The sequence below is a fragment of the Streptomyces abikoensis genome, assembly GCF_014648775.1.
In the GTDB taxonomy this organism is placed as follows: Bacteria; Actinomycetota; Actinomycetes; order Streptomycetales; family Streptomycetaceae; genus Streptomyces; species Streptomyces abikoensis.
On the sequence record NZ_BMRT01000002.1, the window covers coordinates 57672 to 170054 of the forward strand.

108 protein-coding genes and 1 tRNA gene (2 of these 109 running past the window's edge) are annotated in these 112383 nt (G+C 72.9%); 59 read left to right on the forward strand and 50 right to left on the reverse strand.

The window, feature by feature from the left end; all coding sequences use genetic code 11:
* On the reverse strand, nt 1-32 hold the 5' portion of the coding sequence (locus tag IE096_RS07140) for a winged helix-turn-helix domain-containing protein (RefSeq protein ID WP_189449794.1). It extends 961 nt beyond the left edge of the window; the window shows 32 of its 993 coding nt (coding positions 1-32); it begins with the start codon at nt 30-32; the stop codon falls past the left edge of the window.
* A gap of 128 nt (nt 33-160) precedes the next feature.
* On the opposite strand from IE096_RS07140, the gene IE096_RS07145 reads away from it, so the two are divergent.
* The gene (locus IE096_RS07145) at nt 161-1423 is read left to right on the forward strand and encodes an alpha/beta hydrolase family protein (RefSeq protein WP_189449796.1); all 1263 of its coding nucleotides are present in this window, start codon (nt 161-163) and stop codon (nt 1421-1423) included.
* Nucleotides 1424-1550: 127 nt separating this feature from the next.
* A complete protein-coding gene (locus IE096_RS07150; RefSeq protein WP_189449798.1) occupies nt 1551-1943 on the forward strand; it encodes a hypothetical protein in 393 nt (130 codons plus the stop codon).
* 12 nt (nt 1944-1955) lie between these two features.
* Here IE096_RS07150 and IE096_RS07155 read toward each other — a convergent pair whose 3' ends face one another.
* Nucleotides 1956-3542 carry an FAD-dependent monooxygenase gene (locus IE096_RS07155; protein WP_189449800.1) on the reverse strand — a complete coding sequence of 529 codons (1587 nt, stop codon included), beginning with the start codon at nt 3540-3542 and terminating at the stop codon, nt 1956-1958.
* A 46-nt stretch (nt 3543-3588) separates the two neighbouring features.
* Between IE096_RS07155 and IE096_RS07160 the strand changes: the two genes are divergently transcribed.
* From IE096_RS07160 to IE096_RS07170, 3 genes are all read left to right on the forward strand, one after another.
* Nucleotides 3589-4077, forward strand: coding sequence for a MarR family winged helix-turn-helix transcriptional regulator (locus tag IE096_RS07160; protein ID WP_189449802.1), 489 nt, complete (start codon nt 3589-3591; stop codon nt 4075-4077).
* A 233-nt stretch (nt 4078-4310) separates the two neighbouring features.
* Nucleotides 4311-5012, forward strand: a complete 702-nt coding sequence (locus IE096_RS07165) for a GNAT family N-acetyltransferase (protein ID WP_189449804.1) — start codon at nt 4311-4313, stop codon at nt 5010-5012.
* Nucleotides 5013-5109: 97 nt separating this feature from the next.
* On the forward strand, nt 5110-5571 hold the full coding sequence (locus IE096_RS07170) for a hypothetical protein (RefSeq protein ID WP_189449807.1): 462 nt from the start codon (nt 5110-5112) through the stop codon (nt 5569-5571).
* Between the two features lie 19 nt (nt 5572-5590).
* Here IE096_RS07170 and IE096_RS07175 read toward each other — a convergent pair whose 3' ends face one another.
* Together IE096_RS07175 and IE096_RS07180 are read right to left on the reverse strand one after the other, a co-directional pair.
* On the reverse strand, nt 5591-6376 hold the full coding sequence (locus IE096_RS07175) for an alpha/beta fold hydrolase (protein ID WP_189450867.1): 786 nt from the start codon (nt 6374-6376) through the stop codon (nt 5591-5593).
* Nucleotides 6377-6393: 17 nt separating this feature from the next.
* Nucleotides 6394-6753, reverse strand: a complete 360-nt coding sequence (locus IE096_RS07180; RefSeq protein ID WP_189449808.1) for an MmcQ/YjbR family DNA-binding protein — start codon at nt 6751-6753, stop codon at nt 6394-6396.
* A 139-nt stretch (nt 6754-6892) separates the two neighbouring features.
* On the opposite strand from IE096_RS07180, the gene IE096_RS07185 reads away from it, so the two are divergent.
* Nucleotides 6893-8296, forward strand: coding sequence for an amino acid permease (locus IE096_RS07185; protein ID WP_189449810.1), 1404 nt, complete (start codon nt 6893-6895; stop codon nt 8294-8296).
* A 99-nt stretch (nt 8297-8395) separates the two neighbouring features.
* Here IE096_RS07185 and IE096_RS07190 read toward each other — a convergent pair whose 3' ends face one another.
* Together IE096_RS07190 and IE096_RS07195 are read right to left on the reverse strand one after the other, a co-directional pair.
* On the reverse strand, nt 8396-8875 hold the full coding sequence (locus IE096_RS07190; protein ID WP_189449815.1) for an SRPBCC family protein: 480 nt from the start codon (nt 8873-8875) through the stop codon (nt 8396-8398).
* A gap of 17 nt (nt 8876-8892) precedes the next feature.
* Nucleotides 8893-9246: an ArsR/SmtB family transcription factor gene (locus IE096_RS07195; protein ID WP_189449816.1), complete on the reverse strand. Its 354-nt coding sequence runs from the start codon at nt 9244-9246 to the stop codon at nt 8893-8895.
* A gap of 128 nt (nt 9247-9374) precedes the next feature.
* On the opposite strand from IE096_RS07195, the gene IE096_RS07200 reads away from it, so the two are divergent.
* The 3 genes from IE096_RS07200 to IE096_RS07210 all read left to right on the forward strand — a co-directional run bounded on the left by IE096_RS07200 (nt 9375) and on the right by IE096_RS07210 (nt 12232).
* Nucleotides 9375-10319 carry a phosphotransferase gene (locus IE096_RS07200; protein ID WP_189449817.1) on the forward strand — a complete coding sequence of 315 codons (945 nt, stop codon included), beginning with the start codon at nt 9375-9377 and terminating at the stop codon, nt 10317-10319.
* Nucleotides 10320-10535: 216 nt separating this feature from the next.
* Nucleotides 10536-11828, forward strand: coding sequence for a benzoate/H(+) symporter BenE family transporter (locus tag IE096_RS07205; RefSeq protein ID WP_189449824.1), 1293 nt, complete (start codon nt 10536-10538; stop codon nt 11826-11828).
* Nucleotides 11829-11872: 44 nt separating this feature from the next.
* Nucleotides 11873-12232, forward strand: a complete 360-nt coding sequence (locus tag IE096_RS07210; protein ID WP_189449826.1) for a DUF937 domain-containing protein — start codon at nt 11873-11875, stop codon at nt 12230-12232.
* 62 nt (nt 12233-12294) lie between these two features.
* Here the strand turns inward: IE096_RS07210 and IE096_RS07215 are convergent.
* Nucleotides 12295-12367: transfer RNA gene (locus tag IE096_RS07215), tRNA-Ala, on the reverse strand.
* Nucleotides 12368-12564: 197 nt separating this feature from the next.
* Between IE096_RS07215 and IE096_RS07220 the strand changes: the two genes are divergently transcribed.
* Nucleotides 12565-13224, forward strand: coding sequence for an NADPH-dependent FMN reductase (locus tag IE096_RS07220; protein WP_189449829.1), 660 nt, complete (start codon nt 12565-12567; stop codon nt 13222-13224).
* A gap of 109 nt (nt 13225-13333) precedes the next feature.
* On the forward strand, nt 13334-14812 hold the full coding sequence (locus IE096_RS07225) for a purine-cytosine permease family protein (protein WP_189449831.1): 1479 nt from the start codon (nt 13334-13336) through the stop codon (nt 14810-14812).
* A gap of 16 nt (nt 14813-14828) precedes the next feature.
* Here the strand turns inward: IE096_RS07225 and IE096_RS07230 are convergent, their stop codons facing one another.
* Nucleotides 14829-16238, reverse strand: coding sequence for a selenium-binding protein SBP56-related protein (locus IE096_RS07230; RefSeq protein ID WP_189449832.1), 1410 nt, complete (start codon nt 16236-16238; stop codon nt 14829-14831).
* Between the two features lie 125 nt (nt 16239-16363).
* Nucleotides 16364-17029, reverse strand: a complete 666-nt coding sequence (locus IE096_RS07235; RefSeq protein ID WP_189449841.1) for a transglycosylase SLT domain-containing protein — start codon at nt 17027-17029, stop codon at nt 16364-16366.
* Between the two features lie 386 nt (nt 17030-17415).
* On the opposite strand from IE096_RS07235, the gene IE096_RS07240 reads away from it, so the two are divergent.
* Nucleotides 17416-17835 (forward strand): DUF7144 family membrane protein, encoded by a 420-nt coding sequence (locus tag IE096_RS07240; protein ID WP_189449843.1) that lies wholly within the window; start codon nt 17416-17418, stop codon nt 17833-17835.
* Nucleotides 17836-17901: 66 nt separating this feature from the next.
* On the opposite strand, the gene IE096_RS07245 is transcribed toward IE096_RS07240, so the two are convergent.
* Entirely contained in the window at nt 17902-19221 is a 1320-nt protein-coding gene (locus IE096_RS07245) for an aldehyde dehydrogenase family protein (protein ID WP_189449845.1), read from the reverse strand.
* A 202-nt stretch (nt 19222-19423) separates the two neighbouring features.
* Here IE096_RS07245 and IE096_RS07250 point away from each other — a divergent pair, with 202 nt between their 5' ends.
* Nucleotides 19424-20629 carry a cytochrome P450 gene (locus IE096_RS07250; RefSeq protein ID WP_229820017.1) on the forward strand — a complete coding sequence of 402 codons (1206 nt, stop codon included), beginning with the start codon at nt 19424-19426 and terminating at the stop codon, nt 20627-20629.
* Nucleotides 20630-20738: 109 nt separating this feature from the next.
* Here the strand turns inward: IE096_RS07250 and IE096_RS07255 are convergent, their stop codons facing one another.
* Nucleotides 20739-21410: a hypothetical protein gene (locus IE096_RS07255; RefSeq protein WP_189449847.1), complete on the reverse strand. Its 672-nt coding sequence runs from the start codon at nt 21408-21410 to the stop codon at nt 20739-20741.
* Between the two features lie 299 nt (nt 21411-21709).
* Between IE096_RS07255 and IE096_RS07260 the strand changes: the two genes are divergently transcribed.
* The 5 genes from IE096_RS07260 to IE096_RS07280 all read left to right on the forward strand — a co-directional run bounded on the left by IE096_RS07260 (nt 21710) and on the right by IE096_RS07280 (nt 27018).
* The gene (locus IE096_RS07260) at nt 21710-22369 is read left to right on the forward strand and encodes an NADPH-dependent F420 reductase (protein WP_189449851.1); all 660 of its coding nucleotides are present in this window, start codon (nt 21710-21712) and stop codon (nt 22367-22369) included.
* Between the two features lie 152 nt (nt 22370-22521).
* Nucleotides 22522-23181 (forward strand): zinc ribbon domain-containing protein, encoded by a 660-nt coding sequence (locus IE096_RS07265; RefSeq protein WP_229820018.1) that lies wholly within the window; start codon nt 22522-22524, stop codon nt 23179-23181.
* Between the two features lie 287 nt (nt 23182-23468).
* The gene (locus tag IE096_RS07270; RefSeq protein ID WP_229820019.1) at nt 23469-25340 is read left to right on the forward strand and encodes a transglycosylase domain-containing protein; all 1872 of its coding nucleotides are present in this window, start codon (nt 23469-23471) and stop codon (nt 25338-25340) included.
* Nucleotides 25341-25519: 179 nt separating this feature from the next.
* Complete coding sequence (locus IE096_RS07275; protein ID WP_189449857.1) at nt 25520-26404, forward strand: NAD(P)-dependent oxidoreductase; 885 nt, start codon at nt 25520-25522, stop codon at nt 26402-26404.
* A gap of 17 nt (nt 26405-26421) precedes the next feature.
* Nucleotides 26422-27018: an HD domain-containing protein gene (locus IE096_RS07280; protein ID WP_189449859.1), complete on the forward strand. Its 597-nt coding sequence runs from the start codon at nt 26422-26424 to the stop codon at nt 27016-27018.
* A 72-nt stretch (nt 27019-27090) separates the two neighbouring features.
* Here the strand turns inward: IE096_RS07280 and IE096_RS07285 are convergent.
* From IE096_RS07285 to IE096_RS07305, 5 genes are all read right to left on the reverse strand, one after another.
* Nucleotides 27091-27986 (reverse strand): IS5 family transposase gene (locus IE096_RS07285; RefSeq protein WP_189450872.1). Its coding sequence is split into 2 segments (ribosomal slippage): nt 27091-27180 and nt 27183-27986, totalling 894 coding nucleotides; the frame shifts between segments, so codons are not numbered across the junction.
* Nucleotides 27986-29518, reverse strand: coding sequence for a bifunctional 3-(3-hydroxy-phenyl)propionate/3-hydroxycinnamic acid hydroxylase MhpA (gene mhpA, locus IE096_RS07290; protein WP_189449861.1), 1533 nt, complete (start codon nt 29516-29518; stop codon nt 27986-27988). Before mhpA ends, IE096_RS07285 begins: the two co-directional genes overlap by 1 nt.
* Nucleotides 29515-31410 carry an acyl-CoA synthetase gene (locus IE096_RS07295; RefSeq protein ID WP_189449863.1) on the reverse strand — a complete coding sequence of 632 codons (1896 nt, stop codon included), beginning with the start codon at nt 31408-31410 and terminating at the stop codon, nt 29515-29517. The genes mhpA and IE096_RS07295 overlap by 4 nt, the downstream gene beginning before the upstream one ends.
* Nucleotides 31407-32348, reverse strand: coding sequence for a fumarylacetoacetate hydrolase family protein (locus tag IE096_RS07300; protein ID WP_189449865.1), 942 nt, complete (start codon nt 32346-32348; stop codon nt 31407-31409). The genes IE096_RS07295 and IE096_RS07300 overlap by 4 nt, the downstream gene beginning before the upstream one ends.
* On the reverse strand, nt 32345-33490 hold the full coding sequence (locus tag IE096_RS07305; RefSeq protein ID WP_189449867.1) for a VOC family protein: 1146 nt from the start codon (nt 33488-33490) through the stop codon (nt 32345-32347). Before IE096_RS07305 ends, IE096_RS07300 begins: the two co-directional genes overlap by 4 nt.
* A 143-nt stretch (nt 33491-33633) precedes the next feature.
* On the opposite strand from IE096_RS07305, the gene IE096_RS07310 reads away from it, so the two are divergent.
* The 3 genes from IE096_RS07310 to IE096_RS07320 all read left to right on the forward strand — a co-directional run bounded on the left by IE096_RS07310 (nt 33634) and on the right by IE096_RS07320 (nt 36843).
* Nucleotides 33634-34281 carry a TetR/AcrR family transcriptional regulator gene (locus IE096_RS07310; RefSeq protein ID WP_189449869.1) on the forward strand — a complete coding sequence of 216 codons (648 nt, stop codon included), beginning with the start codon at nt 33634-33636 and terminating at the stop codon, nt 34279-34281.
* Between the two features lie 161 nt (nt 34282-34442).
* A complete protein-coding gene (locus tag IE096_RS07315; RefSeq protein WP_189449871.1) occupies nt 34443-36089 on the forward strand; it encodes an MFS transporter in 1647 nt (548 codons plus the stop codon).
* A 31-nt stretch (nt 36090-36120) separates the two neighbouring features.
* Nucleotides 36121-36843, forward strand: a complete 723-nt coding sequence (locus tag IE096_RS07320) for an LmeA family phospholipid-binding protein (RefSeq protein WP_229820020.1) — start codon at nt 36121-36123, stop codon at nt 36841-36843.
* Nucleotides 36844-37212: 369 nt separating this feature from the next.
* Here the strand turns inward: IE096_RS07320 and IE096_RS07325 are convergent, their stop codons facing one another.
* The 3 genes from IE096_RS07325 to IE096_RS07335 all read right to left on the reverse strand — a co-directional run bounded on the left by IE096_RS07325 (nt 37213) and on the right by IE096_RS07335 (nt 41284).
* Nucleotides 37213-38964 carry a pyridoxal phosphate-dependent decarboxylase family protein gene (locus IE096_RS07325; protein ID WP_229820092.1) on the reverse strand — a complete coding sequence of 584 codons (1752 nt, stop codon included), beginning with the start codon at nt 38962-38964 and terminating at the stop codon, nt 37213-37215.
* Nucleotides 38965-39122: 158 nt separating this feature from the next.
* Nucleotides 39123-40502 (reverse strand): diaminobutyrate--2-oxoglutarate transaminase, encoded by a 1380-nt coding sequence (locus IE096_RS07330; RefSeq protein WP_189449875.1) that lies wholly within the window; start codon nt 40500-40502, stop codon nt 39123-39125.
* A gap of 83 nt (nt 40503-40585) precedes the next feature.
* Nucleotides 40586-41284, reverse strand: coding sequence for a pyridoxamine 5'-phosphate oxidase family protein (locus tag IE096_RS07335; protein ID WP_189449878.1), 699 nt, complete (start codon nt 41282-41284; stop codon nt 40586-40588).
* A gap of 206 nt (nt 41285-41490) precedes the next feature.
* Between IE096_RS07335 and IE096_RS07340 the strand changes: the two genes are divergently transcribed.
* From IE096_RS07340 to IE096_RS07400, 13 genes are all read left to right on the forward strand, one after another.
* Entirely contained in the window at nt 41491-42882 is a 1392-nt protein-coding gene (locus tag IE096_RS07340; RefSeq protein WP_189449880.1) for a lysine N(6)-hydroxylase/L-ornithine N(5)-oxygenase family protein, read from the forward strand.
* 42 nt (nt 42883-42924) lie between these two features.
* Nucleotides 42925-43275, forward strand: coding sequence for a cupin domain-containing protein (locus IE096_RS07345; RefSeq protein WP_189449882.1), 351 nt, complete (start codon nt 42925-42927; stop codon nt 43273-43275).
* 73 nt (nt 43276-43348) lie between these two features.
* A complete protein-coding gene (locus IE096_RS07350) occupies nt 43349-45004 on the forward strand; it encodes a methionine--tRNA ligase (RefSeq protein WP_189449884.1) in 1656 nt (551 codons plus the stop codon).
* On the forward strand, nt 45001-46119 hold the full coding sequence (locus tag IE096_RS07355) for an FAD-dependent oxidoreductase (protein ID WP_189449886.1): 1119 nt from the start codon (nt 45001-45003) through the stop codon (nt 46117-46119). The genes IE096_RS07350 and IE096_RS07355 overlap by 4 nt, the downstream gene beginning before the upstream one ends.
* Before the next feature lie 200 nt (nt 46120-46319).
* A complete protein-coding gene (locus tag IE096_RS07360; RefSeq protein WP_189449888.1) occupies nt 46320-47333 on the forward strand; it encodes an ETX/MTX2 family pore-forming toxin in 1014 nt (337 codons plus the stop codon).
* Nucleotides 47334-47475: 142 nt separating this feature from the next.
* On the forward strand, nt 47476-48207 hold the full coding sequence (locus IE096_RS07365) for a TNT domain-containing protein (RefSeq protein ID WP_189449890.1): 732 nt from the start codon (nt 47476-47478) through the stop codon (nt 48205-48207).
* Complete coding sequence (locus IE096_RS07370; protein ID WP_229820021.1) at nt 48204-48464, forward strand: hypothetical protein; 261 nt, start codon at nt 48204-48206, stop codon at nt 48462-48464. Before IE096_RS07365 ends, IE096_RS07370 begins: the two co-directional genes overlap by 4 nt.
* A 54-nt stretch (nt 48465-48518) precedes the next feature.
* Entirely contained in the window at nt 48519-49376 is an 858-nt protein-coding gene (locus IE096_RS07375) for an SAM-dependent methyltransferase (RefSeq protein ID WP_189449892.1), read from the forward strand.
* A gap of 288 nt (nt 49377-49664) precedes the next feature.
* A complete protein-coding gene (locus IE096_RS07380; RefSeq protein WP_189449897.1) occupies nt 49665-50390 on the forward strand; it encodes a transglycosylase SLT domain-containing protein in 726 nt (241 codons plus the stop codon).
* 263 nt (nt 50391-50653) lie between these two features.
* Complete coding sequence (locus IE096_RS07385) at nt 50654-53209, forward strand: M4 family metallopeptidase (protein WP_229820022.1); 2556 nt, start codon at nt 50654-50656, stop codon at nt 53207-53209.
* A gap of 123 nt (nt 53210-53332) precedes the next feature.
* Nucleotides 53333-54094, forward strand: a complete 762-nt coding sequence (locus tag IE096_RS07390; protein ID WP_189449900.1) for a DeoR/GlpR family DNA-binding transcription regulator — start codon at nt 53333-53335, stop codon at nt 54092-54094.
* The gene (gene pfkB, locus IE096_RS07395; protein WP_189449901.1) at nt 54091-55077 is read left to right on the forward strand and encodes a 1-phosphofructokinase; all 987 of its coding nucleotides are present in this window, start codon (nt 54091-54093) and stop codon (nt 55075-55077) included. The genes IE096_RS07390 and pfkB overlap by 4 nt, the downstream gene beginning before the upstream one ends.
* A complete protein-coding gene (locus IE096_RS07400) occupies nt 55074-57491 on the forward strand; it encodes a PTS fructose transporter subunit IIABC (RefSeq protein WP_189449903.1) in 2418 nt (805 codons plus the stop codon). Before pfkB ends, IE096_RS07400 begins: the two co-directional genes overlap by 4 nt.
* Nucleotides 57492-57567: 76 nt before the next feature.
* Here the strand turns inward: IE096_RS07400 and IE096_RS07405 are convergent, their stop codons facing one another.
* Together IE096_RS07405 and IE096_RS07410 are read right to left on the reverse strand one after the other, a co-directional pair.
* A complete protein-coding gene (locus tag IE096_RS07405; protein ID WP_189449904.1) occupies nt 57568-57918 on the reverse strand; it encodes a peptidase inhibitor family I36 protein in 351 nt (116 codons plus the stop codon).
* Nucleotides 57919-58065: 147 nt separating this feature from the next.
* On the reverse strand, nt 58066-58506 hold the full coding sequence (locus IE096_RS07410) for a MarR family winged helix-turn-helix transcriptional regulator (RefSeq protein WP_229820023.1): 441 nt from the start codon (nt 58504-58506) through the stop codon (nt 58066-58068).
* 80 nt (nt 58507-58586) lie between these two features.
* Between IE096_RS07410 and IE096_RS07415 the strand changes: the two genes are divergently transcribed.
* On the forward strand, nt 58587-59630 hold the full coding sequence (locus IE096_RS07415; RefSeq protein ID WP_189449906.1) for a hypothetical protein: 1044 nt from the start codon (nt 58587-58589) through the stop codon (nt 59628-59630).
* Between the two features lie 89 nt (nt 59631-59719).
* Nucleotides 59720-60556: an SAM-dependent methyltransferase gene (locus IE096_RS07420; RefSeq protein WP_189449908.1), complete on the forward strand. Its 837-nt coding sequence runs from the start codon at nt 59720-59722 to the stop codon at nt 60554-60556.
* Nucleotides 60557-60573: 17 nt separating this feature from the next.
* Here IE096_RS07420 and IE096_RS07425 read toward each other — a convergent pair whose 3' ends face one another.
* The gene (locus IE096_RS07425) at nt 60574-62187 is read right to left on the reverse strand and encodes an APC family permease (protein WP_373298043.1); all 1614 of its coding nucleotides are present in this window, start codon (nt 62185-62187) and stop codon (nt 60574-60576) included.
* 501 nt (nt 62188-62688) lie between these two features.
* On the opposite strand from IE096_RS07425, the gene IE096_RS07430 reads away from it, so the two are divergent.
* Nucleotides 62689-63993 carry a CAP domain-containing protein gene (locus tag IE096_RS07430; protein WP_189449911.1) on the forward strand — a complete coding sequence of 435 codons (1305 nt, stop codon included), beginning with the start codon at nt 62689-62691 and terminating at the stop codon, nt 63991-63993.
* Between the two features lie 138 nt (nt 63994-64131).
* Nucleotides 64132-65004 carry a class II glutamine amidotransferase gene (locus tag IE096_RS07435; RefSeq protein WP_189449913.1) on the forward strand — a complete coding sequence of 291 codons (873 nt, stop codon included), beginning with the start codon at nt 64132-64134 and terminating at the stop codon, nt 65002-65004.
* Between the two features lie 9 nt (nt 65005-65013).
* Here the strand turns inward: IE096_RS07435 and IE096_RS07440 are convergent, their stop codons facing one another.
* Entirely contained in the window at nt 65014-65883 is an 870-nt protein-coding gene (locus IE096_RS07440) for an ATP-grasp domain-containing protein (protein ID WP_229820024.1), read from the reverse strand.
* A gap of 136 nt (nt 65884-66019) precedes the next feature.
* On the opposite strand from IE096_RS07440, the gene IE096_RS31295 reads away from it, so the two are divergent.
* Both IE096_RS31295 and IE096_RS07450 read left to right on the forward strand, forming a co-directional pair.
* Complete coding sequence (locus tag IE096_RS31295) at nt 66020-66400, forward strand: hypothetical protein (RefSeq protein WP_229820025.1); 381 nt, start codon at nt 66020-66022, stop codon at nt 66398-66400.
* 120 nt (nt 66401-66520) lie between these two features.
* A complete protein-coding gene (locus tag IE096_RS07450; protein ID WP_189449919.1) occupies nt 66521-67636 on the forward strand; it encodes a serine hydrolase domain-containing protein in 1116 nt (371 codons plus the stop codon).
* Nucleotides 67637-67649: 13 nt separating this feature from the next.
* Here IE096_RS07450 and IE096_RS07455 read toward each other — a convergent pair whose 3' ends face one another.
* Both IE096_RS07455 and IE096_RS07460 read right to left on the reverse strand, forming a co-directional pair.
* Nucleotides 67650-69236 (reverse strand): phytoene desaturase family protein, encoded by a 1587-nt coding sequence (locus IE096_RS07455; protein WP_189449921.1) that lies wholly within the window; start codon nt 69234-69236, stop codon nt 67650-67652.
* Between the two features lie 94 nt (nt 69237-69330).
* A complete protein-coding gene (locus tag IE096_RS07460) occupies nt 69331-69906 on the reverse strand; it encodes a TetR/AcrR family transcriptional regulator (RefSeq protein ID WP_189449923.1) in 576 nt (191 codons plus the stop codon).
* Nucleotides 69907-70040: 134 nt separating this feature from the next.
* Here IE096_RS07460 and IE096_RS07465 point away from each other — a divergent pair, with 134 nt between their 5' ends.
* Together IE096_RS07465 and IE096_RS07470 are read left to right on the forward strand one after the other, a co-directional pair.
* Entirely contained in the window at nt 70041-71231 is a 1191-nt protein-coding gene (locus IE096_RS07465) for a cytochrome P450 (RefSeq protein WP_189449924.1), read from the forward strand.
* 3 nt (nt 71232-71234) lie between these two features.
* Nucleotides 71235-71450: a ferredoxin gene (locus IE096_RS07470; protein WP_189449926.1), complete on the forward strand. Its 216-nt coding sequence runs from the start codon at nt 71235-71237 to the stop codon at nt 71448-71450.
* 18 nt (nt 71451-71468) lie between these two features.
* On the opposite strand, the gene IE096_RS07475 is transcribed toward IE096_RS07470, so the two are convergent.
* The 8 genes from IE096_RS07475 to IE096_RS07510 form a co-directional block, all read right to left on the reverse strand.
* Nucleotides 71469-72680: a cytochrome P450 gene (locus tag IE096_RS07475; protein WP_189449928.1), complete on the reverse strand. Its 1212-nt coding sequence runs from the start codon at nt 72678-72680 to the stop codon at nt 71469-71471.
* 9 nt (nt 72681-72689) lie between these two features.
* Nucleotides 72690-73277, reverse strand: a complete 588-nt coding sequence (locus tag IE096_RS07480; RefSeq protein ID WP_189449930.1) for a GNAT family N-acetyltransferase — start codon at nt 73275-73277, stop codon at nt 72690-72692.
* 46 nt (nt 73278-73323) lie between these two features.
* Nucleotides 73324-74070, reverse strand: coding sequence for a polyprenyl diphosphate synthase (gene uppS, locus IE096_RS07485; protein ID WP_189449932.1), 747 nt, complete (start codon nt 74068-74070; stop codon nt 73324-73326).
* 431 nt (nt 74071-74501) lie between these two features.
* Nucleotides 74502-75566, reverse strand: coding sequence for a chitinase (locus IE096_RS07490; protein ID WP_189449933.1), 1065 nt, complete (start codon nt 75564-75566; stop codon nt 74502-74504).
* Between the two features lie 101 nt (nt 75567-75667).
* Complete coding sequence (locus tag IE096_RS07495; protein ID WP_189449935.1) at nt 75668-77689, reverse strand: M6 family metalloprotease domain-containing protein; 2022 nt, start codon at nt 77687-77689, stop codon at nt 75668-75670.
* A 121-nt stretch (nt 77690-77810) separates the two neighbouring features.
* Complete coding sequence (locus IE096_RS07500) at nt 77811-78542, reverse strand: SDR family oxidoreductase (RefSeq protein WP_189449937.1); 732 nt, start codon at nt 78540-78542, stop codon at nt 77811-77813.
* Nucleotides 78543-78568: 26 nt separating this feature from the next.
* The gene (locus IE096_RS07505; protein ID WP_229820026.1) at nt 78569-79780 is read right to left on the reverse strand and encodes a ferritin-like domain-containing protein; all 1212 of its coding nucleotides are present in this window, start codon (nt 79778-79780) and stop codon (nt 78569-78571) included.
* On the reverse strand, nt 79777-80601 hold the full coding sequence (locus IE096_RS07510) for a DJ-1/PfpI family protein (RefSeq protein ID WP_189449938.1): 825 nt from the start codon (nt 80599-80601) through the stop codon (nt 79777-79779). Before IE096_RS07510 ends, IE096_RS07505 begins: the two co-directional genes overlap by 4 nt.
* Before the next feature lie 340 nt (nt 80602-80941).
* Here IE096_RS07510 and IE096_RS07515 point away from each other — a divergent pair, with 340 nt between their 5' ends.
* From IE096_RS07515 to IE096_RS07535, 5 genes are all read left to right on the forward strand, one after another.
* The gene (locus IE096_RS07515; protein WP_229820027.1) at nt 80942-81676 is read left to right on the forward strand and encodes a cupin domain-containing protein; all 735 of its coding nucleotides are present in this window, start codon (nt 80942-80944) and stop codon (nt 81674-81676) included.
* Nucleotides 81677-81699: 23 nt separating this feature from the next.
* Nucleotides 81700-82260, forward strand: a complete 561-nt coding sequence (locus IE096_RS07520) for a DJ-1/PfpI family protein (protein WP_189449941.1) — start codon at nt 81700-81702, stop codon at nt 82258-82260.
* Between the two features lie 98 nt (nt 82261-82358).
* The gene (locus tag IE096_RS07525; RefSeq protein ID WP_189449943.1) at nt 82359-83087 is read left to right on the forward strand and encodes an HAD family hydrolase; all 729 of its coding nucleotides are present in this window, start codon (nt 82359-82361) and stop codon (nt 83085-83087) included.
* A 50-nt stretch (nt 83088-83137) separates the two neighbouring features.
* Nucleotides 83138-83812, forward strand: a complete 675-nt coding sequence (locus tag IE096_RS07530; protein ID WP_189449944.1) for a type 1 glutamine amidotransferase domain-containing protein — start codon at nt 83138-83140, stop codon at nt 83810-83812.
* Nucleotides 83813-83996: 184 nt separating this feature from the next.
* Nucleotides 83997-84908, forward strand: coding sequence for a LysR family transcriptional regulator (locus tag IE096_RS07535; protein ID WP_229820028.1), 912 nt, complete (start codon nt 83997-83999; stop codon nt 84906-84908).
* Nucleotides 84909-84933: 25 nt separating this feature from the next.
* Here the strand turns inward: IE096_RS07535 and IE096_RS07540 are convergent, their stop codons facing one another.
* The gene (locus IE096_RS07540) at nt 84934-86322 is read right to left on the reverse strand and encodes an MFS transporter (RefSeq protein ID WP_189449947.1); all 1389 of its coding nucleotides are present in this window, start codon (nt 86320-86322) and stop codon (nt 84934-84936) included.
* An 87-nt stretch (nt 86323-86409) separates the two neighbouring features.
* Between IE096_RS07540 and IE096_RS07545 the strand changes: the two genes are divergently transcribed.
* The 8 genes from IE096_RS07545 (at nt 86410) to IE096_RS07580 (ending at nt 94194) form a co-directional block, all read left to right on the forward strand.
* Nucleotides 86410-87342, forward strand: coding sequence for a LysR family transcriptional regulator (locus IE096_RS07545; protein WP_189449948.1), 933 nt, complete (start codon nt 86410-86412; stop codon nt 87340-87342).
* 133 nt (nt 87343-87475) lie between these two features.
* Complete coding sequence (locus tag IE096_RS07550) at nt 87476-88243, forward strand: antibiotic biosynthesis monooxygenase (protein WP_189449950.1); 768 nt, start codon at nt 87476-87478, stop codon at nt 88241-88243.
* 217 nt (nt 88244-88460) lie between these two features.
* Complete coding sequence (locus IE096_RS07555) at nt 88461-89819, forward strand: condensation domain-containing protein (protein WP_189449952.1); 1359 nt, start codon at nt 88461-88463, stop codon at nt 89817-89819.
* Nucleotides 89820-89914: 95 nt separating this feature from the next.
* Entirely contained in the window at nt 89915-90802 is an 888-nt protein-coding gene (locus IE096_RS07560) for a diiron oxygenase (RefSeq protein ID WP_189449953.1), read from the forward strand.
* The gene (locus IE096_RS07565; protein WP_229820029.1) at nt 90786-91061 is read left to right on the forward strand and encodes a phosphopantetheine-binding protein; all 276 of its coding nucleotides are present in this window, start codon (nt 90786-90788) and stop codon (nt 91059-91061) included. Before IE096_RS07560 ends, IE096_RS07565 begins: the two co-directional genes overlap by 17 nt.
* Nucleotides 91051-91914 (forward strand): aminoacyl--tRNA ligase-related protein, encoded by an 864-nt coding sequence (locus IE096_RS07570; protein ID WP_189449954.1) that lies wholly within the window; start codon nt 91051-91053, stop codon nt 91912-91914. The genes IE096_RS07565 and IE096_RS07570 overlap by 11 nt, the downstream gene beginning before the upstream one ends.
* Before the next feature lie 73 nt (nt 91915-91987).
* On the forward strand, nt 91988-93007 hold the full coding sequence (locus IE096_RS07575; protein WP_189449955.1) for an agmatine deiminase family protein: 1020 nt from the start codon (nt 91988-91990) through the stop codon (nt 93005-93007).
* Nucleotides 93004-94194, forward strand: a complete 1191-nt coding sequence (locus tag IE096_RS07580) for an MFS transporter (protein ID WP_189449956.1) — start codon at nt 93004-93006, stop codon at nt 94192-94194. The genes IE096_RS07575 and IE096_RS07580 overlap by 4 nt, the downstream gene beginning before the upstream one ends.
* 40 nt (nt 94195-94234) lie before the next feature.
* Here the strand turns inward: IE096_RS07580 and IE096_RS07585 are convergent, their stop codons facing one another.
* Nucleotides 94235-95335, reverse strand: a complete 1101-nt coding sequence (locus tag IE096_RS07585) for a calcium:cation antiporter (RefSeq protein ID WP_189449957.1) — start codon at nt 95333-95335, stop codon at nt 94235-94237.
* 135 nt (nt 95336-95470) lie between these two features.
* Between IE096_RS07585 and IE096_RS32265 the strand changes: the two genes are divergently transcribed.
* Nucleotides 95471-95548, forward strand: coding sequence for a hypothetical protein (locus tag IE096_RS32265; protein ID WP_472926819.1), 78 nt, complete (start codon nt 95471-95473; stop codon nt 95546-95548).
* A gap of 33 nt (nt 95549-95581) precedes the next feature.
* Here IE096_RS32265 and IE096_RS07590 read toward each other — a convergent pair whose 3' ends face one another.
* The 7 genes from IE096_RS07590 to IE096_RS07620 form a co-directional block, all read right to left on the reverse strand.
* Nucleotides 95582-96775 carry a saccharopine dehydrogenase family protein gene (locus tag IE096_RS07590; RefSeq protein WP_189449958.1) on the reverse strand — a complete coding sequence of 398 codons (1194 nt, stop codon included), beginning with the start codon at nt 96773-96775 and terminating at the stop codon, nt 95582-95584.
* A gap of 43 nt (nt 96776-96818) precedes the next feature.
* The gene (locus IE096_RS07595; RefSeq protein WP_189449960.1) at nt 96819-97616 is read right to left on the reverse strand and encodes a 3-hydroxybutyrate dehydrogenase; all 798 of its coding nucleotides are present in this window, start codon (nt 97614-97616) and stop codon (nt 96819-96821) included.
* 16 nt (nt 97617-97632) lie between these two features.
* On the reverse strand, nt 97633-99999 hold the full coding sequence (locus IE096_RS07600) for an Orn/Lys/Arg family decarboxylase (RefSeq protein WP_189449962.1): 2367 nt from the start codon (nt 99997-99999) through the stop codon (nt 97633-97635).
* Nucleotides 100000-100147: 148 nt separating this feature from the next.
* Nucleotides 100148-100378 (reverse strand): hypothetical protein, encoded by a 231-nt coding sequence (locus tag IE096_RS07605; protein ID WP_126912667.1) that lies wholly within the window; start codon nt 100376-100378, stop codon nt 100148-100150.
* Nucleotides 100379-100500: 122 nt separating this feature from the next.
* Nucleotides 100501-100719 carry a hypothetical protein gene (locus IE096_RS07610; protein WP_189449963.1) on the reverse strand — a complete coding sequence of 73 codons (219 nt, stop codon included), beginning with the start codon at nt 100717-100719 and terminating at the stop codon, nt 100501-100503.
* Between the two features lie 209 nt (nt 100720-100928).
* Nucleotides 100929-102182, reverse strand: a complete 1254-nt coding sequence (locus IE096_RS07615) for a S8 family peptidase (RefSeq protein ID WP_189449965.1) — start codon at nt 102180-102182, stop codon at nt 100929-100931.
* Nucleotides 102183-103111: 929 nt separating this feature from the next.
* The gene (locus IE096_RS07620) at nt 103112-103267 is read right to left on the reverse strand and encodes a hypothetical protein (RefSeq protein WP_189449966.1); all 156 of its coding nucleotides are present in this window, start codon (nt 103265-103267) and stop codon (nt 103112-103114) included.
* A gap of 113 nt (nt 103268-103380) precedes the next feature.
* Between IE096_RS07620 and IE096_RS07625 the strand changes: the two genes are divergently transcribed.
* Entirely contained in the window at nt 103381-103740 is a 360-nt protein-coding gene (locus IE096_RS07625) for a hypothetical protein (RefSeq protein WP_189449969.1), read from the forward strand.
* 12 nt (nt 103741-103752) lie between these two features.
* Here the strand turns inward: IE096_RS07625 and IE096_RS07630 are convergent, their stop codons facing one another.
* Complete coding sequence (locus IE096_RS07630; protein WP_189449970.1) at nt 103753-104034, reverse strand: hypothetical protein; 282 nt, start codon at nt 104032-104034, stop codon at nt 103753-103755.
* Nucleotides 104031-104780 (reverse strand): HNH endonuclease family protein, encoded by a 750-nt coding sequence (locus IE096_RS07635; protein ID WP_189449972.1) that lies wholly within the window; start codon nt 104778-104780, stop codon nt 104031-104033. Before IE096_RS07635 ends, IE096_RS07630 begins: the two co-directional genes overlap by 4 nt.
* Nucleotides 104781-104934: 154 nt before the next feature.
* On the opposite strand from IE096_RS07635, the gene IE096_RS07640 reads away from it, so the two are divergent.
* Entirely contained in the window at nt 104935-105468 is a 534-nt protein-coding gene (locus tag IE096_RS07640) for a DinB family protein (RefSeq protein ID WP_189449974.1), read from the forward strand.
* A gap of 4 nt (nt 105469-105472) precedes the next feature.
* Here IE096_RS07640 and IE096_RS07645 read toward each other — a convergent pair whose 3' ends face one another.
* The 5 genes from IE096_RS07645 to IE096_RS07665 form a co-directional block, all read right to left on the reverse strand.
* A complete protein-coding gene (locus IE096_RS07645) occupies nt 105473-106258 on the reverse strand; it encodes an ABC transporter permease (protein ID WP_189449976.1) in 786 nt (261 codons plus the stop codon).
* 7 nt (nt 106259-106265) lie between these two features.
* Nucleotides 106266-106871, reverse strand: coding sequence for an ABC transporter ATP-binding protein (locus tag IE096_RS07650; protein WP_229820093.1), 606 nt, complete (start codon nt 106869-106871; stop codon nt 106266-106268).
* A 125-nt stretch (nt 106872-106996) separates the two neighbouring features.
* Nucleotides 106997-107887 (reverse strand): sigma-70 family RNA polymerase sigma factor, encoded by an 891-nt coding sequence (locus tag IE096_RS07655; RefSeq protein WP_189449979.1) that lies wholly within the window; start codon nt 107885-107887, stop codon nt 106997-106999.
* Nucleotides 107888-108087: 200 nt separating this feature from the next.
* Nucleotides 108088-108873 carry an alpha/beta fold hydrolase gene (locus IE096_RS07660; protein WP_189449981.1) on the reverse strand — a complete coding sequence of 262 codons (786 nt, stop codon included), beginning with the start codon at nt 108871-108873 and terminating at the stop codon, nt 108088-108090.
* Between the two features lie 83 nt (nt 108874-108956).
* On the reverse strand, nt 108957-109766 hold the full coding sequence (locus IE096_RS07665; RefSeq protein ID WP_189449982.1) for an alpha/beta fold hydrolase: 810 nt from the start codon (nt 109764-109766) through the stop codon (nt 108957-108959).
* 120 nt (nt 109767-109886) lie between these two features.
* Between IE096_RS07665 and IE096_RS07670 the strand changes: the two genes are divergently transcribed.
* On the forward strand, nt 109887-110765 hold the full coding sequence (locus tag IE096_RS07670; protein ID WP_189450886.1) for a LysR family transcriptional regulator: 879 nt from the start codon (nt 109887-109889) through the stop codon (nt 110763-110765).
* Nucleotides 110766-110786: 21 nt separating this feature from the next.
* Here IE096_RS07670 and nirD read toward each other — a convergent pair whose 3' ends face one another.
* Nucleotides 110787-112383: the 3' portion of a nitrite reductase small subunit NirD gene (gene nirD, locus IE096_RS07675; RefSeq protein ID WP_373298047.1), read on the reverse strand. Its footprint extends 65 nt past the window's final position; the window shows 1597 of its 1662 coding nt (coding positions 66-1662); the start codon falls outside the window, past its right edge; its stop codon occupies nt 110787-110789.

A 112383-nucleotide genomic window follows, 5' to 3' on the forward strand; every position in this document is an offset into this window, starting at 1 on the left:
AAGTCGGCGGCGGTGAAGTGGATCCTGATCACTGCTCTCCTCGGACGGCACCTCGGGGTGGCCGCGCGCCATCGTTTCGGCCAGGGCCTCAACCTTCGCCCTCGCTCCCCTCCGGGCCGCAGCATAAAGGCCGCGTCGACGGAGAGATGAGAGGAAGATCATGTTCCCTACAGGAGCGACGACCCGGCGAGGCGTCGTCAGATCGGCCGTGCTGGCGGGTGCCGCGCTGCTGCTCGCGGACGGTGCGACACCGGCTCGGGCACGGCAGCGGCAGCGGTCTCGTGCCACGACCGGCGTCACCCTGCGCCTGCCGAGGCCGACCGGCCCGTACCCGACCGGGGTCACCACGCTGTATCTGGTCGACCGTTCCCGGCCCGACCCCTTGACACCCTCGATTCCGGTGCGGGAGCTGATGGTCACGGTCTTCTACCCGGCCCGCGCGGTGCACGGCAGGCCCGTGGCCCCGCAGATGTCCGCCCTCGCGGCGCGGAAGTTCCCGGAGACCGCCGCCGCGATCCACCCGGGCCTGCCCCCGAGCGGCGTGGACTGGGCGGCCACCTTGACCCATTCGTACGCCGGAGCGCCCGCGCGGCCCGGACGGCGGCGGCCGGTGCTGCTGTACAGCCCGGGTGGCGGCGATCCGCGCGCCATGGGCACCGGGCTCGCCGAGGAGCTCGCGAGCCACGGCTACGCGGTGGTGACGGTCGATCATCCGGGCGACGCGGGCGTGGTCGAGTTCCCGGGCACGAGGGGCGGCCGTCCCGAGCTCTGGCGCGAGACCGTCTTCCGGGGCGATCCGCGCAGGGACCCGCCGCTCTTCCGCACCGTGATCGACACCCGGATCGCGGACGTCCGTTTCGTCCTGGACGCGCTGGAGGCGCTGGCGGCCGGACGGAACCCGGACGCGGCGGGGCGGCCGCTGCCCGAGGGCCTCGGCCGCGCGCTGGACCCGCGCCGGGTCGGCGCGTACGGCCACTCGGCGGGCGGCACCACCGTCGCCGAGGCCATGTACGAGGACCGGCGCGTCCGCGCGGCCGTCGACATGGAGGGCTATCTCGACCACCCGGCCGAGGGCCCCGGGCGCGCGGGAGAGCCGTATCCGGTCGCCCGCCACGGGGTGGACCGGCCGCTGCTCCTGCTGGGCACCGACGGCTTTCCCGAGCGGCGGCAGCTCGAACGGTCCTGGTCGGCCGTGCTCGCCCACCCTGGCGGGCGCACGGAGCGGCGGTGCCTCGACCGGGCCGCGCACGGGGTGTTCACCGACTACGCCGCCTTCGTGCCCCAGTTGGCGTCGGCGGGGCTACTCACCGCCGAGGACCGGATCCGGCTGGTCGGCGCGGTCGACCCCGCCGTCTCGGTGCCGTGGATACGTCACCATGTGCGCTCGTTCTTCGCCCGCCACCTGCCGGCACCCGGGAGCTGAGCGAGGGCCAGACCATGACGTTCGGCGATATCTCACCTCAAAGGACTGTTTCCATGAAAAGAGGGGCAGTTTGTCATCAAGGGCGTGAGCCCGACGACTGAACCACGCTGTTCTCAAGGGGGAGTTCATGCCGGACGACGAGGCGGGCAGCGCGGGCAGCCCGGTCCGCGAGGGGAGCCCGGATTCGGCGGTCGACCGGGTGGCCGACTTCTACGGCGCCTACATCGACGCCGTCGACGACGGAACCGACGACCTGAGCGACGAGCTTCGCGCCCACTACCTCACGGAGGACCTCCGGCAGCGGCTGGCCGCCTGGGAGGAGGCCAACCACGCCGACGGCGTCCTGCGCGCCCAGGACGTGCCCACCCACTGGGCGGTCCGCTACCACGACTCCGGCGCCGGGCACCTGTTCACCACGGTCACGCTCACCTGGGGCACCGGCCCGGACGCCGGGCACACCCGGCTGGCGGTGCAGAGCGATCTGAGCACCAAGCTCATCTCGGACATCGAGGACGGCTGAGGGAACCCCCGGTCACCGGTCGAGCACCACCCGCAGGGCCCGCTCGACCTCCGCCGGATCGCCCTGCGCCCGTTCGCGCCAGGCGATCAGGCCGTCGGGCCGGACGAGCACCGCCCCGGACGGGGTGACGCCGTGCGCCGCCGCCCAGTCCCCCGCCAGGGCCGGGACGGCCACGGGGACGCCGAGACGCTCGGCGGCCCGCTCCGCCGCGGACCGCCGGCCCTCGTCGTCGGTGAGCAGCACGAAGCCGCGGCCGTACAGGTCCCGCGTGGACCCGCCGGCCAGCGGGACGTGGGGCGCACGGGTGCCGGGGCGGCCGCTGGGGGCGGCCGGGTCCTCGAAGAGGGCGTCGTCCGAGGGGGCCGTCGGCTCGGGGACGAACGCGCCCGCCGGGCAGCGGTAGCCGAACAGCAGGCGGGCCGGGTCGATCCGATCGGCCACGGTGTCGTCGGCCAGGTGCGGTGACATCCGGTGCACCATGTTGGCGTACTGCTGCTCGACCAGGCACTCCGCGAAGGGCCTGCGTTCGGCGTCGTGGCTGTCCAGCAGCCCGGGCCCGGCCTGGCCGCGGACGACCGCGGCGAGCTTCCAGGCGAGGTGGTGGCCGTCCATCAGGGCGCTGTTGCCGCCCTGCCCTCCGGTCGGCGGCATCACGTGGGCGGCGTCCCCGACGAGGTGCACCCTGCCGGACGAGAAGCGGTCCGCGACCCGGCAGGCGGTCGACCACGTCGTCGCGCCGAGCAGCTTCACCTCCAGCTCCGGAAGGCCCGTGACCAGCCGGACGATCTCGCGGGCGCCCTCCTCGTCCCGGGGCGCCCGCGCCTCGACGGCGGCGACGAACCTGCCGGGCGTGTCGGTGGAGACGAACGCGCCCGAGCCGCCGGGCAGCGCGGGGTTCTGGAGGTAGTGCATCTGCACCGCCGCGCCGTCGAGGGCCAGGTCGAGGTCGGCCTCGAAGAGGAGGCTGGTGCTCTCGCCGATGGTGCCGCGCCCGTGGGCGCCGATGCCGGCCGCCTCGCGGATCCCGCCGCGATGACCGTCCGCGCCCACCAGGTAGGCGGCCTCGACCTCGTACGCCTCGCCGGTGGTCAGGTCGCGCAGGACGGCGGTGACGCCGTCCGGCCCGTCGGTGAAGGACTCCAGGCGGGTGGAGAACCGTATGTCCGCGCCGAGCTCGGCGGCGCGCGCGGCCAGCAGCGGCTCCGCGCGCTCCTGGCTGACCATGCCGGTGGGGGCGGGCGAGTACCGCGCGAAGTCCGGCATGGCCTCGGTGATGCTGTGGAACACCCGCCCGGTCACGCTCTCCGCGATGGCGATGGTCATCTCGGGCCGCCCCGGGGGCGCCGCGTCGAGGAAGGCCCGCTCCAGCCCGGCGGCGCGGAGCGCCTCCATGGCGGCGGGCATCTGACCGCGGGCCTTCGGCTCCAGCGACGTACCGGGGTGACGCTCGGCCACCAGCGCGGGCACGCCGTGGAGTCCGAGGAAGAGCGCGGTGGACAGGCCGCCGAGGCCGGCTCCGACGATCAGGACGGGTGTGGTCCGGGTGTGCACGGTCGCCTCCAGGCACCTAGAATAATTCCAGGAAGCGGATATTCCCATGCATCGAAATATCCGTCCCATCGAGATATAGCTGCCGAGGTGTGCCGTGTCAACCGAGAACAGGTCCGGCGGGAACAGGTCCGAGCTGATCGACTCCCTGATGAAGGCCATGCGCGACCAGGCGGGTCGCGGGCTGATGCTGCACGGCGCGATCGCCGAGCGGTTCGGGCTGAACTTCACGGACCTCAAGTGCCTCGACCTGGTACGCCACGAGGAGGAGCCGACGGCCGGGAGGATCGCGGCGGCCACCGGTCTGAGCACCTCGGCCGTCACCGCCGTGCTCGACCGCCTGGAGCGGCGCGGCTTCATCGAGCGCCGGCGCGGCACGGCCGACCGGCGCAAGGTCGTCGTGGTCGCCACCGGCCGGCACGACGCCGAGATGCAGGAGGTCTTCGCCGGGTTCGGCAGGACGGTGACGGCCGTCCTGGACGACTACGACGACGAGCGGCTCGCCTTCCTCCTGGAGGTGACGCGCCGTCTCAACCGGGCAGCCCACGAGGCCACGGAGCAGCTCACCGACGGCGGAAAGGGCTGACGGGAGAGCAGGGAAGGCCATATACCGGACGAGACGAGGAGCGGCACGGCGGGTTTACCGTTCCGTTTCCTTCTGTTTACCTTTCAGCCCTTCGCGCGGGGGTATCCCGACCTCATACTGACGACACCCGTCCCGCAAGCCCCACGGTGAGCGTGAGTACCACCGTGCCGGAAAGCCGCTGGACGTCTCTCCTTTCTCTGTCGTCACCCCCATCGCTGAAGGATCCAGGCGCCGTGCCCGTACCCGTTTTCCTCCACGGCCGCACCGTGCGGCTGGAACCGCTCGGCGAGCACCACATCGAGGGCCTGGCCGCCGCGGCGGCCGAGGACCGCAGCAGCTACGCCTTCACTCCCGTGCCGCACGGCCCGGAGGCCACGGCCCGCTACGTGGCCGAGGCCCTCGCGGCCCGCGCCGCGGGCCGGGCGCTGCCCTTCGCCACCGTGCGGATCGCGGACGGCCTGGTCATGGGCTCGACGCGGTTCTGCGAGCTGGACTACTGGCAGGGCCCGGTGCAGTGGCCCCCGGCCCCGCGCGGCCCGCTCGGCGATCCCCTCACCGCGATACCCGACGCGGTGGAGATCGGCGGGACCTGGCTCTCCGCGCACGCCCAGGGCACCGGCGCCAACACCGAGAGCAAGCTCCTGATGCTGCGCCACGCGTTCGAGACCTGGGGCGTGCGACGGGTGTCCCTGCGCGCGGACTCCCGCAACGCCCGCTCGCGCGCGGCCATCGAGCGTCTCGGCGCGGTCCTCGAGGGCGTCCACCGCGCCCACACCCGGGGCCTCGACGGCATGGTCCGGGGCACGGCCTTCTACTCCATCCTCGACGAGGAGTGGCCCGGCGTACGGGCCGGGCTCGAGCACCGGGTCGAGCACCGGACCGGGGCCGGGCACCACCACGCCCCCCTGCTCGCGCGCCCGCTCGTCTCGGCGTAACGGCCCGGGGCGGCGGAGCCCGCCCGTTTCCTCGGTGGCGCGGGCTCGTTGTGCGAAGGCGAGCCGTACCCCGAACCCGAGGAAAAGGAGAAGCGCTGTGCGCTGGATGAGCATCGCTCTGGCCGCGGTGGCCACGGTCGGCGTCATGAGCACCCCGGCGGCCGCCGCCCAGGTCGACCGGGAGTCGCGTTCCCCCGCCCATCTGCGTGTCGGCCCGCCGTGGCCCTACAAGGACTGTATGGACACGGCCGTCAAGCAGCACAAGGAGAGCCCCGACCACGCCAAGTGGCACTGCGACCAGCTCGTGCAGAAGGGCTGGATCAAGCCGCCGACCGCACAGGACACCGCGGCACAGAGCACGACCCCCAAGGGGACGACCCCGAAGGGAAAGAACCCCAAGGGAACCAGCCCCAAGGGCGCCGGCCCGAAGAGCGGCGGGCCCAAGAGCGGCCACTCGAAGGGCCACGGCTCCGCGCACGGCAAGACCAAGGCCGAGCACAAGACCCCGCACAAGAGCGGCGGCGCGAAGGGCGCCCCCAAGGCCGCCCCCAAGCGTTAGGCCCCGCCCTCCCGTCCCGCTAGGCCCGCTCGTGCTCCCGGAGGAAGTCCAGGACGAGCGGGCCGGCGACGGACCGGAACTCCTCGAAGTAGGCGTGGCGCGCCCCCGGGATCAGGCACAGCCGGGCGCCGGGCACGCGCTCCGCGAGCAGGGTGGCGTTCGCGGTGGGGTTGAGCAGGTCGTCGTCGCCGTGCACCACCAGCGTGGGCGCCTGGATGCCCGGAAGCGCGTCCCACGCGTCGTGCCGCTCGCTGGCGACCAGGTGCCTGAGCCGTTCCTTCGGCGTCATGGTGGGGTCGCCGAGCGTGTGGTGCGGGCCGGGGTGGCTCGCGAGCCAGCCCGGCGTGTACATCAGCTCCAGCAGGGCCCGCCTGCCCGCGGGCGCGGGCCGCATCAGCGACAGGCGCACGTCGTCGCCGCGGTCGACCGCGTTCGGGCCGCCGGGGGACGTACAGCCGAGCACGAGGGCCCGGACCCGGTCCGGCCGGTGGGCGGCGAGCCACTGGGCGACGCGGCCGCCCATGGACGTGCCGTAGACGTGGGCCCGTTCGACGCCGAGGTCGTCGAGGACCGCGAGCGCGTCCCGGGCGAAACCCTCGATGCTGTAGGGCTCGTCGGGGCGGTCGCTCTCGCCCGTCCCCCGGTAGTCGAGGGTGACGGTGCGGTGGGCGGCGCGGAAGTCGTCGAGGACGCCGTCCCACCAGTGGTGGGTGTTGCCCTGCCCGGCCAGCAGGAGCAGGGGCTCGCCCGCTCCTCCTGCCCGATAGGCGATCCGGGCTCCGTCGGCACTCTTGGCGTACCGCATGTCCCGCGTGGACCGCATCAGGCGTCGCCGGAGCGCAGGGCGGCGGGCAGGGCCTCCAGCAGCCGCTCGGGCGCCGCCTGCTTCCAGGAGTCCACGAGGATGTCGCGCAGCTCGTCCATGTCCTCCAGGGCTGCGAGGCGTACGCGCACCCATGAGGAGCTCGCCTCGTGCGGCGGCACCCAGAACTTCTCCGGCTCGGCCGCGATCAGCTCGGCCCGCTCGTGCTTCGGGCAGCGGACGGCGAAGGACGTCTGGTCGTCGGGGATCGTGATGTACATCTTTCCCGCGACGCGGAAGGTGGGCATGCTCCATGCCTCCTTCTCCACGGTTTCCGGCAGGGAAAGCGCGATACGGCGGATGTCATCAGCATTGATCATGGCCCCACATTAATGCGCGCGCTGTCCGACGATCACCCTGCGTGAAGCGACCGTCCGGATATCGGACGCCGCGGCCGGGGCCGTGCGCGCTTCTCCATACTCGAGACTCCCCGATCTCGGATAATGGACAGGTACGACCATGAGCCGGACACTCACATCTCCTCCCCCGCCGGTGGAGAGCACTCCTCAGCAGGGCTCCCCGCTGTCGAACGGGCTCAAGCAGCGGCACCTTTCGATGATCGCCCTCGGTGGCGTCATCGGCGCGGGCCTCTTCGTCGGCTCGGGCGCCGGCATCGCCGCGGCCGGCCCGTCGATCGTGCTCGCGTACGCCGTGTCCGGCCTGCTCGTGATGTTCGTGATGCGGATGCTCGGCGAGATGTCCGCCGCCAATCCGGCCTCCGGCTCCTTCTCCGTCCACGCCGACCGGGCGATCGGCCCGTGGGCCGGCTTCACCGCGGGCTGGATGTTCTGGACCCTGCTGGTCGTGGGCGTGGCGATCGAGGCGATCGGCGCGGCCCACATCGTGCAGGGCTGGCTGCCGGGCACCCCGTCCTGGCTGTGGGTCCTGCTCTTCATGGCGCTGTTCTGCGGCACCAACCTGGGCGCGGTCGCGCACTTCGGCGAGTTCGAGTTCTGGTTCGCCACCCTGAAGATCGGCGCGATCGCGCTCTTCCTGATCCTCGGCACCCTCGCCGTCCTGGGCGTCCTGCCCGGCACGGACTCCCCCGGAGCCGCCCACCTCACCGGCGCCGGCGGCTTCCTGCCCACGGGCGTGGACGGGCTGCTCATCGGCCTGCTGGCCTCGCTCGCCGCGTACGGCGGCCTGGAGACGGTGACCATCGCGGCCGCCGAGTCGGAGGACCCGGTGCGCGGCGTGGCCAAGGCCGTGCGGACGACGATGTGGCGCATCGGCATCGTCTACGTCGGCTCGATGCTCGTCATCGTCACGCTCATCCCGTGGAACGACAAGTCCGTCACCGAGGACGGCCCGTACGCCGCCGTGCTCGACCGGCTGGGCGTCCCGGGCGGCGGCCAGATCATGAACGTGGTCGTGCTGATCGCCCTGCTGTCGGCCATGAACGCCAACATCTACGGCGCCTCGCGCATGGCCTACTCGCTGGTCGCGCGCGGCCAGGGCCCCAAGGCCCTGGGCAGGGTCTCCGGCGGCGTGCCGCGCCGCGCGGTGCTCGCGTCGTCCGCGTTCGGCTTCGTCGCCGTCCTGCTGTCGTACTGGTACCCCACCACGGTCTTCGCCTGGCTGCTCAACATGGTCGGCGGGGTCGTCCTGGTGGTGTGGGGCTTCATCGCCGTCTCCCAGCTGCGGCTGCGCCGCCGGCTGGAGCGCGAGGCGCCCGAGCGCCTGACGGTGCGGATGTGGGGCTTCCCGTATCTGACGTGGGTGACGCTGGCCGGGGTGGCCGGGGCGCTGGGCCTCATGGCCCTCGACGCCGACACCCGGGTGCAGCTGTACTTCACCGGTGGCCTGGCGGTGGCCCTGGCCGCCGTGGGCTACGCGCGCCAGCGGGCCGTCGCGGCGCACTGACCGCGCCCGCCGCGCCTTCCCCACCAGAATCGTCCGAGGCCGGTTCCCGTTTCGCACGGGAACCGGCCTCGGGCCTTTTCGAATGCGGGCTATGGCGGACTAGGCGTCCTCCATGCCGTCGAGGCAGGACAGCAGGGAGCGCATGACGTGGCTGCGCCAGCCTCCGCTCATGATGGCGCGCGCCTTCTGCTGGAGCGGGTTGTCCGGGTCGAAGCCCTCGTGGTCCAGGAAGAGCCGGGTGCCCCGGCCCTCCGGCTCAAGCGTCCAGGTGATCGTCCAGTCGACGTCGGCGCCGTTCTCCGGGTGGGCGTCCCGCCAGCCGATCCGCAGCATCTTCCCGTCCTCGAAGGCCAGGACCTCGGCCGCGATCGTGCCGGAGAACCCCGTGGCGGGGATGGCGACGGCCCGCATGGTGTACCGGTGGCCGACCTCCAGGCGGAAGTCGCCGGGCATCAGCCACTGGGCGAGCAGCTCGGGTTCGGTCAGGGCCCGCCACACCTTGGCGGGCGGGTGCGGCAGGAACTCGTCGACCCGGACCGCGGTCAGGTCGTCGCGCTCGTTCACGTCTTGCTCGTTCATGATGGCTCCTCGCTCGTTCATGATTCCTCGTCCTCCATTTCGTCGAGCACCGTCCGCAGGGCGGACAGCTTGTCGCGCCAGAAGCGCTCATAGGGGTGCAGCCACTCCTGCACCTCGAAGAGGGGCGCTGCCTCCAGCTCGTAGAAGCGCTGACGGCCCACCTTGTTCTCGCTCACCAGCCCGCACTCGCGCAGCACCCGCAGGTGCTCGGAGAAGCTGGGCCTGGCCATGTCGAAGTGGCCCGCCAGCTCCGCGACGGGCTGTGGCCCGCGCTCCCGCAACAGCCTCAGCACCTCACGGCGCACCGGGCTGGCCAGAGCCGCGAAGACGCGACCCTCCGACGTCCCGGTACCGATGGGAGTGGTGTTCATGGAGACGACTATAGGTAGGAAATTTCCTACATGTCATGTCGATCAAGGAACTCGCCCCTTGTGGGGGAAAACCCGCTTGTGGGAAAAACCCGTTGGCCCGGGCCCGTCCCGTGGCGAACCATACGGAGATGGAGACGATCGCACCCCCGGCCACCGGTGTCCGCCGGCCCTGGGCCGACCTGCCGCCCGCCGTGCGCCGCGCCCTGGAGGACGCGCTGGGCGGACGCGTCGTCGAGGCGCACAGCCAGAGCGGCGGCTTCTCACCCGGCGTCGCCGCCCGGGTCCAGCTCGCCGACGGCCGGCGCGCCTTCGTCAAGGCCGTCAGCGCCGAGACGAACGCCCACAGCCCCCGGCTGCACCGCGCCGAGGCCCGCAACAGCGCCGCCATGCCGCCCGGCGCCCCCGCGCCCCGGCTGCTCGGCACGTACGACGACGGGACCTGGGTCGCCCTGCTCCTCGAGGACGTCCCGGGCCGGCAGCCCCGCGTCCCCTGGCTCCCCGCCGAACTGGACCGGGTCCTCACCGCCGTCGACGGGCTGAGCCGCGCCATGACCCCGGCCCCGTTCGAGGTGCCCGTCGTGGCCGAGAGCGAGGCGGAGGCGTTCACCGGCTGGCGGACCCTGCTCGCCGCGGGCGACACCGCGCGCCTCGACCCGTGGGCGGCCGACCGGCTCGCGCTGCTGGCCGGCCTGGAGTCCGGCTGGGCGGAGCCCGCCACCGGCGACAGCCTCGCCCACGGCGACCTGCGCGCCGACAACATCCTGCTCACCGACGACCGCGTGGTGTTCGTCGACTGGCCCCACGCCCTGCGGGCCGCCCCCTGGTACGACCTGCTGGTGATGCTGCCGAGCGTCGCGTCCCAGGGCGGTCCCGACCCGGAGTCCGTCTTCACCGCGCACCCCCTGGGCCGGGCCGCCGACCCCAAGGGCGTGACCTCGGTGCTCGCCGCGGTGGCCGGGTACTTCGTCCGCCAGTCGCTCCTGCCCGACCCGCCCGGCCTGCCGACCCTCCGGGCCTTCCAGGCCGCCCAGGGGGCGGCGGCCCTGGCGTGGCTGGCCCGGCGCCTGGGGTGAGCCCCCGGGCCGGGTCTTCCGCGATGTAACGATCACCACCCGGGGCGGAGCCGTCCGTGGCGCTACGCTGCCGTGCGACGGTCGCCGCGTGCGAGGTGGGGGACGCTCCGGTCACCGGAGCGCCGTCCGGGCCATGGACTCCGGCCGGCCCCGAGGCCCCCGCCGGGCCCGTGGCCGGCCCGAGCAGTCAGTGGAACCGCGCGACGGAGGAATCTCGTGAGCACCGAATCCCGTGACACCGGCACCCTCGACGCCGCTGCCGGCACGTCACCATCCGCCGCGTCACCGGCCGCCGCGTCGCCACCGGCCGGGAGACCGGCGGAGGACCGCCCGCGGCTTGCGCGCGACATCTCGCTGTCCGCCGTCCTCGCGGGGTTCGTGGCCGTCGTCGTCTCCTACTCCGGGCCCCTCGTCATCGTGCTCGCCGCCGCGTCGGCGGGACGCCTCGACACCGCGCAGACCGGGTCCTGGATCTGGGCCATATCCATAGGCAGCGGCCTGACCTGCGTAGCCCTCAGCCTCGTCACGCGGATGCCGGTCATCACGGCCTTCTCGACCCCGGGCGCGGCCCTGCTCGTCACCAGCCTCGGCGCGTACTCGTACGCGGAGGCGGTCGGCGCGTTCGTCGTCACGGGCCTGCTCATCAGCCTGGTCGGGCTGACCGGGGTGTTCGGGCGGCTGATGCGGCAGGTGCCCACGGCGGTGGTCTCGGCCATGCTCGCGGGCATCCTCTTCTCCTTCGGCACCGGCGTGTTCACCTCCCTGCGCACCGCGCCCTGGATCGCCGGTGCCGTGCTGCTCGCCTATCTGCTGGGCAAGCGGTGGCTCCCCCGGTACGCGGTGCTGCTGGCGCTCGCCGCGGGGGCGCTGTGCGCCACGGCCACCTCGCGCGTCCACATCCGGCTCGACCACATCGAGCTCGCCCGGCCGGTGTTCACCGCGCCCGCGTTCTCCCTCGCCTCCCTCATCGGGATCGCGGTGCCCCTGACCCTGGCGACGCTGGCCTCGCAGAACGCCCCCGGCATGGCGGTGCTCACCGCGTCGGGCTACGCGCCGAAGGACCGGCTGCTGATCGGCTCCACCGGCATCGTCTCCACGCTGCTCGCGCCCTTCGGGTCGCACGCCGTCAACCTCGCGGCCATCACCGCCGCCATCTGCACCGGCCCCGAGGCCCACCGCGACCCGCGCCGCCGCTACGTCGCCGGGGTCGCGTGCGGCGCGTTCTACCTCCTCGTCGGGTCCTTCGGCACGACCCTGGTGGCGTTCTTCGCCGGGCTGCCGAAGGAGCTCGTCGCCGCGATCGCCGGAGTCGCCCTCTTCGGGGCGCTGGCGGGCGGCCTGGCGGGCGCCGTTCGGGAGGAGCGGGACCGGGAGGCCGCGCTGGTCACCTTCCTGGCCACCGCCTCCGGCGTCACCCTCCTGGGCATCGGCTCGGCCTTCTGGGGGCTGGTCCTCGGCGTCGCCACGCATGTGCTGCTGACGCTCGGGCGTCACCGGCATGGCGGGTAGCGCGTTGGGTACCGAGGCCGACGCGTCGGCGTAGTGTCGACAACATGGCAGATGACTCGCTGCGAGCCGACGTGCTCGACGAGCTGGGGGACGACCGGATCGAGGAACTGGCCCAGGAGCTCGGCACCGACACCGAGGGCGCCAAACAGGTCGTGGCGGCCACGGTCGACGAGCTCCCCGCCGAACTGACCGGGGGCGGGGCGCTCGGCCTCGGCGGGCTCGGCGGCGGACTGGCGGGCGGCCTGGGCGGCGGGCTGATGTCCGGCGTCCTCAGCAAGATCACACGGCCGGTGGCCGAGGCCGTCGCGAAGCGGACGGGGCTGCCGCCCGCCACCGTCGCCAAGGCCCTGGAGCTGCTGCTCCCCGTGGTGATGACGACGATCGCGAAGCGCCGGAAGCGCTGACGCGCGTCCCCCGCGCGAACGACCGAGAGGCCGCCCGTTACGGGCGGCCTCTCGGTCCACTGTGGAGCTAAGGAGAATTGAACTCCTGACCTCCTGCATGCCATGCAGGCGCTCTACCAACTGAGCTATAGCCCCTTGTTCTGTTGTCCGCCCGGTTTCCCTCGCGGTCTCCCTGGCGACACGGAGAACATTACACGGCCCCCCTGCCCTTCCACCAAATCGGTGCCTCGCCCGGAAGGCCCAGCCCCGTGGCGTGCCGCCCGCCCCGGGAGCAGACTGGTCCGGACGGCGCCCAGCCGGGCGCGTGCCGCACCCGCCGGAAGGACGGATTCATGGCCACGGACGTCCGCCCCGGCCCCCTGCGGGTCCTCGTCTTCGGCGCCGCGCTGCGGGCCGGATCGACCAACGCCCGCCTCGCCTCCCTGGTGGCCCGGCTGATCACCGAGGCCGGGGCCGACGCCGACCTCGCCACCATGCGCGAATTCGACATGCCGCTGTACGACGGGGACGCGGAGGAGGCCGACGGCATCCCGGCCGGCGCGCTCGCGCTGCACGAACGGATGGAGGGCGCCGACGCCCTCGTCATCTCCTCCCCCGAGTACAACGCCTCCGTGCCCGGCCTCCTCAAGAACGCCATCGACTGGGTCTCCCGCGTGCAGCCACAGGCGTTCAAGACCAAGCACGCGCTGCTGGTCTCCGCCTCCCCGTCGCTCGTCGGCGGCAACCGTGGCCTGTGGGCCCTGCGGGTGCCCCTGGAGCACCTCGGCACCCGTGTCTACCCGGACATGTTCAGCCTCGCCCGCTCGTACGACAGCTTCGCGGAGGACGGGTCGCTGGCCGACCCCGGGCACCAGCAGCGCCTCACGGAGACGGTGGAGGCGTTCCTCAAACTCGTCGAGGCCGACACGCGCTACGTCTGCTTGCAGCGCCGCTGGTACGAGTTCCTGGGCGACCGCTCCGAGGCGCCCATCACCCACCGCGCGGAAGTCTGAGGACGGCCCGCGAACGCCGTAACCCTCTCCGGGCTCCCAAGCGTTGACGTGGGATTTCCCGCCGTGCCAGATTCTGGGCGACATCGCGCGAGCCAGGAGTGTGGCACCCATGACGACGACGCCGGAGCGACCGCCCCCGTCCCCCTCCCCCTCCCCGTCCCCGCTCGCCATGGAGCGCCGGACGATCGACCCGATACCCGAGGAGGAGCGGCACGGTTCGCCGGCCGGCCTGTTCACCCTGTGGTTCGGCGCGAGCATGCAGATCACGGCGGTCGTCGACGGCGCGCTGGCGGTGGTCTTCGGCGCCGACGCGCTGTGGGCGATCCCGGCCCTGCTGATCGGCAATGTGCTCGGCGGCGTCGTCATGGCCCTCCACTCCGCCCAGGGGCCGCGGCTGGGGGTGCCTCAGATGATCTCCAGCCGGGCGCAGTTCGGCGTGCTGGGCGCCGTGGTCCCGCTCGTGCTGGTGATCCTCATGTACCTGGGGTTCGCCGCCACGGGCAGTGTGCTGGCCGGGCAGGCCGTCCGCAGGATCCTCCACCTGCCCGACGCCACGCTCGGGATTCCGTTGTTCGGGGCGCTGACCGCCGTGGTCGCGGTCGCCGGATACCGCCTCATCCACCTCGCGGGCCGGGTCGCGACCGTGACGGGCATCGTGGGGCTGGGCTATCTCGTGGTCGCCGTGTTCACCCGCTACGACGTTCCCGCGCACGTCGGTGTCAAGCCGTTCGACGCCGCGACGTTCCTGCTCGCCGTCTCGCTCGGGGCCGGCTGGCAGCTGACGTTCGGCCCGTACGTGGCCGACTACTCCCGCTACCTGCCCCGGTCGGCCGGCGAACGCGCGACGTTCCGGGCGACGTTCGCGGGCACCGTCACCGGCTCCGTGTGGGCCATGTCGCTGGGCGCCCTGATCGCGGCCGTCGCCGGGGACCGGTTCCTGTCCGACCAGGTCGGCTTCGTCGGCGAGCTGGCCGGGCCGGCGGCCCTGGGGTACGTCATGTACCTGGTGGTGCTGGTCGGCAAGGTCACGGCCAACTGCCTCAACGCCTACGGCGGTTTCATGTCGGTCCTCACGACGGTGACGGCCTTCGACGGCCGCTCGCGGATCACACCGGCCGCGCGCGTCGCCTACATCACGGGGTTCTCGGCGGTGGCCACGGTCATCGCGATGGCGGCCAGCGCGGACTTCCTCGACAACTTCAAGAACTTCATCCTGTTGCTGCTCACGGTGTTCACGCCGTGGAGCGCCATCAACCTGGTGGACTACTACCTCGTCTCGCGCGAGCGCGTCGACGTCCCGGCGCTGTACGACCCGGACGGCCGCTACGGCCGCTGGAACGTTCCGGCGCTGAGCTGTTACGCCCTCGGCATCCTCGCCCAGGTGCCGTTCCTGGCGACGAAGCTGTACACCGGACCGCTGACTTCCCTGCTCGGCGGCGCGGACGTCTCCTGGATCGTCGGCCTGGCCGTCACCTCGGCCGTCTACTATCCCTGGGCCCGCCGCACCACCACCGTCGACGACGCGGCCGATGCCCCGGAGGCGTCGCGGGGGCGGCTGCTGCCGGACGCCCCGCAGCACACGAAGTGACTGCGGGGCCGCCGGGTCAGCGGAAGCAGTACGAGTCGGACGAGGCGTCGCCGCCCTGCAGGCGCGTCTGGTGGACGCGCAGGCCCTGGAAGTCGTCGCCGTGCGGGAAGAAGCGCGGGTCGGCCGCCAGGCCGCCGTGGCCGGTGTCCGCGTCGAGCTTCGCCATCCAGGGCCGGATGCCCTGGGGGTGGAACTGGTCGTCCCACGCGCCGTACAGCGAGTTCGTGACGTAGACGCGCCGCCCGTCGCGGCTGAGCTCCAGCATCTGCGGCCCGCCGGTGAGCGGGACGCCCGGGGCCGCGGGATGGGGCTCGCGGCCCGCGATGCCGCCCAGCCGGACGGAGGCGGCCCGCCGGGGGTGGAACGGGTCGCTCACGTCGTACTGGAGGAGCTCGCCGGTTCCCCACGCGGACACGTACAGCCATCGGTCGTCGACGGACAGGTTGATGTCCGTGACCAGCGGTGGCACCGCCCCGAACGGCTTGAGCGCCGGGGGCAGGTCCTCGGGCGCGGCGGGCTCCGCCGGGATCGTGATCACCTTGCGGACGGCGAAGTCCGGCCCGTCCCGGTGCCAGAGCCAGACGGACGCGGACAGGTCCGCCACGCTGACGACCACCCCGGCGAAGCCCCACGTCGCCTCGGGGTCGTGCGCGGGCCGCAGTTCCAGCACCATCTGGTGCTCGTCGCCCAGGTCCACCCGCTGGAGGTGACGACCGGTGCCGAGCTCCCAGAAGTGCAGCGCGTGGCCGTACCCGCGCCGGAGGAGCAGCTCCGCGTCGAGCCCGTTCTCGACCATCGACGGGGTGCCCCACTCGCTGGTCACCGCGATGTCGTGGCCCAGGTGCCACCAGACGTCGTACGCCAGGTGCTGCGGCCCCCGGTCGGTCTCCCAGGGGCGCAGCACGTCGAAGGTCTCGTGGTCGAGCAGGGCGACGCCGCCGGGCCCCTCGGCCCCGTAGGCGCCGCCCAGGCAGGAGAGGAAGACCCCGCCGGGGCCGCAGTGGAGGGTGTGGGGTCGCGAGTAGCCCGCCTTGGCGGCCAGTTCGTCGGGCTCGATCACCTTCACCAGGCGCGGGCGGGCCGGGTCGGGGCGGGTGTCGAAGACGTGCAGCCGGGAGGAGCGCAGCCCGGGGAGGATAAGGAAGCGTCGCTGGGGGTCGCTGTGGCAGGCGTGGGCGAGCGCGCTGGAGCACGCGTTCCAGCCGAAGTGGTGGAGTTCGTCTCCCAGGTTGGGTAACCGTGCCGTGTTCACCACGCGCCCGTAGGAGGGCGAGCCGGGGTCGGTGTCCACGGTCATCAGCGCGTCGGGCTGCCGGGCCGTGCGGTCGAAACCCACGACGTAGGCGAGCTTCTCCGGTGGCGCGGCGACGGCTTCGGCAGGGGTGCGGTAGAGGGTGGGATCGCTGTGGGACAGGGAATCCGCCATGGCCGGTGAGGGTGCCACATCCCGGCGGGCGGGCCAAGGGAGCGTGCGGGCGTATGCGGGAAGGGCGGCGGCGCCCCGGGGTGGGGTGCCGCCGCCCTTCGCGACGCGTGGGGGTTCTGTGGCTCTTAGTACGCGGAGTTGACGTTGTCCATGGAGCCGTACTTGTCGGCCGCGTAGGCGCAGGAGGCGGTGATGTTGGCGACCGGGTCGTAGATGTCCCAGGAGGTGCCCTCGACGTGATACGCCTTGAACGTCGGGTCGATGATCTGCAGCAGACCCTTCGACGGCACACCGTTGACGGCGTTGACGTCCCAGTCGTTGATCGCACGCGGGTTACCGGTCGACTCACGCATCACATTGCGCTTGATGCCGTCGTAGGAGGCCGGGATGCCCTTGGCACGCAGGATGTCCATGGACTCCTTGATCCAGCCGTCCAGGTTGTCCGCGTAAGCCTTCTTCGCCGGGGCGGCCGGCTTGGCGGCGGGCTTCAGCGCGGCGCGCTCGGTGGAACGGCTCGCGCGGTCCTGGCCGGCCTTGGCGGCGTCGGTCTTGGCCTTCGCCGCGGCCTGGGCCTGGGCGAGGGCGGTGTCGGCGGCCCGGCCGATCTCGGCCTGCTGGGTCTCGCCGAAGGAGCCGGCGTTCTGCGCCACCGTCTTCACACCGGTGGTCTCGGCGGCGGTGGCCGGGACGGCGGCCAGGGCGACAGCGGCGCCGGCGGCCACCAGGACAGCGGTGGCGGAGATCTTGTGGGCCTTGGGCAGAGCGGTATAGCCGGAGATGGTGGAGCGCATAACTGAGCTGAACCTTCCAATCGCGTAGTCGCCGGTGGCCGTCATTGGCGCGAAACAACAGCGCCGTTTCTCGGTCCACGGCGCCAGGCGACCCCGCAATTGTTAGCGGCCGGAAAACCCGCTGGCAAAGGTGTGACCTACTACGCCACACCCAAGAAAACCAGGTTCAGACCACCCGAGAATGTCCAATTCGCCCCACCGCGGCACAACGTCCGCCACTACCCCGCTTCGTAAGTGAGCCAGGTCTCATGGCCGGGCTCACACGCCGCACCCTTTTCCCCCACCCACCGCGATCGTCTTCGCACGGTATGTGAGCGGGCCTTTCCGCCCCGCCTAGCGGTCCCTCCGCACCCGGCACAGGATGGAGAGAAGAAGGAGGTGGGCCCATGTCATCACCCCTCGACCCCCGTACCGACAGCTCCCAGGCAGCGGCCGAAGGGCTGACCCTCTTCGCGGCCGTGATGATGCTGATCGTGGGATTCCTGGACCTCTTCCGGGGCCTCATGGGCATCGTCCATGACCGCGTCTTCGTCTCCACGCCCCACTACGTCTTCAAATTCAATACGACGAGCTGGGGCTGGATTCATCTGCTCCTGGGAATTCTCGCCATCATGGTGGGCGTCGGCCTGTTCAAGGTGTCGCTCTGGGCCAGGATCCTCGGCATCGCCGTGGCGGCACTGCTCATCATCGCCAATTTCCTGTCCATCCCCTACTACCCGCTCTGGTCGATCGTGGTGATCGCCATTTGCGCCTTTGTCATCTGGGGCCTGTGCGTCGTCCGGCGCGAGGAGTCTCCGCCCGGTTGACGCCGCGGGCGCTTCCACCCGCGCTCGCCGAGGTCAGCGGGCGCGGGCGTACCGCCGGCGTTTTCCTCAGCCGAGCGGCTTCTCCAGCACCGCTTTGCGGTGGCTGAACGTCTCGATCGAGTAGCGGCCGTGGTAGTTGCCCATGCCGCTCTCGCCCACGCCGCCGAACGGCAGGTCCGAGACCGTGAGGTGTGCGACGGGCAGGCCGAAGCCGAGACCGCCGGAGGAGGTCTCGGACGCCAGACGACGGCGCGTCTCGTCGGATTCGGTGAAGGCGTACAGCGCCAGCGGCTTGTCGCGGTCGTTGATGAAGGCGATGGCCTCGTCCAGGCCCGAGACCGTGACGACGGGGAGGATGGGACCGAAGATCTCCTCGCTCATGACCGGGGAGCCGGGGTCGACGTCGGCCAGGACCGTCGGCGCCAGGTACTTCGTGGCGCGGTCGGCGTGGCCGCCGGTCACCACGCGGCCCGAGTCGAGCAGAGCGGTCAGGCGGTCGAAGTGGCGCTCGTTGACTATGCGCCCGTACCGCTCGGACGTGGCCGGGTCGGTGCCGTACAGCGCCTCGACGGCCCTGACGAGGGCGGGTTCGAGCGCGCGGGCCGTGTCCGGGTCGGTGAGGACGTAGTCGGGCGCGACGCAGGTCTGGCCCGCGTTGAGGAACTTGCCGGACGCGAGGCGTGCCGCGACCGTCTCCAGGTCGGTGTCGCGGTCGACGAACACGGGGGACTTGCCGCCGAGCTCGAGGGTGACCGGGGTGAGGTGCCGGGCAGCGGCGGTCATGACGATGCGGCCGACGGTGCCGTTGCCGGTGTAGAAGATGTGGTCGAAACGCTCGGCCAGCAGCGCCGTGGTCTCGGGGATCCCGCCCTCGACGACGGCGACCGCGTCCGGGTCGAGGTGGCGCGGCAGCAGCCGGGCGAGGACGGCGGAGGTGGCCGGGGCCAGCTCGCTGGGCTTGGCGACGACGGCGTTGCCCGCGGCCAGCGCGCCCACCATCGGGGTCAGCAGCAGCTGGGCCGGGTAGTTCCAGGGGGCGATGACCAGGACGACGCCCAGCGGGTCGTACTGCGTCCACGCCGTGGCGCCCGCGAGGTGGGGCGGGACCGGCGCCGGCTCGGGGCGCAGCCAGGCGGCGAGGTGGTCAAGGGTGTGGTCGATCTCGCGGATGGTGAAGTCGATCTCGGTGCGGAACGCCTCGTAGGAGCTTTTGCCCAGGTCCGCGTGGAGGGCTTCGACGAAGTCCGCGGGGTGGTCGGTGAGCATGGCCCGCAGGCCGCGGAGCTGGGCGACGCGCCAGCTCATGGGCTTGGTGCGGCCCGTGCGGAAGGTGGCGCGGAGCCGGGCGACGGCGTCGGCGGGCGGCTCGGGGGCAGGCTGGTGCATAGTGCCTCGTTCTCGGGTGCGGGGGCGGTCCGGCCGTTGCTTGATGTCCTCAAGCAACCACTTAGATGTAAAAGCCAACATTTAAAATTGTCAAGTAAACCCGGGTAGCCACGTTCCTAAAATCATCCTTTCGTCGGCTCTCTTGTCCTTCACCCCCGTGCGCGTAGCTTTGACACAAGCTGCTCCTCGCAAGGAGACCGTCGTGGCCGACCTCGACAGCTCCCGGATCTACGACTGCGCCGACGTACCGGCGCTCGACTTCGACCCCTTCCTCCGAGAGTCCCTCTCGCGGGCACCGGTCTCGCGCATCCGGGTGCCGCACGGGGACGGCGACTGCTGGCTGGTGACCCGGTACGACGACGTCCGGTTCGTCACCTCGGACCCCCGCTTCAGCCGCGACATCCTGGGCCGCTCCGCCCCCAAGATGACCCGGCACACCATCCCCCTGGACCGCGCCGTCAGCTACGCGGACCCCCCGGAGCACGCGCGCGTACGGGCCGTCGTCGCCCCGGCGTTCAGCCAGCGCGCCGTCGACCGGCTGCGGGGCCCGGCGCAGACGCTGCTCGACCGGCTGATCCACGACCTGGAGGGCGCGGGCCCGCCCGCCGACCTCGTCCATCACGTCGTCTCGCCGTTCCCGCTGGAGATCATCGGCGAGGTGATCGGAGTGCCCGCCGCGGACCGGCTGCTCTGGCGCGAGTGGACGCAGGTGATCTTCACCCGGGTCCACGACGAGGCCGCCGCGGCACGGGTGGAGCGGGTCAAGGAGTCCGCGCGCGACTACTTCCGCGCGCTCGCGGCCCTGCGACGCGTCGCGCCCCGCGACGACCTGATGAGCGCGATGGCGGCCGCCGTCACCGCCGGCCGCATCGACGAGGACGAACTCCTCGCCCTCGCCACCCTCCTCCAGCTCAACGGCTGGCACGCCGTCCGCAACAACGCCGCCAACATGGTGTACGCCCTGCTCACCCACGAGGGGCTGGCCGACCGGCTGCGCGAGCGGCCGTCGCTCGTCCCCCAGGCCGTCGAGGAGCTCCTGCGCTGGGTGCCCCACAAGCACGCGATCGGGCAGCCGCGCGTCGCCACCGAGGACGTGGAGGTCGGCGGAGTCCTCATCCGGGCGGGCGAGTTCGTCTACGTCTCCTACGTCGCCGCCAACCGTGACGAGCGGGTGTACGACGACCCGGACCGGATCGACTTCGAGCGCCGGGGACCGCAGCACGTGGCCTTCGGGCACGGCCCGCACTACTGCGTGGCGCCACTGCTGGCCCGGATGGAAGCGGAGCTCCTGCTGTCGAACCTGGTCACCCGCTTCCCCCGGCTGCGGCTGGCGGTTCCGGCGGAGGAGGTGCGCTGGCAGACCGACGTCGTCATCCGGGGGCCGGTGGGTCTCCCGGTCGCCTGGTAGCGGGGCGGAACGCTTCGGCCGCGCGCGCGACGTGCGGTCCTTCGCCGTCCACGGCGTCGCGCCGGCGGCACGCCCGGCCATGCGGGCCGGGCGGCCGGCGGGAGCCGGCTCAACCGTGGCCGGCCGGCTCGGTCAGGCTGGTGACGAACTTGCGCAGGGTGCCCCGGACGACCGGGGTCACGCCGTGGACGAGCTGCGCCCCGTAGACCACGGCGGTACCGACGGGCGCGTCGACCGTCCAGCGGGCCCGTGGCGTGCCGGCGAGCCAGTCGGCCTCCTGCAGGCCGTGCCCCGGCCCCGGGCGGCGGGTGAAGTGCATCCCCATGGCGAAGTCGGTCTCCTGCGGCTCGGCCTCGCCGCCGCACCACACGCTCCCGGAGCTGGTGGTGTCGATGAAGAAGTCACCGCCCAGCTCCGCCGCGCGGACGACCACGGCGAGCCGGGCGACCCGGCGCGGCCCGTCGAAGGCGTGCCGGTCCAGGCCGTGGAGATGGGGCGGGACGCGGTCGCCCACGGCCCCTTGGTACATCCCCCACGGAGTGCAGCCCGCCAGGGACGGCGCGACCCGGCGGACGGCCGGCAGCGCGCGCCGGGCCGCCTCGGCCAGGACGTCCTGGACCTCGGGCACCGGGAACAGCTCCTCGTAGCGCGCCGCCCGCGCGACCGTCCACGGCACCTCGTCGAGGTGGGCGTCCACGAGCTTGTTGAGCCGGGCGATCTCCTCGGCGGTCAGGAACTCCTCCACCGAGTGGGTGATCAGTGTTTCGCTGACATGGATCACGAGCGCGTCTCCCCTTTCCTTTCGCTTCGCTCTCTGCGCCGGATCTCACCGCGCACGAAGGGACGTCACGAAGACACGTGACGCCCCCAGGCAACCCCGGCGGTCGTCCGGGTCGCCAGGAGGCGCGGACGGCGCACCCCAGCACCCGGCGGGCGCACGGCGCGCGCTCCCGGCCGCGGGTGTCGCCGCCGGTTTCACGCCGGCGAAACATCACTGACACACGGGACGGAATGGACCCCCTGCTCAGGAGGTTGTCCATTGGCGCGACACACGGTCGCCCCCTTCCGGAAGGACGCTCCATGAAGATCGGCATCATCGGCGCCGGCAACATCGGCGGCAATCTGACGCGGCGTCTCACCGCTCTCGGCCACGAGGTGTCCGTGGCCAACTCGCGCGGCCCGCACACCCTCACGGAGCTCGCCGAGGAGACGGGCGCCACGCCCGTCACCGTGACCGAGGCCGCGCGCGGCGCGGAGGTCGTGGTGGTCACCGTCCCGCTGAAGGCCGTCCCGGACCTGCCGTCCGGCCTCTTCGACGGGGCCGCGGAGGGCTTCGCGGTCATCGACACCAACAACTACTACCCCAAGGAGCGCGACGGCCTCATCGCCGCCATCGAGGACGGCCTCACCGAGAGCCGCTGGGTCGAGCGGCACCTGGGCCACCCGGTGATCAAGGCGTTCAACGGCACGTACGCCCAGGACATCCTCGACGCGCCGCGCCCCGAGGGCGACCCGGAGCGGCTCGCGCTCCCGGTGGCCGGGGACGACGAGGCGGCCAAGCGCACGGTCCGCGCGCTCATCGGCGAGCTGGGCTTCGACACGGTCGACGCGGGCGGGATCGACGACTCCTGGCGCCAGCAGCCCGACACCCCCGTCTACGGGCTGCGCGCGGGCGTCGAGGCCGTCACCAAGGCTCTCGCCGAGGCGTCCCCGGACCGGCCGGCGGCGTTCCGGGCGTGACCCGGGGCCGGGCCCCTCGCCCCGCCCGGCCGTGTTGACCACCTCGAACGGCAATTCCCCCGTCAAGCGACCCCGGCCGGCAGAACCGGGGACGCCATGACCGGCGTCGTGGGGCTAGAAGAGCCACCGTCCAGTCCATGGGGGAGCACGGGGTGAGCACGGAGATCTACTTCGCGAACAACTACCGGGATCTGTGCGAGCAGCACGGTACGGCGTCGGGTTTCCAGTTCGAGTTCTACTGCTGGCGCTGCCACGACACCTGGCGCTCCCCCTTCGAGCCCTACCGGGGCGGACGGCTCGCCGGGTGGCTCAACCGGGGCATCGGGACGGCGCCGGGGCTGCTCGGCAGAGCGTGGTGGGGCGTCACCAGCGCCGCCGAGGGGCTGGCCGGCTCGGGCTGGGGGAACGCGCGCGACGCGGCGTTCCAGCGGGCGATCGGCGCGGCCCAGGGCCACTTCAACCGCTGCGCGCGCTGCGCCACATACGTGTGCGGCCGCTGCTGGCACCCGGAGCAGGGCCTCTGCTTCACCTGCGCCCCGGACAGCGCGGGCGAGATGATGGCGGCCCGGCAGCGGGGCGTCAACGACATGGTGACGCAGCAGGCGTACGACGAGGGTCAGCGCCAGGGCAAGGCACAGGACGGGCGGACGACGCGCCAGCTCGTCTGCCCCCGGTGCCGCGCCGAGTGCCACGGGGGCCGGTTCTGTCCCGGCTGCGGCTACGAACTCGCGCGGCAGGCGTCGTGCTCGTCCTGCCGGGCCACGCTGCCGGACGGCGTGACGTTCTGCCCCACGTGCGGCCAACGCCAGTAGGGACCGTCCGTCCCTCCTGTCACACAATGCTCATGAAGTGCTGGTCAACCCGGTATCGCTCGACGTCATCTCAGTGATCACAAACGATCACACCGACGTCAGCACGAGCCATCTCTTCGAGGAGCGACCGGCCCTTGAGCAAACACCGGCACACGTCACGTCCGCGCAGTCACAGCCGCAGCCGAGGGAAGGAAGGAGCGGCGGCCGGGCGGCGGTTCGTCGACTATCCGCGCCGGGGCAGACGCGGCGTGCGGCGATGGTTGCCGTCGTGGCGGCTGACTTCGGCCGTGTTCGTCCTCGGCGCGGGCGGGACGGCCGGGCTGTTCGCCTATGTGTACGCGAGCGTCGACATCCCCGACGAGAACATGGCGGCCCGTCAGGAGGCCAATATCTACTACTGGTCCGACGGTACGCAGATGGTGAGCACCGGTGCCCTCAACCGGACCATCATCCGGCTGTCGGACGTGCCGGGTTCCGCCCAGAACGCGGTGATAGCCGCCGAGAACGAGAGCTTCTACCGTGACTCCGGCGTGTCCTTCAAGGGCTTGGCGCGGGCCGTGGCCAGTACGGTCCAGGGGAAAGAGACCCAGGGCGGCTCGACCATCACCCAGCAGTATGTGAAGAACACCTATCTCTCGCAGGAGAAGACCGTCTCCCGCAAGGCCAAGGAGTTCGTCATCGCGCTGAAGGTGGACCGGTCGAAGAGCAAACAGGAGATTCTTCAGGGCTATCTCAACACCAGTTGGTTCGGGCGCGGCGCCTATGGGATCGACGCGGCCGCCCAGGCCTATTACGGCATTCCCGCGAAACAGCTGAATCCCAGTCAGAGTGCTCTGCTGGCCGCGCTGCTGAAGGGCGCCGAGCTGTACGACCCCTCCGCGGGGCCGAAGAACCACGAGCGGGCGCGGGAGCGCTGGGCGTGGATCCTCGACCGGCAGGTCGCGACCGGCCGGATGCCGCGCGAGGAACGGGAGCGGTACCGGACGTTCCCCGAGCCGCTCAAGAAGTCCACGTCGACCAGCCTGGGCGGGCAGACCGGCTATCTCGTGGACGTCGTCAACAAATACATCAAACAGCGCGCCCTCCTCACCGACCAGGACCTCGCCCACGGCGGCTACCGGATCCACACCACGTTCGACAAGGACCGGACGCGTCAGCTGACGAAGGCGGTGGAGAACGTGCTGGAGCGGGACATCGACCCGAAGAAACGCGAAGCCGACGCGCACGTCCAGGTCGGCGCCGCCTCGGTGCGGCCCTCGGACGGTGCGCTGCTCGCGCTGTACGGGGGCCCGGACGCCACCAAGCGGTTCGTCAACAACGCCGACACCGCCGGCGTTCCGGCCGGCTCCGCCTTCAAGCCGTTCGTCCTCGCCGCCGCCCTGCGGCACGGCGCGCGCGCCTCGCGGGACGGCGAGCGGCAAGAGGTGACCTCCGGCAGCCACTACGGGGACGACGGCACGCTCGTCCAGCCGTCCGGTGACGCCCCCGGGCCCGACGACGCCCACCCCACGCTCCGCCAGGCCCTGGCCACCGGGGGCAACGCCACCTACGCACGGCTCGGCCGGGACGTGGGGCTGGAGCGGGTGCGGGACACCGCCGTCGCCGCCGGACTACTGAGGGACAGCTTGGCCCCGCTGGACGACACCTTCCCCATCGGCACCTCCACTCCCAGCGCGATCCGCGTGGCGGCCGGCTACGGCACCTTCGTCAACCGCGGGCTGCAGAACGACCCGTACTCGGTGACCAAGCTGGTGAAGGACGGCCGGTCCGTCGGCGGCTTCGAGAGCAGGGCGAAGGCGAGCCGGGCGCTGCCCGAGGACGTGGCGACCGAGGTCGCGGACTCCCTGCGCGAGGCCGGGGAGCGGAGCGTCGGGGACGCGCAGGGCGTCGACGAGCGCACCGCCCGGGCCGTCGGCCCGTTCGCGGCGGGCCGGACCGGGGACCAGGACCGGCTCAGATCGGCGTGGTTCGTCGGCTCCACGGAGGAGCTGTCCACGGCGGTGACCATGTTCCGTACGAAGCCGGACGAGCCCCAGTTGCTGCCCATGTCGGATGTGGGCGGTGCGGATTCACGGCGTGGAAGCGTCTTCCCGGCCCGGATCTGGACGGATTACATGGGGGCGTACGTGGCGTCCAGGAATTCCCGCGGAAAATCCTGAGCAGGGCGGGGCAGGACGGGGCCGGGCGGACCGGAGGGTACTGGTGTGCCGTCCGGTGTCGTCCGCTCATGTCATTCCGCGTGGATAGACGGATCGCGGCGCGGGGAGAATCGGTGAAGATGCCTACACAAGGGCACGTTTCTCCATTCTCATTTGACTTCACGAAATAGGGGGGAATCGTGGGTTCGAAAGTGACCGTCCTCGGGCTGGGGGCGATGGGGGCGACACTGGCCGGGGCCTTTACGGCGGCCGGCCACCGTACGACCGTCTGGAACCGGACCGCGGGCAGGGCCGGCGCCCTGATGGAGCGCGGCGCCGTGGAGGCGCCGTCGGCCGCCCAGGCCGTGGCGGCGAGCCCGCTGGTCGTGATCTGCGTGACGGCGTACGACGCGGCCCACGACGTCCTCGGCCCGCTGACCGCCGGCCTCGCGGGCTCCACGCTCGTCAACCTCACCTCGGGCTCGCCGCCGCAGGCGCGGGAGACGGCCGCCTGGGCGGAGCGGCACGGCATCGCCTATCTCGACGGCGCGCTCATGTCGACGCCGTCGGGCATCGGCGATCCGGACTTCCTCCAGCTCTACAGCGGCCCGCGCGCCGCCTTCGACCAGCACCGCGAGACGCTCGCCGCGCTGGGCCACCCGGTGCACCTGGGCACCGACCCGGCCCTGCCGTCCGTCTACGACAGCGCGCTGCTGGGCCTGCTGTGGTCCACGCTGACGGGCTGGCTGCACAGCGTGGCGCTCATCGGCGCCGAGGGCCCCGGTGGCGGGGTGACGGCGACGGACTTCACGGACGTGGTCAACCACTGGATGAAGAGCGTCGGCTCCTTCATGAACGCCTACGCCCCGCAGATCGACGCGGGCCGCTATCCGGGGGGCGAATTCCCCCTGACCCTCCACCATTCGATGATGAAGCTCCTCGGTCACGCGAGCGAACTGCGCGGCGTGGAGCCGGGCCTGCCGGATTTCCTTCAGCAACTGACGAGCCGCGCGATCGCGGCCGGGCACGGCGACGACAGTTACGCACGGCTGGTCGAGTTCCTCCGCAAGAACGCAAACCACTGAATTGCTAGGCTGCCCGGATGATCGTTCCCACGGCGCGGGAGATACGCGCGCTGCACGAGAAGTACGCGCCGACGCCGGCCGCGCTGGAACTCGTCCACACGCATTGCGAGATCGTCAGCCATATCGCGGAGCAGCTGCTCCCGCGTACCGGTCCCCAGCTGGATGCCGATCTCGTGCGCGCCGGGGCGCTGTTGCACGACATCGGCGTCTACCGGCTCTTCGACGCGTCGGGGCGGCTCGATACGCGCGACTACGTCCGGCACGGCGTCCTCGGGCACGAGATCCTGCGGGGTGAGGGGTTCCCTGAGCGGCTGTGCCGGTTCTGTTCGTGCCATACCGGGGTGGGCATCTCCCGGGAGGACGTCCATCGCCAGAAACTGGACCTGCCCGTCGCCGACTATCTGGCCGAGACCGGCGAGGAGCAGTTGGTGATGTACGCGGACAAGTTCCATACGAAGAGCACGCCGCCGAAGTTCCTCTCCGCCGATTCCTACGCCGTCCACGTGCGGCGGTTCGGCGAGGACAAGGTCGGCGTCTTCAACGATCTCCGCACCCGGTTCGGCGAACCGGATCTCGCGACGCTCAGCGCGCGCTACGGGCACGCGCGGGCGTGAACGCGCTCCGCGCGCCGTTCGGCGCGCGGAGGCGCCGCACCTGTCGGGCCCCAGAGCCTGTCTGACAAATAATCAGCCGACGGGTTCTCGCAGCCACAAGATCAGAGCGCCTATGACAATCCCAGCTCGGTAGCGTTCGGCGAGCTTGTCGAACCTCGTTGTTCGATGGCACGGAACTGCTTGAGGCGGGCGAAGCATCGTTCGACTACGTTGCGGGTGCGGTAGATGTTCTTGTCGAAGGCGGGTGGGCGACCGCCCTGGTCCCCACGACGTCGCCGGTTGGCCATCTGGTCGCGGCGTTCGGGGATCGTGGCAGCGATGCCCCGGCGCCGCAGCAAGTGGCGTATCGCCCAGCTGGAATACGCTTTTTCGCCCAGTAGCCGTGCCGGTGTCGTGCGAGGTCGTCCCGTCACGGTACGCGGGATGCGGATGCTGTCGAGGACCTGGCCGCAAGCTGTGGCGTCGTTGATGTTGCCCGGCGTGAGCACGATGGACAGCGGAAGGCCGCGGCCGTCGATGGCGAGGTGAATCTTGGTGGTGAGGCCTCCACGGGAGCGGCCGAGAGCCTGGCGCGTCTGCGAAGAGCCTGGATCTTCCAGGGTGCCCCCGTCTGCGGCCCTCCTTTTGAGGGCGCTGGCCGAGTGCTGGTGGGCTCGGTTGATGGTGGAGTCGACAGAAACGGTCCAGTCCACCCGGCCCACCGCGTCGTCGCGAACCAGGAGGTACTCCGGCAACGTCGCCCAGATCCCGTCCACTTCCCAACGGGCGAACCGCTCGTAGACGGTCTGCCACGGCCCGTACCGTTCGGGGAGATCGCGCCAGGGAGCACCGGTCCGCAGCCGCCACAGCACGCCGTTGACCACTTGGCGGTGATCACGCCATGGACGGCCACGTCCGCCCTGCTTCGGCAACAGAGGTCCGATCCGCTCCCACGCCGCGTCCGTCAACGCCTCGCCCTGACACGGAATCACCCCCGGACGCGCCCGCAGGAGCTCGACGCGGACAGCAGCCCGCCCAGGGCCTTCGGGTCAGATATGGTGCGTTGGACGGTGCCGTCGGGGCGAACCAGCGCCGCTGCGATGCGGCCCCGGCGGAGCCAGCGGTGCAGAGCGGTGCCGGGCGAGGCGGTGACCAGGACACCACCTCGGTGGTGGATCTCGGAGCGCAGCGCGGGGGTGACGGGTACGAGGGTGACCAGCGCGTAGCGGCCCGCGGCCAGGTCGTCGAAGCGCCGGCCGTCCGGCAGTTGGGCGTTGGGGCACAGTCGTCCCGCGAGGCCGAGGCCGAGCCGTCCGCGGTCGACCAGGGCTGAGCGGTGCAGCGCCGGGGTCCGGCTGTCGAGGATGCGGTTGCTCAGGCCGGGGAGCCGGTGCAGATGGGGCGCGAGGATGCGGCGCAACCTGATGCCGGTGTCCCCGCCGGCGGTCATGGCGGTGCCGACCAGCTTGGCGAGGTTGATCATCGAGCGGGCATGGGGCTTGCGTTCGGTCTCGTAGCTGTCCAGCACGTGTGCGGGGAGGCGGCCGTCGAGGACGGCGGCGAGCTTCCAGGTGAGGTTGGCGGCGTCGCGCAGGCCGGCGCCCATGCCCTGGCCGATGAAGGGCGGGGTGAGGTGGGCGGCGTCGCCGAGCAGGAAGAGCCGCTGCCCGCGCCAGCGGTCGGCGATCTGCGCGCGGAAGGTGTACTCGGCCGTGCGCACGATCTCCAGCTCGTCTGCGGGGAGGTCTCCGGTCCAGGGCCGGACGAGGGGGTGCAGGCGGGTCGTGTCGCGGTAGTCGTCGGCACTTTCACCGGGAAGGAGCTGGAACTCCCAGCGGTAGCGGCGCTCGCCGATGCGCATGTAGGTGGCCGCGCGTACCGGGTCGCAGACCTGGTGCACGCCTTCCCACTGGTGCAGGTCGGCGTCGGTCGCGATGTCGACGACCAGCCAGCGTTGGGTGAAAGTTAGGTCGTGCATGGTGGAGCCGATCGCCCTGCGGGTCAGGCTGTTCGCGCCGTCGCAGCCGAGCACATACCCGGCGGTCACGGTGTCGGCCTCGCCGGTGGTCCGGTCGGTGAACCGTACTCGCGCCGGGTCGCCGTCGGACTGCTCGATCGCGGTGACGTCCACGTTGCCGCGCAGGGTGACGGTCGGGTGCCGTTCGAGGTTGGCGCGCAGCAGCTCCTCCAGTTGGGGCTGGTCGAACATGCTGGCCTCGGGATGACCGTGGCGCCCGAGGGCGGCGCCGCGCCGGAACTCGGCCAGCAGCCGCAGGTCGCGGTCCAGGAGTCGCAGGCCGTGGGCGGGGCGGGAGATGGTGGCGAACTCCTCGGCGACGCCGAGGCGGGCGAGCAGCCGGTAGATCTCGTCGTCGAGGTGGACCGCCCGCGGCAGTGGGTAGACCGACTCCCAGCGGTCCAGCACGAGGGTTTCGATGCCGTACTGGCCCAGCAGTGTCGCCGCGGTCAGCCCGGTGGGGCCGGCGCCGATGACGACGACCGGGACGGTATCGGCGGTCATGATGTCACCGGCCCGAATGTCGGCCGGGACCAGGTCCAGCGCAGGGCGTACTGGAGGAGGACCGCGCTGATGGCCTCGCGGTCACCGGTGCCGGGAGTGACGGACACGAGGACGGACCCGTCCTCGACCGCCGCGTCGACTTCGATGCCGTGGCCGTGGCCGGCCAGGGCCTCTGCGACGGCGAGTCGGGTGGCGTCGGCTCGCAGGGCGAGCTTGTGGGGCTTGCCGACGTCGGTCACCGGCAGGGCGGCGAGGACGGTGACGGACTTCGGTGCGGCCGCGCGTTCCGGGACGCGTTCGGCGGCCCACTGGCGGAGCTCGTCCTCGGTCACGTCCGTCTCCGGGGCGAGGGTCACGTACGCGACCGGGACCTCGCCCGCGTGCGGGTCCGGGCGTCCGACCGCGCCGGCGCCGGTGACGTGCGGATGGGCGAGCAGCGCGTGCTCGATGACGGCCGGGTCGATGTTGTGGCCGCCACGGATGATCAGGTCCTTGGCGCGGCCGGCCAGGTGGACGAACCCGTCCGTGTCGAGGCGGGCCAGGTCGCCGGTGTCCAGCCAGCCGTCCACGAGCTTGCCGAGGCCGTCGAGGACCGGACGGCCCTGGGTGTCGCGGCCGGTGACGTAGCCGGCGAACACGGTCGGGCCGGCGATCGCAAGCAGGCCGGTCCGCCCGGCGGGCAGCCCTGCCCCCGATTCCGGGTGGACGACTTTCACCTGCTGGTAGGGCATGCGCTGCCCGACCGTGCCGGGGCGCGGCGCGTCGGGGAAGCTGCGGACGCTGGCACAGGTGGCCTCGGTCAGGCCGTAGCCCTCGACCAGCGTCACCCCGGTGCGGGCCTCGAATGCGGTTCGGACGGCGTCGGGCAGCGGCGACGCGCCGACCATGGCGTACCGCAGGCTGCTGATGTCCGCCGTGCCGACCGGGCACTGGGCGAGCACCTGGTAGACGGTCGGCACGGCGCTCATCGCGGCGATGCCGTAGTGCTCGACGATCGACCAGAACTCCCCGTACAGGGCGGGTTCGCGATAGCCGAGCGGACCCGCCCACACCACCTGCTGGCCCTTGAACAGCGGCGCCAGCAGCGTGACCACGAGGGCGTTGACGTGGAACAGCGGCAGGGCGGCGAAGACGACGGCGTCGCCGTCGAGCAGCGAGTTGGCGGCGATCATCCAGGCGTTCGCGACCTCGTTCGCGTGGGTGTGGGCGGCGAGCTTCGGGATGCCGGTGGTGCCGCCGGTGTGGAAGAACGCGGCCAGGTCGCCCGGCCGGGGCGGTTCTCCCGTGAATGCGGACGCCTCCTCGGCCCGGGCCAGGTCGGCGAGGTAGGCGATGCGTACCCCGTCGATCCGCGGCAGCGGCGCGGGATCGCCAACAGCCGCCGTGGGCCGAAGCACCAGGACCGCGTCGAGCCCTTCGGCCAGCTCGGGCAGCTTCGCCCACAGGTCCGGGGCCAGCTCCGGGCCCGCGGCAACGAGGACCCGGGCGCCGGAGCGCCGCAGCAGCTCGGCCAGGTGCGCGGGGGCAAGAGCGCCGTTGAGCGGCGCGGCGATGCCGCCGAGCTGCGCGGCGAGCGTCGCGGGGATGAGCTCGGCGCAGTTGGGCGCCATCAGCGCGACCGGGGTGCCGCGGCGGACCCCGAACCGGTGCATGACGTTGGCGTAGCGGTGCACTTCGGCCAGCAGGTCGGCGAAGGTGTACCGCAGCGGCCCGAGCCACCGCTCGGCCTCGGGGAGCACCGTCAGGGCGGTGCGGTCGGGCCAGAGCCATGCGGCCCGGGCCAGCAAGTGGTAGGTGGAGGCGGGAAGGCCACGGGCTTCCAGCGGCACGGCCTCGATCGTGGCCAGGTCGTCGGGGCCGCGGTAGCAGGGCCACAGCAGGTCCTCGGTCATCGCGCGTACCTCACCGTCGTGCGCTGGCAGCCGAGGTCGATGGCGCCGTCGTCGGTGGCGACGGCGGCCTCCACCAGGTCGCCGTCCCGCAGGTACTTGGGGTTCTTGGCCTGGGCCTTGAAGAACAGCCGCCACTTGGTCGCGGCCGGCAGCAGCGAGGCCAGGACCTCGACCGGCTTGGGCGGCGCGCTGAGTGCGGTGCCGACCGGGGTGCCGGTGAGCAGCAGGTCGCCGGGGTCCAGCCGCTGGAAGCGGGTCAATGCCCGGAGGGTTTCGAGGGGCCGGTAGATCATGTCGGAGGCGGGCATGTCCTGCCGCAGGTCCCCGTTGACCCACAGGCGCAGCCGCAGCTCGGCGAACCGGTCGAGGTCGCCTTCCTCCAGTAGCACCAGCACGGGTCCGGTGGGGGTGAAGGTGGGGTAGGACTTGGCCTCGTAGAACTGGGTCTTGGGCAGTTGCAGGTCCCGGGCGGAGACGTCGTTGGTGACCACCAGGGCGGCGATGTGGTCGGCGAGGTTCGCGGCGGTGACCTCGGTTCCGGCCGGCATAGGTGCGCCGATGACGAGGCCGATCTCCACTTCGTAGTCGAGCAGCCGGACGTGGGCGGGTTTGACGATGTCCTCGTACGGGCCGCTGATCGACCCGGACGCCTTGCGGAAGAAGGTGAGCGGAACGCTCTGCGGGTCGAGGCCCGCATCGGCCGCGTGCGAGACGAAGTTCGCCATCTGGGCCACGACCCGGCGCCCCGGGGTGACCGGCGAGAGCACCGCGAGGTCGGCGACCGGCACGCCCGCGTCGGCGCTGTGCAGGGCGGCGGTGACGGAGTCCCGGTCGGCCAGCAGTTCGGCGGTGGTGGCGGCCGTGGTCTGCACCCGGAGGGCGCGCTGCTCGCGGATGGCGTACCAGCCGTCGGCGGTGCGCAGGACATTGACGCTCATCGGTTCATCGCTTTCATCAGGCCCAGCAGACGGCCGGGGTCGATCTCGTTGTCGGCGCGCAGCGCGCGAACGACCTCGCGGAGCAGGGCGGGGGTGGGGCCGGCGCCGAGGAAGTCGCGGGTGGCCGGCGGGCCCCACTGGGCCAGTCCGGACGCGGACATCGGGGCCCAGCCCGGTTCCAGGTCGCAGGAGAACAGGTCGCCGTCGGCGAAGTGCTCGACCATCAGGCGGTCCGGGTCGCGCCAGTAGTCGAAGAGCTGGCTGCCCTGGATGTGCCGGCCGATGCCCCAGCTGCGCTTGTAGCCGCGCTCGGCGAGGTACTGCCCGCCGGCGGCGATCGCGTCGAGGTCGGTGACCTGGTAGGCGGAGTGGACGTAGCCGGTGCGCGGGCCCAGGTGCATCGCGAGGGTGTGGTGGTCGACCGGGGTGCTGCCCTGGTCGCAGCGGGCGAACGCCATGGTGGGCCCGCGTCCGCGCTGGCCGTCCAGGAACAGGAAGTCGCTGACGATCAGGCCGAGGGTCTCCAGGTACCAGTCCAGGGCCTGACCGAACCTCGGCGTCTCCAGCACGACGTGGCCCAGCCGCTGGATGCGGGCCGGTTCGCGCGGCGGGCGCTGGGTGGCGTTGGTCCGGGCCCGCTCCCCGCCGAAGTTGAGCAGGAGCGGGGGCTGTTCGGGCAGGGCCGGGAGCTGCTCGGTGCCGTGGACGACGCGGACCGGGAAGCCGGACGGGTCGGTCAGGTCCACGACCTGCCCGCCGCCGAACTCCCCGAGGTCGCGGACCGGACGGCCGGTGGCCCGGGCCAGCCGGTCCAGGTCCGCGCGCTCGGCGGCCCGGAACACCGGCCCGAGGAACCGCGAGGTGCGGCCGTGGCGCAGCACCACGCACGCCGAGCCGGGCAGGGTGCCGCGCAGGTACAGTGCCCGGCCGGTGCGCGCGGCGACGGCGAAGCCGAAGTCGCGGGCGAACACCTCGGCGCGGGCCAGGTCGGGCTTCTCGAACTCCAGCCAGGCCAGGTCCGCCACCTTGATCACGGGCTGCCGGGCACGGCCGGGGTGTTCCCCGCGCAGCGCCCCGTGCTCACTGTGCAGGTCCTGGTGGGCGGTGGCGGGCCCGGCCGGGCGGGCTCGGTCGTTCGACATGAGGGGGCTCCGTCAGTGGTGGCTCGAACGAACACGCTTCTGATGGGAATATCTGAACTGATAGCAGCATCAGTCTTGGCGGGGTAATCGTCAAGAGTTCGAGTGATGGAGTCATCAGATCTGAACGTGCCTAGACTGGCGGTATGCCGAACCAGCTCGACACCACCGACGGCCCCGCGAGCGCGAACCGCTTCGAGCGCCGCCGAGCGCGCACCCGCCAGGCGCTGATCGCCGCCGCGCGGCAGATCCTGGCCGAGACCGGCGAGACCTCGGCCAGCATCCAGGAGATCGCCGAACGCGCCGACGTGGGCTTCGGCACGTTCTACAACCACTTCGAGACCAAGAACGACCTGTTCGACGCCGCGGTCGGCGACGCCCTGGAGGAGTACGGCCAACTGCTCGACGGCGTCACCGCGGGCATCGACGACCCGGCCGCGGTCTTCGCCGCCAGCATCCGCCTCACGCTGCGGCTGGCCGCCTCGCACCCCGAGATCACCCAGATCCTGCGCCTGCGCGGCCTGCCGCACATCAACGCCGCCACCGGGCTCGGGCCGCGGGCCCTGCGCGACCTGGAGATCGGCAAGGCGTCCGGCCGCTTCACCTTCGAAGACCCGCTCGTGGCACGGTCCGCCGTCGGCGGCGCGCTGATCGGCCTGCTTCAGCTCAACTCGACGCGCGACCTCGACGCAGAGGCCGGCGAGCAGATGGCCGAGATGATCCTGCGCATGCTCGGCCTCCCTGCCGACGAGGCCCACGAGATCGCCACCCGCCCCCTCCCTGACCTCCCCTGACCCCGGCGCGCCGTCGGCCGCGCACCCATCCAGGCCCCCGCACCGTTCCACGGCGCGGGGGCCTGCCGCATCCCCGGCCGTGCGGGCGCACCCTGGGCCTGGATTGATTGTTCGCTGATCGTTCCCTCGTAACTGATGAAAGCATCAGTTACGATGGGTTCATGAAGATGCTCGAGAGCAACAGCTCCGCTGTCCGAACGGGTCGTGGCGGCCAGAGCGGCGTGCTCTTCGCCATGTGCCTCTCCCTCGTCCTGGTCGTGGCCTCGGTCTCCGCACTGAACCTGGCCCTGCCGGACCTCGCCGTGGAACTGGGCGCCACCAACTCGGCGCTGACCTGGATCGCCGACGGCTACACCGTGGCCCTGGCCGCGCTGGTGCTGCCGCTGGGCGCGCTCGGTGACCGGATCGGGCGCCGCAAGGTCCTGATCGCCGGGAACGTGGTATTCGCCGCCGCCGCGGTCTTCGCGGCCTGCTCCTCCTCCACCTCGCACCTGATCGCGTGCCGGGTGGTGATGGGCCTGGGCGCGGCCATGATCATGCCGGGGACGCTGTCGACGATCACCGCGGTCCTCCCCAAGGACAGGAAGGACCGCGGGGTCGCGATCTGGTCCGGCTTCGCCGCGGCCGGGGCGATCATCGGCATGCTCGCCGCCGGCGGCCTGCTGGAGCAGTTCTCCTGGAAATCGATCTTCTGGGCCAGCGGGGCCACCGCGATGGCGTGCGCGCTCGCCGCGCTGCTGCTGGCCCCGGAGACGCGCAGCTCGGTGAAGGAGCACTTCGACTTCCCCGGGGCGGCCACCACCGCACTGGCGGTGGGGGCACTGGTCTACGGGATCATCGAGGGCAACGACCGGGGCTGGACCCGCCCGGAGGTCCTCGCCGCGTTCGCGGTCGCCGTGGTGGCGCTGGCCGCGTACGTGGTCCTGGGCCTGCGCAGCCGCCACCCGCTGCTGGACCCGCGCCTGTTCGGACTGCGCGGCTTCGGGGCGGGCACGGTGGCGATCCTGGTGCAGTTCATGGCCGTCTTCGGGTTCTTCTTCGTCGGCCTGCAGTTCCTCCAGCTGATCCTCGGCTACAGCCCGCTGCACAGCGCGGTCGCACTGATACCGGTCGCGGCCGTCGTCCTGCCCACCTCAGTGGTCACGCCGCGCCTGGCCCAGCGCCTGGGCGTCAAGGCCGTCATGCCCGCGGGCCTGCTGTGCCTGGCCGGCGGCATGTTCTGGCTGACCCTCCTGCACGCCGACAGCGGCTACCTGCCCTTCCTCGGCGCCCTGGTCCTCGCCGGGGCCGGTATCGGCCTGACCAGTGCCACCGGCACCAGCTCCATCGTCGACTCCCTCGGCCCCGACAGCCAGGGGGTGGCCTCGGCCATGAACGACACCGCCCGCGAGGTCGGCTCCGCGATCGGCATCGCGCTGATGGGCTCGGTGTTCTCCAGCCACTACCGCTCCGCACTGCCCGAAGACCTCTCCCGCCTGCCCGCCCAGGCCGCCGAGACCGTGCACCACTCCGCCGCCGGCGGACTCGAAGTCGCGGCCCACCTCGGGGCCCAGGGGCCCGCGCTGGCCGCCGCCGTCCGCGACGCCTTCATGTCCGGCTTCACCTCGGCGATGGAAGTCATCGCGGCGATCCTGGCGGTCGCCGCCATCGTCTGCGCCGTGATCGCACCGCGCCCCGGCCGGAAGGCCCAGGCCGCCGCCGCGCAGCCCCACTGGTCCGCCGAGCCCGAGGCTGCCACGAGGCAGCAGGCCACAGCCCTGGACAGGGACACGGACCTGCTCAACGCGTCCACCGCCGACCGGCCGTAGCGGCCAGAAACAAGGAGCCCTCGTGCCCGTCATGCCCCTCGCAGCGGCGCGCCGCCACCCGGTCCTCGTCGCCGCGGCGACCCTCGTGGCCCTCGCGCTCGGTGTGACCGGGGCCGACCGCGCAGTTGCCCAGTACATCCAGCACTGCACGGCCGATGCCTTCCAGCAGGCCACCGGCACCCCCCGGGCGCCCCAGGTCACCATCGACGGTTTCCCCGTCCTGAGCCAGGTCGTCGCCGGACGCCTGAACCACGTCGGTATCACCGCCCACGGCATCCCCGCCGCCCCCACCGACGACCGTCTGCCCGTCACCCGCCTCGACCTCGACCTCACCGGCGTGCGGCGGTCGGGCGACGAGCAGGCGGCCCGTGCCGACTCCGCCAAGGCCGGCGCCTTCCTGTCCTACGACGACCTCTCCAGCGCCCTTGGCCTCGGCATCACCGCCGGCGACCGGCCCGGCTACGTCGACGCACAGGTCCTCCTGCCCCTGGTCGGGGTCAGCACCGTCACCGCCAAGGTCTCCGCAGGCGCCGCCAACACCATCGTCTTCACCGACGTCCACCTGACGGCCGGCGACCTGCCCGACGCCGGGACGCAACTGCTCGCGAAGATCTTCGACCAGCCGATTCCCCTGCACAACATCCCCCAGGGCCTCCACCTCGACGCCCTCCGGGCGAGCGCGAGCGGCCTGGAAGCCCAGCTCGCCGGCGACAACGTCACCTTCCGAACCGGCGCACCCACCGCCAGCGCATGACGCCGCCAGGCCATCACGGCCCCAGGCCAGAACCCCCACGGGTTCCGCGCCCCCGAAACGGTGACAGTCGGCCAGGACACGCTCCATCTTGGCCGACTCCATCGAAGTTGATGCTCTCATCGGAAATCGAGGCTCGCCGCCTCACCACCGACCGGCCACCCTGATCCAAGGGACGTAACCCGCCATGACGACCTCTCCCAGCACTCCCCTCCAGACATCCGAGGAGGCCGCCGGAGGCCGGGCCGGGCCACCGCGGCGTCCTGTTCTCCATGTGCCTGGCCCTCGTCCTGGTGGTCGCCTCCGTCTCGGCCCTCAACCTGGCCCTGTCGGACCTCGCCGTGGACCTGTCCGCCACCAACTCACCGACCGCTACCGCACCGCAGTCGTCTTGGCTTGATGCTCTTCTGACTCCGTGAATCCACAAGGTGATGGTTTGTCAGACAGGCTGTAGGCCGGTACCCCGTCCAGGACCTCCTCCGGTTCCCCGGCGCGTTCGGTCTCGTCGCGCTCCTCCGCCTGCCCGGCGGCCACGACGGCGGACAGCAGGGCGTCCACCTGGGCGGGGGTGGTGTGCGGGTTGAGCAGGGTGAGCTTGAGCCGTACGCGGCCCGGGCCCCGGCCGGGGAGTTCCGTGCGGCCGACGACCGCCCGGCCCTCCGTCAGCAGGCGGCGGCGCAGCGCCGCGTTGACGCGGTCCGCGTCGGCGGGGAGGCCGGAGGCGGGCCGGTAGCGGAAGACGGCGGTGGTGAGCACCGGGGTGGTGTGGAGCTCCAGCAGCGGGTGGGCCCGGACCGTGGCCGCGGCGTGGTGGGCGAGGTCGTGGCAGGTGTCCACGAGCCGGCCCAGTCCGGCGCGGCCCAGTGCCGCCAGGGTCGCGGCGATCTTGAAGGCATCGGGGCGGCGTGTGGTGCGCAGGGAGAGGCCCAGGAGGCTGGGGTAGCCCGCTTCCTCGTCGTCGGCCGGGTTGAGGTAGACGGCGCGGCGGGCCAGGGGGGCGTAGGTCTCGGCGCGCCGGACCAGGAAGACTCCGGCGGGGGCGGGCTGCCAGCCCAGCTTGTGCCAGTCGAGGGAGAGGGAGTCGGCGCGTTCGACGCCCGCCAGGAGGGGGGCGAGCCGGTCGGAGAGCAGCGCCCCGCCGCCGTAGGCGGCGTCCACGTGGAGCCAGACGCCGTACCGTTCGGCGATGTCGGCGATCTGCGGCAGGGGGTCGATGCCGCCGGTGTCGGTGGTGCCGGCGGTGGCCACGATGGCCACCGGCGTCTCGCCCCGGCCGACGGCCTCCTTGAGGAGCACGTCCAGGGCGGCGGGGTCCATGCGCAGGTCGCGGTCGACGGGCACGGCGGTCACGGCCCGTTCCCCCAGGCCGAGCACGGCGGCGGCGCGCTGGACGGAGAAGTGGGCGGCCTCGGAGGCGAAGATCCGGGGGCTCAGGTCCCGGGGCAGTCCGCCGAGTTCGGTGGCGTGGCCGCCGGCCCGGCCGAGGGCGTGGTCGCGGGAGAGCATCAGGCCCATGAGGTTGGACTCGGTGCCACCGGAAGTGATCACGCCGGCGGCCGTCGCCGGGTCGTAGCCGACGAGGGCGGCGAGGTCGCGCACCAGGGCGGTCTCGAGCTCGGTCGAGGCGGGTGCTTGGTCCCAGGAGTCCTGGGAGGGGTTGAGGGCGCTGACGGCGAGGTCGGCGGCGACCGCGAGGGCGAGCGGCGGGCAGTGGAGATGGGCCGCGCAGGCGGGGTCGGCGGGGTCGGCACTGCCCCGGGCGAGCAGGGTGGTGAGCCGGCGGAGGACGTCCTCGCCGGACGCGGGGGGTTCGCCGGACGCGGCGGGTCCGCTGGCGCGGCCTCGGGCCGGGTGGTTCCCGTCGTCGGCGAGGGCTTCGCCCGGGTGGCCCTGGTCGCTCGGCGCGGCCGGTTCGCCGGTGGCGCTCACGGCCCGGTGGTCCCGGTCCCCGAGCGCGGCCGCGACGAAGGCGGCGACCCCGGCGGGGCCACCGGCGGGCAGCGGCCCGCCACGGAGCGCCGCGCCGTCGGCGAGGCCGGCCAGCACGGCGTCCAGGAGCGGCCGCAGGGCGCCAGGCCCGGCAACACCGCCGGCCAGGGCGGCGCCTGCCGCCAGCGCGGACACGCCGGCCCCCGCGCCAACTCCTGACGGGTCGCCAGCCCCGGACGCGCCGGGCGCGGTCGTGTCGTCCGCTGCCGCGCGCGTCGCCGGCAGGTTCGTGACGCGTTCCGCGTCGGCGCTGTCCCCGAGAGGGGCGTCCCCGGACGTGGGGATTTCGCGTGTCACGCCCGGCCCCCCGCGATGTCCGTGCCCGCCGCCGCTTCCTCGATGGCGTCGGCCAGCCGGTCGAGGACCGCTTCGGCCTGCTCGTCCGTGATGGTCAGCGGCGGCAGCAGGCGCAGCACGGCGTCGTGGCGGCCGCCGAGTTCGACGATCAGGCCGCGGCTGAGGCAGGCGGCGCGGACGCGTGCGGCGAGGTGGGGGTCGGCCGGGCGGGCGCCGCAGGTGTCGGGCTCGGCGGCGGGGTCGACGAGTTCGACGCCGAGCATCAGGCCGCGGCCCCGGACGTCGCCGATGACCGGCAGCGCGGCGCGCAGGCTCTCCAGGCGGGCCGTCATCCTCGCGCCGACGAGCGCGGCGCGCTCGGCGAGGCCCTCGGCGGCTATGTGGCGCAGGGTGGCCGCGCCGGCGGCCATGGCGAGGGTGTTGCCGCGGAAGGTGCCGGTGTGGGCGCCGGGCCGCCAGCCGTCGTAGTCCTCGCGGTAGACGACCACGGCCAGCGGCAGGCTGCCGCCGATGGCCTTGGAGAGGACCATCGCGTCCGGCAGGATCCCGCTGTGCTCGACGGCCCACATCGCGCCCGTGCGCCCGGCGCCGGTCTGCACCTCGTCGACGACGAGCGGGATGCCGCGCTCGGCGGTGATCCGCCGCATCTCGCGCATCCAGGCGTCGGGGGCCGGGACGACGCCGCCCTCGCCCTGGACGGCCTCCAGGATCATCGCGGCGGGCGGGAGCACCCCGCCCGCCGGGTCGTCGAGGAGGCGCTCGACGTAGGCGGCGGACAGTTCCGCGCCGCGTTCGCCGCCCACGCCGAAGGGGCAGCGGTAGCCGTACGGGTAGGGCAGGCGGGTCACCTCGCCGCCGCTGGGCAGCGGCTCCTTCACGCCGACGTTGCCGGTCACGGCCAGCGCGCCGGCGGTCATCCCGTGGTAGGCGCCCGTGAAGGCGAGCAGGCCCCGCCGTCCGGTCGCGGTCTGCATCAGCTTCAGGGCCGCTTCGACGGCGTCGGTGCCGGCGGGGCCGCAGAAGTGGACGCGGGCGCGGTCGGCGAAGCCCTTGGGCAGGCTCTCGAAGAGGGCGCTGGTGAACTCGTCCTTGTCCGCGGTGGCGAGGTCGAGCATGTGCAGCGGGGCGCCGCTGTCGAGGGTCCGCCGGATCGCCTCCAGGACGACCGGGTGGTTGTGGCCCAGCGCGAGGGTGCCCGCGCCGGAGAGGCAGTCCAGGTAGCGCCGTCCGTCCGCGCCCTCCACCGTCATGCCTTCGGCGCGCACCGGCACGATCGGGAAGGTACGGGCGTAGGTGCGGGCGGAGGACTCGCGGCTGTGCTGCCGCCGTAGGACGGCGTCCTTGGCGTCGAGGGCGTTGCCGGTGGCGAGGGTCATCGGGTAACTCCTGTGGATCCGGGCAGACGTGGGGCCCGACGCTCGCGGAGCGGTCGTGGGAGCCGGGCGGGAGCGGGAAGGGGTCAGCCGAGCGGGCGGTCGACGCGGTCGGCGAGGTGGGCGGGGGCGGCTATGCCCTCGGCCAGCGCGGGGTCGGCCTCGAGGGCTCCCCAGGTCTGCCGCAGCGGCAGGACGCCCGCCCAGACGCCCAGTTCGGCGTCGGGGCCGTCGCCGTCGTCGGGCGGGCCGGTGCGGACCTTCACCGAGGCCTCGTCCAGCGACAGCGCGAGCAGGGCGGTCGCGGCGAGTTCCTTGCGGCTGGGCCGGCGGGCGTAGTCCCACTGGCCGGGGGTGACGTGCTCGGTGAGGCAGCGCAGCCCGGCGAGCTTCTCCTCCGGGTCGGTCACGGCCCTCGGCACGCCGTAGATCATGGCACTGCGGTAGTTGACGCCGTGCTCGAAGACGGAACGGGCCAGGACCAGCCCGTCGACGTGAGTGACCGTCAGACAGACGGTGGCCTCGGGCGAGGCGACGAGGCTGCGGCTGGCTACGGAGCCGTGGAAGTAGACCGTGGTGCCGTCCGCGCCGTAGACGGTGGGGACGACCATGGGTGCGCCGTCCACCATCACCCCCAGGTGGCACAGGAATCCGGCCCGGAGGATGGCGTCGAGTTCGGCCCGGCTCGTGCTGCCCTGCTCGCGCAGGCGGCGGTGGCGGGTGCGTTCGGTCACGGCGAGGGTGTCGGACGGTTCGGTGGCCTGATCTGGATCATGTTCGAACACGATGCGTCAGCCTGCCCGTCCTGCGGGCTTTTGGCAAGAGATCTCTTGCCCCGCAGGCCACGGTCGCGCCGAATCCATCGTGAGCAACGCAAATACCAAAGGATTACTTGCCTTTCGCTGCCACGTGGGCAAAGGTGTTCGAGCGGTCCGTCCTGTGACGAACCTCCGCCTCCGGATCCTGGAACCCCTGGCACGAAAGAGTGGGAATGACGACAGACATGCACTCCCCGGCGGAGCCGCTCGATCTTCTGGGCGTGGGAATCGGCCCGTTCAACCTGTCGCTCGCCGCGATGGCCGACGGCGTGCCCGGTCTGCGGACCGCCTTCCTGGAGCGGACGCAGGAATTCCGCTGGCATCCGGGGCTGATGATCGACGGCACGACGCTCCAAGTCCCGTTCCTGGCAGACCTGGTGAGCCTGGTCGACCCGACGAGCCCCTGGTCCTTCCTCGGCTACCTCAAGGCGATCGGGCGGCTCTTCCCGTTCTACTTCTCCGAGCAGTTGCACATCCACCGCGCCGAGTACGACGCGTACTGCCGCTGGGTGAGCGAGGAACTGGCCCAGTGCCGTTTCGGCCACCAGGTCGACGCCGTCGCATGGGACGAGCGGCACCAGGTGTTCACCGTCGACTACACCTACGAGAACGGCGACGAGGTCCTGGCCGGCCGGGGCCACACCCGCAACCTGGTGCTCGGCATCGGCACGGAACCCGCCATTCCGTCAGTGCTGCGGCCGTTGACGGACGACCCGGCCGTCCCGGCCTTCCACTCCGCCGACTACCTCTCCCGCCGCGCGGAGCTGCTCACCAAGCGCCATGTCACCGTGATCGGATCCGGCCAGTCCGGCGCCGAGGTCTTCCTGGACCTGCTGCGCGCCCGGCCCGACGGCGCCGAGGGTCTCCAGTGGATCAGCCGCTCCCCCTCCTTCGCCCCCATGGAGTACTCGAAGCTGGGCCTGGAGCAGTTCACCCCGGACTACACCCGCTTCTTCCGCCGGCTCCCCCAGGAGACCCGCGACCGGCTGCTGCCGCAGCAGTGGCAGCTGTACAAGGGCATCAGCGGCGAGACCATCGGCGACATCCACGACGAGCTCTACCGGCGCACCCTGACCGGCGGCTGGCCCGACGCCGTCCTGCGCCCCGCCACCGCCGTCCGCGGCGGACGGACCCATGAGGGGCGGATCGAGCTGGAGCTGGAGCACGTCCAGGAGGGCGGCCGCGAGACGGTGACGACCGACGCGGTCGTCCTCGCCACCGGCTACGCCGAGCGCCCCAGCGACGGCCTGCTGAGCGGCCTCGACCCCTACCTCGTCCGCGACTCGTCCGGACGCCCGGTGGTGGGCGCCGACTACCGGCTGGCCCTCGACGGGCCGGTCACCGGCTCCGTCTTCGTCCAGAACGCGGAACGGCACACCCACGGCGTCGGCGCACCCGACCTGGGGCTCGCCGCCTGGCGCTCGGCCGTCATCCTCAACACGCTGACGGGCCGTGAGGTCCACCCGCTGCCCTCGCGCACCGCGTTCACCACCTTCGGGATCCCACGCGCCGGACGGTCCGCCGACGGCGCCGGCGACCCGGCCGGCTCGGCCGCCCACCGCTGATCCCCCGTTCCGCTTCCCGCTTCCCAACCCTCCGGAGCAGCCATGCTGATCAGGAAGACGGGCGAAGACCAGCTGGTCGACGCCTACGGCATCCGTTTCCAGCAGATCTACCCCAACGGCGGTGAGGAACTCGCTCCCTGGGGCGTGGGCCGCGCCGTGGTCGAGCCGGGCGGAGCCACCGATCCGCACCACCACGAGGACCACGAGATGTTCGTGTTCCTCTCCGGCCACGGCGTCCTGACCGTCGACGGCGAGGAGTGCGAGGTCGGCCCCGAGGTCACCGCGCTGCTCCCGGCCGGCAGCCTCCACCACGTGCGCAACACCAGCGACACCGAGCGGCTGGTCTTCCTCTCCGTCTACTGGCCCACGGACCACGGCCCCATCGACCTCTGAGTCCCATCGGCCTCTGAGTCCCGCCGCCGTCCGCACACCCTCTCCGCCGAGACTTCCGACCCGGAGCCCCGCCATGTCCTCGTTCACCCTGGTCACCGCCGCACCGCCCACGCCCAACGGCGACCTCCACCTCGGCCACCTGTCGGGCCCCTACTCGGGCGCCGACATCCGGATCCGCGCCCACCGCCTGCTCGGCGCCGACGGCCTGTTCGTGACCGGCTCCGACCTCCACCAGAGCTATGTGCCCACCAAGGCCCGCCGGGACGGCACCGACCCCCTGGAGATGGCGGAAGGCTTCGCCGACGAGATCGCCCGGATCTTCGACTCCGCCCGCTTCACGCCCGACGCCTACGTCCGCCCCTGGCGCTCGGAGCTCCACCGGGACATCGTCGCCGAGTTCTTCGCCCGGCTGCACGACCGGGGGGCGCTGCGCGTCCGCACCGAGCAGGCCCTGTTCTGCGGCGACTGCGAGCGCTACCTCTTCGAGGCCCACCTCACCGGCAAGTGCCCGCACTGCGGCAGCGCCAGCGACGGCAACTCCTGCGAGAACTGCGCGCTGCCCAACCGGGTCACCGACGTCGTCGCCCCCGTCTGCAACGCCTGCGGCGGCACGCCCGAGGAGCGGCCCGTCGAGCGGCTGGTCTTCCCCTTGAGCGAGTACGCCGACCGGCTGCGCGCCTTCCACGCGGCCACCGCCATGAGCCCCCAGCTGGAGGCCCTGTGCGCGGACATGATCGAGCGGGGCCTGCCCGACATCCCCGTCGGCCACCCCACCGACTGGGGCCTGCCGATGCCCGTCCCCGGCTTCGAGGACCACCGGATCTACGTCTGGGCCGAGATGATGCCCGGCTACTTCGCCGAGCTGGCCGAGGGTCTGCGTGCGTCGGGCCGGGACGCGGACGAGTGGCGTTCGGTGTGGAACGACCCGCGGACCGAGATCGTCCAGTTCTTCGGCTTCGACAACGGCTACTTCCACGCCCTGCTCCAGCCGGCGCTGCTGATGGCCTACGACCCCGACTTCCAGCTGCCCCGGGCGCTGGTGACCAACGAGTTCTACCAGCTGGGCTCGTCCAAGTTCTCCACCAGCCGCCGCCACGCGGTCTGGGCGAACGACCTGCTTGCGGCCGTGCCCGCCGACACCGCGCGTTTCGTCCTCTCCCACGACCGCCCCGAGAGCGAGCGGACCTCGTTCGGCTGGGAGCGCTTCCACGAGCTGGCCGACGGCGAGCTGGCCGGGCGCTGGCAGTCCTGGCTGACCGACCTGTTCACCCGGATCGAGACGCAGGCCGGCGGCGCGATACCGGCGGGCGACCCCCTGCCCTCCCAGGAGCGGTTCCTGCGGCTGCTGGAGCGCCTCGCCGAGGACTGCCTGAACGCCTACTCCGCCGCGGACTTCTCCCCCCGCCGCGCCACCCGACTGCTGCGCGAACTGGTCAGCCTCGCCCAGGACTTCGCCGCCTCCCAGAGCCGCACCCGGGACTCGGGCACGGGCTCCGGCCGGGCCGGCGCCGCGCTCGCCGCCGAGGCCGCGGCCGCGCGGACGCTCGCCCAGCTCGCCCACCCGGTGATGCCGGACTTCGCGAGCCGGCTGTGGACCGCCCTCGGCGAGACGGGCGAGCCGCGCTGGGACGGCGTCCGGACGCCCGCCGCCGGCGTGCGCGTCGACACCGCGGCCCGCTTCTTCGCGCCGCTGCCCGCCGACCTCGAAGCGCGGGTCATGGCGTCGTGACCCGTACGGCCCTGGTGGTCGGGGCGGGGGTCTTCGGTCTGGCCACCGCCCGCGCGCTCGCCCTCCGCGGCTGGTCGGTACGCGTCCTCGACCCCAACGAACCCGGCACGGAAGGCCCGTCCAGTGCGGAGACCCGCATCCTGCGGCTCTCCCACGGCACGGACGACTGGTACACGGGCCTCGCCCACCGGGCGGCCACGGGGTGGCGGGAGCTGGAACGGGAGTCCGGCCGGCGGCTCCTGCTGCCCACCGGCGTCCTCACCCTGGGCCCCCGCGACGGCGACGACTGGGAACGGGCGAGCGCGGCAGCGCTGCGCCGCCTCGGCGTGCCGGTCGAGACGCTGACCGGCGCTGCCGTGACCCGTCGCTTCCCGGGTTTCGCCGGCGGCGGGACCGGTACGGCCCTGTTCGAGCCGGAGGCCGGCGTGCTCCTGGCGCGGGCGGCGACGCGCGCGCTCGCCGGTTCCGCCCGGGAGCGGGGGGCGGAGCTGCTGCGCGGGGCCGCCGTGCCCGACGGCGGCACGGCCGTCGTGGACGGCGAGCCGCTGCGCGCCGACCTGACGGTCTGGGCGGTCGGGCCGGCGCTGCCCGCGCTGTTCCCCGGGCTGACCTCGGTCCGCCCGTACCGCCAGGACTGCTGGTACGTGCGGCCTCGGGGCCCGTGGGCGAAGGGCGAGGCGGGCACCGGGTCCGGGGCTGGGACCGGGTACGAGTCCGGGTCCGGGGGCCGGCCGGCCTGGCTGGACCGGGAGCACGGCTGCTACGGGATCCCCGCGGTAGGGGAGCTCGGCGTCAAGGTCGTACCGGACGTGGAGACCGACCCGCGCGCCGCCACGGATCCGTCCCCCGGGGAGATCCCCCCTGCCCTGCGGGACTACCTCCGCGCCCGGCTCCCCCACCTCGCCGACTCCCCCGTCCTGCGCCGCGAGGTCTGCTCGTACGCGGTGACCCCGGACGAGCACTTCCTGCTCGCCCGGCATCCGGGCCGCCGGGACGTATGGCTGGTGGGCGGCGACTCCGGTCACGGCTTCAAACACGGGCCGGCGTGGGGCGAGTACGTGGCCGACGTCGTCGAGGACCGGTGCGCGCCCCCGGCGCGCTTCGCCCTCCGCTGAGCCGTGAATTCACCGGTCCGTGGCCGTCCGCGTCCGCGCGACGGCACGGCGTGACCAAGTGGGGAGATTCTTAAGTTACTTAATGACGCCCTCGGGGTTTTCGGGACCAAAGTCCCTAGGCGGCACCGGCGTAAGCGGAATCCAATGATCGACAAGCAACTCGCTCCTCCGCCACCAACCCCAAGAAGGTACGGAATTCAATGAGTTATGTCTCCAGGCGACGCGTTCTCGCCCTCGCCCCCGCCGTCGGAGTCGCCGCCGCCGTCCCCCTGTCCGTCGCGACCGCGAGCGCGGCCGGCGCCGCTCCCCGCGCGCAGGCGAGCGCCAAGGGCAAAGGCGCCGTCCGCTCGCTCCAGGAGATAACGGACGAGTGGGGGAAGTGGCTGGCCCGGGAGAGATTCCCCAAGTCGAACGGCTGCCGCTTCACCGCGTCCACCGACTACGGCAAGCAGAGCGCCCTCGGCGACTACCACAAGTACCAGGTCTCCGCGAAGTACAGCGGCATCGTCTACGACCCCAACGCCCCCTCCCCCGTGCCGGGTCAGGTCAGCTCCGTCGCCACCAACTACCGCAACGGCACGGACGTCGAGCAGCAGGTCACCTACAAGCAGAGCAAGACCACCGAGCAGGACCTGCGGATCTCGGTCACCGAGTCGCTGAAGATCGGCGTGACCATGGAGGTCTCCGCGGAGATCCCCGCCGTCGCCAAGGTCAGCGAGACCACGTCGATCGAGGCCAGCCTCTCCTCCACGCAGGAGTACACCCACAAGGAGACGCAGAACTGGAGCGTCGACCTCCCGCTGAAGATCCCCGCGAAGTCGGTCGTCGAGGCGTCGCTCGTGGTCGGCACCCAGAAGTACGACATCGACTGGACCGCCACCGTCAACCTCAGCGGAAGCGTGGCCATCTGGTTCAACGAGAAGGTCGACCTCAACCACGACGGCGACAACCACTGGCTGTGGTTCGTCCCCGTCGAGCAGGTCCTCCGTGACTGCCGGGACCACGGCATCGTCGACGTGACCGGCTACGAGATCACGGCGGACGGCGTGAGCGCCTTCGCGAGCGGCAAGTTCAGCGGCGGCCAGGGCGTGTCCCTCAACATCAACGCTGTCCAGAAGCCGCTCGACGGCCGGCAGAAGCGCAGTGTCGAGACGCAGACGATCCCGGTCGCCCTCGACCGGTCCGGCAAGAAGGCGAGCGTCCCGGGACGCTGAGCCGACCCGGCCGGAATTCTTCCCTCCTCTTCATCTGGCTGATCTTGGTCTGCCTGTGCGGCCGGGGTCCGGGAGAACATGCGGGAGCACGGTGACCCATGGGGTTCCCGTGCTCTTCGTGTACCGGAAGGAAGAGGGAAGCATGAACACCCGAATACGCTTACTCGCGGCGGTCTGCGGAGCGACCCTGACCGGTGCGCTGCTCACCGGGCCGGCGACCGCCGCTCCGGCGGAGACGGGAGCGGGCGGCGGGACGAAGACCGCCGATCTCCGGGCCAAGCTGTGCACGGGCGCGTTCGACACGAAGAACCCCCAGCTCGGCCCCGCCGCCGATACCCTCCCCGGCCCCTTGACGAAGCCCGTCGGACCGCTGCTCAAGGGCTACAAGAGAACCGGAAGCCTCAAGCCCGACGCGTTCCTGAGCGCCTTCTGGACGGGCAAGCCCACCTGGAAGTACCCGCCGGACGACGGCTTCGCCAAGCGCGGCGGCAAGCTCGACAAGAACAAGACCCAGCTCAAGGCCGGCCAGAAGCTCGACCGCTTCGGCCACGAGGGCGGCTCCTTCCTCGCCCCCGCCGGCGCCCCGTACTCCCAGCGCGCCCTGCCGCCGGACAGCCTGCAGACCATCGATGACAAGTACCCCTGCAACTACCACGTCTACACCGTCGCCAAGTCCTTCACGGTCTGGCAGGGCGGCATCGCCGCGTGGTTCGAGCAGCCCGGCGGGGGCCGGCAGATCCAGCTCGACCCGGCCCTGGTACCCGGCGCCCCCACCCCGAAGCTCAGCGTGAAGTGGCTGGTGGACAACGGCTACCTCAAGCGCGCCGACGCGAATACCGGCACGAGCGCCGACACGAGCGCCACGACCGGATGACCGAACCGCTGGACCGGCGGCGGGCGTGCGCGGCGCTGCGCGCGGCGGGGGTGAACGACCGCCTCTACTCCGTCGAGGGCGTTCACGAGCCCACGGCGCCGCTCCCCGACTTCCACTTCCTGCGGCTGCGCGCCGGCATGTGGGAGACCGGTCTCTTCGAACGCGGGGAGTACGCCGTGACGGCGCGCTTCCCCGCGTCGGACGAGCCGGCCGCCTGCCGCGAACTGCTGCGGCTACTGCTCCCCGGCGACACATGAGCCGGGCATCCACGACGACCCCGCGAAACGAACCGACCGCGCAAGGACACGACCATGCCTCACGACAGCACGGACCCCGCCGCCGCGGCGCGACGCTACTACGACACCGGTGACGTCGACGCCTTCTACGCCCGGATGTGGGGCGGCGAGGACATCCACACCGGGATCTACGCCCACGAGCGGGAGCCCGTCGCGGCCGCCTCCCACCGGACGATCGAGCGGGCGGCCGACAAGATCGCGGAACGCCTCGCCCGGCTCGGCCCGGAGTGCCGGATCCTCGACCTGGGCTCCGGCTACGGCGGGCCCACCCGCTACCTGGCCGAACGCTTCGGTTGCCGCGTCGTCGCCCTCAACATCAGCGAGAACCAGAACGAGCACCACCGCAGGGTCAACGCCGAGCGCGGGCTGGACGGCCTCATCGAGGTCGTCACGGGTTCGTTCCAGGACATCCCCTTCCCGGACGGGCACTTCGACGTGGTGTGGTCCCAGGAGGCCTTCTGCCACAGCGGCGATCGCCAGGGGCTGCTGCGCGAGGCGGTCCGCGTGCTGACACCCCGGGGCGACCTGGTCTTCACCGACCTGATGGCGGCCGAGGACACCCCTCCGGAGGCCCTGAGCCGGACGATCGCGCGGCTGGAGGTGGACGCCCTGGCCACCCCTTCGTTCTACCGCGGCGGGCTCACGGCGCTCGGGCTGGCGCGCGTCGACTTCGACGACCGGAGCGAGCAGCTGCTCACCCACTACACACGGCTCACCGAGGAGACCCGGCACCGGGCGACGGAGCTCGGGGACGTCATCAGCGCCGGCTATCTGGCGGGTCTCCTGGAGAACCTGCCCCTGTGGGTGGACGCCTGCCGCGACGACCTGCTCCGCTGGGGCATCTTCCACGCACGCCACGCGCATGCCACATGACGTGCGGTGACGACGAGGGGGCCGCGATGTGAGCCCGGCCATGAGACCTGGCTCACTTACGAGGTGGGTTAGTGGCGGGCGCTTCTGCGCGGCGGGGCAAAGTAGACATTCACGGATGGTCTGAACCTGGTTTTCTTGGGTGTGGCGTAGTAGGTCACACCTTTGCCAGCGGGTTTTCCGGCCGCTAACAATTACGGGGTCGCCTGGCGCCGTCGACCGAGAAACGGCGCTCTCCTCGCGCCAATGACGGCCACCGGCGACTACGCGATTGGAAGGTTCAGCTCAGTTATGCGCTCCACCATCTCCTCCGGCTATACCCGTCTGCCCAAGGCCCACAAGATCTCCGCCGCTGTCGTCACCGCCGCCGCCGGTGCCGCCGTCGCCCTGGCCGCCGTCCCGGCCACCGCCGCCGACACCCACACCCTGAAGACGGTCGCGCAGAGCGCCGGCTCCTTCGGCGAGACCCAGCAGGCCGAGATCGCCCAGCAGACGGACGCCGCCATCGCGCAGGCCAAGACCACCGCCGCAGCCGCCACGAAGGCCGCCGCCGACAAGGCCGCCGCCGACGCCAAGGCCAAGGCCGACGCGAAGGCCAAGGCCGACCAGGAGCGCGCCAACCGTTCCACCGAGCGCAAGGCCCTCAAGCCCGCCGCCCCCGCCGCCAAGCCCGCCGCCCCGGCCCCCAAGGCCTACGCGGACAACCTGGACGGCTGGATCAAGGAGTCCATGGACATCCTGCGCGCCAAGGGCATCCCGGCCTCCTACGACGGCATCAAGCGCAACGTCATGCGTGAGTCCACGGGTAACCCGCGTGCGATCAACGACTGGGACGTCAACGCCGTCAACGGTGTGCCGTCGAAGGGTCTGCTGCAGATCATCGACCCGACGTTCAAGGCGTATCACGTCGAGGGCACCTCCTGGGACATCTACGACCCGGTCGCCAACATCACCGCCTCCTGCGCCTACGCCGCCGACAAGTACGGCTCCATGGACAACGTCAACTCCGCGTACTGATCAAGGCCTGATTCCACTCGCGCAATCACCCGGCCCATTGATGGGCCGACGTGCCACCGCTTGCATGGCTCCGCCCACAGTTGTTCCTGCTGTCGGAGGGGGAGACCTTGCGCGAGCCCAGAGCACGGACGGCAAGACGGACGGCAAGACCGAGAGCTTCATTCACGAGTGCGGCGGCGCTGATCAGCGCCGCCGCACTCGTCGTTTCGGGGGCACCCGCCGACGCGGTCGACGGGCCGCCGACGGCGGCCACCGGGAGCGCCGTGGACGTGGCGCTCGGCCACCTCGCCGCCCAGGGGAAGGGTGACCTGGCGCCCCTGCGGACCACCGCCTCCGGAACCTCGGAGACGGTGCGGTTCCAGCAGAAGCATCACGGTGTCGATGTCCTCGGCGGGCAGTACGTCGTTCGCATGCAGCGTCAGAGCGGTAAACGTGTGGTGACCGGCACGTCAGGCAAGTACTTCACAGCGCTGACCACCGACACCACGCCCGAGGTGAGTGAGGAAATCGCTGTCGAGCGGGCCGTCGACGCCACGCTCACACGGCTCGACGCCCGGCAGGCACAGGAGGAGCCGCTGACCGGCACCGCGCGCGGCCTGGTCGTCCTGCCCAGGGGTACGGGCGTGCTCGCCCGGCACGTCACCGTGCGCGGCAAGGACCCGACCTCCGGGGCGCCGGTGCTGGACGAGGTCTACATCGACGCCGCCGACGGCTATCCGGTCCTCGAGTACAGCAGTATCAGGACGTTCGACGTGCCCGCGCGCCGCTTCCCCACCGGCCCGTACGACTCCGGCGGCACCCCCGACGCGCCCCAGCCGCCCGCGCCGGGGCCCGCGACACTGGGCTCCGGCGTCAGGGCGGACGGGTCGACCGTCGAGCTGCGGCTGGACCGCGACGAGGCGCGCAAGGAATACGTCATGCGCGACTACTCCCGGACGCGGGACGGCTCCGGGAAGCCCATCGCCACCTGGGACGCACGCCGGAGGAGCGCCGACGAGCTGGCCGGCACCTGGCCGGCCGGGCTCAAGGAGTTCGGCTCGGCGACCCCGGCCTTCGGCAAGGAGGCCACCGAGACCGGCGCGGTCGACGCCCACTGGGCGGCGGGCAAGGTCCAGGACTACTACACGTCCGTCCTCGGCCGGGACGGCATCGACGGCCGGGGCATGGGGGTCAACTCCCTGGTGGGCGTCTGGGACTACGGGCACCCGCTCAAGAACGCCTTCTGGGACGGCACCAAGGCGGCGTACGGCAACGGTGACGCGGAGTACCGCCCGTTCTCCGCCGCCCTGGACGTGGTCGGCCACGTGATGACGCAGGGCGTCGTCGAGCGCACCGCCGGGCTCGTCCACGCGGGCCAGTCCGGAGCGCTCGCCGGGGCGATCGCGGACTACTTCGGTGCCGCCGTCAAGACCGACGCCCGGGGCACGTCCATGGACGACCCCGCGTCGGGACTGCTGGGCGACACGCTGTGCCGCACCAAATCCCCGCGCGAGTGCGCCGTCCGGGACATGAACGACGGCAGGACGACCGCCAAGTCCTTCCTCGGCGTGGGCTTCGCCACCGACAACGGCGGCGTCCACCTCAACTCCACCATCTTCTCCGGCGCCCTCTGGGACATCCGCAAGGACCTGGACCGCACCCTCGCCGACAGGATCGTCCACCGGGCGCTCACCGGCTATATGACCCCGCTGGACGGCTTCACCGAGGGCCGCGACGCCGTCATCGCCGCCGCCGGGGAACTCGGCGTCACGGGCAGGGATCTCAGGGCCGTCGAACGGGCCTTCACGGCCCACGGCATCGTCCCCGGCTGGGAGCTCGCCATCGGCGTGGACACCGACCGGCTCCTCGGCAGGGTCACCAGCAGCAGGACGAACGTGGGCGCGGGCGGTGGCTGGTGGGTCGCGCCGGCCTCGAACGAGAGCGGCACCGAGGCCAACTCGGTCTGGGCCGGGCGTACGGACGGCACGGGCGAGAAGAAGCTGATCAGCCCCAATGACGGCCGGAACCACGTCGAGCCGGCCACCGACGGCAGAACGGTGGTCTGGGTGGCGTACCGGGGCAACCGCGTGGAGGTCCTGGCGCGGCCGATCGCCGGTGGGCCCGTCAAGAAGCTGTACGACGACCGGTACGGGATCCACTCGCCCCGGATCGAGGGGAAGGACGTGGTCTTCGAGATCGGAATGCGCAAGGGCGGCAACCGTGTGGTGTACCTGCGCATCGGGGAGATCGAGCCCACGAGGATCTTCCCGGAGTCGGGCAAGCTCTGGGCCGAGACGGCACGGCCGTCCCTGCGCAACGGCCGGATCGCCTACACCGACTCGGGCCGCGTCCACGGCGTCTACCGCCAGGACACCAAACTGCTGGACATCGCGACCGGCAAGGTGACGGTGCTGCCGCAGATCGGTACGCCGCACGGCCTGGGGCGGACCGCGATCACGAGCAAGCACGTCTTCTGGCTGGTCGAGGACGTCAAGGACAGCGCCCGGACGGCCGTGCGGCGCGTGGGCCTCGACGGCACGGGCGTCGTGGACATCAGCCCGGGGCAGGGTGAGGACGCGCTGTACGGCGTGGGGCTCACGGCCTCCGAGGACGCGGTGACCGTCACGGCGAGGACGCCGGACAGCGCCCTCCGCAACGACACGCTGTCCAGGCTGTGGCAGTTCTCGACCGACGGCTCGCGCAAGGGCCGGGTCTCCTGCGACCGGGGTGAGCAGTTGGGGGCGGCCGCCGCGGGTGGCACCCAGGTGGTGTGGATCGACGCCACCACCGGGTATCCCGACCTCGTCACCCGGTCCCGGCCGGCCGGGAACTGTGGCTGACGATCCGCACCGCGATGCCCGATCGTGCCCGTTTGATTGCCCGTTTCTGTTTACTTCTCCGCCAGCCTGCCACTAAGGTGAGCGGAAACCACAGATTCGGGCATCGAACGGAAGTAATCCCTCATGTACGCACCGGAGCGTCAGCAGGAGATCCTGCGTCTCGCCCGCGAGCGCGGCCGGGTGGAGGTGCTCTCCCTCGCCGAGGACTTCCGGGTCACCGCCGAGACCGTGCGGCGCGACCTCAAGGCCCTCGACCGGGCCGGGCTCGTCCGGCGGGTCCACGGTGGCGCCATCCCCGCCGGGCGGCTCGACTTCGAGCCGGATCTCGCCGAGCGCGAGACCACGGCGGCGGACGAGAAGGACGCCATCGCGCGGGCCGCGCTCGCCGAGCTCCCCGCCGACGGCAGCGTGATCATCGACGCGGGCACGACGGCCGCCCGCCTCGCCGGCCTGCTCCCCCTGGACTCCTCCCTCACCGTCGTCACCCATGCCCTGCCGGTCGCCGCCCGGCTGGCCGACCACCCGGGCATCGCGCTGCACCTGGTCGGTGGCCGGGTGCGGCGCCGGACGCGCGCCGCCGTGGACGAGTGGGCGCTGCGCGCCTACGCCGAGATCCACGCGGACGTCGCCTTCCTGGCGACCAACGGTTTCTCGCTCGACGGCGGTCTGACCACGCCCGATCTGGCGGAGGCCGCCGTCAAGCGGGCGGTGGCGGGCGCGGCGCGGCGTGTGGTGCTGCTCGCCGACTCCGGCAAGTACGGCCGGCGGCACTTCGCGCGCTTCGGGGACCTGGCCGACGTGGATGTGGTCGTCACCGACGCGGGCCTGTCGGCCGAGGACGCCCGGGCCGTCGAGCTGGCCGGGCCGGCGGTGGTCCGCGCGTGATCGTCACCGTCACTCCCAATCCCAGCCTGGACCGCACCTTCGAGGTGCCCCGGCTGGAGCGCGGCGCGGTGTTGCGGGCCGGTGCCGACCGGGTGGACCCCGGTGGCAAGGGCGTCAACGTCTCGCGTGCCGTGGCGGCCGCCGGGCGGCGCACGGTCGCGGTGCTGCCGCTCGGCGGCGCGGAGGGTGAGCTGCTGGAGCGGCTGCTGGACGAGCACGGCATCGAGGTGGCGGGCGTGCCCGTCCACGGCTCGACGCGCGTGAACGTCGCCGTGGCCGAGCCGGACGGCACCCTCACCAAGATCAACGCCGCGGGTCCCGTGCTGGCCCCGGCCGAGGCGGACGCCCTGCTCGCCGCCGTGGGGGCGCGGTCGGCCCGTGCGGACTGGGTGGCCTGCTGCGGCAGCCTGCCGCGCGGCCTGGCCCCCGAGTGGTACGGGCGGCTCGTGGCCGCCGCGCACGCGGGCGGGTCCCGGATCGCGCTGGACACCTCGGGGCCCGCCCTCACCGCGGCCCTGCGGGAGCGCCCGGACGTCGTCAAGCCCAACGTCCACGAGCTCGCCCAGGCCGTCGGCCGTCCGCTGGCCACGATCGGCGACGTGGCCGACGCGGCGGCGGAGCTGCGGGCCCTGGGCGCGCGGGCGGTCCTGGCCAGCCTCGGCGCGGACGGGCAGTTGCTGGTCGACGACAGCGGTACGCACTTCGGGACGGCGCCCGTCGCCGTCGTGCGCAGCGATGTCGGGGCGGGTGACGCGTCCCTGGCCGGCTTCCTCACCGCCGGGGGTAGCGGCCCCGGCGCCCTGGCCTCGGCCCTCGCGCACGGCGCGGCGGCCGTGGGCCTGCCCGGCAGTGTGATGCCGGGCCCGGCCGATCTCGTGCCGGCGGCGGTGACGGTCACGGCGACGGTGCCGTACGACCGCGCGCTGGCCGACTGTCCACCACCGCCCGCCGGGCGTCAGCGCGTGCAAGGGAGCCCGCGATGAGTGAACTGATCACTGCCGGACTGGTCGATCTGGACCTGTCCGCCGGGACGAAGGAAGCGGCGGCGCGCTCGCTCGCCGAACGGATGCGGGCGCTGGGCCGCGTCACGGACCTGGAGGGCTTCCTGGCCGACGTGGCCGCGCGCGAGGCCCAGATGCCGACGGGACTCGACGGCGGCATCGGCATCCCCCACTGCCGCAGCGAGCACGTCACCGAGCCCACGCTGGCCTTCGGCCGCGCGTCCGCCGGGATCGACTTCGGGGCGCCGGACGGCCCGGCGGACCTGATCTTCCTGATAGCCGCCCCGGCGGGCGCCGACAGCGACCACCTCACCATCCTGTCGGCGCTGGCGCGGCAGCTGATGAACCCGGAGTTCACGACCGCCCTACGGGCGGCGGAGAGCGCGGAGGCGGTCGCCGCACTGCTGCGCGGTGGCGCGCCTCCGGCGCGGGAGGAGGCCCGGGCGGGGCAGCCGCCCGGGCTGCGGGAGCCGGCCGGGTCTCCGGCCCCGGGCGTGGCCTCGGAGACGGCCCGGGTCCAGGGCGTGGCCGGGACCCCGGCGAGGGCCCAGGCCCCCGACCCGGCCAGGGCACCGGACCCGGCCACGGAGACGGCCCGGGGCCCGGAGTTGGCCGCAGCCCCGGAGACAGCCCAGACCCTGGACCCGGCCAGGGCTCCGGAGCCGGCTCAGGCCCTGGACCGGGCCCGGGCTTCGGAGATCGCCCAGACGCCGGAAACAGCCCAGGCCGCCGACCCGGCCGGGGCCCTGGGGGCCGCCCAGGCGCCGGACCCGGCCACGGCCTCGGAGACGGCCCCGCGCCCAGGCGTAGCCGGGACCGTGGAAACCGCCCAGGCCCCCGCCCCGGCCGGCACCCCCCGCGGCGGCGAGGCCGCCGTGCGGCCGGCCGGGGCGGAGTCGGCGGCGCCGGCCGTGGGCGATGCACACGGACCGCGGCCGTTCCGGATCGTCGCCGTCACGTCCTGCCCGACCGGCATCGCCCACACCTATATGGCGGCCGAGGCCCTGCGGCGGGCCGCCGGGGAGGCGGGGGTGGTGATCGACGTCGAGACGCAGGGCTCCGCCGGGTTCACGCGGCTCGATCCGGCGGTCGTCGCGGCGGCCGACGGTGTGATCCTCGCCCATGACGTGGAGGTGCGGGAGCGGGCCCGTTTCGCGGGCAAGCCCACCGTGGACGTCGGGGTGAAGGCGGGCGTCAACCGGCCCGGCGAGCTGATCGCCGAGGTCCGCGCGGCGGCGCGCGCGGCCACCGCGCCCATGGACGCCGGGGCCCGGGCGGGCGACGGATTCGGTACCCGGCTGCGCACGTGGCTGATGACGGGCGTGAGCCACATGGTGCCGTTCGTCGCGGCGGGCGGTCTGCTGATCGCCCTGGCCTTCGCCGTCGGGGGCTACCAGGTGAACAAGGCGCCGTCCGTCGCCGACCACTTCCTGTGGACCGAGTCCGCGAGCTGGGCCGCGCTGTTCTTCCAGACCGGTGGGGCCGCCTTCGCGTTCCTGGTGCCGGTGCTGGCGGGCTACATCGCCTACGGGATGGCCGACCGGCCCGGTCTCGTGCCCGGTTTCGTCGGCGGGTCGATCGCCCTCACCGTGAACGCGGGCTTCCTGGGCGGGCTGATCGCCGGTCTCCTCGCGGGGACGGCCGTCCTGGGCGTCCGGCGGGTGGCCGTGCCGCCCGCGCTGCGCGGCATCATGCCCGTGGTGGTGATTCCGCTGCTCTCGTCGGCGGTGGTCGGGTTCCTGATGTTCCTGGTGGTCGGCAAGCCGGTCGCCGCGCTGCAGAAGGCGCTCACCGACTGGCTGGGCGGCCTGTCGGGGACGAACGCGGTCGTCCTGGGCGCGGTGCTGGGCCTGATGATGTGCTTCGACCTCGGCGGCCCGCTGAACAAGTGCGCCTACACCTTCGCGGTCGGCGGGCTGGCCGACCCCAACGCGGGCAGCCTGAAGGTGATGGCGGCGGTCATGGCGGCCGGGATGGTGCCGCCGCTGGCGATGGCCCTGGCCACGGCCGTGCGCGGCCGGCTGTTCACCCGCGCCGAGCGGGAGAACGGGAAGGCCGCGTGGGTACTGGGCGCCTCCTTCATCACCGAGGGCGCGATCCCCTTCGCGGCGGCGGATCCCCTGCGGGTGATCCCGTCCGCGATGGCGGGCGGCGCGGTGACGGGCGCCCTGTCCATGGCGTTCGGCTGCACCCTGCGGGCCCCGCACGGTGGCGCCTTCGTCGTCCCGCTGATCGGGCAGCCGCTGCTGTACCTCGTCGCGATCGCGGCGGGCACGGCGGTCGGCGCGGCGCTGGTCGTCCTCCTCAAGGGGCTGCGCGACCAGGAGCCGGAGACGCGTCCGGGGACGGAGGCGGAGACGGAGACGGTGACGCCGGCGGCGGTGGCCGCCGCCTGACGTCGCCGCTGTCGCGCCGCCTGCGGGTCCCGGCCTCCCCTGCCGGGACCCGCGGGCGTTTCAGCGGGTCAACACGTCAGCAGTTGCCCCCGTTGACCCCGTCGATCCGGCCCCCGAAGTCGCCCCCGTACGCCCTGCGCCAGTCGCCGTTGTGCACCTGGCGGGTCTCCTTCGGGTCCCAGTTGATGAAGCAGGCGTCGGTGCTCGCCACGAAGGAGCCGACGTTGTCGTGGAGGGCCGGGGGCATGTCCCGGTAGCCGCTGGAGGCCGTCCACTCCCAGCTGGAGCCGTGGTAGTCCGAGCCGCTGAAGAAGCAGACCGAGCCGCTGGGGCAGGCCGGTGGGCCGGCGGCCGGGGCGGCGAAGGCGCTGGTGGCGGGCAGGACGAGCGCGATGAGGGACATGGTGACGGCGGAGACGATTCGCATGGTGCGTCCTTTTCTGCGACGGTCACGTAAGGCGGCGGCGGTGTCCTGAAGCAGTCGCCTCACCGCCACCGACAGCGATATCATCCGCACCCTTGGTGAGCACCGTCGAGCGCTTCGATCACCGTCGAAGACCGCTCCCGGCGACGCCTACGCACCCCCGGACGAATCGTGCGCCGCGTTGTAGCGCAGGAGCTGGGCGGCGAAGCCGGCGAGGTCGTCCTCGTTCCAGTCGGCGAGGCGCTCCTGGAAGGCCGCGTGGCGTCGCGCGGCGACCTGGGCGAGGGTCTCCCGGCCCGCCGCCGTGAGATGGAGCACCTGAACGCGCTGATCGTCGGGGTCGACGCGGCGTTCGACGAGATCGAGGCGCTCCAGCGTGGCGATCTGCCGGCTGACCGTGGACTTGTCCAGGAGGTAGTGGGCCGCGAGGTCGGTGGCGCGGCAGCCCCGCTGGTCCTCGAGGTGGGAGAGCAGGGTGTAGGAGACCAGGGAGAGCTCGGGGTGCATCCGCGCCGCCGAGGCGCGGGCGCGGCGGGCGAAGGCGGTCAGCTCCCGCTGGATGATCTCCACGGACTCGTCACGGTGGGGCACGGGGACTCCTTTCAGGCCATGTGGTTGTAGAGTACAACTTGAAGGAAGAGTTGTATTTGCCAACTATCTTGAGGGTGTCGATGAGATCCACCAACGGCGGCGCACTGCGTCATGTGCTGACCCACCTGCTCACCCCCCTGCTGATGTGCGTCGGCATGGGCCTCGCCTACCTGGGCGCGTTCGCCCACCCGGAGCCGCACCGGCTGCCCGTCGCGGTCGTGGGCTCCGGCACCGGGACCCAGGTGCTCGCGCAGACCATCGGCGACAAGGCGGGCGACCGCCTCGCCGTACGGACCGTCGCCGACCGCGAGGAAGCGGTCCGGCAGCTCAAGGACCAGAAGATCTTCGGCGCGTACGTGCCCGGCAGGCGCTCCCCCGAGCTGCTGACCGCCTCGGCAGGCTCGGACACCACGGCCGTCGCCGTGCAGAAGGTCTTCCAGCCCGTGGCCGCGCGCCAGGGCGCCCCGCTGAAGGTCACCGACGTGGTGCCGCCCGCCGAGGGCGACCCCACCGGGCAGGGCATCTTCTTCCTGCTGGTCGCGCTGAGCATCGGCTCGTACGCCTCCGTCGCCGTGATCGGCGGAGCGGGCGCGGTGCTGCCGATGCGGCTGCGGATCGCGCTCGCCGGTGCCATGTCGCTCGTCGTCAGCGTGATCGGCACGGTCTTCGCCGGGCCCGTCTTCCGCCTGGTCGACCAGGGCCTGCCGGGACTGTGGGCCATGGCGTGGGTCTACTGCGCGGGCGTCCTGCTCGTCGGCACCGGACTCCACACCTTCCTCAAGCGCTGGACGACGCTGGGCGTGATGGTCCTCTTCGTCATGCTCAACTTCACCAGCGCGGGCGGCGTCTACCGCCCCGAGCTGCAGAACGGCTTCTTCGCCGCGCTGCACTCCTTCTGGAACGGCGCCGGGTTCGTCGAGGGCGTACGCAGCCTCGTCTACTTCGACCATGCGGGCCTGGGCGGGCACGTGTGGACGCTGGCGCTGTGGCTGCTCGCCGGCATCGTGGCCGTCTGCGCGGCCTGGGCCACCGAGGCCCGGCGCGCCCGGCCCGCGGCGCCCGTGGCTCCCTCGGCGGCCGCCGAGGCCGCGGAGGAGGAGATGGAGGAGGCCGTGGGGGTCTGAGCGACACCGCCCGAGCGCGCCCGCCGGACCCGGCGGGCGCGCGGGCGCTCGGCACGGTCCCCGGCCGCGCCGGTGGGCATCCTGCCCCCATGACCACATCGGAACCCGCCACCGGGCCCACCGGGGCCGCGTCGTTCAGCCCCGTCAGCAGGACGGCCCTGGCCGTCGCCCGGGTCCGGGCACGGGAGAGCGAACGCCCGGACGCCCTCTTCACGGACCCTTACGCCGCCGCGTTCCTCACCGCCGCCGGATACCCGGCCGAGCCGGCCGTACGGCCCGGTCCGTACGCCACCGCCATCGCCCATCACACGGTGATCCGCACCCGCTTCTACGACGACTTCCTGCTGGCCGCGAGCGCGGCCGGGTGCCGTCAGACGGTCCTGCTGGCCGCCGGGCTGGACACCCGGGCCCACCGGCTGGCCTGGCCGGAGGGGGTGCGCCTCTTCGAGCTGGACCTGCCGCCCGTGCTGGCCTTCAAGGAGGACGTCCTGGCCGGGCGGGCGGCCCGGCCGCGCTGCGCCCGCACGGCGGTGCCGGCCGACCTGCTGTCGTCCGAGTGGCCCGGCCTGCTGGTCGAGGCGGGCTTCGACCCGGCCGTGCGGACGGCCTGGCTGGCCGAGGGACTCCTGGTGTATCTCACGGAGGAGCAGGCCACCGGCCTGCTCCTCGCCCTGGGCGGGCTGTCCCGGCCGGGCCACCGGCTCGCCCTGGAGCGCGGCCGGGACCTCCCGCCGGCCGACGCCGAGCCGGGGCTGGCGCACATCGCCCCGCTCTGGCTGGGCGGCCTGGGGCCGGGCCTCGGCGACTGGCTCGACGCCAACGGCTGGGACGTGGCCACCCACCCCATCGAGGAACTGTCGGCGACATACGGCCGCCCCGGGACCGGTCCGGCCCGGGGCGGCTTCCACAGCGCGACGCGCCGCTGAGCGGCGCGCGGCCGTCGTCAGGCGGCGGGGACCGCCACGGGCTCGGCGGCCTGCCGCTCGTCCTCGGTCCCGGGCGCGGGCCGGGCCCCGCCGTCGAGCACCGGGTCGGGGTCCGGCAGCCCGGCGCGGTGGGCCTGCACGCCCGCACGGACCGCCCAGAAGTAGAAGCCCAGGGCCGACACGCCCACCAGGGCGATGTCGAGGCCGCCCGGGATCACGCCGTGACCGCCGAACTCCGCACTGCCCAGCGCCGACAGCGCCGAGAGCCACAGCAGGAACGCGGCCATCCACCAGGCCGGCGCGAACTGCTTGCGCAGGTCCTTCTCGCCCCGGCGGCGCAGCACGATCGCCGCGATGGGCACCGAGAGCAGGGTGAGGACGGTGACCTTGCCGGTGTTGGGCCACTTCGACCAGTACAGGGCGCAGGCCGCGAAGGCGAAGATGAGGGGGCAGAGGACCTTGGCGGCCGGGAGCCGGAAGGGGCGGGGCAGCTCGGGCTTGGTCTCCCGGAAGACGCCGACGGCGATGGGGCCCATGAGGTAGGAGACGACCATCGCGGCGGAGACGACGCTGGCCAGGGCCTCCCAGCTGTGGCCGATGGTCAGCAGCAGGAGGACGGAGAAGCCCAGGTTGAGCCACATCGCGGGGCGGGCGACGCCGTAGCGGGGGTGGACCTCGGCGATCTTCTTGGGGAAGAAGCCGGTCTCGGCGAGGTTCTGCGCCAGGTAGGCGGAGGAGGCGACGTTGCCGATGTTGGCGCCGTTGGGCGAGATGAAGGCGCCGAACTGGAGCATGGTGACGACCCAGTGGAGCATCAGCAGCTTGGCGAGGTCGGCGAAGGGGGAGGCGAAGTTGACGCCGCTCCAGCCGCCGGCCTCGGTGAGCTTCTCCGGCGGGACGGCGCCGAGGAAGGCGACCTGGAGGGCCAGGTAGATGACCAGGCCGAGGGAGAGCGCGCCGACGAGCGCGAGCGGGATGGCGCGGCCGGGGTTCTTGGCGTTGCCGCCGAGGTTGACGACGGCCTGGAAGCCGTTGAAGGCGAAGACGACGCCGGAGGCGGTGACGGCGGTGAGGACGGCCGACCAGCCGTTGGGGGCGAAGCCGCCGTGGGCGGTGAAGTTGTCCGTGTGGAAGCCGGAGGCGATGAGCGCGCCGACCGCGAGGACGGGAATGGCGAACTTGACCAGGGTCAGGAGGTTGTTGGCGCGCGCCAGCAGCTCGACCGACCAGTAGCAGGCCAGCCACAGGGCGAAGGTCAGGAGCAGGGCCGTCGCGATGCCCGTGCCGGTGAGGTGGCCGTCGGCGACCAGGCCCTTGGCCCAGCCGAAGCTCCAGGAGGACATGTACTGGGTGCCCGCGATGGCCTCGATGGGTATCAGCGAGGCGGTGGCGATCCACACGGCCCAGCCGGTGATGAAGCCCAGCACCGGGCCGTGGGAGATGGAGCCGAAGCGGGCCATGGCGCCCGGCAGCGGATAGGCGGCGCCCACCTCGGCGTACGTCATGGCGATCATGCCGATGAAGATCGCGCCGATCACCCAGGCGACCAGGGCGGCGGGCCCGGCCACCTGGGCCGCCTGACCGGCTCCGAAGAGCCAGCCGGAGCCGAAGATCGACCCCAGGCCTATCATGATCAGGGCGAAAAGGCTGAGGCCTTTCCTGTTGGCCGCGCTCATGTCCACGAGCTGTTTTTCCGTTCTGCCGGGAGACAAGGACTGGAAGTCCCTATGCGCCTCTTCGGCGTTCGGCTGCCGGGGCCGTCCCACCGGCTCGCGCCGATGGACGGCGACGCCTGTCGAACTGAACGGGGATCAGTCGCCGACACCACGTACCGGCCTGTAGGGCTTCGCCGGGATCGGCCCCGGGAACGGACACCGGGTACGACGCGACGAGCCCTGGGGCTGCCCCCGAAACGGGTTCGGGAACGGTCCGGGCTCGCTGACGACGAGATGGCCGAGGACGCGATAGCGACGCCGGTCATACTACGCCAACCAGGAGTAACACCTCCAATCGCGCCGCCCGCCCGGCCCGCGCGGAGGCCGGGAACCCCCGTCGTCCGCCGGGCGTTCCTCCGGCACATACCTCGATCCGGGGCGGGTGGCAGCCCGCCTCCCTCACCAAGGGCGGACCAGGTGCGCGACCTGACTTCCGGAGGGAACCTTCCGCTGCCGGACGGGCCGGTGTCGGTCCGGGTGCCCGGCCCGTTCGACATCTCGGCACTGATCACCGGGGACGACGGAAAGGTCTCCGGCGACGGCGACTTCGTCTTCTACAACCAGCCCACCGTCCCCGGCGCCCGCCTCGCGCCCGGCGGGCTCACGGTGGATCCGCGGCGGCTGCGGCCCGGCGCGACCCGGGTCACCGTGGTCGTCACCCCCGCCGAACCCGGTGCCGGGCTCGGCGGGCTGCCCGCGCCCGTCCTGTGCGTCGACGCCGACGGCCGGGGCGCGCTCGCCCGGTTCGCGCCCGCGCGGCCGGTCCACGAGACGGTGCTGCTGCTCGCCGAGCTCTACCGGCGCGGGCCGCAGTGGAAGCTGCGCGCGCTCGGCCAGGGGTACGCGGACGGGCTGGCGGGCCTCGTCCGCGACTTCGGCATCGAGGTGACGGAGGACGGCGCGGAGCCCGACGGCGGCCCCGGCGGCCCGGCGCCCGACGCCGACCCGGCCACGACGGCGCTGGTCAACGCCGTCCGCCGACGCGTCGGCGCTCCCCCGCTGACCTCCGACGCCCGTCTCGTGGCGGCGGCCCGGGCGCACGCGGAGGCCATGGCCGCCCAGCGGCGCCTCGACGCCACGGGCCCTGACGGGTCCTCGGTCTTCCAGCGGGTCACCGCCGGGGGTTACGCGTATGTACGGATGGCGGAGCACCTGGTGTCCGGGCCGCGTACCGTCGACGCGTTCCTGGACTACTGCCTCGCCGAGGGCCGGGCGCGTGACGGCCATCCGGCGCACGACCCGGCCTTCACCCACCTGGGCATCGCCCACGCCGTCGCGGCCTCGGGTGACATGTACTGGACGGCGCTATGGGCCGAGCCGCTGACCGAGGGGAGCCTGGCGCGCACGGTGACGGAGGTCCTGGCGCTCACCAACGCGGAACGGGCCGCCGCCGGTCTGCCGCCGCTGGCCGCCGACGCCCGGCTGGCCGCGGCGGCCCAGGCGTACAGCGCGGACATGGCCGGGCGCGGCTTCTACTCCCACACCTCCCCCGAGGGCACCGAGCCCTGGGACCGGGCGGCGGCCGCCGGGGCGCGCCACCGGGGCATCGGCGAGAACATCGCGTGCGGGCAGCGCTCCCCCGCCGAGGTCGTCCGCGGCTGGATGGACAGCCCAGGTCACCGCGCGAACATCCTCAAGCCCGGGTTCACCCACCTCGGCGTGGGCTACGCGGGCGGCGGCCCGGCCGGTACGTACTGGACGCAGCTCTTCGGCATGGCCTGAGCCGCGCGGGGCGGAACGCAGCCGGATACCGACTGTCGGCGTGCGCGCGGCGCGCCGATGCTGGACGTGACGGGTACGACAGGATCGACGGGTTCGACGGGATCGTCGGAGGAGAGTCGGAGGAGAAGGGACGGGCCCATGTGCCGTCTGTTCGGCATGAGCAGCGCTCCGCTCCGTGCCCGGGCCACGTTCTGGCTGCTGGACGCGCCCGACAGCCTCAGCGTCCAGAGCCGTCGCGACCCCGACGGGACGGGCCTGGGGTTCTTCGACGCGGCGGGGGCTCCGCAGGTGCGCAAGGCGCCCGTGGCCGCCTACGCGGACCGGGCCTTCGCCGAGGAGGCGCGACAGGTGGAGTCGGCGACGTTCCTCGCCCACATCCGCTTCGCCTCGACCGGGCGGCTGGAGACGCGCAACACCCATCCGTTCGAGCAGGACGGGCGGCTGTTCGCCCACAACGGCGTCATCGAGGGCCTCGACGCGCTCGACGCCCATCTGGGGCCGGCGGCCCGGGCCACGGTGCGCGGCGACACCGACTCGGAGCGGTTCTTCGCCCTGATCACCCGTGAGATCGCGGCGCACGGCGGCGACGTCACGGCGGGCATCGTGCGAGCCGCCCGGTGGGTCGCCGAGGAGCTGCCCGTCTACTCCCTCAACCTCGTCCTCGCCACGCGGGACGAGCTGTGGGCGCTGCGCTGTCCCGACACCCACGAGCTGTTCGTGCTGGAGCGCGCGGCGGGCGGCCAGCACGGCAGCCGGCACCTGGACCACAGCGGCACCGGCGGACGGCTGCGCGTCCACTCGCACGACCTGAGCGAGGCCCCGGCGGTCGTCGTCGCCAGCGAGGCCATGGACGACAACCCCGGCTGGCGGCCGCTGGAGAGCGGGGAACTCCTCCACGTCGGTCCGGACCTCACCACCACCGGCCACATCGTCCTGCCCGGCCCGCCCCGCCACCGGCTGGCCCTCGGAGATCTGCGCCCCGAGGCGGCGCGGTCGCAGAAGGCGCGCTGAACCGGGGGCTCACCCCGCGTTCAGCAGTGGTCCGAGCAGGGCCGAGGGGTCGGTCCCGGCGGGCAGGTCGCCGACCTGGCCGTCACCGGCCTCGATCACCCGCCAGGCGCCGTCGGCGCGCCGGGCGAGGTCGGTGGTGACGAACCGGCACCCGAGCCGGGCCACCAGCGGCGCGACCTCGTCCAGGCCGGGCTCGGGCGTCAGGCCGGGGGTGTCCGGGTGCGCGGTGGTCAGCAGCGGGCGCCCGTCGAGCCACCACACCCGTGCCTCGCCCTCCTCCCGGCGCAGCTCCTCGAAGGCGCGCAGGACGACGCCTCCGGCCAGGGAGTCCTCCTGGAGCTCCACGAACCGGGACACCACCGCGTGGAGCGCCGTGGTGTCGGCGAGGTCGGGCACGTGGCAGGCCTCCTCCCAGTCGTGCTTGCGGGACTTCACGAAGTCCTTGACGATGCCCGGGCCCTTCGGGAGGCGTGCCGCCGCCTCCGCGAGCGCCGCCGGTCCCGGTGCCCGGAAGGGCGCGCAGGGCAGCCAGGTGCTCGCCGGTGTCACCGCCGTGAACACCCCGTACCAGCCGGGCAGCTCGTGGGCGGTGCGGTAGTGCCCGGCGCCGGTGCGCAGGAGGGCGCCGCGGGCGGCGAGCGCGGCCTCAAGGTCGGCGTAGCGGGTGGCGGGGATCATCCAGCCCCGGTACCACAGCGGTCCGATGTCCCGGGGCACGCGCCGGACGGCCTCCTCGGCGCGGCCCGCGAGCAGCGCGTCGTGGTCGAGCAGCGCCACCGTCGCGCCGGCCTCGTGGGCGGCGGCGTCCTGCGCGGCGAAGTGCGGGTCGCTGCGGGCGGGGCGGAGCGGGTCGGCGCAGAGCAGCAGGGAGTCGGTCACCGCCCCACCGTAGAGGGTCTCCGTTCGGGTGATATCGGCGGTCGGCGCGAGCGTGCGGGAGGCCGGGGCCGGGTGTGCTGGCAGGCTCGTCGCACATCGACGAGCGAAGGGCGGAGCAGCGATGAAGTGGTTGGCGATGAGGACCCGTTGGGCCTTGCGCGCGGGGGTGAGCGCGGTGGGGGCCCTGGCCCTGTTCCTCGCCGGTGGGCCGACGGCCTTCGCGGCGACGGCGTGCGGGGGGCAGTCGTGCCTCACGGTGGACGCGAACGGCCGGTACGTATTGCGGGCGTCGGCGACGCCCGCGCCGGACGGTGACTTCGTCGGGCTGTTCCACATGTACGGCGGCGGCCTGGACGGCAAGAGCGCGCTGCGGCACTGGCGGCCCGGGCAGTTGTACGGGATGGCGCTGGGCCGGAAGGTCCCGGACCGTACGTGGATCTGCGTCGACGGGTGGCGGAAGCTCGACGAGGGCGGCTTCGCGCCGCACGGGCACGCGTGTGTGCAGGTTCACCAGTAGCCACCTGCCGTAGGGGGCCTGGCGACACCCCGGTGAGGGGTGCGGGCCAGATGGGACGGCGGCCGCCGGTTTCCTAGCGTCGTGGGTGACGGAACACCCGGCAGATGTGCAGGAGATGTGATGCGCCGTACGGTCAGGATGCTCGCCGCCGCTCTGGTGGCGGCGGTGGGGGTGGGGGCCGGGGTGCCCGCGGCCGCCGTCGGTTCGTCCGACGCGGCCTTGCGGAAGGCTCTGGACGGTGTGGTGGCCGGTGGTGACGCCGTGGGGGCGCGGGTCCTGGTGGCCGGGAACGGCCGGACGGTGCGGCTGCGCGCGGGTTCGGCCACGCTGGACGGGCGGCGGCCGGTGCCGTTCGAGGGGCGGTACCGGATCGGCAGCGTCACCAAGACGTTCGTGGCGACCGTGCTGCTCCAGCTGGTCGCCGAGGGGAAGGTGGGGCTGGACGAGCCGGTGCGGCGCCATCTGCCCGGTCTGCTGCCCGCCGACAAGGACGCGATCACCGTGCGCATGCTGCTGCACCACTCCAGCGGGCTGGCCGATTACGTCTCGACCGTCCCCAGGGGGGCCGACTTCGTGCGGCACCGTTTCGACCACTACGACGCCCGGGAGCTGGTGCGCCGGATCGCCGACAAGCCGCTGCTGTTCGCACCCGGAACGGACTGGAAGTACACCAACGTCAACTACGTCATCGCGGGCCTGCTCGTCGAGGCCGTGACGGGCCGGCCCTGGGGAGCGGAGGTGACCGAGCGCGTCATCCGTCCGCTGGGGCTGCGGGCGACCAGCGTGCCGGGGGACGACGCACGCGTCCCGGGCCCGCACGCCCACGGCTACGAACGGGTCTCCCCCGGCGCCGGGTCCGTCGACATCACCGAGCTCAACCCGACCGTGGCGGACGCGTCCGGGGCGATGATCTCCAGCGACGCCGACCTCGACCGTTTCCTCACCGCGCTCACCGGCGGGCGGCTGCTGCCCGCGCGACAGCTCGCCGAACTCCTCCCCCGCGACGGGGACCGCGTCCCCTACGGTCTGGGGATCTTCCGGGTGCCCAACTCCTGCGGGGTGACGGCCTGGGGCCACACCGGGGAGATCCACGGCTACTACACGCTGGCCCTCACCACCCCGGACCGCTCCCGGCGGGCGGTCGTGTCGGTGACGACCGCGACGTACCCCCTGCCCGACGACTCGCCCGTGTACGCGGCCGTGCGGAAGCTCACCGACGCCGCCCTGTGCGGCTGAGGCGGGGGCGGGTTCACCCCCGCTCGGGTTCGGTCAGTTCCTTGGCGACGATGTAGCCGGAGCCGCCGTTGACGCCGTGGCCGGGCCAGGTCGCGGCGCCGACCATGAAGAGGTTGGGGACCACGGTCCGGTGCGAGGGCCGGCCCGGCAGTGGTCGCAGGAGGTAGCTCTGGGCGAGTTCGTGGCTGCCGCCGTAGGGGTCGCCGGGGCCGCAGTTGGGGTTGAAGCGGGCGAGGTCGGGCGGGGCGATCACATGGCGGCCGAGGACGGTGCCGGGCAGGCCGGGGGCGTGGCGGGCGGCGAGTTCGAGGACGCGGTCCGCGAAGGCGTTCTTGACGTCGTCGGTCCAGCCGTCCGTCGTGTCGATCTCGCCCGCCGCGTCGCCGCGCGGGCGCAGCGGGACGTCGAGGAGTTGCAGCCGGGCCACGGCCGCGCCCGGTGGGCAGCGGGTGGGGTCCGCCGCGGCGGGGGTGTCGAGGGAGATGGTGGGTTCCGCCGGGAGGAGGCCGCGGGTGGCCTCGTTGACCGAGCGGGAGAGGGCGTCGAGGCCGCCGGTGAGGTGGGACTGGCCGGTCCTGGCGAGGCGTTCGTCGGCGAACCGGGGCGGCGCGGAGAGGGCGAGGTGGATCTGTACGCAGCCGCGCCCGTAGCGGTAGTCGGCCGCCTGGCGCCGGATGAGGGGCGGTACGACGCCGTCCTCGTGGGCGAGCAGCTTGAGGTAGAGCTGGTCTGGGTTGACGGAGGCGACGACGGCCCGGTCGGCGCGCACGACCTCGCCGTCGGCCGTGCGGACGCCCACGGCGCGGCCGTCGCGGACCAGGATCCGCTCCACCCACCGCCCGGTCTCGACGCGGCCGCCGTGCCGTTCGGTGAGCGCGGCGAGGGCGCGGGCGAGCCGTTCGCTGCCGCCCTCGGGGGTGGGCATGCCGGCGGAGGTGACGGCGAGGAGCACCATGACGGTCCAGAAGGAGCTGTTGACCTCGTCGGGGCCGCGGCCCAGGTGGAGGGCCCAGGGCGCGAGCAGTCCGTGGGCGACCGGTGAGGCGAAGGTGTGCTCCAGCAGGTCCCGGGCGGTGCGCAGGAACTGCTGGGTGAAGGTCGAGTAGTGCCCGTCGTCGTGCGTCAGGTCGTGGATGACGCGGGCGGACGCGGGGCTCGCGAGCTCGGCCGCGAACAGCTGGAACACCGGGCCGGCGTGGGGCTGGAAGTCCTCGAGGAGGGCGGTCAGGGCGGCGCCGTCGCCGGAGGCGAGGCGCTCGGCCTCGGCCACGTTCTCCCCGGGGTCGGTCGAGAGCACGGCGGTCCGCCCGCCGGGCATCGACACGCCCACGCAGTAACGGGAGTTGCGGTAGGTGAGGCCGAGGGCGGTGAGCTCCGGGCCGAGTTCGGCGTAGGCGGGGCCGGTGGTGAACAGGGGGTGCGCGGAGGAGTAGGTGTCGTGGAGAAAGCCGGGGACGGTGAGCTCTTCGGTGCGTACGAGCCCGCCGGGCCGGTCGTTTCCCTCGAGGACGACGACGCCCCGGCCCGCCCGGGCCAGGTATGCCGCCGTGACCAGGGCGTTGTGGCCGCTGCCGACCACCACCACGTCATAACGCCGCATGGTGGATGGTGGCACGCGGGCTTCGCCCGGGTGAAGTACGCAAAGGGCTGAGACGGGACGGGAGCCGCGTCTACGCGGCGCGGCCCGTTCCCGGTCAGGCCAGCCCTTCCAGCAGGGTCCGGGAGGCGTCGAGCATCAGCCGGCACACCCGTTCCGGGTCGGCGCCGGCCAGCGGTTCCTGGCGTACGACGAGCCGGGTGAGCCCGATGCCGAGCAGCCAGGCGAGGACGAGGGCCGCGCGCAGCTCGGCGTCCTCCTCGCCGGTGAGCCGGGCCAGCGTCCGGGCGTACTCCTCGCTCAGGCGCCGGCTGGCGTCCGCCACCTCGTCCTCGCCCCCGGCGGAGCGCAGGAAGACCTCCAGGGACCGGTCGCCCTGGGGGGCGTCGCCGGCGGGGTCGAGCAGCCCGCGCAGGGCCGATTCCAGCAGCCGTTCCGGCGGGGTCTCGCGCAGCCGTCTGCGCCCGTCGTTGGCCATGACCTCGCCGAAGAGGGCGGTCTTGGAGCCGAAGTAGCGGAAAAGCAGGGCCTGGTTGACGCCGGCGCGGTCGGCGATCGCGCGGACGGTCGTCCGGTCGTACCCCCGCTCGGCGAACAGCCCGGCCGCGGCGTCGATCAGCGCCTGCCGGGTCGTGTCGGCGTGCCGCCGCCGTACGGGCTTGCCCTCGGTCATCCCGCTCCTCCCCACGAGTCCGCCCGGTGTCCCCCCGGCGGGTGCGACAACCCTGGCCGAAGGCACCGTTGACGCGCTACCCACCCCGCCCTACGTTTTTGTAAGCAGACGCTTACATCGCGAAGAGGGGTCTCATGTCCACCTCCCACGACGAACCTGTCGTCTATCCCTTCAACAACGCCGAAGAGCTCGCCCTGTCCACGGCGTACGAGCGCGCTCGGCACGAAGAGGGGCTGCTGCGGGTGCGGTTGCCCTACGGCGAGCCGGCCTGGCTCGCGACCCGGTACGCGGACGCCCGGCTCGTCCTGGGCGACCGCCGGTTCAGCCGGGCCGCCGCCCAGGAGCACGACGCGCCCCGCCAGTCGGAGGGCCGGACCGACGCCGGCCTCCTCTCCATGGACCCGCCCGACCACACCCGGCTGCGCACCCTGGTGACCAAGGCGTTCACCGTGCAGCGGGTGGAACGGCTGCGGCCGGGCATCCGCGCCCTGGCCGAGGGCCTGGTGGACGACATGGTCGCGGCGGGCCCGCCCGCCGACCTGGTCGAGGACTTCGCGCTGCCGCTCCCGGTCGCCGTGATCTGCCGGATGCTCGGCGTGCCCGAGGAGGACCGGCCGCTCTTCCGCAAGTGGAGCGACGACGCGCTGTCCACCAGCTCGCTCACCGCCGAGGAGTGGGAGAAGAGCCGGGAGGAGCTGCGGGCCTATATGGCCGGGCTGGTCGCCGAGCACCGCGCCCGGCCCGCCGACGACCTGATGACGGCGCTGATCGAGGCGCGGGACGGCACCGGCCGGCTCTCCGAGCTGGAGCTGGTCGACCTGTGCGTGGGCATCCTCGTGGCCGGCCACGAGACGACCGCCACCCAGATCCCCAACTTCCTGCTGACGCTCCTGGAGCACCCCGGTGAGCTGGCGCGGCTGGGCGAGGACCCGGAGCGGATCCCGGCCGCGGTCGAGGAGCTGATGCGCTTCGTTCCCCTGGGCATGGCCGCGAGTTTCGCCCGCTACGCCACCGAGGACGTCGAGGTGGGCGGCACGCTGGTGCGGGCGGGCGAGCCGGTCCTGGTGGCCGTCGGCTCCGCCAACCGCGACGCGCGGCGGTTCGACTCCCCCGACATCCTCGACCTGGGCCGGGAGGGAAACCAGCACCTGGGCTTCGGCCATGGCGTCCACCACTGTCTGGGCGCGCCCCTGGCCCGTCTCGAGCTCCAGGAGGCGCTGCGGGCGCTGGCCCTGCGGCTGCCCGGCGTCCACCTCGCCGGGGATGTCGTGTGGAAGACGGAGATGCTGGTCCGGGGGCCGCGTTCGATGCCGGTGGGGTGGTGAGCGATGGCCTGGCGGGTGACGGTGGACCGCGGCCGGTGCATGGGCTCGGGAATCTGCACGGCCCTGGCGCCGGGGCTGTTCAGGATGGACGGCGAGCGGTCGCACGGGCCGGACGGGGAGTGCGCGCCGGACGAGGCGCTCGTCGACGCGGCGGACTCCTGCCCGGCGGGGGCCATCACCGTCGTCGAGGACGGGCGGGTGATCGGCCCCAGCGACTGAGCCCGGTGCTCACGGTCCTCAGCACTCGACGAGCAGTTCCCGCAGCCCCCGGATGACGAAGCCCTCCTTCCACTCGGGCTCCGCCACGAGCCGCAGGTTCGGCGCCCGCCGCAGCAGCTCGCCGAAGGACGCCGCGAGTTCGAGGCGGGCGAGCGGCGCGCCCAGGCAGTAGTGGATGCCCGCGCCGAAGCTGAGGTGGGGGTTGTCGGCGCGGGTGAGGTCCAGCCGCTCCGGTGCGGGGAACCGGTCCGGGTCGTGGTTGGCGGAGCCGAGGAGCAGGGCGACCTCGCTGCCGCGCGGGACGAACGTGCCGCCGATCTCGATGTCGTCGAGCACCCAGCGTTCGAAGAGCTGGAGTGGGGTGTCGTAGCGCATCAGCTCCTCGATCGCCCCCGGCAGCAGCCCGTGGTCGGCGCGCAGGGCGGCGAGCTGCTCCGGGTGGCGGAAGAGCGCCCACCAGCCGTTGCCGGTGGTGTTGACGGTGGCCTCGTGACCGGCGTTGAGGAGCAGGACGCAGGTGGAGACCATCTCCTGCTCCGTCAGCCGGTCCCCCTCGTCGTGGGCGACGATCAGCGCGCTGATCAAGTCGTCGCCGGGGTCGGCGCGGCGGGCGGCGATCAGTTCGCGCAGGTAGGCGGAGAACTCGGTCGAGGCCCGTACCGCGCGTCGCGCCGCCTCCTCGCCGGGGTTCAGCTCGTACATCCCGCAGATGTCCGCCGACCAGGGGCGCAGCAGGCCCCGGTCGGCGGCGGGGATTCCGAGCATCTCGGCGATGACGGCCACCGGCAGGGGCTCGGCCAGGGACGTCATCAGATCGCCGCCGCCGTCGGCGAGGAGCCCGTCGACCAGTTCGCGGGCCAGCCGCCGGACGACCGGCGCGAGCCGTTCGACGGTGCGCGGGGTGAACGCCTGTGACACCAGGCGCCGGATCCTGGTGTGGTCGGGCGGTTCCAGGTCCAGCAGGCCCTGGTCGTTGAGGGTGTGGAAGGGCTCGTGCTCGGGGGGCGGCGGCGTCCGCCCGAACTCCTCGTGGGTGAACCGGTGGAGGTAGGTGCGCCCCAGTCGCCGGTCGCGCAGCAGCGACGAGACGTCGGTGTGCCGGGGCACCAGCCACTGCCGGGTGGGCTCGAACCAGTGCACGGGCCCGGCCGCGCGCAGGGCCGCGAACCCGGGATAGGGGTCGGCCACGAACCGGGGGGCCCACGGGGCGAAATCGGCGCTCGCATCCATGTGCGGATGCTACTCGGGGCGGTCGGTCGCCAGCCGGGCGTGCAGGTGGGCGTCGTGGCGCCGCCCGGAGGGTTCCTTGAAGAAGTCCCGCATCACTCCCTCCAGGCCGAAGCCGGCGGCGACGGCCACGCGGCACGAGGCGACGTTGGCCAGGACGTGGTCGAGCGCGATCCGGTGCACGCCGAGGCCGCCGTCCTCGGGGGCGGCGAGGGCCCAGCGGGCCGCCGCGTCGAGGGCGGCCCGGGCCGCGCCCCGGCCCCGGGAGCGCGGCGTGACCCAGTAGCCGACGACCGCCTGGTCCGGCAGCCGGTTGATCTCACGGACGCTCAGCGCCCCGTGGAACTCCCCCGTCGTCCCGTCGGTGATGGCGAAGTAGGCGTCCCCGGCCGCCCACCCCGCCATGCGCGGCTCGAGCCAGATGGCCGCGCGCTCCTGGACGGACGCCTGGACGGTGGCGTGGCCGGCCGCCCAGCGGAGGATGTCCGCGTCGCGCAGCGCTTCGGCGACGGCGGGCTCGTCGCTCTCCCGGAGGGGCCGCAGGAGCAGCCCCCCGGCGGTGAGGGTCGTCGGGGCCAGAGTTCGCGTGGCAAAGGTCATGTCTGTGTTGTAGTCGATCTCCTTTCGCCGGTGGGGGGCGGGGTGTTCACAAGCCGTAGCGCCGGTGCCGCGACGCGTACGAGTCCAGGGCCAGGTCGAAGTCGTCACGGGTGAAGGAGGGCCAGGGGACGTCGCAGAAGTAGAACTCGGAGGCGGCGGTCTGCCAGAGCAGGAAGCCGGAGAGCCGCTGCTCCCCCGAGGTCCGGATGATCAGGTCGGGATCGGGCTGGTTGCGGGTGTAGAGGTGCTCGGCGATCAGGTGCTGCCAGTTGCCCGCCGGGTCGTCGGCGTCGGCGGGCGGCATGGTGCCGGCGCACAGGATCTGCCGTACGGCGTGGGCGATCTCCCGGCGGCCGTCGTAGGCGACCGCGACGTTCACGGTCATGCCGGTCGCCCGGTGGCTGGTGTGGCGGGCCCGTTCCATGGCGACGCGCAGATGGGCCGGCAGGGCCATCAGGTCGCCGATGGGGTTGACGGGCCAGCGCCGGAGGGCGGCCAGTTCCTCGATGGTCTCGCCGATCAGCGGAAGCAGGCCGGACAGTTCCTGGTCGGACCGCTTCAGGTTGTCGGTCGACAGCCCCCATAAAGTCAGCGCGGTGAGCCCGGCCTGCTCGGCCCACTCGCACACCTCGCGGAGCCGGCGCGCGCCTTCCCGGTAGCCCTCGACGGGGTCGAGACCCCGGGCCCGGGCCCAGCGCCGGTTGCCGTCCATGATGATGCCCACGTGCTGGGGTATCGGCCGGGCCGTGGCCGGCCGGGCCACGGCGGGGCTCGTACTGACCACTCCTGACATGCGGTGCCTCCTTGCCGCTCACCCGGGTCCCGCCGGCGGGGGCCGGCCCGGGTCCGGGAACGTACGCAGGGCCTGTCTCGGTGGTGGATCGGGGGGACCGTCACACCTCACACCTCTGAGCCCCGGAGGGCAATCACCCTCACGGGGGGCTCACGCGCCTCAGCGGCGCACAGCTACCACCGGCGACGGGGAGCGTCGGGCTCCCCGCTCCGTGCGCCCGCGCTCCGCGCCTCGTACGCCGTGATCGGCCGGCCACCGCGATGGGGATGAATGTGAGCCACGGTCACACACTTTCCGTGAGGTGGCTGACTCAACCTCGGCAACTTTGTTCGCCCGGGCTACGACCCTACGACACCTTCGACCACGAGGCGGGCGGCATATTCCGTAGGCGGATCGCCGGAGGCAGGTGCCGAGCTCTTCGCGATGGCCGCTCAACGGCCTTGCAGAGCCTTGACGTTGTCGCCGAAGGTCCAGTTCCGTGCCCCGTCCCAGTTGGCGGACCAGGTCATCAGGCCCTTGAGGGCGCCGCCGTAGGTGTTCCACGCGCGGGCCACGAGGTCCGGGGACATGTGGCCGCCGCCCGCGCCCGGCTGGGCGGGGAGCCCGGGGACCTGCTTGTCGTACGGGACCGTGACGGTGGTGCCCTGGACGACGAGTCCGCGGTTGAGGCAGTCGGTCTGGGCGGTGAACCCCTCGACCGTCCCGGCGGAGTAGGAGTCGCCGGAGCAGCCGTACATACTGCCGTTGTAGTACTGCATGTTGAGCCACCAAAGACGGCCGTCGTCGGCGTACTTCTTGACGATCGGCAGGTACGCGCCCCAGATGGAGCCGTAGGTGACGCTACCTCCGGTGACGTAGGCCGTCTCCGGCGCCATGGTGAGGCCGAATCCCTGGGGCATCCGGGCGAGTACACCGTCGATGACACGGATCAGATTGGCCTGGGAGGGCGAGAGCCGGGTGATGTCGCCGCTGCCGACGAGGCCGGTCTCGATGTCGATGTCGATGCCGTCGAAGTTGTGGTTCTTGAGGATGGGGACGATCGTCTCGACGAACCGGTCGGCCACGGCACTCGAGCTGAGGTCGATGCCCGCCGCCGCGCCGCCGATGGACAACAGGACCGTCTGCCCGGCGGCCTTGGCCCGGCACATCTCGGCCGGGGTGGGGACCTTGACGGTCGCGTCCATCCCGTCCTCCCAGAGGGCGGTGCCGTCGGGGTGGATGACGGGGAACGCGGCGTTGAGCACGTTGTAGCCGTGGGCGGGGAAGCGGGAGTCGTCGACGGGGGCCCAGCCGAAGGGCGGATGGACGCCGTTGGCGGCGCCGTCCCAGTTCTCCCAGTACCCCTGGAGCACCTTCCCCGCGGGTCTCGGCTTGAGCGCGCACGTGTCCTCGCGCGCGGCGCCGGTCGCGGCGGCCGCGACCGGCGCGTGCAGGGCGAGGGCCAGGGCCGTGCAGGCGCCCAGCAGTCGGGCTCTCCGAAGCAGCGCGCGCGACATGTCCACCTCCGGGGCTGTGGGGGCCTGGAGACTGATGCGGTGGGGTCGACCGCACGGTAGGAGAGCCCGGAACCGGCGTCAATAGGTCTGGACCAAGCGCCCTACTTCCGGAGGGAGCAGGTGGCCGTCGCCGTTCTGCCCGGGTCGCTCTCCGAGCGCGCGGTCAGGGTGATCTTGCCGTTGCGCTCGGCGCCCGCCGCCGCGCTCACGGCGACGTCGACGGGGATCCGTTCGCCGGGGGCCGCGGTGGCGAGCCGGTTGGGGAGCCAGGCGGACCAGCCGCGGCCGGAGGCCGTGGCCGACAGCCGGTAGATGTCGGAGGCCCGGGACGGATCGTCCTGGGGCGCGGCCCGGCCGGTGTTGGCCAGCGCGAAGGTGCACATCGCCCGGCCGCCGGCCGGCCCGCCCTTCACCGCGCCCCGGCCGAGGGCCACACCGCGCGCCCGCGCCCCGGAGCCGTCCAAGGACCTGACGCCGACGGTGTACGAGAGGACGCCGGAGGCGTCGCGCCGGACGTCGACGATGTAGAAGTGCAGCCGGTTGGCCCGGTCGACGTACTCGTAGGAGCTGCCCGAGTCGGCGCCCGCGTGGAAGAGGGCGTCGCTGAGCTGGCGGTAGTCCCCCATGGTGATCTTCTGCTGGGTGCCGTCGGGGCGGGTGAAGTCCACCATGCCGATGTCCTCGGGGTGGGCGTCGACCACCCAGGCGAAGGGCGCCCGGTCGGCGTTCTTGGTCTTGGTGAGGAGCACTCCGCTGTCCGGGGTGAAGGAGTCCATGCCCATGCGGTCGACGACCTCGACGGTGTAGTTCTGGTAACCGCCGCCGTCGCACAGCGGGTCCGTGGCGCGGTCGCAGGCCGGGGACAGATCGCGGCCCATGGTGATGTTGACGCCCGCGAGCCCCTTGTCGCCGGGCGGCGCGGAGCGCGCGGTGACACGGGCGACGACGGGACCGGAGTCCTTGAGGGCGTCGCGGTCGAGGCGCAGCACGTTCTTCTCGTCGACGATGCCGAGCTTGAGCTTGTCGCGCAGGACGTGCTGGGCGCCCATCGAGCCGCCGCCGGTCGCGGGTATCCTCCAGCGGGTGTGCGGGCCGCCGGGGCCGTTGAAGGTGCCCCGGGAGAGCATGCCCCAGATGCCGGTGTAGGCGCGGCTCAGCGGGGTGCCGTAGGGGTTGTTGTAGTTGTCGCCGATGCCCAGGATGTGGCTGAGTTCATGGGCGAAGGTGGCCATGCCGGAACTCTCGGTCTGGGTGGAGGAGCCGTTCTCGGCGTTGGGCCACAGGCGGGCGGCGGCCTGCCAGGACGTCCAGGGCACATAGCGGGTCCGGGCGGCGTTGCCCCCGGCGGGGACGGGCGACGGCGGCCCCCAGGCGGCCGGTACGTCCTGGGGACCGGCGAACCTCATCTGGCCGAACTCCTGCCAGGTGGCGGACTCGTCCTCGCCGGCGCCGAGGTAGAAGACGAAGTCGAACTCGTTGGCCCGGTCGTCGCCGACGTCGGCGACCCAGGCGCTCCTGGCGTCGGCGCGGATGTCCTTGTCGCAGGTGTCTCCGGAGGGGCAGGCGCCGGGGTTCATGCCGGAGTCGATGCCGTACTGGTGGGACTTGCCGGGCATCCGGTAGACGCCGAAGGAGGTGAGGTCGACGCCGAGGCGGCCGCCGGAGTCCTCCATCCAGTACTCGTTGATGGTGTGGCCGTGGTTGAGCGTCCCGGGTTTGTTGAGGAAGTCCTGGTAGAAGCGGGGCACTTGCTCGCGGGGGATGCGGGCGGCGGTGGGCTGGGGGTTGCCGAAGACGGTCGACCCGGCGGGTCGGGTGACGGCGAACTCCTCGTCGGGGTAGTCGAGGAGGACGAGGGCGCCCTTGAAGGTGCGCCGGGTGGGCTTGACGTCGGGGTCGGCCCAGCGGGTGCCGGGGACGGCCCGGTACTCGGCCCAGGTCATGTCGTCGGGGTTGCGCCAGTGCTGCGGGTCGATCGGCTGGACGAGGGGCGTTCTCGCCCGGGCGGTCGCGTCGGGGGTCGCCCGGGCGGCTCCGGGGGCCACGACGGCCAGGGCACCGAGGAGCGCGGCGACGATGCCCAGGCGCCGTAAGCGGCGGTGGTGACTACGGCGAGGGAACACGGGACTTACCTCTTGTCTGTCGTCCTCGGACGAGGAGATGGCAAGCCGTTCGATGGGATGTGCCCATCGCCGTCAAAAGGTAGAGCGGAGAGAAGAGTGACGCCAGAGCGCCCGCGTGGCCTCAGAGGGGCTGGCCCAGGGGCCGCACCAGGACCTGGTTGACGTCCGTCCCCTCGGGCTGGGAGAGCACCCAGGCGACGCATTCCGCGATCGATTCGGCGGAGAGGGCCGGTCCGGGCGGGCGGGTGCCGTCGGGGCGGCTGTCCCAGAAGGGCGTGTCGACCCTGCCGGGGGCGATCAGGCTGACGCCGACGCCGTCCGCGGTGACCTGCATCCGGGTGTTCTCCGCGAGGGCGTGCACGGCCCATTTGGTGACGGAGTACATATTGCCCGGGGTGTTCTTCACCCCGGCGACGCTGCCGATGAGGACGATCCGGCCGCGGCTGGCCCGCAGGGCGGGCAGGGCGGCGTTCACCAGCAGCGCCGGGCCCAGGACGTTGGCGAGCACCATGTCCCGCCAGCCCGCCGGGTCGCCGTCGGCGATGGTGTCGTGGGTGGAGAACCCGGCGTTGGCGACGGCGTGGTCGAGCCCGCCGAACCGCTCGGCCGTCGCCGCGACGGCCGAGGCGACGGCCCCGGGGTCGGTGGCGTCGCCGGGCAGGGTGAGCAGCCGCTCCCCGGCGGCCGCCCGCCCGGCGAGCGCGGCGAGCCTGGCGGCGTCCCGGCCGGTGGCCGCGACCCGGTGGCCGGCCCTGAGTAGCCGGAGCACGGTGGCGGCGCCGATGCCGGTCGAGCCGCCGGTGATCAGCGTGACGGGGCCCTCGGTCCCGTGCGGTGCGGTGGTGTCGGTCATGACCGCATTCTCACTCGACTCCTGCCTCACGAGACAGAGTTGTTGATAAACCTGGGTCCGTAGAAGACCGGCCGGCCGAGATCGGTGCGGTCCGCCAGCAGCTTGTACTCGCGCGGGTAGAGGACCTCCAGGCGCTCCACCACCGCTTCCGGGACCTGCTGCCGCATGACGTTGAAGCAGGACAGCACCCGCATGTCGTTCATCCGCTCCACCGCGGCGCCCAGGGACGGCCACCAGGTCTCGGCGGGCCCGTTCCAGGCCCGGTCCAGGGCCGTCATCATCGCGGTGTACGCGGCGTCGAAGGCGTCCAGTTCCTTACGGGCGGCCGGGCCGTCCGGGTCCTCGGCGAGGACGGCCGCGTAGCCGTCGGCCGGGACGGCGAGGGTGTTGATGACGACCGGCCAGGGGATCTCCTCGCCCCGGAAGAAGTCCGCCTCGGTGTCCCGGGTGAGCGGCCGCGCCGGGTCGGGGGCGCGGTAGCGGCGCCGGTGGCGGAGCTCGGCGAACCGGGCGTAGTGGGAGCCCTCGTGCTGGTAGGTGCCGCCCGCCTCGATGGTGCGCTCGTGCTCGCCCTCTCCCTGGTGGGTGATGATGTCGATGCCGTGGAGGAACCGTTCGACGGGGTCGGCGGGGTCGTCCGGGCCGAAGGTGGGGTAGCCGAGGTTGCCGCCGACCTGGTTGGCCGGTCCCCCGGCCCGTACGGCCCGGCGCACCCGGTCCGCGTTGGCGGTGACGGCCTGGCGCAGGGCGTCGTAGAAGTGGCCGATGGTGGGGTAGGCGGAGCGCCGCTCGCGTTCGGTCAGGAGGCGGGCGGGGGCCTCGATCCGCAGGAAGTCGTCCAGTTGCCGGGCGGAGAGCCGGGCGAGGACGGGGGTGAGGTCGGGCATCACGCCGCCGGGCAGGCCGCCGCCCGGTGCCGGGTAGCCGGGCCGGAGGCCCTTGATGTCCGGTGAACCGCCGAGCGCGGCGAGCATGTTGGCGGCGATGGCCATGTGGACCATCTCCTCCATCAGGACGCTGCGGATGGTGTTGTAGGAGGGGTAGTTCTGCACCTCCAGCGAGTACATGGCGGCCGAGTACAGCGGCATGGTGGCGTGTTCGAGGGCCACTGCGGTCTGGAGGGCGCCCCGGATCCAGTCCAGGTCCCGCAGGGCGGGGGGCGTGACGCGGATGCCGGGCCCGGTGCGCGCGGCGGCCGCGGGCGGCCCGGCGGGGGTGACGACCGAGCGCGGGCTCACCGGCGTCCCTCGCGGCCGGGCAGGGCGTCGGCGGACGGCTCGTCGGTGACGCGGGGCAGCAGCATGTCCTGGAAGTAGTCCTGGAAGGACTGCTCGAGTTCGGGGTGCTGGTAGAACTCCGGGCCGACCTCCTCGAAGATGACGTCGCCCAGTCCGCTGAGGGTGTCGAACATCATCGACACGATCGTCCCGGTCTCCCGGCCCAGGTAGTGGGCCACCATGGCGACGGCGCCGCCGTGCACCCCGTACGAGCCGGTGGCCGTCCAGATCCCGGTGTCGGGGTTGCCGATCCACATCCGGCGGCCGACGGGCACGTTGAAGCCCTCGGCGCGCAGTCCGCGCGCGACGGCGGCGACGCAGGTGACGGGCGAGTCGTCCAGGACGCCGGCGCGGGCGAGCACGCCGACGCCGGAGCAGTTGGCGGCCACGACCCTGCCCGCCTGGTGGTGACGGCGGATCAGTTCCAGTACCCGCTCGTCGGAGGTGAGCTCCCCGGAGCCGACGCCGCCGGGCACGTAGAGGATGTCGAAGAGCTCGTCCGGGTCGAGCACGGAGTCGGCGACCACCTGGGTGCCCATCTGCATGGTCACCACGCCCGGCGTCAGCCCCACCAGGCGGACGTCCAGCTCCCGGGGCGCGGCCTCGCGCTGCCAGGGCGCGATGCCGCCGGAGGTCACCATGGCGGCGCCCTTGAAGATCTCCAGCGGGGTGATGGTGTCCTGCTCGCTGCACTTCTCGTAGCCGAGCACCGCGATGGAGCGGACGACGCCGCTCGTGCCCGGACGTGTCCCCTCCGCCGTCTCCCGTGTCACCGTCGTCATGGCGATTCCCCCTCGGATTCGTTCGCGCGGCAATGCGCGCGGTGAACGCAGGAGAGTGAATCAGCGCCCCGGACGGTGCGGCAAATAACGGAACCGGGGCCGTCCATAAGAGGAAATGAGGGAATCCGCATCGGGGATTCCGGACGAAAGGATTCCTTATCGGGGGTGCATGGAGAGCTATTTGGCCCGCCTTCCGGGACGGTATAGCGTCAGTGCGTCGGCCCGCCGGACATGGGGGTTCGGGACGGTTTCCCGGCGGCCGGAGGAATTGCACGCGACAGGGGGAGCAATGCCCGGAACGAGCAATGACGTCATACCCGTAACCGTCGGGGAAAACCTCGTGGTGCGGATAGACCCGGGCCCGCGCGACTTCGCGGTGCTCCGCGAAGTGGTACGCAAGGGAAGCCGCGTCGGAAACGAGCGGCTGGACGCCGACCACCATCTGGACGAGGTCATCCCCAAGCCCTGGGGCCTGGAATACCGGGTGTACGTCGACGACTTCATCGACATCTGGAACCTGCGGATCGAGGAGGGGCACGCCACTTCGCTGCACGTCCATCCGCGCAAGCTGACCTATCTGCTCTGCCTGGGCGGGCAGGGCGTGGCGAGGACGCTCTCGGCGGAGTATCCGGTGGAGGCCGGCACGCTGCTGAGGATCGGCGGCGGGGCGTTCCACTCGACGCGCTCGCTGGGCCCCGGCCCGCTGTTCCTGGTCGAGGTCGAGGCGCCGCGCAACAAGTTCGACCTGATCCGGCTGCGCGACGGCTACAGCCGGGAGAACACCGGTTACGAGTCCGAGCACCGGCACCTCGCGGAGCTGCCCGTCCGCCCGGTGCCCTATCTGCCCGAGGCCCGGATGCGGGACCGCTCGCCCTGCGGCGGCTTCCGCTTCGAGATCCGGGCGGGCATGGACATCTTCTACCGGCCCCGCCCGGAGGACCTCTTCCACGTCCCGCTGGGACTGACCGGGGTGGTCACCGGGGAGCTGGGGATCCTCGTGGCCGCCCGCGGCGACACCCGGCGGCCGGCCGTCGACGAGTACTACCTGAGCCTCGCGCTCGCCACCACCCGATGAGTACGGAGAGGAAAGGATCCGCCATGACCCACCGCGCGGTGATCGTCACCGGTCCGGGGTTCCAGGACCACGACGTCGTCTACACCTACTACCGCCTCCTGGAGGAGGGCTGGCACGCGGACGTCGCCACCCGGGACGGCGGCGAGGTCACCGGCAAGTACGGGGTGCCGCTGCCGATGGACAAGACCGCCAAGCCGCTCGTCTCCTTCGACCAGCTGGACGTGGCCGGGTACGACGCGGTCATCCTCACCGGTGGCCACGAGGCCCCCGACCGGGTGCGCCAGGACGCGCGGGTGCTGGACTTCGTCCGGGGCATGGACGCCGCGGGGAAGGTCGTCGCGGGGCTCTGCCACGGCCCGTGGATCATGGTCAGCGCCGGGGTGCTCAGGGGCCGCAGGGCGTGCGCCTACATCGGGCTGCGGGACGACGTCGTCAACGCGGGCGCCCATGTCGTCGACGGGGACGTGGTGGTGGACGGCCACATCGTCACCTGCTCCTACTACGGCTACGTCGGCCGCTTCATGCGGGCCGTCTTCGAGACCGTACGCGAGCGTACGGCGACTCCCGAGCCGGTGGCGCCCTGAGCGTGCGGGGCCACCGCAGGCGCGGGGACGGGCGAGCCGTTCCGTCCCAGAACCCCCGCCCGTCCCCGCGCGCCCACGAAGGAGCAAGGAGCACAGCCATGCTGATACTCGACTTCGACGGTGTCGTCTGCGACGCCTTCGAGGAGTGCGCGGTCGTCACCCGCCACGCCGGGGACGGTGTCGCGGCCACCGCCGCGAAGTCCCCGGCCGAGCTGGCCGCCGGGCTCGCCCCGGCGTTCCTCGACCGCTTCCGGGCCGTGCGCCGGCACTCCCGGCTGCTGGACCACTTCATGGTGGCCCTCGACCCCCGCAGCGAACGCATCGGGGGGCAGGAGGAGTTCGACGCCCTCTTCGCCGCCATCCCGGACGGACGGCGGGAGCGGCTGGTCGCGGGGGCCACCGCGCTCCGGGCCGAGCTGCGCCGCCGGCACCGCGCCGAGTGGCTGGGGATGCACCGGCTCTACCCCGGGATCCGCGGCCTGCTGGAGCGGCACGCGGGACGCGTCAGCATCGTCACCGCGAAGGACGAGACGTCCGTGCGGGAGATCCTCGCCCACCACGGGCTCGGTGGAGCGGTGGTGTCGGTGGTCGGCGAGTGCGCCGACAAGCGCGCCGCCGTGCTGGAGCTGGTGGCCGAGGACGGGCTGCGGCCCGAGCACGCCACGTTCGTCGACGACAACCTGCGCAACGCCCTCCAGGTGCGGGACACCGGCGCCCGCGCCCTGTGGGCCTACTGGGGCTACCACACCGCCGACGACGTACGGAAGTCGCTGCGGCGGCGGGTGGCCCGTCTCTATCTGCCGGAACTGGGCGGGCTTTCGGCATGATGCCCGCCACGGCCACCATCGGACACGCGAGCGAGAGGAAGACCGCTGTCATGACCGTCAAGGTTCTGTTCGCCCTCACCAGCCACGGGAGGCTGGGCGACACGGGTCGCACCACCGGCTTCTACGTACCGGAGGTCGCCCACCCCGCCCGGGTGTTCGCGGAGGCGGGCTGCGAGATCGGCTTCGTCTCGGTGCAGGGCGGCGCCCCGCCCAGGGACGGGGTGAAGCCGGACGACACCGTCGTCGCCGAATTCCTCGCCGACCCCGCGACGCGACGCGCCCTGAGCGAGACCCCCACCGCGGACCGCGTGGACCCCGAAGCCGTGGACGTCCTCTACTACGCGGGCGGGCACGGCGCCATGTGGGACTTCCCCCACGACACCGCCCTGGCCGCGCTCGGCGCCCGGGTGTACGAGCGCGGCGGCGTGGTGGCCGCGGTGTGCCACGGGCCGGCCGGGCTGGTGGGGCTGAGGCTCTCCGACGGGACGCACCTCGTCGAGGGCAAACAGGTCTCGTCGTTCACCGACGACGAGGAGGCGGCCGTCGGGCTGACCGACGTGGTGCCGTTCCCGCTGGAGACCACGCTGACGCGGCGGGGCGCGAAGTTCTCCAAGGCCCCGGACTTCACCGAGCACGCCGTCGCCGACGGCCGCCTGGTGACGGGGCAGAACCCCGCCTCGGCCGTCAAGGTGGCCCGGCTCGCGCTGGCCGCCCTGCGGGCCTAGCGAGGGCGCGCCACCGCCCGGGACCGGGCCGCGCGAACGCGAAGCACCAGCTCCCCGGGGAGCTGGTGCTTCCGTATGCCGTAGCCACAAGCTCGGCCTCCGCCGCAACGCCTCACCGCCCCCGAGCATCTTTAAGTGCGAACAGCGAACGTACTGTCGGCGTCATCACGGGGGAGACAGGCCGATGCAGTCCATGCAGCTGGGGTGGCTCCGTACCTTCGTCTTCGTCTACCGGCGCGGTTCGTTCACCCGGGCCGCGCGGGAGCTCGGGCTGTCCCAGCCGGCGGTCACCCAGCAGATCCGGGCGCTGGAGACGAAGCTGGGCAGACAGCTCTTCGAGAGAATGCCGGAAGGGGCGCGTCCCACTCCGGCGGCCGAGACCCTCATCCGCGAGGTGGAGTCGCCCATCGACACCCTGGGGCTGGTCACCGACCGGCTCACCGGCTGTTCCCAGGCGGTGGCGGACCGGCCCGTGTTCCTCGGCGGGCCCAACGAGCTGCTCACCACCCGGGTGCTGCCCGCCGTCGGCGAGCTCGTGCGCGGCGGGGTGCGGCTGCGGTGCGGGTTCGGGCCGGCCGACGCGCTGCTCCAGGAGCTGTCGGACGGCCGGTTCGACCTGGTGCTGTCCACCAAGCGGCCGCGGTCGCGGGCGTTCTCGGCGATCGCGCTCTTCGACGAGGAGTTCGTGCTGCTCGCCTCGCCCGGGCTGCGCGCGGAGATCCCGCTGGACCGGCTGGCCGGCGAGGGCCCCGCCGTGCTGGAGAAGTACCCGGTCATCGCCTACGCGGAGTCGCTGCCCATCGTGCGTCGCTACTGGAGCAGCGTCTTCGACGCCACGCCCGGGACGGTGCCCGCCGTGGTGGTGCCCGATCTGCGGGGCGTCCTGGCGGCCGTGCGTGCCTCCGCGGGAATCTCCGTCCTGCCCACGTACCTGTGCGGGGACGAACTGGCGCGCGGTGAGGTGGTGCCGCTGCTGGAGCCGGAGATCCCGCCGATCAACACCATCTACCTCACCACCCGCGCGGGCGGCCGGCACCAGCCTCACGTCCAGCTGGTGCACGGCCGGTTGCTGCTGAAGGCGCCGCTGTGGGGCTGAGCCGTACCCGTCGCCGCATGTGTGCTCACGCGGGCTTCGGACGGGCCGCGGCCACCAGGGCCAGCGAGAGGACGGCGCCGACGGCCAGCGTGACGCCCGAGGCGTGGAGGGTGGCCTGGGTGCCCAGGACCGCGACGCCCAGCGCGGCGCCCGCCTGCCGGCAGGCGTTGAGCGCACCCTGGCCGGTGGCGGCGTACCGGGCGGGGGCGGCGGCCGCCATGTCGGCCGTGGCTCCCGGGATGGCCAGGGTCGAGCCGAAGGCCAGCAGCACCTGCGCGACGGTGATCAGGGCGAACGGGGAGTCCTGCGAGCAGAACGCGAGCGCCGTGCCCGCGGCGGCGTCCAGCCCCAGCCCCGCGTACAGCACCGGCCGGGCGCCCCAGCGCGCCACGATGCGGCCGGTGAAGTACGGCATGAAGCACATGGGCAGGGTCATCGGCAGGAACGCCAGCCCGGTCCTCAGGGGCGAGAGCCCGCGTTCGTCGACGAGCCACTGGGTGAGGGCGAACAGCAGCCCGTAGAAGAGGAAGGACGCCATCCCTCCGGCCACCAGGTCGGCGCGGACCCGGGGCAGGCCGGTCAGCGCGGGCGGCAGGGCGGGGGCCTCGGCGCGCCGCTCGGCGAGCGCCAGCAGGAGCAGGGCGACCGCCGCGACGCCCAGCGCCGCGAGCGGCAGCGGCCGTCCCCAGCCGTCCGTGCCGGCCGCGATCAGGCCGTAGGCGAGGGTGCCCAGGGCGAGCACCGACAGCAGCATTCCGGCGCGGTCGGGCCGGGCGGCGGACTCGGGCCGCTCCCCGCTGAGCCGGCGGGCGGCCAGCAGGGCGAGGAGGGCGATCGGCGGGTTGACGAGGAACACCAGCCGCCAGCCGCCCTGGTCCACGAGCAGGCCGCCCAGCACCGGGCCCGCGATCAGCCCGACGCTGCTGAGCGCCGCCCAGGAACCCACCGCCCGCATCCGCTCCTTGGGGTCGGGGTGGAGCCGGGCCAGCAGCGCCAGCGAGGCGGGCACCAGCCCGGCCGCCGCGACGCCCAGCAGCGCCCGTCCGGCGATCAGGGTCCCCACGTCGGGGGCCAGGGCACTGAGCAGCGAGATCGCGCCGAAGGCGACGAGCGCCGTGCGGTAGACCCGCCGGGGCCCGAAGCGGTCGGAGACGACGCCGGCCACGAGCAGCAGTCCGGCGAAGACGACGGTGTAGGCGTCGACCGCCCAGGGCAGGGCGGCCGCCGGGGCACCGAGGTCCTCCCGGACGTCCGGGAGCGCCACGTTGAGGATCGAAGTGTCCAGGAGGACCAGGAAGTTGCCGGCGACGACCCCGGCGAAGAGCAGGCCCCGGCCGGCCGGGCGCGTCGCGGCGTGCTTCGTTCCGGACGCCGTCGGCGGGATCCGCGCGGCTCTGTCATTCGTTGTCGACATGGCCCCAAGGCTCGCGGTCCGGGGGACATCCGGCCAGGCCGGTTCTTCGATGGCCCCATCGGACTTCCCGATGGCATGCTGGGGGCCATGGACTCTCGCTATCTCAGGGCCTTCGTGGCGGTCGTGGACGCGGGCGGGATCTCGGCGGCGGCCGCCGCCCTCGGCTACGCGCAGTCCACGCTCAGCGTCCAGCTGCGGCGGCTGGAGCGGGAGTTGGACGCGGAGGTGCTGCGCCGCTCGCCGACCGGCACCACCCTCACCGAGGCGGGACGGCTGCTGCTGCCGTACGCGCGGGAGGCGCTGGAGCTGGAGGAGCGGATGCGGCGCGCGGTCGGCGACCGGGCGCCGCGGCTGCGGCTGGGGGCGCTGGAGTCGCTCGCGGTGGAGTGGCTGCCGGACATCCTCGCGGCGTTCGGGCGCGGGGCGGCGGGTCCGGGCACCGGGGCGGCGGAGGTGCGGCTGAGGGTGGCGGGGCGGGGCGTGCTCCAGGAGGAGCTGGCCGCCGGGCGGCTGGACCTGGTCTTCCTGTTCGACAACGGGGCTCCGGGCAGCGGCCCGTGCTCCGTGGTGGGCCACGACCGGACCGTCGCGGTCGCGGGCCCCGGGCACCGCCTGGCCCGGGTCCGGGGGCTCGCCCCGGAGGAGCTGCTCGAGGAGGAGTTCCTGGTGGCCGAGGCGGGCTGCACCTCGCAGATGCTCGTCGACCGCTTCGGCCGGGACCTGGCCCCGCGCGCCCGGCTGGGCATGGTCACCGGCTCCCTCGCCGCGCTCCGCCGCCTCGCCGCCCACGGCCGGGGCATCGCGCTCCTCCCCCACCTCGCCGTCCGGCAGGACCTGGAGACGGGCGAGCTGGTCGAACTGGACGTCCGGCAAGGGCTGGAACCGGTCAGCATCGAGGCCCGCTGGCGCACGGGGCTCGGCCCGGCCGAGCGCTCCCTGACGGCCCTGGTCTCCCTGGCCCGCCGCAACGCGCCCTGGGCGGCGGAGGCGTCGTTCACCGGTGTGGCGCGCTCCGCCTGACCCGCCCGGCGGCGGACGACCGCGGAAATGCGGATATTCAGCGGGCGATGCCCCCTGCGACCTCTCCTTATTTGCCGGGCCACCGGGCCGCTGCTTCACTCGGTTCCCTACCGGAGTTCAAGGGGGAATCCGCATGATCACCGTGATAGCCGAGCAGCAGGTCGTGCCGGGCCGGGAAGAGGAACTCGACGCCGTGATGGCCGGATTGCGCGCGGCCATATTGGAGAGCGAGCCGGGCTGTCTGCGTTTCGACTACGTCCGCACCGAGGAATCGCCGCTGCGCCGCCTGGTCATCGAGGAGTACCGTGACGCGGCGGCGCTGGAGGCCCATCAGGGTTCGCGTCATCTCCGGGAATTCCTGCCCCGGTTGCTGGCCTGTCTGACGGAATTCCCGAAGGTCACCACGTACCGGGGCGTGGTGCCGGTGCCGGACTCCGTGCCGGATTCCCTGTTCCACGTGGGCATGGTGGTGCCCGACCTGGAGAAGGCGGTGGCCCTCCACTCCGACGTGCTGGGCATCGAGTTCACCGAGCCGCACGTCTTCCGGATCCCCCGGCTGGAGGACCCGGACCCGCACCCGGCCGAGCTGACGGCCGTGTTCTCCCGCACGGGGGCGCCCTACTACGAGCTCATCCAGGCCGCCGGGGACGGCATCATCTCGGCCGCCCACTGCGGAAGGATCCTCTACTACGGCGTCTGGGAGCCCGACATGGACGCCCGGCTCGAACGGCTGCGGCGGCAGGGCATCGGTGTGGACGCCTACTTCCGCTCCGGGCCGGGCGCCACCCCGTTCGCCGTGATCACCGCCCCCGATCTGCTGGGCGCGCGCGTCGAGTACGTCGGCCTGGGCGACCGGCCGCCGATCGAGGAGTGGGTGCGCACCGGCCGCTATCCGGAGTGAGCCGGACGGTCCCCCGGACGATCTCCCCTCAACGATCAAGTGCGCGAGAAGTCTTGTGCCGCCGGTACCGCTCCCCAATAATGATCAACCTGCCGATCCGGCAGGAATGCTCATGACAAGCGGCGCCGACACGGGGACGGAACGACGACGTGATCTCACGACTGCACGACCCGGCGGCACACGGCTCCACCGACGCCGCGGCGGAGGAACCCGCCCGGTGAACCCCGAACGAAAACAGGCGGCCTTCACGGGCACGCGGAGCGTCGAGGCCGGCCTCACCTGGAGCCAACAGGAGATCTGGTCCCTCATCGAGGACGCGGCACCCGAGGACCACGTCTACAACGTGGTGGGCGTCATCGACGTCCCGGACGGCACGCGCCTGGACGAGGACCGCTGCCTGCGGGCCGTCTCCTTCTTCGTCTCGCGCCACGAGGCGCTGCGCACGCTCTTCCCGCGCGACCGGCACGGACGGGTCTTCCAACGGGTGCTGCGCGAGGGAAGCGTCCCTGTCGCGGTGGCGCACACGGACGGGACGGACGTCGCCGGGCCGGCCGCCGCGTTCCGCGAGGACTTCGCCTCCCGGTCCTTCTCCTACGCCGACGAACTGCCCGTACGGATCGGGCTGGTCGTCTCCGGCGGCGACGTCCGCGCGGCCGTCTACGCGTTCTCGCACATGGCCGTCGACTGGTTCGGGCTCGGCGCCCTGCTCCGGGAGGTCCGCGCTTATTTCCGCGACGGCGGGACCCTGCCCCCGCTCGCCGACGGCGCGCCGCGCCCGGCCGACCTCGCGAACCGCCAGGCATCGCCCGAGGGCGTCGCCCGGGGCGCGCGCACCCTGCGCCACATCGAGACGACCTTCGGCGGCCGGCCGCTCCTGCCCCTGCCCCCGGCGCTCGGCACACCCACGGCCGGCCCCCGGCACCACCGGGCCGCCCTGCGCTCCCCCGCCGCGAACCTCGCCACCGGCGTCGTCGCCCGGCACATGGGCCTGAGCACCACCTCGGTCGTCCTCGGCTGCGCGGCCGCGCTGCTCGCCGAGCGGACCGGCAGCGGCACCGTGGACCTCCTCCTCACCAGCTCCCAGCGCTTCGACCGGGACCTGCGGCACATGGTCGCGACCCTGATGCAGGAGGCGTACTTCTCCGTCGACGTCACCGGCGCGGCGGACGTCTTCGAGGTCGTCAAGCGCTCGTGGCGGGCGTCGATGATCGCCTACCGGAACGCGGGCTGCGCCACCGACGCCCTGACCGAGCTGCTCGGCCGCCTCGGGGACGGGCCCGACGCCCCGCTGCGGCTCTCCCACTGCTTCAACGACAAGCGCGGCCGGACCGAACCCGTCCCCTTCTCCCCCGGAACGGACCCCCGGGACCTGCTGGGCGACTCCACGCTCACCTGGCTCCCGGTCACCGAGCGCGAGCCGTTCTACCTCGTCGTCGACGAGGACGGCGACGCCATGGAGTTCTCCCTGACCTGCGACGCCGCGCACTTCGCGCCGGCGGACACCGAGGGTTTCCTCCGGGCGCTGGAGAGCTCCCTCCTCACCGCGGCCGGCCGCGTGCCCGCCGCCGGCGGCTGACCACCACCCGCCGCACCGACTTTCCGAATCCCCCACGCAACACCACCCATCGCGAATCCTCCGCCGTCCTCCGGGCGGCCAGTCAGAGGTGCACCATGAACGACGCCGGCAGCGGCGCCATGCTCGCGCGGCTCTCCGAGAAGTCGCGGCACGACCACTACAACCCCTACACCCGGTTCTCCTGGCCCGACACGGTCCCCGAGGACTCCTGGTGGATGACCCCCGAGTACCTCACCACGCACGGCACGGGCCTGGTCGAGGACGAGAGGATCCTCAAGGCGCTCGCCCGCCGGGAGACCGTCAACTTCTTCAGCCTCCACGTGCACGGCATCCGCGAGCTGATGATCGGGGTGTCCCAGCGCATCCACACCCCCGACTTCGCCGACTACAACGAATACCTCCACCACTTCCTCGGCGAGGAGAACGCACACATGTGGTTCTTCGCCGAGTTCTGCTACCGCTACGCGGGCGGGATCTACCCGGAGGCGTACTCCCCGGTGCGGGGCGAGGGCTTCGGCCCCGCCTGGGAGGACGTCGTGGTCTTCGCGAGGATCCTGATCTTCGAGGAGATCTTCGACTACTTCAACAGCCGCCTGGGCAAGTCCGCCGAGATCCCCGCGATCCTGCGGGAGATCCACGCCGTGCACCACCACGACGAGAGCCGGCACGTGGCGTTCGGCAAGCAGCTGCTCAAGCACCTCTACGCGCGGGCCTGCGAGCAGGACCAGGCGGGGCCCGAGCGCCGCCTGGAGATCGAGAACTACATCAAGTCCTATATGACGTACTCGGTGCGCAGCCTCTACAGCCCCCACGCCTATCGCGACTCGGGGATGCCGAAGGCGCTGGAGACGCGCAGGGCGGCGATGACGCACCCGGTGCGCGAGGCGTTCCACAGCAAGGTGATGGCCCGCGTCGACAGGTTCTTCGTGGCAGCCGGGATTTTCCAGACCGCTTGGGGGGTCGGCAATGACGTCAGCAAGTGACAAGGCCGCGGAGACGGACGAGGCCATGGAGAAGGTCGTCGACTTCCTCCGGCGCGCCAACGACGCCACCGACGCCCTCGACTGGGACCAGGACCTCATCGAGCTGCGGATCCTCGACTCGCTCGCGTTCGTCGAGTTCCTCGTCCTGCTGGAGGAGATCACGGGGGCGCCCGTCGATCCCGGCACGATCGACGTGGAGAACTTCCGGACCCTCAACCGCATCCACGCGATGATCGGGGGTGCCGGAAGTGACCGGTGACCATCTCTTCCCGCCGGTCGACGTCGCCGACGGCTTCGTCACCCTCGGCCCCACCGCCGTCCGGCTCCGCTCCGCCCTCGACGCGGTGTTCACCGGCTGGGCCGCCGCGGCCGGTGCCGCCGAGGTCCTCTATCCCCCGCTGAGCCGCGTCGCGGACCTGGCGCGCTTCGACTACTTCGTCAACTTCCCCCACCTGGCGCTCGCGGCGGCCCCCGTGGACACCTCGGACACGAGCGGGCTGCCCCGGCACCCGGCCGCCCGCGACGAGCGGCTGCGCGCCGATCAGTTGGGCGACGCCGGGCTGATGCTCCCCTCGGCGGCCTGCTACAACGCCTACGCGGCCCTCGCGGGCGCCCGGCTGGACCGGCCGGTGAAGCTGACGACGATCGCGCAGTGCTTCCGCCGCGAGAACGAGTACACCGGGCTGCGGCGCCTCCACGGCTTCACCATGCGGGAGATCATCGCCATCGGCGACCCGGAGACGGTCAAGGACCACCTCGACACCCACAAGTCGCTCATCCTGCGGTTCGCCGACCACCTCGGGCTGAAGCTGGTGACCGAGACGGCCACCGACCCGTTCTTCGACGCGAACGGCTCCCGTGCCGTGATGCAGAAGCTCTTCCCCACCAAGGAGGAGTTCCTCAGCGGCGGCGGGCTCGCCATCGCGTCGGTGAACTACCACCGCAACTTCTTCGGCGAACGCGCCGACATCCTGGTGTCCGGCGTCCAGGCCAGCACCTCGTGCGTGGCCTTCGGCGTCGAGCGGTGGCTGCACGTGCTCGCGGGCCGCTTCGACGGCGACTGGGACGCGGCGTACGAGGCGGTGACGTCCTTCGCTCCCGTGACGGCCTAGCCGGATCCGGACCCGGCCGGTGAGCCCCTCCACGGCGGCTCACCGGCCGTCCTTTCGACTGAGGAGAAGTGTTGTGAAGCGACTGCGGATGCCCGCGGAGTGGCATCGGCACGCGGCCTGCCTGATCGCGTGGCCGACCCGGGAGGCGCTGTGGGGTGACGGTTTCGAGGGCGCCGAGCGCGACTACGCGGCGACGGTACGGGCCGTCGCGGAGTTCGAGCCCGTCACCGTCGTGGTGCCGCCCGGGCGGGCCGGCCGGGTGCGGGAGCTGTGCGGCGTGGACATCGACACCGTCGAGATCCCGCTGGACGACTCCTGGCTCAGGGCCTCCGGCCCGGTCTTCGTCCACGGCCCGGCGGGCGAACCCGTCGGCGTGGACTTCCGGTTCAACTCCTTCGGCGAGCGGTTCTTCCCCTACGACCAGGACGAGAAGGCCGGCGAGCGGCTCCTGCGCGCGCTCGGCGTGGCGCGCCGGGGCAGCATGACGGTGCTGGAGGGCGGGGCGGTCACCGTCGACGGCGAGGGCACCCTCATCACCACCGAGCAGTGCCTGCTCAACCCCAACCGCAACCCCCGGCTGGACCGGCACGACATGGAGGCCGAGCTGGGACACCTGCTCGGTGCCACGAAGGTGATCTGGCTGCCCTACGGCCATCTCGAAGGCGACACCGACGGGCACGTCGACCACGTGTGCCAGTTCGTGGGGCCCGGGCGGGTCGTCGTCGAGGCCCCGGGCGACCCCGCCGGGCCGGACCACGCGCGACTCAAGGCCAACCTCGCCGTCCTGGAGGCGGCCACCGACGCGCACGGCCGCCGCCTGGAGATCACCGAGCTGCCGCCCCGGCAGACCGTGCGCACGTACGGCGAGGACGTGGGCGTCAGCTACACCAACTTCTACATCGCCAACGGCGGAGTGGTGGTGCCCCTGGCCGGCACCGACGCGGACGCGCGGGCGCTCGCCACCCTCGCGGCCGTCCTCCCGGAGCACAAGGTCGTCGGCGTGGAGGCCCGGGCCCTCGCCCTCGGCGACGGCGGAATCCACTGCGTCACCCTGCAACTGCCCGCCGAACGCCGGGAAGCGGGAGCGTCGTGAGCACCGCCGGCAGTGACATACGCGTACCGCCGGGCGCCCTGCGCCGGGCCCACGCGGGGGTCGTCGTCACCTTCGCGCTGACCGGCGTGGTCAACGGCATCCTGGTGGCACGCCTCCCCGGGCTCGCCGCCAAACTGGGGCTGGACGCCGGAAAGGTCGGGATACTCATCCTCACCTGGGGCGTCGCGGCCACGGTGACGATGCAGTGCGTGCGCTGGCTCGTCGCCGCCGTGGGCAACCGGGCGCTGCTGCGCGTCGGCGCCCCGGCGGTCACCGTCGCGGTGGGCCTCTTCGGTCTCAGCCCCAGCTATCCGCTGCTGCTCGCGGCGGCCGCCTGTTTCGGGGTCACCTCCGGTGTCGCCGAGACGATGATGAACGCCCAGGGCAGCCTGGTCGAACGGCTCTCCGGCCGGCCGCTGATGAACGGTCTGCACGCCGGGTGGAGCACGGGGGCGGTGACGGGCGGCCTGCTGGCGGCGCTGCTGGCCGCCCTCCATGTCTCGTACACCGCCTCGGTGGTGGCCGTGGCGGTGTGCGCGCTGCCGGTCGCGCTGGCGGTGGGCGGGACGTATCTGGACGAGCCGGCCGAGGAGGAGACGTCCGAGGGGCGGCGGGGCCTGCCCGCGAGCGTCTATGTGATCGGCGCGATCTCGTTCCTGGGCCTGCTGCTGGAGGGGCTGGTCGCCGACTGGAGCGGTCTGCTCCTCCACGGCGACCTCCACGCTTCCGAGGCGCTCGCCGCGCTCGCCTACCCGGCCTTCGAGCTCGCGACGCTCACGGGCAGGCTGTTCGGCGACCGGTTGCGCGTCCGGCTCGGCGGCCGGTCGCTGCTCGCGGCGGCGGGCGGGGCGACGGCCGCGGGCGTCCTGGTGGTCGTCACCGCCGGGTCGGCCCCGGTGGCGATCGCGGGGTTCGCGCTGACGGGCCTGGCGGTGTGCGTGGTCGTCCCGCTGACGATGTCGCTGGCCGGGACGGTCGCGCCGGGACGGTCGGACGCGGCCATCGCCCAGGTGTCGGCCATGGGCTACTCGGGGCTGCTGGTGGGCCCGGTCGTCATCGGGTTCGTCGCCGAGGCGAGCACGCTGCGCACCGGGATCGGGCTGACGACGGTGGCGGCGCTCCTGATCGCCGCGGGCAGCCGGGCCGTTCCGGCGCACGACGCCCACCACCGGACGACGGAGGACTGAGACGGCGTGTGGGGGCGGCCCGGGCCGCCCCCACACCCGGTCAGGGAGTGACCGCGAGCTCGATGTAGGCGGCCAGGAGCGAGAGGTGGAGGCCGCCCTGGAGCACGGTGGCCCGGCCCGGGATGACGGTCAGGGTGCCGACGACGACGGTGAGGACGAGCAGCACCATGTGGGTGGCGCCCAGGCCGAGGACGAGCGGGCCCTCCAGCCACACCGAGGCCACCGCGACGGCGGGGATGGTCAGCCCGATGCTGGCCATGGCCGAGCCCAGGCCGAGGTTGAGGCTGGTCTGGACGCGGTCGCGGCGGGCGGCGCGCAGGGCCGCGATCGTCTCGGGGAGGAGCACCAGCAGCGCGATGACGACGCCGACGACCGAGGCGGGCAGGCCGGCCGCCGCCACGCCCGACTCGATGGTGGGCGAGACGCCCTTGGCGAGGCCGACCACCGAGACCAGGGCGACGCCCAGCAGGCCGAGGCTGACCAGGGCGACGCGGGTGGAGGGCGGGTGGGCGTGGTCGTCGCCGTCGATGACCTCGCCCTCGGCGGTCACGGGCAGGAAGTAGTCGCGGTGGCGCACGGTCTGGGTCGCGACGAACAGGCCGTAGAGGATGAGGGCGGCGGTCGCGGCGAAGACGAGCTGGGGCGGGGAGAACCGGGGCCCCGGGGTGCTGGTGGTGAAGGTCGGCAGGACCAGGCTGAGGCCCGCGAGCGTCGCGACGCTCGCGAGGGCGGCGCCCGTGCCCTCGGCGTTGAACACCGCCACCCGCCGCCGGAGGGCGCCCACCAGCAGGGACAGGCCGACGATGCCATTGCAGGTGATCATGACGGCGGCGAAGACGGTGTCCCGGGCCAGGGAGCTGCTCTTCTCGCCGCCGTCGGCCATCAGCGTGACGATGAGCGCCACTTCGATGACCGTCACCGCGACCGCCAGGACCAGTGACCCGAACGGTTCACCGACCCGGTGCGCGATCACCTCCGCGTGGTGCACGGCGGCGAGGACCGCACCGGCCAGGCAGCAGCTCACGACGACCACCAGCCCGACGGACAGTGACCGTCCCCAGGTCAGGGCCAGCACGACGGCGGCCACGACGGGCACGACGGCGGGCCAGTGGGCGAGGGGCGAGCGGAACCGTTTCGTCATGCCCCAAGCTTCGCAGATGACCGGAAAACCCGACCAAGGCGGATTCGAACCACCATCACCGAGCGAACCATCCGCGAGGCGGATAAATTGGACGGAAGCTCCCTGGAACGGAAGCTCCCCCGGAGAGGAGGCGTCATGTCCTCGAAGCGCCGTCGCAAGAAGAAGCAGCGCCGCAAGCACGCGGCCAACCACGGCCGTCGGCCCCAGTGCTGAACCGGGCCCGGCGGCCCCGGCGCGCGGACCGCGTCAGCGCGCGTGCCTGACGCGGTACGCGAGGCCCGCGGCCGCCAGCCGCTCCAGTAGCGCGTCGCCCATCGCCACGGCGGGGGTGACCTGTCCGGCCGTCGTCGGCAGGTCGTCCAGCGCCAGGCACAGCGACGCCTCGGCGAACATCTTCGCGGTCTCGCCGTAGCCGGGGTCGCCGCCCGTGAGCTCGGTGAACACCCGCCGTCTGCCGCCCTCGCCCACGAACCGCAGCCGGAACCAGCCGCGCTCCCGCCATCGCGCGTCCGGTCCGCGCCCGGGACCGTACCGGGCCGTCAGCCACGACCTGACGGGCGGCACCTGCGCCAGGGCCGCGGCCGCGCCCACCGCGACGGGCCCGGCCAGTGCCATCGGCAGAGTCTTCACGGACGCGTAGTGGCGGTAGCGGAAGTCGGGGCCGTAACGTTCCAGCGCCTCGGCCGAGCGCCGTACGACCACCGGGTCGAGCGTGGGCAGCGGCAGCGCCCACGTGCCCGTCTCCTTGCTGAACCGCGGCGCGCCCAGCGGCGCCGCGACCCGCCGCCCGGCCGGCCGGGGTTCGTGGCGCCGCCGCTCCCGGGCGGCGGCCGCCGCCCGGTTCCGCCGGGAGAGGATCGTCAGCGACGAGGCGAGCGTGCCGCCGGAGACCAGCCCCATGGCCTGGACGAAGCCGTCGACCGTGAGCGGCACGCCCTCCGGGAGCCGCCGCACGGTGAAGTACGCCCCCAGGTCGTGCGGCAGCGAGTCGAAGCCGCAGGCGTGGACGATCCGCGCGCCGGTCTCCCGGGCCCGCGCGCCGTGGCGGAGGAACATCAGGTCCACGAACTCCGGCTCGCCCGTGAGGTCCGTGTAGTCGGTGCCTGCCTCCGCGCACGCGGCCACCAGTTCCTCGCCGTGGTGGATGTACGGCCCGACGGTCGACGCGACGACGTGCGCGGACTCCGCGAGCGCCCGCACGGCCGCCGGGTCGGACGCGTCGGCCGTGACGATCCCCAGCCCGGCGGCCCGCGCCGGGTCCACCGCCGCCAGCCGCTCCCGCAGCCGTTCCAGCTTCTTCCGGTCGCGCCCGGCGAGCGCCAGCCGGCAGGATGTCGGCGCGTGTTCCAGCAGGTACTCGGCGGTGAGCCCGCCGACGAACCCCGTGGCTCCGAAAAGCACGACGTCGTAGGGCCGTTGGGGCCCGTCCTGTCTGTTCATGGCGCCTCCGTCTCCCGTGTCCGGGCCACCTTACGCCCGCGCGTCAGTGGGCGGTCCAGCCGCCGTCCATGACGAGGGTGGTGCCGGTGACGAAGGAGGAGTGCGGCGCGCAGAGGTAGGCGACGGCCTCGGCCACCTCCTCCGGCTCGACGAGCCGCTTGAGCGCCGTGTCGCGCAGGAGGACGTCGGCCAGGACGTCCTCGACGGGCAGCGAGTGGGCGGCGGCCTGGTCGGCGAGCTGTTTCTCCACGAGAGGGGTGCGGACGTAGCCGGGGCTGACGCAGTTGGAGGTGACGCCGTGCGCGGCGCCTTCGAGGGCCACGGTCTTCGACAGCCCTTCGAGGCCGTGCTTGGCGGTGACGTACGCGGACTTGTAGGCGGAGGCGCGCAGTCCGTGGACGGAGGAGATGTTGACGACGCGGCCCCAGCCCCGCTCGTACATGTGCGGCAGGGCGCCTCGGATCAGCCGGAAGGGGGCTTCCAGCATGATGGTGAGCATCGCGCGGAAGGCGTCGGGCGGGAAGTCCTCGACGGGTCGGACGAGCTGGATGCCCGCGTTGTTGACGAGGATGTCGGCGCCGGCGGCGGCCTGTTCGGCGGCGTCGAGGTCGGTGAGGTCGAGGACCACGGCCTCGATGCTCCCGGGGAGGCCCGGCGCCTGCCGGACGAGCCCGTCGAGGCCGGCCGCGTCGCGGTCCAGCGCGCGGACGTGGGCCCCGGCGGCCGCGAGCCGTAAGGAGCAGGCCGCCCCTATGCCGCTCGCGGCTCCGGTGACGAGTGCGGTGCGTCCGTGGTGACCGGGGACGCCGGGCGGGGGTGCGGGTACGGAAGTGGCGGTCATACCCGCACCCTAGGCATCAACAGGCGGGAATGTCCTCGTCCTGGCGTACGCACTCGATCGCGTAGTCGCCGGTCTCATCGTCCACGGTGACGCCGTGGGTCTCGCTGCGGAAGCCGGGGAAGCGGCGGTCGAAGGACTCGAGCGCGCCGAGGTAGCGCAGCAGGGGGCCGTCGGCGGCGCCGATGGACTCGCCGGGCATCAGGACCGGGATGCCGGGCGGGGTGATGGTGACCATGGCCGCGGCCACCCGGTCCGCCGCGTCGGCGAGGCGGACGCGCTCGGTGCCCTGGCGGATGAGGCGCTGGTAGCACCACTGGGGCGGGACGACGGGTCGTGGCAGCTCCTGGAAGGCGGTGTCGAGGAGGCCGACGAGGTCCGCTTCGCGCAGGTGGTCGTGCATCGACCGGCACAGTTCGCGCAGGGTCGTGCCGGTGTAGCGGCGGGGGTACCGGTCCATCAGGCCGGGCAGGACGCGGTCCAGGGGCGCGTCCTCGTCGTGGAGCGCCTTGAAGTCCATCAGGGCGTCCAGCAGGGTGCCCCACTTGCCCTTGGTGATGCCCATGGAGAAGAGGATGAGCGTGGTGTAGCTGTCGGTCTTCTCCACGACGATGTTGCGGGTCGCGAGGTAGGCCGTCAGGACCCGGGCCGGGATGCCCCACTCCGCCCAGGCGCCGGTGGCGTCGATGCCGGGGCAGGTGAGGGTGACCTTGACCGGGTCGAGCCGGCAGTAGCCGTCGGCGAGGCCGGGGAAGCCGTGCCAGTCGGCGTCCGGTTCCAGGTCCCAGCACGAGGCGTGCGAGCGCAGCAGTTCGGCGGGGGCGTCGGCGAAGTCGTAACGCTCGCCGGTCGCCGGGTCGGTGACGGCCGGGGGCTGCCAGGCGCCGAAGAACCAGGCGGGGCGGTCGCCGGCCGCCGCGACGCGCCGCCCGGTACGGACGACGGCCTGGCGGAAGCGGATCGCCTCGGTGACCGCCTCGTCGACCAGCCAGTGGCCCTGCGGCCCGTCCATCATCCCGGCCGCCACGTCCAGGGAGGCGATGGCCGGGTAGAGCGGCGAGGTCGTGCCGTGCATCATGAACGCCTCGTTGAACCGCTCGTGTTCGACCGGTGCCCTCGGTGACGGCTTGACGTGGACCATCGCGCTTTGCGACAGCGCCGCCAGCAATTTGTGCGTGGACTGGGTGGAGAAGACCGTGGGACGGTCGGGCCCGTCGAAGGTGTCGGGGCCGACGGACATCCCGTAGCGCCCCGCGTAGAGGGGGTGGAAGCGCGCGTAGGCGAACCACGCCTCGTCGAAGTGGACGCGCGGGGTGCTGGGGGCGAGTTCGCGGGCGACCCGGATCGCGTCGTAGCACAGGCCGTCGTAGGTGGAGTTGGTGAGGACGGCGTATTCGGCGTGGGGTGACACCGCGCCCGGGGTGAGGGGGTTGCGGGCGATGCGGCCGGCCACGGACGCCGCCCCGATCTCCGCCGGGGGCAGCGGGCCGGCCAGTCCGTAGCCGTTGCGGGTGGGCACGAGGTAGACCGGGCGGGCGCCGGAGAGGACGAGCCCGTGGAGGACGGACTTGTGGCAGTTGCGGTCCACCAGGGCGATCTCGTCCTGGGCGACGCAGTAGTGGCCGACCATGCGGTCGGCGGTGGAGTTGCCGTGGAGGACGAAGTAGGTGCGGTCGGCGCCGAAGATGCGGGCGGCGTTGCGCTCGGCCTCGCCGATCGGGCCCGTGTGCTCGTAGAGGGAGCCGAGCTCCTCGACGGAGATCGACAGGTCGCTGCGGAAGAGCCGCTCCCCGTAGTGGTCGAAGAAGGCGCGTCCGACGGGCGACTTCAGGAAGGCCACGCCGCCGGCGTGGGCCGGGGTGTGCCAGGAGTACTCGTGCGCGTCGTCGAAGCGGCGCAGCGCCTTGAAGAACGGCGGGAGGACCGACTGGCGATAGGCGCGCGCCGCGCCGGTGATCCGTCCGGCGATGAACGCGGGGGTGTCCTCCAGCGGCCAGACGTAGCCGACGACGGTCTCCGCCACCCACAGGGGCAGCCGTTCGAGGTCGTCGTCGGCGCCGTCGGTCATCACCAGGAGCACGGGCAGGTCGGTGAAGCGCTGTCCGATCCGGCGCAGCACCGCCGCGCCGCCCGGCTCGTTCCCGTCCTTCTCCCGGTCCTTCTCCGCGGGGCCGCGCCTTCCCGGCGGGAGGTCCCAGGCCACCACGGCGGCCGCCAGTCCGGCTTCGGTCCGCAGGACCGCCCCGGCGTCGGCCCCGGTGCGGGCCCAGCGCACTTCGAGGCCGTGGGCCTCCACCTCCTCGCGGATCCTGCGCAGTTGCCCGCCCGCGGCGCCCGCGCCGAGCGGGTCCTCGTCGAGCGCGAACAGCACCGTGCCGCCCATCATGGCATCCCCCGTCTGTTGAGATGATCCGCCTGTCCGGACCACGGCAGTGTCCTGGCGGACTCCTGCCGTCGGTGCTCCTCCGGCGGGCAAACCACTCTCCGGGGCGATTTCGACGCGGCACGGCTTCAACGCGGCGCGGCGCGGTGGGTCATGAGCGCCGCATGGCCAGTTTTCCCACCACCCAGTGGCCGCACCGGGCGCACTCGGGCGCTCCCTCCCAGCTGTACGGGGGCATCACCGGGAGGTCGTGGATGCTGAAGCACTCCCGCTCGAAACCGCTCGACGTCGCACAGCGGACCACCTCGTACTCGTGGGTCCAGCTCAGTCCGCAGTGCGCGCACGCGAAGTCGACGACGTCTATGCCCTTGTCAGCGTTCATCCGCACCCCTTTGGCCTTGGTGACGCACATATTCGGCCATCATCGGGTCGTGCGCTCGGGGTGGGAACAAAGCGCGGGGCAAGGGCGCGCCGGGAATCCGTCCAGGTCTCGCCAAGGGGCGGCTATCCCCGTTGTCCGGCGCCCGCCCGGGACCGTGAGCCGATGACGGTCGCCACCACCCCGACGAGTCCCAGCGCCTCCGGACTCATTCCCCGGGAACAGACGGTGACGACGACGACCACGATCACGACGGTGAGCGCGTCGTGCACCTGATCGGCGAGCGGATGACGATGGGGCGCGTACCGCCGAATCTGCTGAATCCTCATGCCCTTCACGATCACTCCCCTGACTGTCGTGACTGGGTTACCGGCGGAACATGATGTTTCCGCTTAACGGAACTGTGCAGCCTGAAAGGGTGTGCAATCAAATACAAAGCGAATTACTCACCCTTGTGTCGCAATCCGAAAGGGAAATCACGCCCGGGTGACCACACGCGACCGCCCCCGGCCGGGCGACCGGCCGGGGGCAGCGGGGGAGGAACCGTAGGGTGCTACTGAACGACCTTCAGAAGCTTGTTGGGGGTTCCCGCACCGGGGTTGGCGATCTTGTCGGGGGTGGCGCCCTGGGTCAGGGCGGTCGCCACCTGCTCCGGGGTGGCGTCCTTGTGGCCCGCGAGGTACACCGCGGCGGCACCCGTGACGTGCGGGGTGGCCATGGACGTACCGGAGATGGTCTTGGTGCCGGAGTCGCTGTCGTTCCAGTCGGAGGTGATGTCCGAGCCGGGGGCGTAGAGGTCGACGACAGCGCCGAAGTTCGAGAAGTCCGACTGCTTGTCGTCCTTCGTGCTGGAGGCGACGGTGATGGCCTCCTTCACCCGGGCCGGGGAGCCCTGGCCCGCGTCGGTGGACTCGTTGCCCGCCGCGACGGCGAAGGTGACGCCCGACGCGACGGCCTTCTGGACGGCGGCGTCGAGCGCCTCGTCCGCGCCGCCGCCGAGGCTCATATTGGCGACGGAGGGACCCTTGTGGTTCTTGGTGACCCAGTCGATGCCGGCCACGACCTGCTCGGTGGTGCCCTGCCCCTCGGCGTTCAGCACCCGCACCGCCACGACCTTGGCCTTCTTGGCGACGCCGTGCGCGGCGCCGGCGATGGTGCCCGCCACGTGGGTGCCGTGGCCGTTGCCGTCGTCGGCCTTGTCGTTGTTGTCGACGGCGTTGAAGCCGTACGAGGCGCGACCGCCGAAGTCCTTGTGGCTGATGCGCACACCGGTGTCGATGACGTACGCGGTGACGCCCTCACCGGCGCTGTCGGGGTAGGTGTACTTGCCGTCGCCCTTGGTCTCGGTCTGGTCGATCCGGTCCAGGCCCCAGGAGGGTGGGGCCTCCTGAGCGCCCTTGACCGTGAAGCGGTGGTTCTGGACGACCTTGGCGACGGCGGGGTCGGCGGCGAGCCGCTTCGCCTCCTTCAGGTCGAGGCCGCTGGCGGAGAAGCCGTGGACGGCGGAGGTGTACGTACGCTCCAGCTTGCCGCCGTACCGCTCGGCCAGGCCCTTGCCTTCGGTCGAGACGGCGTGGGCGTCGGCGCTCTTCGCCACGCCCTTCGCGCCGTCCTTCACGCCGTCCTTCAGCAGAACGATGTAGCTGCCGTCGACGGCGTCCTTGGACGCCGTTCCGAAGACGGTGCCTTCCGCGGGCGCACTGGCTCCTGCGGGCAGGGCCAGCAGGGTGGCTCCGGCGGTCACGGCCGCGGCGGTGGATATCGCCAGGACCAGACGCCGTTTGCCGGTGCGCTTGTGGGCTGCCATAACGAGGGTTCCTCCTCGTGGAGTTGTGGGGGGGCGTCGCGTGTTCGGTCACACGACACACCCGAGGCGAACACGGATTCGCTCCGGGTGATCCAAAACCCTGGCAGCGTTGACGCGCTCAGATCAACACCGATCGAAGATGTGTGGCATACGCAACATCCTTGCGGAACTACAAACAGCAAGGAACACAGGCAAGTTGGACAACGACTCCTGATAACCGCTGTCACGTTTTACAACGCCGACACAGACAACTCATCTCTCGCACACCCGACTTGCTCACCGTCGTCTTGTCGGCGTAATAAACCCCTTACGGGTGCGCTCGGCGATTTTTCCGCCCATCGGAGGAATCCGCTCGCGAACACGGCTGTACACACGCTCGGTTGTGCAGGCTGTCCCCGTGACGGGATGGCGAAGAGCAACACACGCCGGGGTGTTGGCGGCGCTCGCCGTGTTCGCTCCGGCGGGCGAGGCGGCCGCGGACGACGGCGGCGCGCACGCCGCGCTCGGCGACACATCGGTGACGGCGGTCCTCCACCACCTGCCGAACCCCTTGGCACTGCTCCCCCACCCGCCGACCCACGTGACCGCGTCCCTCCTGGGCGGCGCGGTGAACGCCGAGGTCATCGACAGCGGTACGGGGTGTCTGAACGTCAACGCGCAGGTACCTCCCGCGAACGCGGACGCGGAGGTGTGGCTGCGCTGCCGCAAGCCGGGACCGCCCGCTCCAGCCCCGCCGGCCCCCGCCCCTCCGGCACCGGCGCCACCGGCTCCCGCGCCGCCCGCACCGGCACCTCCCGCACCCGCGCCACCGGCACCGGGGCCTGGCGCTCCTCCGGCGCCCGCACCACCCGCCCCGGCGGCACCGGGCGCGCCGCCGGCTCCAGCCCCACCGGCTCCCGCGCCGCCCGCGCCCGCTCCTCCGGCACCGGCTACCCCGGGCGCGCCCCCGCCACCCCCCGCACCCGCGCCTCCGGCACCCGGGCCTGGCGCGCCTCCGGCGCCCGCACCGCCCGCCCCGGGCGCACCACCGGCACCGGCGCCACCCGCACCACCGGGCGCCCCACCCGCCCCCGCGCCACCGGCACCGCCCGCTCCTCCGGCTCCGGCGCCCCCCGCTCCCGCCCCTCCGGCGCCCCCCGCTCCTCCGGCCCCCGGCGCACCGGCCGTTCCGGGTGCGCCGCCGGCGCCGGGCGCCCCCGTGCCCGTACCTCCCGGGCAGCCGGGTCAGCCCGGCCGGCCCGGGCCGCCCGCGCCGCCGGGGGCAGCCGCTCCCGGGGCGCGGGCGCCGGGCGTCGTGCCCGTCGGCGACACCCCACCGCGGGCGGCGCCCGCACCGCCGCCGCCCGCGCCCGCCCCTCGCGCCCCGGCACCACCGCCTCGCCCTCGGCCGCGACCGGGCTATCCGCAGGGATCCGCCCACCACGGCGTCGTCAAGGCCCTGAACAAGAAGCGGGTGCACGGCATCCCGCTGGTCACGCTCACCCTGCTGATCACGGCCCCGGCCGTGCTGGCGGCGGCTCTGCTGCGGCCCCGTTCGGCCGGCGCGCGGCGCCGCTGACCTCGCGGCGCGTCAGCGCGGCACCTCGGCCGCGCCCCCGGCGCGGATCGCGGCCAGCACGGCCTCGTGGAAGGCCCGCAGTCCCCCGGGCGGCACGGCCCGGGGGCCGCCGGTGAGCGTGTACCACTCCTCGGCGCCGGTGTACTGCACGCGGACGTCCGCCAGCCCGTCGGGGCGTCGTGCCGTGACCACGGTGAGGTCGCCGGTGACGACCCCGACGTCGTCGGTCATCGCACCACCCGGTCCGGCGGTCACCTTGTCCTCGTAGCGCTCCTGGCTCGCTCCTGTGTTCATGACGTACACGTATCCAGCATCTTGGTGAGCATGCCTCGCTCCTCCTCGGTCACGCTCAGGCCATAGGTGGACTTCACCGAGGTCCATCCCCGGCCGTAGAAGCACCAGGCGCTCTTCGCCGGCGGCTGCCACTGGTCCGGGGACTGGTCGCCCTTGGAACGGTTCGAGGCGGCGGAGACCGTGAGCAGTTGCGGGTGCGTCAGGTCGTTGGCGAACGCCTTGCGCCGCTCGTCGTCCCACTTGTCGGCGCCCGAACGCCAGGCGTTGGCCAGCGGCACGATGTGGTCGATGTCCACCTGACCGGCCTTGTCGGCGGTCTTGTCGTCGTAGAGGCTGTGCCAGGTCCCCGCGACGGCCCGGCACTCGCCGTCCCGCTTCACGCCCTGGCCGTCCCGCTCCAGGACCGTCTCCCGGGTGTCGCACTTGTTGCCCTGCTGGGCCCAGTGGGGGAACTTGGCGCGGCTGTAGCCGGACATCGAGTGCGGCTTCTCCGCCTTCAGCGCGGCCAGTTGCCTGCGGGCCTCACCCGTCGTCGGGAGCCCCGGCAGCGGGTCGCCCGCGCGGCTCTTCCCGTCACCCGACGGCGCGGGCCCCTTGGACGCCGGTGCCGACGTACCGGCCGGGCGCGACGGGGAGCCGGACGACGCGCTCGCGTCACCGGACTTGCCTCCGCAACCGGCGAGGGTGGCCCCCACCGTGCACACGGCGACCACCAGCGCCGCGACCCGCCCCTGACGAAGCCTCATTCTCCGACCACCCCTTCGATCACACCACACACATCCGACATAACGTTCGATCCTACGTGCAGGCCGGCCACCGGGGAGATCTTCCCCTCCCCGATCGTGTGAATCCGCTCCCGGGGCCCGGTGGCGTGCCGAGCGGCGTCCGCACAGTGGGGTGATGACGCCATGGGAAGAGGACGAGGAACGGGCTGCCGGAGTCGTCGGATACGCCACCGCCCAGCTCGGGCACACGCGGGAGTTGCTCGGCATGCTCAGCGACGCGCAGTACGTGTGCCGGCCCCATGAGGCCGGCAGCTGCGTCGCCGGGCACGTACGGCACTGCGTGGACCACTACACGGCGATCCTGGCCGGCGCGGGCGGCGGCACGGTCGACTACGACCGGCGGAAGCGCGGCGGTGTGCTGGAGACCGACCGGAGTGCCGCGCTCGCCCGGCTGGCCGACGTCTCCGCCCGGGTGGCCGCGGTGACCCCGGCGGATCTCGACCGGCCCGTGGACGTGCTCAGCGTGGTGGACGCGGCGGGCACGGTCGTCCGCACGCGCTCCACCGTGGGGCGGGAGCTGCTGTTCGTCGCCCACCACGCCGTCCACCACCTGGCGGTGATGGTCCCGGTCGCCCGTGCCCTGGGCGTGGCCGTGCCCGTGGAGTTCGGGTACGCGCCCGCGACGCTCGCCTACCTCCGGCGGGCTTGAGCCGTCAGCCGAAGAAGGCCGGCCTGCGGTCGCGGGTGTGCCGGTGGAAGGCGATCCCGGCGACGACGACGGCGCCGAGGAACCACAGCGGGCCCAGCAACAGGTAGGGGAACGGGAAGGAGTCCCGGAAGCCCGCCGTGACCGCGGCCTGCATGGCCCCGTAGGAGGGCAGGTAGCGGATGAAGTCGTTGTCGGCGACGGGATTGGCGATGGGGCTCTGCAGACCGGTGTCGATGATGCTGGTCATGATGATGAGCAGCATTCCGGCCAGTTCGCCGCGCAGCGTCGCGCCGAGCATCACCCCGAAGCCGCCGTAGGTCAGCGCGCCGGTCACGAGGGCGAGGCCGAGCAGCCAGGGCTGCCGGGGGTGCCAGTACAGGCAGACCACCGCGGTGGCGTAGGCGCTGGTCAGGACGGCCGCGAGGAGCAGCGCCACGAGCTTGCCGGCGATCAGTTGGGGGCGGGGGTAGCCGGCCATGGCGAGCCGGTGGTCGAACCGGCCCGCCGTGAAGGTGACGGAGAACATCATGAAGCCGACGATGAGGGTGACGGCGTTGAGGGCCCCGGAGATGTTGCTGAGGTTGTTGCCGGGCGCGGTGATGGTCTCGTCGGTCGCGCGCAGCAGGAACCGGACCTCGGCGGAGGTGATCACCACATGGCCGAGGGAGATCCACAGCGGGAGGTAGAAGAGGACGAGGACGAGCGCCAGCCGGTTCCGGGAGTGTTCGAGCAGCGCGTAGCGGGCGGCGGTGGAGAAGTACGTCCAGGCGGAGGTGGGGGTGGGGCGCACGGCCGCCTCACCCGTCCCGGCGCGCGTCGTCGACGAGCCGTCCGGCGTCGAGCCGCCACAGGTCGTCGAACCGGCTGGTGTCGTAGGCGATGTGGGTGACGACCAGGCAGGACCGCCCCGCTTCCCTGAGTTGTCCGGCCAGTTCCCAGAACCGCTGGTAGGCCTCCCAGTCGAAGCCCTGGTAGGGCTCGTCCAGGAGCAGCAGGGGCGGGTCGTGCATCAGGGCGAGGACGAGATTGAGCTTCTGCTGGGTGCCGCCGCTGAGCGCGCCGATCCGGTGCCGCCGGTAGTCGGCGAAGTGGAGGGTCTCCAGGAGTTCATGGGCGCGGTCGAGGCCGGGCAGACCGTAGGCGACCCGGAAGAGTTCGAGGTGTTGTTCGACGGTGAAGGCCGGGTTGAGCACGGTCTCCTGGGGGCAGTAGCCGATGCGGCCGGGGCCTTTGACCACGCCCCGGTCGGGCCGGAGCCGCCCGGCGAGGATGCGCAGCAGGGTCGACTTGCCGGAGCCGTTCTCGCCGACGACCCCGGCCAGGCGGCCCGCCCGCAGCTCCATGTCGACGCCGCGCAGCACACGGTGTCTGCCGTACGCCTTGTGGACGTCGTGGACCTCCAGGACCAGCCGTGCGTCACTCATCGCTCCCATCCCTACCACCGGGGTGCCGCCCCCGGCGGTAGCCGGCTGGCCGGGGGCGGTCAGGAGCGGCCGATCGGCCGCGTCGCCTCGTCGGGCGTGCCGGCTCAGCCGTCGAGCGACGTCAGGTCGAGGCCGCTCAGGCGCTCGGGGTCGGCGAGGATGTCGATCTCGACGATCCGCCCGTCCGTGATCGTGAAGCCCAGGACGGCCGTGGGCACCCCGCCGACGATCGACACGATGCCCGCGGCGCCGTTGACGAGCGCGGGCCGCGACGAGCCGGCGGCGCGCTGGAAGAGCAGTGCCTGCCCGGCCACCGCGGCGGGGCCGCGCAGCTCCCGCGACGCGCCCGCGAGGCCCGTGCCGGTGTCCGCGCGCAGGACGACGTCCGGGTCGAGCAGGGTCACCAGGGCGTCGAAGTCGCCGCCTCGCGCGGCGGCGAGGAACGCGTCGACGACCTCCCGCTGCCGGCCGAGGTCGGCGTCGGGCACGGGCGCGGTGCCCCGCACCCGGCGGCGGGCCCGGCTGGCGAGCTGCCGGGCGGCCGCCGGGGTGCGGCCGACCATGGGGGCGATCTCGTCGAAGGGCACGGCGAACATGTCGTGGAGGACGAACGCGAGGCGCTCGGCGGGAGCGAGCGACTCCAGCACGACGAGCATCGCGAGGCCGACGGAGTCGGACAGCAGCGCCTCCTGCTCGGGGTCTATCCCGTCGACGCCGCTGACGACCGGGTCGGGCACGTGGACGTGGACGTCCAGGGACTGTTCGCCGCGCGTGGTCCGCGAGCGCAGCATGTCCAGGCACACCCGGCCGACGACGGTCGTCAGCCACCCGCCCAGGTTCGCGACGCCCTCGGTGTCGGTGCGGGCCAGCCGCAGCCACGCCTCCTGCACCGCGTCGTCGGCCTCGCTGAGCGAGCCGAGCATCCGGTAGGCGACCGCGCGCAGGTGGGCGCGGTGGGCCTCGAAGCGCTCGGCCAGGAATTCCTCGTTGTTCATCGGTCGCTTTCTTCCGTCGGCTTTCGTCATCCCTTTGACGAAGGAGACCGTACGGATGTGACAGACCGGATCACGCGGCCGGGGTGGCGGCACACGAACGCCGGGCCGCCAGGACGATGTCCCGGCGGCCCGGCGGTGATACGTGTACCCGCCGTGGGTAACGACGGCGGGGTCCGGCGGTCACGCGCGGGGCCGGGGATTCAGGGCCCCGGTTCGAGGCGTCGGCCCCGGCCCTCCGCCGCGTCGATCAGCACGTGGGCGGTGGCCGTGGGCACGGAGAGCATCGGGTAGTGGCCGGTGGGCAGTTCGAAGAAGGTGGTGTCCTTGGCGGCCGCGGCCACCAGGCGTGGGTCGCCGGCCCGGTGGAGGGCCTCGATCATGGCGAGGTTGTTGCCGTTGGCCGTGCAGAACACGGCGGAGGCGGGCAGCCCGTCGCCCGCTCCGGTCAGGCGGAGGGGTTCGGTGAACGCGCCGTAGGGGTGGCCGACGGCGAGGCGGCGCATGCGGGCGAGGGCCGCGTCGTCCAGGCCGTCGAGGCTGCCCCACCCCGGGAGTTCGTCCCGTCCCGGCAGGGGGAAGCGCAGTCCCTCGCCCTCGGTCGCGACGCGCTTCTCGAACGCCGCCCGCCGTTCGGGGTCCATGAAGGTGTTCACGACGCTCTGCCCGTCCTGGGGCGCGGCGGCGTCGAGGAAGACGACGCGGCCGACGCGTTCCGGGCACCGGTCGGCGGCGCCCAGGACGGGGAAGATGCCGTAGCTGTGGCCGACCAGGACGACGCCGGAGAGCTCCTCGTACGCGAGGACGTTGAGGACGTCCTGGACGTGGGTGCTCACCCCGGTGCCGGCCGTGGCGAGGTGGGCGCGGTCCCCGAGGCCGGTCAGGGTGACCGGTACCGCCCGGTGCCCCGCGCGCTCCAGTTCCGTCGCGACGTCCCGCCAGGCCCAGCCGCCCAGCCAGCCGCCCGCCACCAGGACGAACACCGCCATGACACCCACCTCCCGGATCCGCCGCACCGCGTCGCCGCATGTGTGCCCGCCCGCCGCATTATGGTGCGTGCGGGCGGGCCGCGTCACCGCTGTTCGTCCAGGAAGGCGGCCAGCTTCGCGGCGAATCCGGCCGGGTCCTCCCCGGGCGCGCCGTGGCCCGCGTCGATCTCGGCGTAGCGGGCGCCGGGGATGCCGGCGAGGAGCGCCTGCTGCTGCGCGGTGTCGATGACACGGTCGTGGGCGCTGGCGAGGACGAGGGTCGGGGCGGTGATCCGGCCCAGGAGCGGGCGCAGGTCCACCTGCCGGTCGACCTCGGTCTGCCGGAGCGCGCCGGGCGTGATCATCGGTATCAGGGTGCGGATCAGCTCCTCGTTGGCCGCCGCGTCGGTGTGCTGCCAGTAGCGCGGTCCGAAGGCCATGAGGGGCAGCAGGCGCGGGAACAGGGTGGTGCCGTGCGCGGCGTCGGCGCGCATCAGCTCCAGCCAGTAGCGGAACTCGGCGTCCATACGGGCGTCGGTGTGCGCCCATCCCGCGTGGAGGGCGAGCGAGCGGACGCGCTCGGGTCGGGTGGCGGCGAGGTGGGTGGCCACGGCCGAGCCGAGCGAGTGGCCGGCCAGGTGGAAGGTGTCCAGGCCGGCGGCGTCGGCCGCGGCGAGGACCTCGTCGGCCAGGTCGGCCAGGGTGAGGGGGCCGCCGTGGTCGGTGGTGCCGCCCGAGCCCGACAGGTCGGGGGCGACGACGGTGAACCGGTCCGCGACCGCCTCCGTCAGGGGCTGCCACTGCTCACGGGTGGCGGCGGTGCCGTGCACCAGGACCACCCCCGGTCCGGTGCCGGTGATGTCGTACTCGACGGTGGCGTCGCCACCGCTGATGCCTACGGTCGTCTTGGGCATGGTGGGGTGTCTTTCCTGGTCAGAGGGGTGTGGTGGCCCTCATCCCATCGCGGACCCGGCTGCCGGCCAACCACCGGAGCGCGCTTACACTCATCGCGAAACCCGATCAATGGGGTGGGTGTGGAGATCCGGCAGTTGCGCTACTTCCTGACGGTGGCGGAGGAATTGCATTTCGGGCGGGCCGCCGAGCGACTGCACATCGTGCAGTCGGCGGTCAGTCAGCAGGTTCGCCGGCTCGAGCGCGAGCTGGGCGCGGAGCTCTTCGACCGCACGACGCGGACGGTGAGCCTGACCGAGGCGGGCCGGCGGCTGCTGCCGCACGCCAGGGAGGTCCTGGCCGCGGAGGTCCGGGGACGGGCGGCGGTCGACGAGCTGCGCACCGAACAGGCGGCCACCCTGCGGCTCGGCACCAGCGCCGGGCTGGGCACCCGCCTGGACGCCATCCTCGCCGGGTTCGCCCGGCTGGCCCCCGGCGCCCGCCTGGAACTGGTGACGGCCGCCACCGACGCCCGGCTCCGCTCGGTGCGCTCCGGCGAGCTCGACGCGACGCTGCTGCGGGGCGAGCGGGCCGGTACGGGGCTGGAGTTCCTGCCCGTGTGGGAGGACGCGCTCATGGTCGCCCTGCCCGCCCGTCACGACCTGGCCGTCCGCGCGGTGGTCGACACCGCCGACCTCGCCGGGCTGCCGCTGCGGCTGTCCCCGCCGTCGCGCAACCCCGCCCTGTACGACCTGGTGACCGCCTCCTGCCGGGAGGCCGGCTTCGAGCCGGTCATGGGGCCGGAGTTCACCACCGCGCAGGACACGCTGGCGACGATCGGCTTCGGCACGCCGTCGTGGACGGTCTTCTACGCGCCGCACGCGGAGCAACTGCCCATGCCCGGGGTGGTGTTCCGGCCGCTGCGCGACCCCTCGCCGGTGATGCGGACGTTCCTGGCCGTGCGGCCGGATCCGCCGCGGGCGGTGCTGCGGGCACTGATCGAGGCGTGCCACGGGGCGTAGCCCCGTGGCGGCCGGGGCCCCTCACCCCAAGCGGCGCCGCCCGTACACCCCGTACGTCACCCCCGCGCACACCCCGTAGAAGACCAGGAACCCCGCATACGCCCAGTCACCGTTGCCCGTGCTCAGGAACGACTGCCGGAACGCGACGTTCACCAGCACTCCCCCCAGCGCCCCCACGGCGCCGGCGAAGCCGATGAGTGTCGTCGCGCGGTCGGCCCGGGTGCCGTGGACGGCCGGGATCATGCGGTAGGTCGAGCCGTTGCCGAGGCCGCTGAGCACGAACAGGGCGATGAAGCCGGCGAAGAAGACCGCGACCCAGTGGGCCCGCGCGGCGGCGAGGACGAGCGCGCTGCTCGCCGCCATGGCCGCGAAGACGGCGAGGGTGACGCGGGCGCCGCCGAGGCGGTCGGCCAGGGCGCCCCCGTACGGGCGGGCCAGTGAGCCCAGCAGGGGCCCGGCGAAGGTGAGGCCCGCGACCTTCACGGGCGTGTCGAACTGGTCGTGGAACTGCGTCTGGAGCACCAGCCCGAAGGCGAACGAGAAGCCGATGAACGACCCGAACGTCCCGATGTAGAGCAGCGAGATCCCCCAGGTGTGGCCGTCGCCGACGATCTCGCGGAGCGCGGGCCGGGTGGCGCGCACCGCCGGGAGGTCGTCCGTCCAGCGCAGGGCCGCGAGGGTGGCGAGGACGACCAGGGGGACGTAGGCGAGCGGGAGCAGGGCGGGGTGTCCGGCGCCGGCGGTGGCGAGGACGAGGAGGCCGGCGAGCTGTACGGCGGGGACCCCGATGTTGCCGACGCCGGCGTTGACGCCCAGGGCCCGGCCCTTGAGGCGTGCGGGGTAGAAGGCGTTGATGTTGGCCATGGAGGAGGCGAAGTTGCCGCCGCCCACGCCGGCCACGGAGGCGACGAGCAGCAGGGTCGTGAAGGACACGCCCGGCCTGAGCACGGCGGCCATGAGGAGGGTGGGCACCAGCAGGAGGAGCGAGCTGAGGACCGTCCAGGCGCGGCCCCCGAAGCGGGCCACCGCGTAGGTGTACGGCAGGCGCAGGAGGCCGCCGACGACGGTCGGCACGGCGGTGAGCGTGAACTTGCCCGCCGGGTCGATGCCGTACTCGGGGCCGAGGAAGAGCACCAGCACCGACCACATGCTCCACACCGAGAAGCCGATGTGCTCGGTGAACACGGACACCAGGAGATTGCGCCGGGCGACGCGCGAGCCGGTGCGCTCCCAGAACCCGGGCTCTTCCGGCCGCCAGTCGGTGAGGGTGCGGGTCCGGGCGCGACCGTGTGCGGCCGGGCTCTCCGGGGGGACCGCGCGGACCGGCCACGTCCGCAGGGACTCCGCGCCGCCGTCCTCGTCGACGCGTTCGCCCGTCCGCAGGTCGTACGTCTCCTTGTACATGGGCGAGGTCACCACCGGCACGCCGCCCAGGCTGCCGGTGAGGCCGCGTGAGATGACGTACGCGCCGCTGACGGGGTCGCGGTTGTCCAGCGCGTAGAGCGTTCCGTCCTCGTCGCGGAAGACCGCGATCTGCTCCCCGGAGACGAGGGCGGTGACGCCGCGCCCCGGGGTGAGGTCGCCGTAGCGGCAGACGGCGGTCCAGGCCGTGCCCTCG

Bases quoted from the DNA above. Each gene is read 5' to 3' on its own strand.
- IE096_RS07145 (WP_189449796.1), top strand. From the start codon at position 161: ATGTTCCCTACAGGAGCGACGACCCGGCGAGGCGTCGTCAGATCGGCC.
- IE096_RS07150 (WP_189449798.1), top strand. From the start codon at position 1,551: ATGCCGGACGACGAGGCGGGCAGCGCGGGCAGCCCGGTCCGCGAGGGG.
- IE096_RS07155 (WP_189449800.1), bottom strand. From the start codon at position 3,542: ATGGGAATATCCGCTTCCTGGAATTATTCTAGGTGCCTGGAGGCGACC.
- IE096_RS07175 (WP_189450867.1), bottom strand. From the start codon at position 6,376: ATGCGGTACGCCAAGAGTGCCGACGGAGCCCGGATCGCCTATCGGGCA.
- IE096_RS07180 (WP_189449808.1), bottom strand. From the start codon at position 6,753: ATGATCAATGCTGATGACATCCGCCGTATCGCGCTTTCCCTGCCGGAA.
- IE096_RS07185 (WP_189449810.1), top strand. From the start codon at position 6,893: ATGAGCCGGACACTCACATCTCCTCCCCCGCCGGTGGAGAGCACTCCT.
- IE096_RS07190 (WP_189449815.1), bottom strand. From the start codon at position 8,875: ATGAACGAGCAAGACGTGAACGAGCGCGACGACCTGACCGCGGTCCGG.
- IE096_RS07195 (WP_189449816.1), bottom strand. From the start codon at position 9,246: ATGAACACCACTCCCATCGGTACCGGGACGTCGGAGGGTCGCGTCTTC.
- IE096_RS07200 (WP_189449817.1), top strand. From the start codon at position 9,375: ATGGAGACGATCGCACCCCCGGCCACCGGTGTCCGCCGGCCCTGGGCC.
- IE096_RS07210 (WP_189449826.1), top strand. From the start codon at position 11,873: ATGGCAGATGACTCGCTGCGAGCCGACGTGCTCGACGAGCTGGGGGAC.
- IE096_RS07220 (WP_189449829.1), top strand. From the start codon at position 12,565: ATGGCCACGGACGTCCGCCCCGGCCCCCTGCGGGTCCTCGTCTTCGGC.
- IE096_RS07225 (WP_189449831.1), top strand. From the start codon at position 13,334: ATGACGACGACGCCGGAGCGACCGCCCCCGTCCCCCTCCCCCTCCCCG.
- IE096_RS07230 (WP_189449832.1), bottom strand. From the start codon at position 16,238: ATGGCGGATTCCCTGTCCCACAGCGATCCCACCCTCTACCGCACCCCT.
- IE096_RS07235 (WP_189449841.1), bottom strand. From the start codon at position 17,029: ATGCGCTCCACCATCTCCGGCTATACCGCTCTGCCCAAGGCCCACAAG.
- IE096_RS07240 (WP_189449843.1), top strand. From the start codon at position 17,416: ATGTCATCACCCCTCGACCCCCGTACCGACAGCTCCCAGGCAGCGGCC.
- IE096_RS07245 (WP_189449845.1), bottom strand. From the start codon at position 19,221: ATGCACCAGCCTGCCCCCGAGCCGCCCGCCGACGCCGTCGCCCGGCTC.
- IE096_RS07260 (WP_189449851.1), top strand. From the start codon at position 21,710: ATGAAGATCGGCATCATCGGCGCCGGCAACATCGGCGGCAATCTGACG.
- IE096_RS07280 (WP_189449859.1), top strand. From the start codon at position 26,422: ATGATCGTTCCCACGGCGCGGGAGATACGCGCGCTGCACGAGAAGTAC.
- mhpA (WP_189449861.1), bottom strand. From the start codon at position 29,518: ATGACCGCCGATACCGTCCCGGTCGTCGTCATCGGCGCCGGCCCCACC.
- IE096_RS07295 (WP_189449863.1), bottom strand. From the start codon at position 31,410: ATGACCGAGGACCTGCTGTGGCCCTGCTACCGCGGCCCCGACGACCTG.
- IE096_RS07300 (WP_189449865.1), bottom strand. From the start codon at position 32,348: ATGAGCGTCAATGTCCTGCGCACCGCCGACGGCTGGTACGCCATCCGC.
- IE096_RS07305 (WP_189449867.1), bottom strand. From the start codon at position 33,490: ATGTCGAACGACCGAGCCCGCCCGGCCGGGCCCGCCACCGCCCACCAG.
- IE096_RS07310 (WP_189449869.1), top strand. From the start codon at position 33,634: ATGCCGAACCAGCTCGACACCACCGACGGCCCCGCGAGCGCGAACCGC.
- IE096_RS07315 (WP_189449871.1), top strand. From the start codon at position 34,443: ATGAAGATGCTCGAGAGCAACAGCTCCGCTGTCCGAACGGGTCGTGGC.
- IE096_RS07320 (WP_229820020.1), top strand. From the start codon at position 36,121: ATGCCCCTCGCAGCGGCGCGCCGCCACCCGGTCCTCGTCGCCGCGGCG.
- IE096_RS07330 (WP_189449875.1), bottom strand. From the start codon at position 40,502: ATGACCCTCGCCACCGGCAACGCCCTCGACGCCAAGGACGCCGTCCTA.
- IE096_RS07340 (WP_189449880.1), top strand. From the start codon at position 41,491: ATGACGACAGACATGCACTCCCCGGCGGAGCCGCTCGATCTTCTGGGC.
- IE096_RS07345 (WP_189449882.1), top strand. From the start codon at position 42,925: ATGCTGATCAGGAAGACGGGCGAAGACCAGCTGGTCGACGCCTACGGC.
- IE096_RS07350 (WP_189449884.1), top strand. From the start codon at position 43,349: ATGTCCTCGTTCACCCTGGTCACCGCCGCACCGCCCACGCCCAACGGC.
- IE096_RS07360 (WP_189449888.1), top strand. From the start codon at position 46,320: ATGAGTTATGTCTCCAGGCGACGCGTTCTCGCCCTCGCCCCCGCCGTC.
- IE096_RS07365 (WP_189449890.1), top strand. From the start codon at position 47,476: ATGAACACCCGAATACGCTTACTCGCGGCGGTCTGCGGAGCGACCCTG.
- IE096_RS07370 (WP_229820021.1), top strand. From the start codon at position 48,204: ATGACCGAACCGCTGGACCGGCGGCGGGCGTGCGCGGCGCTGCGCGCG.
- IE096_RS07375 (WP_189449892.1), top strand. From the start codon at position 48,519: ATGCCTCACGACAGCACGGACCCCGCCGCCGCGGCGCGACGCTACTAC.
- IE096_RS07380 (WP_189449897.1), top strand. From the start codon at position 49,665: ATGCGCTCCACCATCTCCTCCGGCTATACCCGTCTGCCCAAGGCCCAC.
- IE096_RS07390 (WP_189449900.1), top strand. From the start codon at position 53,333: ATGTACGCACCGGAGCGTCAGCAGGAGATCCTGCGTCTCGCCCGCGAG.
- IE096_RS07400 (WP_189449903.1), top strand. From the start codon at position 55,074: ATGAGTGAACTGATCACTGCCGGACTGGTCGATCTGGACCTGTCCGCC.
- IE096_RS07405 (WP_189449904.1), bottom strand. From the start codon at position 57,918: ATGCGAATCGTCTCCGCCGTCACCATGTCCCTCATCGCGCTCGTCCTG.
- IE096_RS07415 (WP_189449906.1), top strand. From the start codon at position 58,587: ATGAGATCCACCAACGGCGGCGCACTGCGTCATGTGCTGACCCACCTG.
- IE096_RS07420 (WP_189449908.1), top strand. From the start codon at position 59,720: ATGACCACATCGGAACCCGCCACCGGGCCCACCGGGGCCGCGTCGTTC.
- IE096_RS07425 (WP_373298043.1), bottom strand. From the start codon at position 62,187: ATGATAGGCCTGGGGTCGATCTTCGGCTCCGGCTGGCTCTTCGGAGCC.
- IE096_RS07435 (WP_189449913.1), top strand. From the start codon at position 64,132: ATGTGCCGTCTGTTCGGCATGAGCAGCGCTCCGCTCCGTGCCCGGGCC.
- IE096_RS31295 (WP_229820025.1), top strand. From the start codon at position 66,020: ATGAGGACCCGTTGGGCCTTGCGCGCGGGGGTGAGCGCGGTGGGGGCC.
- IE096_RS07450 (WP_189449919.1), top strand. From the start codon at position 66,521: ATGCGCCGTACGGTCAGGATGCTCGCCGCCGCTCTGGTGGCGGCGGTG.
- IE096_RS07455 (WP_189449921.1), bottom strand. From the start codon at position 69,236: ATGCGGCGTTATGACGTGGTGGTGGTCGGCAGCGGCCACAACGCCCTG.
- IE096_RS07460 (WP_189449923.1), bottom strand. From the start codon at position 69,906: ATGACCGAGGGCAAGCCCGTACGGCGGCGGCACGCCGACACGACCCGG.
- IE096_RS07465 (WP_189449924.1), top strand. From the start codon at position 70,041: ATGTCCACCTCCCACGACGAACCTGTCGTCTATCCCTTCAACAACGCC.
- IE096_RS07470 (WP_189449926.1), top strand. From the start codon at position 71,235: ATGGCCTGGCGGGTGACGGTGGACCGCGGCCGGTGCATGGGCTCGGGA.
- IE096_RS07475 (WP_189449928.1), bottom strand. From the start codon at position 72,680: ATGGATGCGAGCGCCGATTTCGCCCCGTGGGCCCCCCGGTTCGTGGCC.
- IE096_RS07480 (WP_189449930.1), bottom strand. From the start codon at position 73,277: ATGACCTTTGCCACGCGAACTCTGGCCCCGACGACCCTCACCGCCGGG.
- uppS (WP_189449932.1), bottom strand. From the start codon at position 74,070: ATGTCAGGAGTGGTCAGTACGAGCCCCGCCGTGGCCCGGCCGGCCACG.
- IE096_RS07490 (WP_189449933.1), bottom strand. From the start codon at position 75,566: ATGTCGCGCGCGCTGCTTCGGAGAGCCCGACTGCTGGGCGCCTGCACG.
- IE096_RS07500 (WP_189449937.1), bottom strand. From the start codon at position 78,542: ATGACCGACACCACCGCACCGCACGGGACCGAGGGCCCCGTCACGCTG.
- IE096_RS07510 (WP_189449938.1), bottom strand. From the start codon at position 80,601: ATGACGACGGTGACACGGGAGACGGCGGAGGGGACACGTCCGGGCACG.
- IE096_RS07520 (WP_189449941.1), top strand. From the start codon at position 81,700: ATGACCCACCGCGCGGTGATCGTCACCGGTCCGGGGTTCCAGGACCAC.
- IE096_RS07525 (WP_189449943.1), top strand. From the start codon at position 82,359: ATGCTGATACTCGACTTCGACGGTGTCGTCTGCGACGCCTTCGAGGAG.
- IE096_RS07530 (WP_189449944.1), top strand. From the start codon at position 83,138: ATGACCGTCAAGGTTCTGTTCGCCCTCACCAGCCACGGGAGGCTGGGC.
- IE096_RS07535 (WP_229820028.1), top strand. From the start codon at position 83,997: ATGCAGTCCATGCAGCTGGGGTGGCTCCGTACCTTCGTCTTCGTCTAC.
- IE096_RS07540 (WP_189449947.1), bottom strand. From the start codon at position 86,322: ATGTCGACAACGAATGACAGAGCCGCGCGGATCCCGCCGACGGCGTCC.
- IE096_RS07545 (WP_189449948.1), top strand. From the start codon at position 86,410: ATGGACTCTCGCTATCTCAGGGCCTTCGTGGCGGTCGTGGACGCGGGC.
- IE096_RS07550 (WP_189449950.1), top strand. From the start codon at position 87,476: ATGATCACCGTGATAGCCGAGCAGCAGGTCGTGCCGGGCCGGGAAGAG.
- IE096_RS07560 (WP_189449953.1), top strand. From the start codon at position 89,915: ATGAACGACGCCGGCAGCGGCGCCATGCTCGCGCGGCTCTCCGAGAAG.
- IE096_RS07565 (WP_229820029.1), top strand. From the start codon at position 90,786: ATGACGTCAGCAAGTGACAAGGCCGCGGAGACGGACGAGGCCATGGAG.
- IE096_RS07585 (WP_189449957.1), bottom strand. From the start codon at position 95,335: ATGACGAAACGGTTCCGCTCGCCCCTCGCCCACTGGCCCGCCGTCGTG.
- IE096_RS32265 (WP_472926819.1), top strand. From the start codon at position 95,471: ATGTCCTCGAAGCGCCGTCGCAAGAAGAAGCAGCGCCGCAAGCACGCG.
- IE096_RS07590 (WP_189449958.1), bottom strand. From the start codon at position 96,775: ATGAACAGACAGGACGGGCCCCAACGGCCCTACGACGTCGTGCTTTTC.
- IE096_RS07595 (WP_189449960.1), bottom strand. From the start codon at position 97,616: ATGACCGCCACTTCCGTACCCGCACCCCCGCCCGGCGTCCCCGGTCAC.
- IE096_RS07600 (WP_189449962.1), bottom strand. From the start codon at position 99,999: ATGATGGGCGGCACGGTGCTGTTCGCGCTCGACGAGGACCCGCTCGGC.
- IE096_RS07605 (WP_126912667.1), bottom strand. From the start codon at position 100,378: ATGAACGCTGACAAGGGCATAGACGTCGTCGACTTCGCGTGCGCGCAC.
- IE096_RS07615 (WP_189449965.1), bottom strand. From the start codon at position 102,182: ATGGCAGCCCACAAGCGCACCGGCAAACGGCGTCTGGTCCTGGCGATA.
- IE096_RS07630 (WP_189449970.1), bottom strand. From the start codon at position 104,034: ATGAACACAGGAGCGAGCCAGGAGCGCTACGAGGACAAGGTGACCGCC.
- IE096_RS07635 (WP_189449972.1), bottom strand. From the start codon at position 104,780: ATGAGGCTTCGTCAGGGGCGGGTCGCGGCGCTGGTGGTCGCCGTGTGC.
- IE096_RS07640 (WP_189449974.1), top strand. From the start codon at position 104,935: ATGACGCCATGGGAAGAGGACGAGGAACGGGCTGCCGGAGTCGTCGGA.
- IE096_RS07655 (WP_189449979.1), bottom strand. From the start codon at position 107,887: ATGAACAACGAGGAATTCCTGGCCGAGCGCTTCGAGGCCCACCGCGCC.
- IE096_RS07660 (WP_189449981.1), bottom strand. From the start codon at position 108,873: ATGGCGGTGTTCGTCCTGGTGGCGGGCGGCTGGCTGGGCGGCTGGGCC.
- IE096_RS07665 (WP_189449982.1), bottom strand. From the start codon at position 109,766: ATGCCCAAGACGACCGTAGGCATCAGCGGTGGCGACGCCACCGTCGAG.